This is a genomic window from Frankia sp. AvcI1 (assembly GCF_001420875.1).
GTDB classification, from domain to species: Bacteria; Actinomycetota; Actinomycetes; order Frankiales; family Frankiaceae; genus Frankia; species Frankia alni.
Genome location: NZ_LJFZ01000021.1, coordinates 20,657 through 134,509, shown reverse-complemented (window position 1 = coordinate 134,509; position 113,853 = coordinate 20,657). Strand labels below are relative to the sequence as shown.

58 protein-coding genes and 84 pseudogenes are annotated in these 113,853 nt (G+C 72.9%); 67 read left to right on the top strand and 75 right to left on the bottom strand.

Going from position 1 to position 113,853, the window contains the following annotated elements; translation table 11 throughout:
* Positions 1-258 precede the first annotated feature (258 nt).
* From UK94_RS76335 to UK94_RS20810, 10 genes and pseudogenes are all read left to right on the top strand, one after another.
* Positions 259-576 (top strand): annotated as a pseudogene (locus UK94_RS76335) (FAD-dependent monooxygenase); the annotation flags it as partial.
* 1 nt (position 577) lies between these two features.
* On the top strand, positions 578-2,295 hold a 1,718-nt coding region (locus UK94_RS20835), incomplete at its 5' end, for an FAD-dependent monooxygenase (protein ID WP_235488968.1).
* A gap of 570 nt (positions 2,296-2,865) precedes the next feature.
* Positions 2,866-3,084, top strand: a 219-nt coding sequence (locus UK94_RS60185; RefSeq protein ID WP_235488966.1) for a hypothetical protein, incomplete at its 5' end; no start/stop codon positions are given.
* A 389-nt stretch (positions 3,085-3,473) separates the two neighbouring features.
* Positions 3,474-3,975: pseudogene (locus UK94_RS60180) on the top strand (carotenoid oxygenase family protein); the annotation flags it as partial.
* A gap of 1 nt (position 3,976) precedes the next feature.
* A pseudogene (locus UK94_RS60175) lies at positions 3,977-4,266 on the top strand (lignostilbene alpha-beta-dioxygenase); the annotation flags it as partial.
* Positions 4,267-4,289: 23 nt separating this feature from the next.
* Positions 4,290-4,430: pseudogene (locus UK94_RS60170) on the top strand (hypothetical protein); the annotation flags it as partial.
* A 1-nt stretch (position 4,431) separates the two neighbouring features.
* A pseudogene (locus tag UK94_RS60165) lies at positions 4,432-4,677 on the top strand (lignostilbene alpha-beta-dioxygenase); the annotation flags it as partial.
* Between the two features lies 1 nt (position 4,678).
* Positions 4,679-5,132 (top strand): carotenoid oxygenase family protein (locus UK94_RS60160; RefSeq protein WP_235488964.1); only part of this gene is annotated, 454 nt, incomplete at its 5' end.
* Between the two features lie 81 nt (positions 5,133-5,213).
* Positions 5,214-6,464, top strand: coding sequence for an NAD(P)/FAD-dependent oxidoreductase (locus UK94_RS20815; protein WP_011604196.1), 1,251 nt, complete (start codon positions 5,214-5,216; stop codon positions 6,462-6,464).
* Positions 6,465-6,519: 55 nt separating this feature from the next.
* Complete coding sequence (locus UK94_RS20810; protein ID WP_011604195.1) at positions 6,520-6,981, top strand: SRPBCC family protein; 462 nt, start codon at positions 6,520-6,522, stop codon at positions 6,979-6,981.
* 141 nt (positions 6,982-7,122) lie between these two features.
* Here the strand turns inward: UK94_RS20810 and UK94_RS20805 are convergent, their stop codons facing one another.
* From UK94_RS20805 to UK94_RS20795, 3 genes are all read right to left on the bottom strand, one after another.
* Complete coding sequence (locus UK94_RS20805) at positions 7,123-7,380, bottom strand: hypothetical protein (RefSeq protein ID WP_011604194.1); 258 nt, start codon at positions 7,378-7,380, stop codon at positions 7,123-7,125.
* 199 nt (positions 7,381-7,579) lie between these two features.
* Positions 7,580-11,056 (bottom strand): AAA family ATPase, encoded by a 3,477-nt coding sequence (locus tag UK94_RS20800; RefSeq protein WP_011604193.1) that lies wholly within the window; start codon positions 11,054-11,056, stop codon positions 7,580-7,582.
* A gap of 24 nt (positions 11,057-11,080) precedes the next feature.
* On the bottom strand, positions 11,081-12,550 hold the full coding sequence (locus UK94_RS20795) for an FAD-binding protein (protein WP_011604192.1): 1,470 nt from the start codon (positions 12,548-12,550) through the stop codon (positions 11,081-11,083).
* A 164-nt stretch (positions 12,551-12,714) separates the two neighbouring features.
* On the opposite strand from UK94_RS20795, the pseudogene UK94_RS60155 reads away from it, so the two are divergent.
* From UK94_RS60155 to UK94_RS60145, 3 pseudogenes are all read left to right on the top strand, one after another.
* A pseudogene (locus tag UK94_RS60155) lies at positions 12,715-13,097 on the top strand (SDR family NAD(P)-dependent oxidoreductase); the annotation flags it as partial.
* A gap of 1 nt (position 13,098) precedes the next feature.
* Positions 13,099-13,230: pseudogene (locus UK94_RS60150) on the top strand (SDR family NAD(P)-dependent oxidoreductase); the annotation flags it as partial.
* 1 nt (position 13,231) lies between these two features.
* Positions 13,232-13,440, top strand: a pseudogene (locus UK94_RS60145) (SDR family NAD(P)-dependent oxidoreductase); the annotation flags it as partial.
* Between the two features lie 152 nt (positions 13,441-13,592).
* On the opposite strand, the gene UK94_RS20785 reads toward UK94_RS60145, so the two are convergent.
* From UK94_RS20785 to UK94_RS20755, 14 genes and pseudogenes are all read right to left on the bottom strand, one after another.
* On the bottom strand, positions 13,593-13,823 hold the full coding sequence (locus tag UK94_RS20785) for a lipoyl domain-containing protein (RefSeq protein ID WP_011604190.1): 231 nt from the start codon (positions 13,821-13,823) through the stop codon (positions 13,593-13,595).
* 59 nt (positions 13,824-13,882) lie between these two features.
* Positions 13,883-14,523: pseudogene (locus tag UK94_RS60140) on the bottom strand (transketolase C-terminal domain-containing protein); the annotation flags it as partial.
* Position 14,524: 1 nt separating this feature from the next.
* Positions 14,525-14,893 (bottom strand): annotated as a pseudogene (locus UK94_RS60135) (alpha-ketoacid dehydrogenase subunit beta); the annotation flags it as partial.
* Positions 14,890-15,358: pseudogene (locus UK94_RS60130) on the bottom strand (thiamine pyrophosphate-dependent enzyme); the annotation flags it as partial. The pseudogenes UK94_RS60135 and UK94_RS60130, both read right to left, overlap by 4 nt.
* Before the next feature lies 1 nt (position 15,359).
* Positions 15,360-15,768, bottom strand: a pseudogene (locus tag UK94_RS60125) (thiamine pyrophosphate-dependent enzyme); the annotation flags it as partial.
* Positions 15,769-15,775: 7 nt separating this feature from the next.
* The coding region (locus tag UK94_RS74545) for a hypothetical protein (protein ID WP_268761538.1) at positions 15,776-15,819 on the bottom strand (44 nt) is incomplete at its 3' end.
* A 179-nt stretch (positions 15,820-15,998) separates the two neighbouring features.
* Positions 15,999-16,407, bottom strand: a pseudogene (locus UK94_RS60120) (FAD-binding protein); the annotation flags it as partial.
* Between the two features lies 1 nt (position 16,408).
* Positions 16,409-17,644 (bottom strand): annotated as a pseudogene (locus UK94_RS20770) (FAD-binding protein); the annotation flags it as partial.
* Positions 17,645-17,784: 140 nt separating this feature from the next.
* Positions 17,785-18,049, bottom strand: a pseudogene (locus UK94_RS20765) (2Fe-2S iron-sulfur cluster-binding protein); the annotation flags it as partial.
* Position 18,050: 1 nt separating this feature from the next.
* A pseudogene (locus tag UK94_RS74540) lies at positions 18,051-18,144 on the bottom strand (ferredoxin); the annotation flags it as partial.
* Entirely contained in the window at positions 18,141-18,470 is a 330-nt protein-coding gene (locus UK94_RS60115) for an SRPBCC family protein (RefSeq protein ID WP_235488992.1), read from the bottom strand. The pseudogene UK94_RS74540 and the gene UK94_RS60115, both read right to left, overlap by 4 nt.
* 47 nt (positions 18,471-18,517) lie before the next feature.
* Positions 18,518-18,914: SRPBCC family protein (locus UK94_RS60110; RefSeq protein ID WP_313949560.1), on the bottom strand; the 397-nt coding region annotated here is incomplete at its 3' end.
* Between the two features lie 42 nt (positions 18,915-18,956).
* Positions 18,957-19,346: Rieske (2Fe-2S) protein (locus UK94_RS60105; RefSeq protein ID WP_268761537.1), on the bottom strand; the 390-nt coding region annotated here is incomplete at its 3' end.
* A gap of 393 nt (positions 19,347-19,739) precedes the next feature.
* The gene (locus UK94_RS20755; protein ID WP_268761536.1) at positions 19,740-20,333 is read right to left on the bottom strand and encodes a TetR/AcrR family transcriptional regulator; all 594 of its coding nucleotides are present in this window, start codon (positions 20,331-20,333) and stop codon (positions 19,740-19,742) included.
* A gap of 281 nt (positions 20,334-20,614) precedes the next feature.
* Here UK94_RS20755 and UK94_RS20750 point away from each other — a divergent pair, with 281 nt between their 5' ends.
* Positions 20,615-21,202 carry a DoxX family protein gene (locus tag UK94_RS20750; RefSeq protein WP_011604183.1) on the top strand — a complete coding sequence of 196 codons (588 nt, stop codon included), beginning with the start codon at positions 20,615-20,617 and terminating at the stop codon, positions 21,200-21,202.
* A gap of 890 nt (positions 21,203-22,092) precedes the next feature.
* Here the strand turns inward: UK94_RS20750 and UK94_RS60100 are convergent.
* From UK94_RS60100 to UK94_RS60090, 3 genes and pseudogenes are all read right to left on the bottom strand, one after another.
* Positions 22,093-22,918 (bottom strand): HNH endonuclease signature motif containing protein (locus UK94_RS60100; protein ID WP_235488962.1); only part of this gene is annotated, 826 nt, incomplete at its 5' end.
* Between the two features lie 10 nt (positions 22,919-22,928).
* A pseudogene (locus UK94_RS60095) lies at positions 22,929-23,381 on the bottom strand (DUF222 domain-containing protein); the annotation flags it as partial.
* Position 23,382: 1 nt separating this feature from the next.
* Positions 23,383-23,505 (bottom strand): hypothetical protein (locus tag UK94_RS60090; protein ID WP_313949562.1); only part of this gene is annotated, 123 nt, incomplete at its 3' end.
* Positions 23,506-24,469: 964 nt separating this feature from the next.
* Here UK94_RS60090 and UK94_RS20735 point away from each other — a divergent pair.
* Complete coding sequence (locus UK94_RS20735) at positions 24,470-24,910, top strand: metalloregulator ArsR/SmtB family transcription factor (protein WP_011604179.1); 441 nt, start codon at positions 24,470-24,472, stop codon at positions 24,908-24,910.
* 84 nt (positions 24,911-24,994) lie between these two features.
* A partial coding sequence (locus UK94_RS20730; protein WP_268761531.1) for an SRPBCC domain-containing protein occupies positions 24,995-25,404 on the top strand: 410 nt, incomplete at its 5' end.
* Between the two features lie 335 nt (positions 25,405-25,739).
* On the opposite strand, the pseudogene UK94_RS60080 reads toward UK94_RS20730, so the two are convergent.
* The 21 genes and pseudogenes from UK94_RS60080 to UK94_RS20650 all read right to left on the bottom strand — a co-directional run.
* Positions 25,740-26,080: pseudogene (locus UK94_RS60080) on the bottom strand (SRPBCC family protein); the annotation flags it as partial.
* Between the two features lies 1 nt (position 26,081).
* A pseudogene (locus UK94_RS76330) lies at positions 26,082-26,146 on the bottom strand (cyclase); the annotation flags it as partial.
* Positions 26,147-27,218: 1,072 nt separating this feature from the next.
* A complete protein-coding gene (locus tag UK94_RS20715) occupies positions 27,219-28,037 on the bottom strand; it encodes a GvpL/GvpF family gas vesicle protein (protein ID WP_041940497.1) in 819 nt (272 codons plus the stop codon).
* A gap of 5 nt (positions 28,038-28,042) precedes the next feature.
* The gene (locus UK94_RS20710; protein WP_011604174.1) at positions 28,043-28,474 is read right to left on the bottom strand and encodes a gas vesicle structural protein GvpA; all 432 of its coding nucleotides are present in this window, start codon (positions 28,472-28,474) and stop codon (positions 28,043-28,045) included.
* Positions 28,475-28,477: 3 nt separating this feature from the next.
* Positions 28,478-28,869: gas vesicle protein GvpK (gvpK, locus tag UK94_RS20705; RefSeq protein ID WP_157734376.1), on the bottom strand; the 392-nt coding region annotated here is incomplete at its 3' end.
* A complete protein-coding gene (locus UK94_RS20700; RefSeq protein ID WP_083866999.1) occupies positions 28,866-29,153 on the bottom strand; it encodes a gas vesicle protein in 288 nt (95 codons plus the stop codon). The genes UK94_RS20700 and gvpK, both read right to left, overlap by 4 nt.
* A gap of 187 nt (positions 29,154-29,340) precedes the next feature.
* Positions 29,341-29,961 (bottom strand): GvpL/GvpF family gas vesicle protein (locus UK94_RS60065; protein WP_268761530.1); only part of this gene is annotated, 621 nt, incomplete at its 3' end.
* 735 nt (positions 29,962-30,696) lie between these two features.
* Positions 30,697-30,895: gas vesicle protein GvpJ (gene gvpJ / locus UK94_RS60060; RefSeq protein WP_235488954.1), on the bottom strand; the 199-nt coding region annotated here is incomplete at its 3' end.
* Between the two features lie 27 nt (positions 30,896-30,922).
* A pseudogene (gene gvpO, locus UK94_RS60055) lies at positions 30,923-31,034 on the bottom strand (gas vesicle protein GvpO); the annotation flags it as partial.
* 1 nt (position 31,035) lies between these two features.
* Positions 31,036-31,080: pseudogene (locus tag UK94_RS60050) on the bottom strand (hypothetical protein); the annotation flags it as partial.
* A gap of 1 nt (position 31,081) precedes the next feature.
* Positions 31,082-31,165 (bottom strand): hypothetical protein (locus UK94_RS60045; RefSeq protein ID WP_268761535.1); only part of this gene is annotated, 84 nt, incomplete at its 3' end.
* A gap of 309 nt (positions 31,166-31,474) precedes the next feature.
* Positions 31,475-32,173: an aldo/keto reductase gene (locus tag UK94_RS20680; RefSeq protein WP_235488951.1), complete on the bottom strand. Its 699-nt coding sequence runs from the start codon at positions 32,171-32,173 to the stop codon at positions 31,475-31,477.
* 1 nt (position 32,174) lies between these two features.
* Positions 32,175-32,323: pseudogene (locus UK94_RS60040) on the bottom strand (aldo/keto reductase); the annotation flags it as partial.
* A 440-nt stretch (positions 32,324-32,763) separates the two neighbouring features.
* Positions 32,764-33,227: NAD(P)-binding domain-containing protein (locus UK94_RS60035; protein WP_268761529.1), on the bottom strand; the 464-nt coding region annotated here is incomplete at its 3' end.
* Positions 33,228-33,335: 108 nt separating this feature from the next.
* Positions 33,336-33,674 (bottom strand): annotated as a pseudogene (locus UK94_RS20670) (PPOX class F420-dependent oxidoreductase); the annotation flags it as partial.
* A 1-nt stretch (position 33,675) separates the two neighbouring features.
* Positions 33,676-33,740, bottom strand: a pseudogene (locus tag UK94_RS74535) (PPOX class F420-dependent oxidoreductase); the annotation flags it as partial.
* Positions 33,741-33,918: 178 nt separating this feature from the next.
* Positions 33,919-34,282, bottom strand: a pseudogene (locus UK94_RS60030) (gfo/Idh/MocA family oxidoreductase); the annotation flags it as partial.
* 1 nt (position 34,283) lies between these two features.
* Positions 34,284-35,028 (bottom strand): Gfo/Idh/MocA family oxidoreductase (locus tag UK94_RS20665; RefSeq protein ID WP_235488947.1); only part of this gene is annotated, 745 nt, incomplete at its 3' end.
* Positions 35,029-35,565: 537 nt separating this feature from the next.
* A pseudogene (locus UK94_RS60025) lies at positions 35,566-35,717 on the bottom strand (DUF4267 domain-containing protein); the annotation flags it as partial.
* A 1-nt stretch (position 35,718) separates the two neighbouring features.
* On the bottom strand, positions 35,719-35,937 hold a 219-nt coding region (locus tag UK94_RS60020; protein ID WP_235488944.1), incomplete at its 3' end, for a DUF4267 domain-containing protein.
* Positions 35,938-36,150: 213 nt separating this feature from the next.
* On the bottom strand, positions 36,151-36,690 hold a 540-nt coding region (locus UK94_RS20650; protein WP_235488940.1), incomplete at its 3' end, for a hemerythrin domain-containing protein.
* A 160-nt stretch (positions 36,691-36,850) separates the two neighbouring features.
* Between UK94_RS20650 and UK94_RS60015 the strand changes: the two are divergent.
* The 24 genes and pseudogenes from UK94_RS60015 to UK94_RS74520 form a co-directional block, all read left to right on the top strand.
* Positions 36,851-37,069 (top strand): annotated as a pseudogene (locus tag UK94_RS60015) (winged helix-turn-helix domain-containing protein); the annotation flags it as partial.
* 1 nt (position 37,070) lies between these two features.
* Positions 37,071-38,293: pseudogene (locus UK94_RS60010) on the top strand (BTAD domain-containing putative transcriptional regulator); the annotation flags it as partial.
* A 1-nt stretch (position 38,294) separates the two neighbouring features.
* Positions 38,295-38,811, top strand: a pseudogene (locus UK94_RS60005) (transcriptional regulator); the annotation flags it as partial.
* 1 nt (position 38,812) lies between these two features.
* A pseudogene (locus tag UK94_RS60000) lies at positions 38,813-40,477 on the top strand (transcriptional regulator); the annotation flags it as partial.
* Positions 40,474-40,844, top strand: a pseudogene (locus UK94_RS59995) (LysE family translocator); the annotation flags it as partial. The pseudogenes UK94_RS60000 and UK94_RS59995, both read left to right, overlap by 4 nt.
* 1 nt (position 40,845) lies before the next feature.
* Positions 40,846-41,109 (top strand): LysE family transporter (locus tag UK94_RS59990; RefSeq protein ID WP_235488937.1); only part of this gene is annotated, 264 nt, incomplete at its 5' end.
* 41 nt (positions 41,110-41,150) lie between these two features.
* Positions 41,151-41,392: pseudogene (locus UK94_RS74530) on the top strand (hypothetical protein); the annotation flags it as partial.
* 1 nt (position 41,393) lies between these two features.
* Positions 41,394-41,640: pseudogene (locus UK94_RS59985) on the top strand (YbaK/EbsC family protein); the annotation flags it as partial.
* 1 nt (position 41,641) lies between these two features.
* Positions 41,642-41,717 (top strand): annotated as a pseudogene (locus UK94_RS74525) (hypothetical protein); the annotation flags it as partial.
* 283 nt (positions 41,718-42,000) lie between these two features.
* A pseudogene (locus UK94_RS59980) lies at positions 42,001-42,680 on the top strand (extracellular solute-binding protein); the annotation flags it as partial.
* A 1-nt stretch (position 42,681) separates the two neighbouring features.
* Positions 42,682-42,856 (top strand): annotated as a pseudogene (locus UK94_RS59975) (ABC transporter substrate-binding protein); the annotation flags it as partial.
* Position 42,857: 1 nt separating this feature from the next.
* Positions 42,858-43,129 (top strand): annotated as a pseudogene (locus tag UK94_RS59970) (ABC transporter substrate-binding protein); the annotation flags it as partial.
* Between the two features lies 1 nt (position 43,130).
* Positions 43,131-43,203 (top strand): annotated as a pseudogene (locus tag UK94_RS59965) (hypothetical protein); the annotation flags it as partial.
* Between the two features lies 1 nt (position 43,204).
* Positions 43,205-43,494 (top strand): annotated as a pseudogene (locus UK94_RS59960) (ABC transporter substrate-binding protein); the annotation flags it as partial.
* Positions 43,491-44,263, top strand: a pseudogene (locus UK94_RS20625) (tyrosine-protein phosphatase); the annotation flags it as partial. The pseudogenes UK94_RS59960 and UK94_RS20625, both read left to right, overlap by 4 nt.
* Position 44,264: 1 nt before the next feature.
* A pseudogene (locus UK94_RS59955) lies at positions 44,265-44,507 on the top strand (protein-tyrosine-phosphatase); the annotation flags it as partial.
* 8 nt (positions 44,508-44,515) lie between these two features.
* Positions 44,516-45,218 (top strand): annotated as a pseudogene (locus tag UK94_RS20620) (metallophosphoesterase); the annotation flags it as partial.
* Between the two features lie 299 nt (positions 45,219-45,517).
* On the top strand, positions 45,518-45,892 hold the full coding sequence (locus UK94_RS20615) for a hypothetical protein (protein ID WP_055751152.1): 375 nt from the start codon (positions 45,518-45,520) through the stop codon (positions 45,890-45,892).
* Positions 45,823-46,327 (top strand): annotated as a pseudogene (locus UK94_RS59950) (radical SAM protein); the annotation flags it as partial. The gene UK94_RS20615 and the pseudogene UK94_RS59950, both read left to right, overlap by 70 nt.
* Before the next feature lies 1 nt (position 46,328).
* A pseudogene (locus tag UK94_RS59945) lies at positions 46,329-46,916 on the top strand (radical SAM protein); the annotation flags it as partial.
* A gap of 1 nt (position 46,917) precedes the next feature.
* Positions 46,918-47,193: pseudogene (locus UK94_RS59940) on the top strand (heme biosynthesis protein); the annotation flags it as partial.
* Between the two features lie 84 nt (positions 47,194-47,277).
* Positions 47,278-47,385: pseudogene (locus UK94_RS59935) on the top strand (SAM-dependent methyltransferase); the annotation flags it as partial.
* A 1-nt stretch (position 47,386) separates the two neighbouring features.
* Positions 47,387-48,086: pseudogene (locus UK94_RS20605) on the top strand (SAM-dependent methyltransferase); the annotation flags it as partial.
* Position 48,087: 1 nt separating this feature from the next.
* Positions 48,088-48,153 (top strand): hypothetical protein (locus UK94_RS74520; RefSeq protein ID WP_268761534.1); only part of this gene is annotated, 66 nt, incomplete at its 5' end.
* On the opposite strand, the pseudogene UK94_RS59930 reads toward UK94_RS74520, so the two are convergent.
* A pseudogene (locus UK94_RS59930) lies at positions 48,150-48,271 on the bottom strand (acyl-CoA thioesterase II); the annotation flags it as partial. The gene UK94_RS74520 and the pseudogene UK94_RS59930 overlap by 4 nt on opposite strands.
* A gap of 5 nt (positions 48,272-48,276) precedes the next feature.
* Positions 48,277-48,887: thioesterase family protein (locus UK94_RS20600; protein WP_268761533.1), on the bottom strand; the 611-nt coding region annotated here is incomplete at its 3' end.
* Between the two features lie 516 nt (positions 48,888-49,403).
* Here UK94_RS20600 and UK94_RS74515 point away from each other — a divergent pair.
* Together UK94_RS74515 and UK94_RS59920 are read left to right on the top strand one after the other, a co-directional pair.
* Positions 49,404-49,629 (top strand): annotated as a pseudogene (locus tag UK94_RS74515) (GNAT family N-acetyltransferase); the annotation flags it as partial.
* A 46-nt stretch (positions 49,630-49,675) separates the two neighbouring features.
* Positions 49,676-50,002: pseudogene (locus UK94_RS59920) on the top strand (pyridoxal-phosphate dependent enzyme); the annotation flags it as partial.
* Positions 50,003-50,127: 125 nt separating this feature from the next.
* Here UK94_RS59920 and UK94_RS59915 read toward each other — a convergent pair.
* Positions 50,128-50,298 carry a hypothetical protein gene (locus tag UK94_RS59915; RefSeq protein WP_162246915.1) on the bottom strand — a complete coding sequence of 57 codons (171 nt, stop codon included), beginning with the start codon at positions 50,296-50,298 and terminating at the stop codon, positions 50,128-50,130.
* A gap of 56 nt (positions 50,299-50,354) precedes the next feature.
* Between UK94_RS59915 and UK94_RS20595 the strand changes: the two genes are divergently transcribed.
* The 10 genes and pseudogenes from UK94_RS20595 (at position 50,355) to UK94_RS20575 (ending at position 55,804) form a co-directional block, all read left to right on the top strand.
* Positions 50,355-51,158 (top strand): NADPH-dependent oxidoreductase, encoded by an 804-nt coding sequence (locus UK94_RS20595; RefSeq protein WP_055751149.1) that lies wholly within the window; start codon positions 50,355-50,357, stop codon positions 51,156-51,158.
* Positions 51,159-51,356: 198 nt separating this feature from the next.
* Positions 51,357-51,795, top strand: a pseudogene (locus UK94_RS59910) (LysR family transcriptional regulator); the annotation flags it as partial.
* A gap of 50 nt (positions 51,796-51,845) precedes the next feature.
* The coding region (locus UK94_RS59895) for a substrate-binding domain-containing protein (protein WP_235488935.1) at positions 51,846-52,250 on the top strand (405 nt) is incomplete at its 5' end.
* 58 nt (positions 52,251-52,308) lie between these two features.
* Positions 52,309-53,005, top strand: a pseudogene (locus UK94_RS59890) (APC family permease); the annotation flags it as partial.
* Position 53,006: 1 nt separating this feature from the next.
* Positions 53,007-53,378, top strand: a pseudogene (locus tag UK94_RS59885) (APC family permease); the annotation flags it as partial.
* Position 53,379: 1 nt separating this feature from the next.
* A pseudogene (locus UK94_RS59880) lies at positions 53,380-53,480 on the top strand (hypothetical protein); the annotation flags it as partial.
* Position 53,481: 1 nt separating this feature from the next.
* Positions 53,482-54,033, top strand: a pseudogene (locus tag UK94_RS59875) (DUF4175 domain-containing protein); the annotation flags it as partial.
* 1,016 nt (positions 54,034-55,049) lie between these two features.
* Positions 55,050-55,322 (top strand): annotated as a pseudogene (locus tag UK94_RS59870) (cytochrome P450); the annotation flags it as partial.
* An 18-nt stretch (positions 55,323-55,340) separates the two neighbouring features.
* A pseudogene (locus UK94_RS59860) lies at positions 55,341-55,431 on the top strand (hypothetical protein); the annotation flags it as partial.
* 169 nt (positions 55,432-55,600) lie between these two features.
* Positions 55,601-55,804, top strand: a complete 204-nt coding sequence (locus tag UK94_RS20575) for a ferredoxin (RefSeq protein WP_041939263.1) — start codon at positions 55,601-55,603, stop codon at positions 55,802-55,804.
* Positions 55,805-55,815: 11 nt separating this feature from the next.
* On the opposite strand, the pseudogene UK94_RS59855 reads toward UK94_RS20575, so the two are convergent.
* The 4 pseudogenes from UK94_RS59855 to UK94_RS74510 all read right to left on the bottom strand — a co-directional run.
* Positions 55,816-56,023, bottom strand: a pseudogene (locus UK94_RS59855) (branched-chain amino acid ABC transporter substrate-binding protein); the annotation flags it as partial.
* Position 56,024: 1 nt separating this feature from the next.
* Positions 56,025-56,431: pseudogene (locus UK94_RS59850) on the bottom strand (ABC transporter substrate-binding protein); the annotation flags it as partial.
* 44 nt (positions 56,432-56,475) lie between these two features.
* Positions 56,476-56,807 (bottom strand): annotated as a pseudogene (locus tag UK94_RS59835) (ABC transporter substrate-binding protein); the annotation flags it as partial.
* Positions 56,808-56,816: 9 nt separating this feature from the next.
* Positions 56,817-56,988 (bottom strand): annotated as a pseudogene (locus tag UK94_RS74510) (branched-chain amino acid ABC transporter substrate-binding protein); the annotation flags it as partial.
* Between the two features lie 1,188 nt (positions 56,989-58,176).
* Here UK94_RS74510 and UK94_RS59825 point away from each other — a divergent pair.
* The 13 genes and pseudogenes from UK94_RS59825 to UK94_RS59775 all read left to right on the top strand — a co-directional run.
* Positions 58,177-58,459 (top strand): annotated as a pseudogene (locus UK94_RS59825) (hypothetical protein); the annotation flags it as partial.
* A gap of 1 nt (position 58,460) precedes the next feature.
* Positions 58,461-58,684: pseudogene (locus UK94_RS59820) on the top strand (histidine kinase); the annotation flags it as partial.
* Between the two features lies 1 nt (position 58,685).
* Positions 58,686-59,308: pseudogene (locus UK94_RS59815) on the top strand (PAS domain-containing protein); the annotation flags it as partial.
* Positions 59,309-59,313: 5 nt separating this feature from the next.
* The gene (locus UK94_RS59810) at positions 59,314-59,985 is read left to right on the top strand and encodes an ATP-binding protein (RefSeq protein WP_313949561.1); all 672 of its coding nucleotides are present in this window, start codon (positions 59,314-59,316) and stop codon (positions 59,983-59,985) included.
* Between the two features lie 4 nt (positions 59,986-59,989).
* Complete coding sequence (locus UK94_RS20560) at positions 59,990-60,688, top strand: response regulator (protein WP_011604137.1); 699 nt, start codon at positions 59,990-59,992, stop codon at positions 60,686-60,688.
* 168 nt (positions 60,689-60,856) lie between these two features.
* A pseudogene (locus UK94_RS20555) lies at positions 60,857-61,924 on the top strand (beta-ketoacyl synthase N-terminal-like domain-containing protein); the annotation flags it as partial.
* Between the two features lies 1 nt (position 61,925).
* Positions 61,926-62,143, top strand: a pseudogene (locus tag UK94_RS59805) (ketoacyl synthase); the annotation flags it as partial.
* A 61-nt stretch (positions 62,144-62,204) separates the two neighbouring features.
* Positions 62,205-63,021 (top strand): annotated as a pseudogene (locus tag UK94_RS59800) (polyketide synthase); the annotation flags it as partial.
* 1 nt (position 63,022) lies between these two features.
* A pseudogene (locus UK94_RS59795) lies at positions 63,023-63,869 on the top strand (polyketide synthase); the annotation flags it as partial.
* Between the two features lies 1 nt (position 63,870).
* Positions 63,871-65,320, top strand: a pseudogene (locus UK94_RS59790) (acyltransferase domain-containing protein); the annotation flags it as partial.
* A 1-nt stretch (position 65,321) separates the two neighbouring features.
* Positions 65,322-67,659, top strand: a pseudogene (locus UK94_RS59785) (polyketide synthase dehydratase domain-containing protein); the annotation flags it as partial.
* 1 nt (position 67,660) lies between these two features.
* A pseudogene (locus UK94_RS59780) lies at positions 67,661-68,349 on the top strand (SDR family NAD(P)-dependent oxidoreductase); the annotation flags it as partial.
* Between the two features lies 1 nt (position 68,350).
* On the top strand, positions 68,351-69,206 hold an 856-nt coding region (locus tag UK94_RS59775; RefSeq protein WP_235488931.1), incomplete at its 5' end, for a beta-ketoacyl reductase.
* Positions 69,207-69,627: 421 nt separating this feature from the next.
* Here UK94_RS59775 and UK94_RS20545 read toward each other — a convergent pair.
* Positions 69,628-70,422: hypothetical protein (locus tag UK94_RS20545; RefSeq protein ID WP_235488930.1), on the bottom strand; the 795-nt coding region annotated here is incomplete at its 3' end.
* Positions 70,423-72,437: 2,015 nt separating this feature from the next.
* Between UK94_RS20545 and UK94_RS20535 the strand changes: the two genes are divergently transcribed.
* Entirely contained in the window at positions 72,438-73,109 is a 672-nt protein-coding gene (locus UK94_RS20535; protein WP_055751142.1) for a response regulator transcription factor, read from the top strand.
* 432 nt (positions 73,110-73,541) lie between these two features.
* Here UK94_RS20535 and UK94_RS59770 read toward each other — a convergent pair.
* The 13 genes and pseudogenes from UK94_RS59770 to UK94_RS20500 form a co-directional block, all read right to left on the bottom strand.
* Positions 73,542-73,853, bottom strand: a pseudogene (locus tag UK94_RS59770) (hypothetical protein); the annotation flags it as partial.
* A 1,313-nt stretch (positions 73,854-75,166) separates the two neighbouring features.
* A pseudogene (locus UK94_RS59765) lies at positions 75,167-75,584 on the bottom strand (SAM-dependent methyltransferase); the annotation flags it as partial.
* 1 nt (position 75,585) lies between these two features.
* Positions 75,586-75,795: pseudogene (locus UK94_RS59760) on the bottom strand (SAM-dependent methyltransferase); the annotation flags it as partial.
* Position 75,796: 1 nt separating this feature from the next.
* A partial coding sequence (locus tag UK94_RS59755) for an SAM-dependent methyltransferase (RefSeq protein WP_235488927.1) occupies positions 75,797-76,045 on the bottom strand: 249 nt, incomplete at its 3' end.
* Between the two features lie 130 nt (positions 76,046-76,175).
* On the bottom strand, positions 76,176-76,874 hold the full coding sequence (locus tag UK94_RS20515) for a response regulator transcription factor (protein WP_011604128.1): 699 nt from the start codon (positions 76,872-76,874) through the stop codon (positions 76,176-76,178).
* Positions 76,871-77,523, bottom strand: a pseudogene (locus UK94_RS74505) (two-component sensor histidine kinase); the annotation flags it as partial. The gene UK94_RS20515 and the pseudogene UK94_RS74505, both read right to left, overlap by 4 nt.
* Position 77,524: 1 nt before the next feature.
* On the bottom strand, positions 77,525-78,406 hold an 882-nt coding region (locus UK94_RS59750; protein WP_235488925.1), incomplete at its 3' end, for a histidine kinase.
* Between the two features lie 4 nt (positions 78,407-78,410).
* A pseudogene (locus UK94_RS74500) lies at positions 78,411-78,486 on the bottom strand (hypothetical protein); the annotation flags it as partial.
* Between the two features lie 7 nt (positions 78,487-78,493).
* Positions 78,494-78,589, bottom strand: a pseudogene (locus tag UK94_RS59745) (ABC transporter permease); the annotation flags it as partial.
* A gap of 1 nt (position 78,590) precedes the next feature.
* Positions 78,591-78,871 (bottom strand): annotated as a pseudogene (locus UK94_RS59740) (ABC transporter permease); the annotation flags it as partial.
* Position 78,872: 1 nt separating this feature from the next.
* Positions 78,873-78,974: pseudogene (locus tag UK94_RS59735) on the bottom strand (ABC transporter permease); the annotation flags it as partial.
* 1 nt (position 78,975) lies between these two features.
* A pseudogene (locus UK94_RS59730) lies at positions 78,976-79,163 on the bottom strand (ABC transporter permease); the annotation flags it as partial.
* 80 nt (positions 79,164-79,243) lie between these two features.
* Positions 79,244-80,239, bottom strand: a complete 996-nt coding sequence (locus UK94_RS20500) for an ATP-binding cassette domain-containing protein (RefSeq protein ID WP_055751136.1) — start codon at positions 80,237-80,239, stop codon at positions 79,244-79,246.
* A 249-nt stretch (positions 80,240-80,488) separates the two neighbouring features.
* Between UK94_RS20500 and UK94_RS20495 the strand changes: the two genes are divergently transcribed.
* Positions 80,489-81,070, top strand: a complete 582-nt coding sequence (locus tag UK94_RS20495) for a sigma-70 family RNA polymerase sigma factor (protein WP_235488922.1) — start codon at positions 80,489-80,491, stop codon at positions 81,068-81,070.
* Positions 81,071-81,076: 6 nt separating this feature from the next.
* Here UK94_RS20495 and UK94_RS20490 read toward each other — a convergent pair whose 3' ends face one another.
* From UK94_RS20490 to UK94_RS59680, 13 genes and pseudogenes are all read right to left on the bottom strand, one after another.
* Positions 81,077-82,516 (bottom strand): right-handed parallel beta-helix repeat-containing protein, encoded by a 1,440-nt coding sequence (locus UK94_RS20490; RefSeq protein WP_011604123.1) that lies wholly within the window; start codon positions 82,514-82,516, stop codon positions 81,077-81,079.
* Positions 82,517-82,584: 68 nt separating this feature from the next.
* Positions 82,585-83,634 (bottom strand): hypothetical protein, encoded by a 1,050-nt coding sequence (locus UK94_RS59725; RefSeq protein WP_235488998.1) that lies wholly within the window; start codon positions 83,632-83,634, stop codon positions 82,585-82,587.
* Between the two features lie 1,513 nt (positions 83,635-85,147).
* Positions 85,148-86,263, bottom strand: a 1,116-nt coding sequence (locus tag UK94_RS20480) for a hypothetical protein (protein ID WP_235488920.1), incomplete at its 3' end; no start/stop codon positions are given.
* Positions 86,264-88,073: 1,810 nt separating this feature from the next.
* Positions 88,074-88,418 (bottom strand): hypothetical protein (locus UK94_RS20470; RefSeq protein ID WP_235488917.1); only part of this gene is annotated, 345 nt, incomplete at its 3' end.
* Between the two features lie 3,038 nt (positions 88,419-91,456).
* Positions 91,457-91,868, bottom strand: a pseudogene (locus tag UK94_RS59720) (sporulation protein); the annotation flags it as partial.
* Between the two features lies 1 nt (position 91,869).
* Positions 91,870-92,140: AAA family ATPase (locus UK94_RS59715; RefSeq protein ID WP_235488977.1), on the bottom strand; the 271-nt coding region annotated here is incomplete at its 3' end.
* Between the two features lie 171 nt (positions 92,141-92,311).
* Positions 92,312-92,474: pseudogene (locus tag UK94_RS59710) on the bottom strand (hypothetical protein); the annotation flags it as partial.
* A 1-nt stretch (position 92,475) separates the two neighbouring features.
* Positions 92,476-93,966: pseudogene (locus UK94_RS59705) on the bottom strand (AAA family ATPase); the annotation flags it as partial.
* 1 nt (position 93,967) lies between these two features.
* Positions 93,968-95,059 (bottom strand): right-handed parallel beta-helix repeat-containing protein (locus tag UK94_RS59700; protein WP_235488915.1); only part of this gene is annotated, 1,092 nt, incomplete at its 3' end.
* A 2,181-nt stretch (positions 95,060-97,240) separates the two neighbouring features.
* On the bottom strand, positions 97,241-97,897 hold a 657-nt coding region (locus UK94_RS59695; protein ID WP_235488913.1), incomplete at its 3' end, for a hypothetical protein.
* A gap of 4,998 nt (positions 97,898-102,895) precedes the next feature.
* On the bottom strand, positions 102,896-104,122 hold a 1,227-nt coding region (locus UK94_RS59690; protein WP_235488911.1), incomplete at its 3' end, for a hypothetical protein.
* Between the two features lie 3,720 nt (positions 104,123-107,842).
* Positions 107,843-108,562 (bottom strand): hypothetical protein (locus tag UK94_RS59685; protein ID WP_235488909.1); only part of this gene is annotated, 720 nt, incomplete at its 3' end.
* A gap of 2,412 nt (positions 108,563-110,974) precedes the next feature.
* Positions 110,975-112,582: pseudogene (locus UK94_RS59680) on the bottom strand (hypothetical protein); the annotation flags it as partial.
* Between the last annotated feature and the right edge of the window lie 1,271 nt (positions 112,583-113,853).

Sequence of the window (113,853 nt, the reverse complement as noted above, 5' to 3'; positions counted from 1 at the left end):
CCGCAGATGAACCCCAGCGATGTCGGACTCCGCATCCTGCCGGCAAACGCCCCCGGACGTCGACGTCGGCAGCCGGCGAGCGGGGGCGGGCGCCTACCGACCGCAGGGACCCCGACGGGGGATTTGCCACCGTCCGGCGTCCGGCCGCCGGCGAGAGTTCGCGGCGCGGCGGAGCCGGCCGTTGCGCTGTGCAGACGGGTCTTCTACGTTCCGTAACTGGACGGTTCGCGGAACGGCAACACGAAGGGAAACGAACCTGTGGACGACGATGTCCAGGTGCTGGCCCCAGGGCGTTCGCCTCTGTCGATCCCGGCACCGCGGGTGGCCGGATCGCAGGATGACCCGGACGTCCAGCCTGACTCGCGAGTCCGGGATGACCCGCACGTCCGGGATGACCCGCAGGTCGACGTGCTGATCGCGGGTTACGGCCCGGTCGGCGCCGTGCTGGCCGCCCTGCTCGGCGGACGCGGGCTGTCGGTGGCCGTCGTCGACCCGCAGCACGAGCCCGTGCCGCTGCCCCGCGCGGTGAGCCTCGACGAGGAGATCCTGCGCCTGCTGGTCCGGCTGCCGGGCCTCNGTGACCTGCTCGACCACGTCCACGCCTCGGAGCGCAGCACGATCCTCGGGCCCAGCCGGCGGGTCCTCATCGAGCTGGGCCTCGGCGAGAGCGAGCTCGGCATGCCCGCCGCGGCCTTCTTCCACCAGCCCACACTCGAACGTGACCTGCGTGCCGGCATCGCCACCCTGCCGACGGTCCGAACCCATCTCGGCCGCGCCGTCACCGCCCTGCACCAGCACCCCCGGACCGGCACCGGCACCGGCACCAGCAACACCGGCACCGGCACCGGCACCAGCACCAGCACCAGCACCAGCAACACCGGCACCACTGGCACCACTGGCACCAGCGGCACCATCCGCCACGACGACGGCGGCGTGACCGTCGAACTGGACGACGGCAGCCGGCTACGCGCCCGCTGGGTCGTCGGCTGCGACGGTGCCGCGAGCCCCGTGCGACGCATGCTCGGCATCGGCTACCAGGGCTCCACCTTCACGCAGCGCTGGCTGGTCGTCGACGTCACCGCCCCGGCGCCGCTGGCGCACCTGCCGTACTTCACCTACAGCTGCGATCCGCGACGCCCGTCGGTCAGCATGCCCATGCCCGGGGGTCACCGGTGGGAGTGGATGCTCCTGCCCGGCGAGGATCCGGAGCGGATGGCCGCGCCCGACGGCGTGCGCGCGCTGCTGCGCCCCTGGGTCGACCCGGACCAGGTCCAGGTCGCCCGCACGGCCGTCTACACCTTCCACGCCCGCACAGCCGACCGGTGGCGGCGGGGACGCGTCCTGCTCGCCGGCGACGCGGCGCACAGCATGCCACCGTTCAGCGGGCAGGGCCTGGGCGCGGGCGTCCGCGACGCCGCCGCCCTCGCCTGGCGACTCGACGAGATCCTGCGCGGCCTCGCCGGCGACGACCTGCTGGACAGCTACGAACGAGAACGGCGCCGGCACGTCGAGACGGTGATCGCCGGAGCGCTGCGGATCGGCCGCATCCTGCAGACCACCGACCCGACCGTCTCCCGGCTCACCCGCGCCCTGCTGTTCACCCTCGACCGCACCCCGGGTCTGCGCCAGGCACTGCGTGGCGGTGCCATCCAACAGCGACCCCGCCTCCCCGGGCAGGTCGCCGGCCCCCTGCCGGGCGCCGGCCTCGTCCTGCCCAATCCCCGCCTGCGCACTCTCGACGGCCGCCGCTGCCACCTCGACGATCTTCTCACGGACGGGTGGACGCTGATCGGCCTCGGCGGTGACCCCGTCGCCGGCCTGGATCCGGCGGCGCGCGCCTGGGCGGACCGGCGCGGCGTCACCGCGTTCGCGGTCGTGGCACCCGGCGGCCTGCGCACCCTCGCCGGGGTGACCTGCCCGGCCGTCGAGGATCTGGACGGCACCCTGATCCGCCTGCTGACCGCCCCCCGCCTGGCCCGCGTCGCCCGCCTGGCCCACCCGACCCGCGTGGGCCGCGGGAGTTCGGCCACGGACGTGAGCCCGGCCCCACGGGCCGTTGCACCGAGGGCCGTCGCGTCGAGGGCCGTCGCGTCGAGGGCCGTCGCACCGAGGGTCGCCGTCGTCCGACCCGACCGTTTCCTGCTGGGCATTTTTTCGACCCCACCGCGCGGGACCGATCTCCCGGGATTCGTCGATCCGCCCGGCCGCAGCGACATGCTCCACGCGGAACTCGATCGGGTCGATCGCCCCGATTCCGTCGACCTCGTCGCCGCGGCCGTTACCCCGGCCCCGTAGCACCGGGAAGGGCTCGGCGTCCAACGGGTACAGTGCGATCAGATCACTGCACGGGCGGCGAAATTCGGCGCGGTCATGCTCGAGATGACCCGGATCCACGGCGGCCGTGCGTCATGGGTTGGGGGGCCTGTGAGTGCTTCGGGTGGTTCCGACGGTGGCCTGCTCGGCAACAGGGCCGTCNCCTTCTGGGCGGTGGTTACGGGCATTCTCGCAGTGGTGACCTTCAGCGTGGGCGTCGCGACCAGACTGACGGCCGGGCCCGACGGTCCCACCCCCACCCCGAGCATCTCCTCCCCCACCTCGCCCACGCCGTCGCCAACGCCGACGCGGTCGCCATCTCCCGCCCCGTCGCCGTCCGGGGACCCATCGGGTGGCGACTCGTCCCCCACCGTGCGGACGACGTCGCCGCGGCCGTTCGTCACCACCGACGGCCGGCTGGCCTCCCCGTCCCGACCGTCCGACGGGACGGCCCTCGACAATCCCCGGCCGCTGCAGTACACCTTCGCCGGGGCGAGTCAGTACCCGTGCTCGTCGGAGGGCCGGATCCGGTCACTGTTCCAGGCCCCGGCNCAACTCGTGGTGGACAACCGCAGCTCCCAGATCATCCAGCTCTACTATCTCGACGCGACGGGAAACCGGATCGCGCAGACCACCCTTGCCTCCGGCCGCAGCGTTTCCATCCGGAGCCACCTGGGCGACGCCTGGCTGCCCGCCACCGGCCAGGCGGACTGCATCGGCATCTTCGCGCTGCGCGGACCCGGCCGCATCCAGATTTTCGACGCCCGATAGCCGGCGAGGAGTAATCGACGACACCCATGCCTGGCGTAGGCCCTGGGGGCGAAGGCGCGGATGTGCACCGGATCTGATCCGGCCTGTCGCCACTGCGTTCCGACCGGTGCAGCCCGGAGCTGTCCTCGTCCGCGGTCTTCTTCCGGGTGGTCGGCCCGCTCGTGTGCCGGGGTGTCACCCTGCTGTCCGGACGCGAACACGATGGGATACGCGACCTACGCGTCCAATGACACGTTTGGAAACCTCGATCCTCCCGGGCCGGCCGCGGCGGGCAGAAGTACGGTCATGCCGCACCAGCCCAGCCGCACGTTCCGCGCACCGGCACAGCGCCCGGCGCGCTACGGGCGCAAGGGCGCACTGCCGCGCCNAACCCGGCGAGGGGACACACTATGGGCCACGCTCTTCACCATGCCCTCGAGGCGAGCCAGGAATACGACCTCGAACTCACCGTGACAGCGGGACGATGGCCCGACGCCCTCACCGGCGAGTTGTTTCTCATCGGCCCCGCCCAGCCGACCGACGTCCGTTTCATGTTTGCCGGCCCCGGCATTCTCACCCATGTCGACCTGGCCGCCCGGCGCTGGCGGACGACCCGGGTCCGCACCCCCGACCTGGCGTTGTACACGGCTCTGCGCCAGGCCCTGCCGGCCGAGGACTTCGCCGCGCTCGCCCTCGGGGCACGCCCGTCGCTGACGAACGTCGCGCCGCACTTCTACCGCGACCGGCTGGTGCTCACCGGCATCAGTCAACGTCCGGTCGAAGTCGATCCGATCACCGCGGACTTTCACAGTTTCCTCGGTGGCGTCGACGAGTATCCGGAGGTGGCGGCCCATCCGCTGTTCCCCGGGGTGCGGACGGCGGCGCATCCGGTCGAGGATCTCGACGAGGGCTNCATGTGGTGGTGCAACACCCGGCTGCACCCCCAGGGCACGTCGACGACGGACGTCGAGGGCACACTGTGGGTGGCGCGCTGGGACGGTGCCGGACCCGTGGACACCTGGTGCGTGCCCGGTGCGCACCTCGTGCAGGGCGTCCACGAGGTCACGGTGACACAGGACTACGTCATCGTCACCGAGATCGGTTTCCAGCAGGAGCCGGGCAGCGTCGCCGGCCGCAACCGCACGAAGCCGCACCTGCCGTTCACCGACATCTACCTCGTCGCCAAACGGGACCTGACCGCGGNCCGACGCGGCCGGACGGTCCCGGTGACCCACGCCCGCGTCCCGTACGAGTCGTTCCACCACTTCGCCGACTATCGTCAGGACGGCGACGACGTGACGTTGTACATCGCGCATTCCAACGGCTGGGACCTCAACTACAGCCTGGCCGCCTCCGACCGGGTCTGGNGAACGGGCACCGCCCTCGCCCCGGGACTGCACGGGTTCATCTCGGCGCCCGTCGACGCCTCGCCCGTCGGGCGGTACGTCATCGACGGTCGGACGGGCGAGGTCCGCGACAGCCGGCTGTTCCTGGCCCCGCACCAGCACTGGGCGACCCTGCTGTACGGCCGGGACATGCGCCGCGGCGCACTCGAACGAGGCCGGTACCTTTGGCAGGCGTACTGGGGATGCGACCCGGAGATGCTCGTCGCCCNCATCGTCGAGCTGTACGCCACGCACCCGTGGCGCGTCGTCCCCGTGGACCGCCTGCCGACCCGGGAGATCCCATCCTCCCTGGTCTGCCTCGACCTGGAGTCGATGACGGAGCAGTCGGCGTGGTCCTTTCCCGCCGGCACGGTGGGTGAGTCGCCGGTGTACGTCCCCGATCCCGCGGGCGGCGCGGGCTGGGCGGTCATCGTCGTGCACCACGCCGACCGCAGTGAGCTGCAGGTCTTCGACGCGCTGGCGCTGGGGGCCGGACCGGTGGCCGTCGCCGGCGCACCCGGGCTGAAGCTCTCCGTCCAGTTCCACTCCGCCTACAGCCCGACGCTGCGCACCCGCCCGCCCGACTACCGGCGTTCCTTCGCCGACGACCTCGACCCGAGCTGGAAGGACCTGCCCGTCCCCGCCCGCACCGTGATCGCCCGGGTGCTCGAGCAGTACGGCTGACGGCACGACGAGTAGCCGGGAAAACAGGGAAGCGGGAGAGCAGGGAAGCACGCAAGCAGGCGCGCGAGGAAGCGAGGAACGATGTACGACGTGATCGTCGTCGGGGCGCGGTGCGCGGGCTCGCCGCTGGCCATGCTGCTGGCCCGCCACGGCCACCGGGTGCTGGCCGTGGACCGGGCGACCTTTCCGAGCGACACCGTGTCGACGCACTTCATCCACCAGGCGGGCCTCGCCCGGCTGCGGGACTGGGGGCTGCTCGACCGCCTGCGGGCGACGGGGGTGCCGCCGGTGCAGCACATGACCTTCTCGTACGACGGCATCCACGCCGAGGGGTTCGCCGGGGCGATCGACGGCGTCGCCGAGGTCCTCTGCCCGCGCCGTACGGTGCTCGACGCGCTGCTCGTCGACGCGGCCCGCGCGGCCGGCGCCGAGGTGATCGAGGGCTTCACCGTCACCGGGACGATCGTCACCGACGGCCGGGTGGCGGGGATCCGGGGATACGACGCCGACGGCACCGAGACCGCCTTCGCCGGACGGTTCGTCGTCGGCGCGGACGGGGTCGAGTCGACGGTCGCCCGGTTGGTGGGCGCGGAGGTCTACCGCGACGTGCCCGCGAGCGGATTCGTCTACTACTCCTACTTCGACGGACTCGACTGGGGCTTCCACAACCGGACGGCGCACGGGCGGCAGTTCGCGAGCTGCCCCACCCACGACGGGCGCACCATGGTCGCGGTCATGCGCCGCCGGGACGCCTACGGCGCGTTCCGGGCCGACGTCGAGGAGAGCTTCCGGTCCGTGGTGGCAGGCGTCGTGCCCGAGTTCGGCGCGGACCTTCGGGCCGCCACGCGGGCCGAACGCTTCCGGGGGCTGCGCTACGCCGACAGCTACTACCGCCGGTCCCACGGACCGGGCTGGGCCCTGGTCGGAGACGCCGGCTATCACAAGGACCCGCTCACCGCCTGGGGCATCACCGACGCCTTCCGCCACGCCGAGCTGCTCGCCGAGGCCCTGCACCGGGGGCTGGCGGGCGAGTCCCCGATCGACGGCGCCGTCGCGGGCTACGCGGCGCGGCGCGACCGGGAGACCGCCGGCACCTTCGCGTTCACCGTCACGGTGGCGGCGCTCGCGCTGCCACCGTTCCTGCACGCGGTGCTGTCCGCGGCGACGCGCAGCCCGGCCTACCGCGCGAAGTTCTTCGCCATGGTCGGCGGAGGCTACCCCGGCGAGGAGTTCTTCGCCCCCGATCACCTCGCCGCCCTCTACGAGGAGGTCGGCACCCCGCCCGCCCTGCGCCTGCTACCCCCCGCGCCGGCGCCCGCCGCCCAGCCCTGACCCGCCGCCCAGCCCTGTTCCGCACCCCAGTCCTGACCAGCCACCGGGAGCTGACATGCCGCAGGTAAGCGACGATCTCGTCACCGACCGGCCGATCGAGGCCGTGTTCGACTTCGCCGCCACGGCCGGGCACTGGCCCCGGTGGCACCCGGCCGCGCGGCGCGTCGAGGGCGCGGTCGACCGTCCGGCCCGGCTCGGCGACCGAATCCTGGAGCAGGTGACGGTCGCCGGCGTCGACAACACCGTGACCTGGACGATCGTCGACTGCGAGCGTCCGCAGCGGCTGGCGTTCACCACCGACGTCGACGCCGGTCAGGTGCGGATCGGCTACGCCCTGGCCGCACTGGCCGACGGACGAACCCGGTTCCGGCGGACGGTGGACTTCCCCGACCTGGGCCCCGCGTTCGCCGACGCGATGCGCGCGCAGTCCGTCGAGGGGCTCGCCAACCTCGCCCGCCTGCTGGCCGAGGGCGGCGCCGACCCCGCTCCCGCCGCTGCCGCCGACCCCGTGGGGTGACCCGGCCCGTCCGGATCCATGCCGTCGCGATCCTGCCGAGGACGGCCCGACCGGCGGGGTCTTCGACGACGCGGGGTGGTGCCCTGGTGATGTACCCGGCCACCCGCGACCAGCCCCGCCCTGCGAGTTCCGGCTGACCCGTCAGCCGCCACGCCCGGTCCGGGCGAGCTCGGGGCGATGGCTGCTGACCCGCTGCCGGCGGCGGGCGAGCAGAACGTCGGCGAGGGCGTCCGCGCGCTCCATGTCGTCGAGGGTGGCCCGGGATCGGCCCTCCACCTCGAGGATGGCGGCGAGGAGCTCGGCGGACAGTCTCATCCGCGCCGCCACCCGGGCCACGCTCGGCGGGAGGCCGGAGGAGGCCCGGTCCGACAGCGGGCGGCCATCGCCGGAATCGACCATCTGCGGCGGAATCCGACCGTCCGGCGTGACGCGGCCCCTGGGCGCGGCGTGACCCCTGGGCGTCAGGTGGCTCCTGGACGCGGTGCGGCGCTCGGGGGCGAGGCGAGGGCGGGGCCGGACTCCGAAGAGATCGAACATACATTCGATCCTGGCGGAAGTGGATCGTCCTGTCAAGGTCGACCACCCCCGAGATCAGCGGTCAGCTCCGCGCGGCGAGCAGGGCGCGGGCGTCGCCGGCGACGCCGACCATCCCGCGCCGGGTGGCCCGCTCGGCGATGTCGCGCAGCTCGGCGGCGTCGGCCGGATCGGCGGCGTCCGCCGGATCGGCGGGATCGGCGAGCTGGGCGAGCTGGGCGGCGACCAGCCGGCACCGCAGCAACGCGCCGACGCCGTGGGAACGGGCGGCGAGCGCCGTCGCCGTCGCCAGGTGCACCCGGGCGCCCGCGACGTCGCCGGTCAGGGCGGCGAGGCGGGCGAGGGCCAGCGCGACCGGTCCGGCCATGCCGCAGTGGCCCACGTTGGCCACGCAGTGCGACACCGGTGCCAGCCGGGCGGCGAGCGTGGCGGCGTGCTCGCGCAGACCGCGGTCGGCGACGGCGTGGGCGAGGATCGTCAGCCGGCTGTGCGTCGTCCAGGACACCGGCTCGGACCGGGCGAGCTCCGCGGCGATCAGCTCGTCGGCGACCGGCTCGCCGCGGGCGACGGCGGTGAGCACCGCCGCCAACGGCGCGAACGGGCTGTCCGGCAGCGCCTGCGCGTCGTCCTCGTGCAGTCGGCCCTGCTCCCAGCGCAGGGTCAGCCGCGCCGCGTGGTCGGCGCCGCTCTGGTAGAGCTCGGTCTCCCGGTGCAGCTCGGCGGCGTGCCGGTAGATCCCCTCGGCGGTACTCAGCTCGTCGTCGCGCCACAGGGCGAGCGACCCCTGCGCCCAGCGGAACTGCACCCGGCTCGCCGGCAGCCGCAGCAGGTCGCTGCCGAGCGCGCCCAGGCGAGCGTGCTCGACCGCCGCCGGGTCGCCCAGCGCCGCCTTCGCGAGATAGAGCAGACCGTGGCCGATCACCTCGTCGACCGGGGCGCTGGCATGCGGCACGGTCGCGAGCCGGCCGATCAGCTCGACGGTCTCGGCGGCCCGCGTCGCGATCCCGGAGAAGGCCAGGGCCCGGCCGAGCAGCGCGTCGGCCAGCGCCTCGCCGTCGCCGATCCGCTCGGCCAGCTCGACCGCCCGGCGGCTGAGCAGGTCGGGCACCGAGCCGTCCGGGTCGTAGCAACTTCCGACGGCGAGCGCGGACAGCACCCGCACGTGCGCGACGGGATCGGCAGCGACGAGTGTCTCCAGCCCGGCGAGGCGGGCCAGCAGCGGGGCCGGGTCGTCGCCGAAGACCGCCCACGGCCAGGAACCGCTGGTACGCAGGAGCGCGGCGGCCAGCCGGCCGGCGGAGTCCAGCCGTCCGCGGCGCAGCGCGTCGAGCAGTCCCGCGTCGACGACGTCGAGCAGTGTCTGCCCCCGACCCGCCCGGGCCAGCGAGCCGACCCGGGCGACGACCAGCTCGTCCCGGTCGACCTCGGGGTCGAGGTCGACCGGGCCGCGGTCGAGGGTGTCCAACGCCTGCGCCCACCAGTAGGCGGCCAGGTCGGCGTGCCACCGGTTGTCGGCCTCGACCGCCGCCGCCCGGCAGGCGTCGAACACGTCGGCCGCGTCGGCGAGGGGGGCCGCGGCGACGAGGTGCGCGGCCCGCCGGGTCAGCGCCTCGCCGCCCGGTGCCGACCCGATCGCCTCGGCGATCCGCAGGTGCAGCCGCTGGCGGCGCAGATGGGAGATCCCGGCGACGACCTCCTCACGCAGCAGGGCGTGCGCGAACACGTACCGTCCGGTGCCGGCGGCCTGGACGATCACGTGCTCGTCCGCGGCCTCGTCGAGCAGGTCGGCGAGCTCGTCGCGGTCAAGCCTGGTGACGCGGGCGAGCAGCTCGATGTCCAGGGCGTCGCCGATGACCGCGGCGGCCCGCAGCACCTGCAGCACCGCCGGGTCGAGACCGGCGAGACGCTGGCCGAGCACCGAGCGCACCGCCACCGGGACCTGCCCCCCGGCGCGCTCGTCCGCGGGCAGCCGGGCGTACTCGCAGACGAAGAACGGATTGCCGCTGGTCCGCTCGGCGAGCTGCGCGGCCTCGGCGGCGTCGATCGCCTGCCCGCTGATCCGGCTGACCAGCTCGGACACCTCGGCCTCGGTCAGCGGCGGCACGGCCAGGTGCCGGGAGCCGTGCCGGCGGGCCGCCGTGGCGAGCAGCCGGTCCAGTTCCGGCCGCCCGGCGACGTCACGCGCGGTCGCGATCACCGCGAGGCCGGGCACGGTGCCCGCGCCCGCCAGGTGGGTGAGCAGCCGCAACGACGCGGGGTCCGCCCAGTGCACGTCCTCGGCGACCAGCAGCAGGGGTCGGACCCGCACCGCCTCGGCCAGCGCGCCGAGCACCCGGTCGTAGACGGCGAAGCGGGCCGCGTCCGCGTCGACGCCGCTCGGTGGGGTGAGCGCGTCCTCGGGGTCGGCGCCGAGGTCGCGCAGGAGCTGGCGCACCGGCCACCACGGCGGAACCGCGTCGTCGTCCGGGCAGCCGGTGCGCGACACGGCCCCGCCGGCCCGTTGCCAGCGGGCCGCGGCCTCCTCGGCCAGACGGCTCTTGCCGATGCCCGCCGGCCCGGTGAGCACCACCCAGCGCCCGGCTCCCGTGCGCGCCTGCGACAGCACCGACTCCAACGCGGCGAGCTCCCGCACCCGTCCCACCAGATCGCCCGGCTCCGACGCCGCCTGCGCCCCCCGACCGGCGACACCGTCGGCGGTCGGGGCGCCGCTGCCGCCGGCGGACCCGGCCCGGTCGAGGGGGCCGGTCGCCGCCTGGTGGCGGGGCACCGGCCACGACTCCAGGCCGGGATCCTGGCGCAGGATCGCGCCGTGGAGGTCCCGCAGCGCCGGGCCCACCTCCAGCCCGAGCTCGACGTCCATGCGGCGGGCCTGCGCGCGCAGCACCTCCAGCGCCTCGGCGGCGCGTCCCGCCCGGTACAGCGCGATCACGTGCAGCCAGCAGGCCCGCTGCGCCAGCGGCGCATCGGCGAGCAGCCGACGCGAGCGCAGTACCGCGGCGGTGATCCGCCCCGCGCCGAGCAGGCCGACGACCGCGCTCTGCTCGCCCTGCACCCACCGCTCGTCCAGCGCTCCCGCCGCGGCCAGCACCCACGGCTCGTCGGCGAACTCGGCGAGCAACGGCCCCCGGCGCAGCGCCGCCGCCCGGTCCGCCGCCTCGACCGCCCTCGGCCAGTCCTCGCCGTCCGCGGCCGCCTGGGCCCGGTCGCACTCGGCCTCGAACAGTCGCACGTCGATGTCGCCGGCGGGCAGATCCGCGACGTAGCCGGGGGTGCGGCGCAGGATCGGCGAGGTCGCCCGCTCGTCGTCGCGCAGCAGCCGACGCAGGTTGGAGATGTGCGCGTGCAGGCTCGACAGCTTGCTCGGCGGATGCTGCGCCCCCCAGACGGCGTCGGCGATCCGGTCGACGGAGACCACCCGGCCGGCGTCGAGCAGCAGCGTGGCGAGCACGGCCCGCTGCTTGGGGCCACCGAGCAGGATCGGCCGCCCGTCCCGGACGACCTCGATCGGCCCGAACAGCCGGTAGAACGACACGTTCCCCATGATGGCCGTTCCCGCCTCGCCCGCTCAGGAGTGCAGCAGGCCGGCCGCGGCACGCACCGGGTGGGACGCCGCGATGCGGGCGTTCGGGTCGTAGCCGGCGGTGAGGGTGGCGAGCCGGGTCAGCACGGCGGGATCGTACTTGCCGGCGACGACCGCCGGGTCCGCGCTCGCCTCGAAGTTCGGCGCCGAGCGCCCGTCCGTCCAGGGTCGCATCGCCGCCATCAGGCCGGCGGCGTGCCCGACGGTGGCCTCGACGATCGGCGGCGCGGCGACGCCGATGGTCAGCAGCGAATACGCCGCGTCCCGGTGGCAGACGGCGCTGGGCTCGCGGGGCTCGCGCCCCAGCGCCCCGCCGAGCAGCCGCAGCTCGACGATGACCTGCGGGCACGCCGAGTCGGGCCCGGTCAGCCGCAGCAGGGTCTGCACCGCCGTGTCCGGCAGGTCGCGCAGCAGCGCCGCGCGTTCGTGGACCGGCATCGGGTCGACCGGGTCGGCGTGGATCATGCCAAGCGCGTGGAAGGGCAGGACCCCGAGGCCGCCGAGGATGACCGGTGCCAGCCCGCGGATCGGGTCGACGATCCGCTCGCCGTCCGCGGAGTCGCCGACCCAGGCGAAGCGGACCGCGACCGTGCACCGGCCCGCCAGCGGCGGCGGCACCGCGGGCGACGGCGGCAGCCGCAGCACCGCCAGCGACGTGGTCGCCTGCTCCGGCAGGCCCGCCGACCAGGTCTTCCACGCCGACACGACCCGGTCCGCGTGAGTACCGTCGAAGTACAGGCAGCCGCCAAAGAGCTCCGCGACGTCCAGCAGCGCGAACTCCACCGCGGTGACCACGCCGAGCGCGCCCTTGCCGCCGCGCAGCGCCCAGAACAGCGCCGGGTTCTGCGTGGCGGTGACCCGGCGCGGCTCGCCGTCGCCGGTGACGACGTCGAACGCGGTCACCAGGTCGCTGCCGTAGCCGAAGGTCCGGGCCACCGGGGACAGCCCGCCCCCGGTGAGGTAGCCGACGACGCCGACGTGCGGCGCGGAGCCGGCCAGCGCGCCGAGACCGTGCTGCGCGGCGGCGTCGAGCACCCGCTGCCAGCGCACCCCGGCGCCGACGCGGGCCGTGCGGCGCACCGGGTCGATGGTCACCTCGTCGAGCCGCCCGGTGTGCACGAGCAGGCTCGGCCGGCTGTACGCCACCGCGCCGTGCCCCGTCGCCTGGACGACGACGTCGAGGTCGTGGACGTCGGCGAAGCGGATCGCGGCCGCCACGTCGGCGGCGTCCGCGACGGCGACGACGGCCACCGGCGCCGAGGCGGCGGTGACGTTCCACGGCGTGGCGGTGGCGGCGTAGGCGTCGCTGCCGGGCAGCAGGATCTCACCACCGATACGCCCGGCGAGGTCGGCCAGCCCGCGATCGAGGGCGGTGGCGAGGGCAGTGCGATCGGGGACGGTGCGATCAAGGGCGGTGCGCTCGGGGGCGGCGGGGTCGGGCGCGAGCGTGGACATGGGCGGCTCCCCAGGTGAGGCACGAATCTGTGGACGTGCTCCACCGTGCCGACGCCCACTTGGCCGCCGCTTGGCCTGCGCGGCGGTCCGCTTGCGGCGGGCTTGCAACAGACCTGGCTCCCCGCCACAGGTGACGGCGATCACTACAAGACGATAGGTTGTTGATGATCCAATCCGGCTCTGGAGGTTTGATGCCCACAGCATTCGTCACCGGCGCGAGCCGCGGCATCGGCAAGGCGATCGCCCTGTCCCTGGCCGAGGCCGGCTACGACCTGGCGGTCTCGGCCCGCACGGTGCGGCCGGGCGAGATCCGCGACAACGCGTTGACGGTGCACCACTCCGACGAGCGCCCCTTACCCGGCAGCCTGGCCGAGACCGCCGCCGAGATCGAGGCCCGCGGGCGCGAGGCCCTGGTCGTACCGTGCGACCTGACCGACCGGGAATCGGTCGAGGCGGCCGCGCGCCGCATCCTCGACACCTGGGGCGGCGTGGACGTCATCGTCCACAACGGGCGCTACATCGGCCCCGGAATCATGGACGTCTTCCTNGACACCCCGCTCGACGCCTACGAGAAGATGTTCGAGGCGCACTGCATCGCCCCGATCATCCTCACCCGCGCGCTGCTGCCGGCGATGCTCGCCCGCGGCGGCGGGGCCGTCGTCACCATCACCTCCGGCGCCNCGTGGCTCGTCCCGCCCGCCCCGGCCGGGCAGGGCGGCTGGGGGCTGGCCTACGCCGTCGGCAAGGCGTCGGGAAACCCGCTGGTCGGAATCCTGCACACCGAATACGCCGGGCGCGGGCTGCGCGTGTTCAACGTCGAGCCCGGCTTCGTCGCCACCGAGCGCAACGAGATCTCGGTGCGCGACTACGGTCGCGAGCTCGTCGGGGCCNCTCCCCCCTCGGCGATCGGCGCGACCGTGCGCTGGCTGCTGGACAGCCCCGACGCCGACTCCCTGCTCGGCACGACGATCGAGGCCCAGGACCTCTGCCGGGCCCGCGAGCTGCACCCCGCCTGGTAGGACCGCGGCGGGGTGCCTCGCGGTCACTCGATCCGGCCGACCAGGGTGCCCACCGGGTAGGTCTCCTCCGGCACGCCGAGGATCACCAGCGTGCCCGCGGCGGGCGCCTCGATCTCGGTCTCGGTCTTGTCGGTCGCCAGGACGTAGAGCGGCTGGCCCGCCTCGACGGCGGCTCCGTCATCGGCGAGCCACTCGCCGATGACGCCCTCGGTCATCGTCACTCCGAGCTGGGGAATGCGCAGTTCCTCCGCCACCGGGCGTGTCTCCTCTGACTGTTCGGCTGATCGGTTCGGTGCCTGGATCGCCGGCCAGGTCAGAGCGTGGAGCGGATGGCCGCCGCGATCCGTGCCTGGCTCGGGATGTAGGCCTCCTCCAGGGAGCGCGCGTAGGGCACCGGCGTGTCGGGCGCGGTGACCCGGGCGACGGGGGCCGCGAGCTGGCCGAACAGCTCGGCGTGGATCGTCGCGGAGAGCTCGGCGCCGAAGCCGTTGCGGCGCACCGCCTCGTGGACGACCACGGCCCGGCGGGTCCGGGCGACGGAGGTGAGCAGGGTCGTGGTGTCGAGTGGCTGCAGGGTGCGCAGGTCGATCACCTCGACGCCCACCCCCTCGCCCGCGAGCTGCTCGGCGACCGCCAGGCAGTCGGCCACCTGGCGCCCGTAGGTGATCACCGTGATGTCATCACCCGCCCGGGCGATGTGCGCCTGGCCCAGCGGAATCCGGTAGTCCCCCTCGGGCACCGGGCCGCGGGCGGCGAAGTACAGCCCGGTCACCTCGACGAACACGCACGGGTCGTCGTCGAAGATGCAGGACAGCAGCAGCCCCTTGGCGTCCGCCGGGTTGCTCGGCACCACCACCTTGAGCCCGGCCGCGTGCACGAGCTGGGCCTCGAGCATGTCCGAGTGCTGTGCGCCGAAGCCGCCGCCCGCACCGGTGGCGGTCCGCACGGTCAGCGNCACCGGCGTCCGCCCGCCGGACATGTAACGCAGCTTCGCGGCGTGGTTGACGAGCTGGTCCATGCAGACGTGCACGAAGTTCATCAGCATGATCTCGGCGACCGGCCGCAGGCCCGAGATGGCCGCCCCGATCGCCGCGCCCAGGATGGCCTGCTCGGAGATGGGGGTCATCCGCACCCGGTGCGCGCCGTGCTTCACACCCAGGCCCTTGTGGACGCCGAACCCGCCGCCGCCGGGCTCCTGGATGTCCTCGCCGAGGGCGAAGACCGCCGGGTCGGCGCCCAGCGCGACGTCGAGGGCCTCGTTGACGGCCTGCACCATGCCGAGCGTGCGGGCCTTCTGCTGCGTCGCCGTCCCGGCGCCTGTCATCTGGTCGCTCCGTCCTGCGTGGTGTCCGCGTACACGTCGGTGGTCAGTGCGCTCGCCGCGGGCAGCTCGGCGGTTCGCGCGAACTCCCAGGCGTCGGCCACCTCGTCCGCGGCGGCGCGCTCGACCGCGGCGAGCTCGTCCTCGCCGACATCGGCGGCGAGCTGCGCCCGGAAGCGCACCAGCGGGTCGGCGGCGATGGCGGCCCGCAGTTCCTCCGGGGGCATGTAGACCTGCTGGTCGCCCATGATGTGGCCGCAGAACCGGAAGGTCATCGCCTCCAGCAGCGTCGGGCCGCCGCCGGTCCTGGCCCGCTCGATCGCGGCGCCGGCGGCGTTGTACAGCTCGATCGGATCGTTGCCGTCCACGGTGACGCCGGGAAGGGAGTACGCGGCGGCCCGCTGCGCGATCCGGTCGACCGACGTGCCCTCACGCAGCGGCGTGTACTCGGCGTAGCGGTTGTTCTGGNAGACGAAGATGACGGGCAGGCGCCAGATCGACGCCAGGTTCAGCGACTCGTGAAACGCGCCGATGTTGGACGCGCCGTCGCCGAAGTTGACCACGGTGACCTGGTCGGTGCCGCGGAGCTGGGCCGACAGGGCCAGCCCGTTGGCGATCGGCAGGCCCGATCCGACGACGCCCGTGGTCACCATGAGCCCGTACTCGGGCGCGGTGACGTGCATCGGGCCGCCCTTGCCCCCGCAGGTGCCGGCCGCCTTGCCGAGGTACTCGGCCCACAGCTCGCGCAGCGGCACGCCCTTGGCGATCTGGTCGTGCAGTCCGCGGTAGGTGGTGACGACGTAGTCGTCGCGGCGCAGGTGGGCGGCGACGGACGCGGCGGCGAACTCCTGCCCGCGCGGCGAGTAGTACATGCCCCCNATCGCNCCGCTGGTCATCAGGGAGCGGTACTTCTCGTCGAAGCGCGCGATCCGGGTGGCGGTGCGGAACAGACCGAGCTGGACGTCGAGGTCCGNAGGCGCGGAGAAATCCACCGCGGCGGCCGAGTCCGGGGGTGCCGAGATGCTCACGAGAGCTCCCCTTGCCTTGAGTGGGCGGTCTTGCTGGAGTGGGCGGTCTTACTGGGATGGGCGGCCTGACCGGAGTGGGNGGTCTGACCGGAGTGGGCGGCCTGACCGGGGGCGACGGCCTGCGTGGAGCGGCCGGCTCGGCCCGCCGCATGCGCACCGGCGCGCCGGCCCGAGAAGACGGCGTCGGCGAGCGAGAGCCCGGAGACGTAGCTGTTGCTGCACAGGCCGACCGCCGCCCGCCCCCCGGCGTACAGGCCGGGCACGCGCGAGGCGTCGCGGCGCAGGACCTCGCCGCTGTCCTCGTCGACCACCAGCCCCCCGAGGGTGATGAACGGGAACGGGTAGAGCGACGAGGTGCGGGCCGAGACGTCCACCGCGTAGTAGGGGCCGGCGCCGATCGCGCGGTGGAACTCGCCGGTCTTGCCGAACCGGTCCGGCAGGCCGGCCGCGGCCGTGTCGTTGTACTCCCGGACCGTCCTGTCCAGGCCGNCCGGGTCGATGCCCACCCGGCGGGCCAGCTCGCCGAGGGTGGCGGCGCGCCGGTGGCCGGCGGGGCCGAACAGGTAGGCCAGCTGGGGAAGGTGGAAGAACGCCGACTGCGTGCGGATCTGGCCCCGGGCCCGGCGCCACGTCTCGGCGTCGACGACGAGGTAGCCGCGGGCGTGCTGCTCCTCGACGAGGGGCGCGGAGAAGGTCGCGCCGTAGAGTTGCTCGTTGGCGAAGCGTGCGCCCTGGTCGTTCACGACGATTCCGCGCATGAAGTCCGAGGGCGGAGAGAGGAACCGCCAGCCGGACATCTTCTCCAGGTGCGAGGTGGCGGCGTCCACCGCGGCGGCGAGGCCGAGGGCGGCGCCGGTGTCGCCCGCCGTGCCGAGCGCCGCGAGCCCCGCCCAGTCGGGGGCGTGGCGCGCGACGAGTTCCCGGTTGAAGCCGTACCCACCGGTGGTCAGCACCACCCCGCCGATCGCCCGGACCCGCCGCGGTGTCGACCGCCGACGGGCGGCGGCGACCGCGAGCGCGCTGAGCCGGGCGCCGAGCGCCGGATTCCACACGTGGGCCTTCGCCGCGAGCTCCGTGTACGTCCGGTGCCATCCGCCCGGTTCACGTCCCGGCGGTGGCCCGTCGTAGTCGACGCCGACCACGCGGCCGTTCTCCACGACGAGGCCGCGGGCCTCGGCGAGCGGGCGGAAGGTGACCCCCAGGCGCAGCGCAGAGTCCCGCAACCGGCCGTAGAAGGTCGCCCCCGAGAAGTTCCTCGCGTGGGTGCGGTGCCCCCGCGGTGCCGGGCGCGCGACGTCGGCGTAGCCGGTGGCCAGCTCGTTGCCCGAGTAGTAGAGGTAGTGCCGGTTCGTCGGATAGGACGTCTTGTACGGGCACAGGCTGCCCTCGAACTCGACCCCCTGCCGGCCGAGCCATGCGAGCATCTCCCGGCTGCCCTCGACGAACCGGCGCAGCGTGCCGGCGCTGACGGCGTCGCCGACCTCCAGGCGGAGATACTCGTACATGCCCTCGACGGTGTCGGTGACCCCGGCCTGGGTCTGCTGGGCGGTGCCACCGCCGGCGTAGACGACACCGCCCGAGTGCGTCGTCGAACCGCCGCCGTAGAAGCGGTCCAGGACGACGACGGAGGCGCCGCGCTCGGCGGCCGCGATCGCCGCGCACGCCCCCGCCCCGCCGAATCCGACCACGACCACGTCGAACGATTCGGTGACGGTGTCGGCGGTGGNCGCGGATAAGTGTGTTGGTTCAGCTGAATCCATGGGTGCTCGCTCCTCGGTTCCGAAGCACTCCCCCGGTGGGCTCCGGCACAGATGTCAGAGAGTCGGTTCTGGGCTTCGCGGCAGGNGGCGCCGATCCGCGCCGGTGCTACCGCGCCGGGTCGGCGTCCGCGGCGTTCCGGGAATTCGGTCGGACGCCCCGTTTCTCGACCGTCACGTCACCGGTGACGGTGAGCCGGCAGGCCAGCCTGGTGTCACGACTGGATCGCCGGCCGCGCCGGCTGGCGAGCTGGCGCAGGACGCCCTGCTCGACGGAGTCCGGCGGGCCGAGGTGCTGGTGGCCGTCGACCACCCGAAGGGCGCACGCGGTGCACCGAGCCTGTCCGTAACAGATCGTCGGCCAGGTCAGATCCNTACGCAGCGCGGCGGCGAAGACGGTCTCGCCCACGCCGACCTGGAGGTCGATCCCGGCGGGCTCGACCCGCACCCGCGCCGGGCGCGGCGTCATCGGGACAGGTATTCGTCGATCACCCGATGACTGTTCACGATCATCGACTCGTAGCGGCCGGAGAGGACCAGGTCCCGCATGCCCTGGGTGTGCACGCCCTTCTGCTGCGCGGCGATGTTACGGAAGTCCTCCTTGAAGATCTGCGGCCAGTCCTCGATCTCGATCGGGCCCTCCAGGACCGGGGGGTCGGGCTCGTCGTCGCCGTCGGCGGGGATCTGGACCGCCCACACCTCGAACAGGCACGACTCGGGGTCGTTCCCGTTCGGCCGCACCCGGTAGATGATGGAGTTCCCGTACGCGGGGAGCACCGTCATGTTCGGGAAGATGTGCGCATAGCCGGTGGTGTCGGTGGCCGGCGGCGGAAGCGGGATGNCGGCGCCCGCTGCGTACTCGTAGAGCGCCCCGAAGAAGGCCATGGGGTACTCGTCCGGGTCGATGTCGCGGGTCGCCAGGCTCTGCTGGAGAAACATCTCCCGGTCGGTCGCGTACGCGTCCGTCCCGACGTAGAGCGCGTTGTTGAACTGGGTGAAGTAGTCCGCCATGGACATTCCGGGGACGGGCACCGAGCCGTCGCTGGGCCGCAGATGAGCATGCCCGCCGGCGAAGCACTCGAAGTTGCCGCCGAGCACGTCGATGTCGTAGTCGTCGTCCGCCGCGCCCATGCTCAGCGACGGATGCGCCTGCATGATGTGGTAGGCCTCCATGAAGGCCTCCTGCGCCATCTTCCAGTTCGCCGGCAGAATGAGGTGACGCCACCAGCGGACCCGCATCCNCTCGAACCCGATGGGCGCCAGGGTCGACGCGATTCCGGNCATCGCCGTGGCCAGCGGAGGGGCCGCGGGATCCATGTTGACGAAGACCAGCCCGAACATCGTCCCGACCTGGCACTCGCGCAGCCGCAGGGAGTCCGGATCGAGGCAGTCGGGCGCGAAACCGCGCCGTGCGTAGACGTAGGAGCTCGACCCGTCCAGGTTCCACCGCCAGCCGTGGTAGGGGCAGACGATCTGACCGCCGTGGAACGTGCCGGTGCCGTTTCCCAGCGCGGTCGCCCGGTGCCGGCAGGCGTTGAAGTACGCCTTCACGGTGTCGGCGGTCTCCCGCACGATGAGGATGGACTGGTCGTTGATGCGGTATTCGGTGAAGTCGCCGGGCCGTAATATCTCGTCCAGCCGGCAGGCGAACTGCCAGGCGTGCGGCCACAGCTTCTCGTTCTCCCGCCGGGCGAACNCCCGGTCGANGTACCGTCCGACCGGTACCCGCGAGGGATCGGTGATCGCGTGGGGGAAGGCCGGCGAGGCCGCCCGCCTGGGAGCCTCCGGTTCGGCGTGGATGGTCAACGCATCTCCTCCTTCGCGGGTGCGCCCGCACCGGTGCGCGTCGGGTCCCCCGGCGCGCCGCATCCGGCGGTCGCCTGCACGGCAGTGACGTAGAAGTAAATAAACAGTCACTTACTTTAAGATGTGACGTAGCTCATGTCAATGCTCGAACGGCGATGGATCGGCAGGAATCGGCCAGGTCGCCACACCGCCGCCCGCCACGCCGACCCGCCCGACACCCACGGCGCCTGCAGGGCGGGTGGGGCGGGCCGCTCCCGCTCAGGAGCCGGTCGGGAATCCCTGGGCGAGCAACGACTCGGTCAGTCGGATGGCCGCCCGGTGTCGATCGGCCGTGGCCGTCACCGACAGGTGGGTCAGCCCCCAGCTCACCGAGGTGAGCAGATCGACCATGGCCTCGACGGAGGTGCCGACGGGCAGCTCACCGGTGTCGACCGCCTCGACGACCAGCCGACGGTAGAGCGTCTCCTCGGTGTGGCGGCGGTACCCCACCGCGGCCGCGAACTCCGGCGAGTGCGTCGACTCGAACAGCAGGCTCGCCTCGAAGCGGGTCATCGACGGGTGATCCGCCATGCACGCGAGGGCCTCCTCCAGCAGGGCGACCAGACGGGCCCGCAGCCCCTCGACGGAGAAGGCCGCCGCCTCCAGCCGCCCCACCACGTCGGCGAAGACGTCGTCGAGCGCCTGGAGGACCAGGTCCGCCTTGGACGGGAAGTACCGGTAGATCGCCGCGCTCGTCAGGTCCGCCTGCTCGGCGATGGACTTCATCGTCGCCCTCGAGTACCCCACCTCGGCCACATGCGTCATCGCCGCCAGCAGGATCCGGCGCCGGGTGCGCTCGGCGTCGGCGTTCACCGGGCGGNCGAGGCGAGCCGACGACTTCATCCGACGCTCCTCCAGGTCGGCCCGCCGGGCCTAGGTCGCCATCGCCCGGGGTGACGCGGGCCAACCCCGAGTATCCCCGGTGTGCGCCGGCTCGCGTTCGCCCCTCGGGACGTGGGCCGTCGCCGACCGAACAGACCGTCCGCGACTTCTACCAGGACATCGACGCATTCAGNCGGATGTGACACCCCCGGGGGGTCGATCGCGACCGGGGTCGCGGACGCGAAAAGTGATCGTCTGTATACGATGCGTCAATGACATTGGATGCTCAGCAAGCAGCCCCTGGCCGGACGGGAGACGGAGCGATCATCGGAGCAGGCGATGCACGCGCAGAGAAGGCACGTCGGCGCCCGGCGCCGACGGGGCGCGATCTCGGACTGCTCCTGCTGCGTCTGACCGTCGGCGTCACCATGGCCGGCCACGGCACCCAGAAGCTGTTCGGCTGGTTCGGCGGCGGCGGCCTCGACAGCACCGGGGCGTTCTTCACCAGCGCCGGCTATCCGTCGGGCCGGGCCTTCGCCGTCGTCGCCGGGCTCACCGAGACCCTCGGTGGAATCGGCCTGGCAGTCGGCCTGCTCACGCCGCTCGCCGCCGCCGCGATCCTCGGCACGCTGATCAATGCCATGGCGATCCGCTGGGGCGGCGGGTTCTTCGCCCCGGACGGCATCGAGTACGAGATCCTGATCGCCATGGCGGCCCTGTCTCTCGCCCTGACCGGCCCCGGTCGCCTCTCGGTCGACGCCCGGTTGCCCGTCCTGCGCGACAACCGCCTCGACGTCGGCGCCGCCGCCGTCGCCCTCGGCGGGGTGACCGCGGCCGTCGTACTGCTCATCCGCGGCTGAGCGGGTCGGCGACCGTCGGGGTTTCGCCCGCGACTGACCGGGGATCGCGCCTGTGACGTCCCGGCGGTGGCACCGTGCGGACAACCGCCGGACGAGGGTCGGGAACCGGGCATCCGCGACGGCCACGGGCTGGGCGTGGGTCGTGGCGGCCGGCCGGGCAAGGCGATGCGGACCGCAGACCGGCCGGCCGTCCCCGCGGCCGACCGTCCTCCTGCGAAGCCGTCTGACGTCCCCCGGAGTCGCCTACCCTTCTTCCGGAACCGGCGTCCTTTCTCGGAACCGCCCGTCGCCGGTATCCGCGGCCGGCGATGGTGTCGCGGTGCCGTGGGGGGCCGCTGCCGGCGCCGGTCATGCGGCGCTGACGTGGGCCGCGAGCAACCGCCAGCCGTGCTCGCCGCGATGCCAGGTGCGGGTGTAGCGGACGCGGGCGCTGAACGGTTCGCCGCGCAGCCGGCCCTCGACCGTGCCGAGAAAGAGGGTCACGCCGGTCCGCCCAGCGACGATGACGGTGAGGTCCTCCTCGACGACCTTGTTCATCACCTGGTCGCCGGACCGGTGGATGTGCAGGTCATCCGCCTTGGTGTGGAGTGCGCCGTCGGGCCCCGTGAACACGAGTCGCTCATCGATNGGCTCGTCGAGCACCTCGACGTCGGAGGCCAACTGCGCCGCCTGCAGCCGACGTTCACTGGCTCGGAGCCCCTCGGCGGGGTCGGCGCCATGCCAGCAGTCCCCTTCCGCCGGATGAGTGGCCATCATGTCGCTGTCGTCATCCATCAACTGCTCGCCTCCAGTGTTCGGGGCCGCCCAGAGCCGGGGCCGCCACCGAGGGGTTAGTCCTCGCCCAATTGCGAGCGAGAGCAGGCGGAATATGGTCACGGCTGCGGTCGGGTTCATCCGGCGGCGACGTCGTAGAGTAGGGAGTGGGGGTGGCGGGTGTAGGGATTCCGGCGGGGGGTACGGTCGGGGTCGATCCAGGCCGGAGGCAGGAATTCGGGTCGCCGGTCAGGGCCTAGTTGAACGGTCCAACCCTGATGGTGGACAGTCCGGTGGTGATAACCGCAGAGAAGGACGCTGTTGTCCAGCGAAGTATGACCGCCGTCAATCCAATGGCGGATATGATGCGCTTCGCACCATCCTACCGGACGATCGCAGCCGGGAAACGCGCAGCCGTTGTCCCGGGCGATCAGTGCCTGGCGGATGTCGGCGGTGACAGTGCGGTGCGCACGGCCGACGTCGAGGGGGACGCCGGCGGGGTCGAGAATGATGCGACGGACCGACGCGTCACAGGCGATGCGACGAAGGACCTCCCGGGAAAGGGGCTGTCCCCAACTGGTGGTCGCGGGCAGGCCAGAGCCGCCGAGCAGCGCCGCCCAGGGGACGGTCACGGCCAGGTGCGGGCGGATCCCGCCGGTGACGGGCAGTGCGGCAGTGTCGAGGGGGCGGCCGAGCAGGTCGACGAGGGCGTCGGCGCGCCGCCGGGCGGGGTTACGCGGGTCGAGAGTGCCGTCGAAGGCGGGGCGGGGTGCGGACAGCGAGTCCAGCGCGGTGCGCAGCAGAGCGGCGGCTTCCGCCTCGAGCTCGCCGCTGATCCGGGTCATCCCGTCCGGCAACTCCGACAACCACAGCCCCCGCCGCCCCGCCGGATCCTCTCCACCCCCACCAGCCAGACCGCCGGGATCGGCGCCGGGACCCCCGGGATCGGCAGGGCCGGCGGGGNCAGCGGGGNTGTGGGGCTGGCCGTTGTTCGCGCCGCTACCGCCTGACTCTCCGTCACCGGACTGCCCGCTGGCATCCGGCGCATCGCCCTGGCTGGCAGACCCGCCGCCGGGAGTCGACTCGGGCGGATCGCCGCCGGGGCTGGGATCTACCCAGGTCAAGGTCTCGCGTAGGTGACGGGCCAGCCGGGCCAGCGCGGTCGGATCGAACTCATCGGCCTGCCGCAGCAGGAACGCCTCCGCCCGCCGGCGCACGTCTGCGGTCGCCTCGGCGGGCAGCGACCGCATCCCCGCAGCGATCACCAATGCCTGCTCCACACGGATCTCCCCCGCGGCCAGCCGCTGCCCGGTGGCCGCCAGCGGGCCGTCCACGGCCACGGCCAGATCAACCAGACGGCCGGCGTCCGCCGCCCGCAGCCGCAGCCGTTCCCGCAGCAACGCCGCTGTGCTGCTTGCACCGACCCNCCGCGCCAGACCCCGGCCGTGCACCTCAGCGACCACCTGAAGCCGAAACGCCGCTAGCCGTGTCATTACCGCCGTGCAGTCAATCAGACAGGCATCCAGCTCGGCATCCGACAGCGCCCACACTCGGCCGTCGTTCAGCTCGTCCACCCCGGAGGACACTGCCGCGACCCCTTCGAGCAGCGCANACGACCCACCGGCACCGGCAGAATTCCAGACCATGAGGAAAGCCTAAGTAAATCCCTTTCAAAAGTCGAACGTATGTTCGTATCCGTAACCAGGGCGGCTTTCTGTTCGCCACGCGGACGGAAGGCACGACCACAGCACCAAGGCTGTCCCCCTGCGGCGNCAGCAGAACCATCTCCGTGCCGATCCGCCAACAATGAGTCGTAGTCGTACTCTTACGGAGTGGCCGCTCCCAGCGTGTGTCCGGTCTTGGTGCGCCGGGCGCCCGATGACAGTGGAGGGGGCAACTTCCGGGTTCCGGTGGGGCATCTCAGGAACCGGTGACACCGGCAGCGAGCTCGAACCGCACCGGTAGGCCGCGCCGAGACTCGCGCCCCCGACAACCCTGGGGGACAGGCCTGCGGAGCAGACAGCGCCGCAGCCAGCTCCGAGCGTTAGCGCCTGGGCGGGTAGCGCATGAGGGCATGAGCGGACACAGGGCCGAGAGCAGTCCGCACGCGCCCGAACCCGCAGCGCGGGTCCAAGACCGAGAGCGATCGACGCGAGTGTGCAGACGAGAGCGACCGACGCGAGCCTGCAGGCGGCACGGACGGACAGGCGGCACGGACGGACAGGCGGCACGGACGGAACGGGCGGCACGGGCGGCACGGGCGGAACGGGCGGCACGGGCGGAACGGGCGGCACGGGCGGAACGGGCGGCACGGGCGGAACGGGCGGAACGGGCGGAACGGGCGGAACGGGCGACGCGAGCCTGCGGGCGGCACAGGCGACGCGAGCTTGCGGACGCGGGCGGCCGGGAGCGGGCAGCCAGAGCGGGAAGGTCGTCGGCCGCCGCCGCACGGACCGGCGGTTGCGGTGACGCCGACCTTGCCTCGTTCACCGGCGTCCGCTAACGTACAACCTGATGGTTGTAGATCAGAGCTCCACCGAGCAGGCCGATCGCCTCTTCCATGCCCTGGCCGACGCGACGAGGCGCGAGATCGTGGCACTCACCCTGACCGGTGAGCACTCGGTCTCCGACCTGGCCCGGCGGTTCCCGATGAGCTTCGCGGCCGTGCAGAAGCACGTGGCGGTGCTGGAGGGCGCCGGGCTGGTCACGAAGCGGCGGCAGGGTCGGGAGCAGCGCGTGCGGGGCAACGCGGACGCGCTGCGCGAGGTGCGTCGGTTGCTGGACGAGCTTGCGGACCTGTGGCGGGGACGCATCGATCGGATGGCCGCGATCCTCGCCGAGCCGGACCCACCCGAGAGCGACACCGCAGACAGCGACACCGCAATCAGCGACACCGCAGACAGGCACCGACCAGATCCGACGAACGATACAGACGGCAGGGAGCAACGCGCATGACCGTGATCGACGTGAAGACCGATCCTGAGGCCCTCAGCCTCGCCATCAGCTCCAGGTTCGAGGCACCGCCGCAGCGGGTGTGGNGGATCTGGGCCGACCCGCGCCAGCTCGAGCGGTGGTGGGGCCCGCCGACCTACCCGGCGACGGTCGTCGAGCACGACCTGGCTCCCGGCGGCTCGGTCACCTACTTCATGACCGGGCCGGAGGGAGACAGGCACTACGGATGGTGGCGCGTCCGGGCGGTCGACGTCCCGCACCGGCTGGAGTTCGAGGACGGCTTCGCCGACGACGAGGGCCGCCCCAACCTCGACATGCCCACCACGATCGTCCGCGTCCGGCTCACCGCGGAGGACGAGTCGGCGACCGTGATGACGATCGAGAGCACCTTCCCCTCCTCCGAGGCGATGGAGCAGATGGTGTCCATGGGCATGGTCGAGGGCATGTCCGAGGCCCTGGGCCAGATCGACGCCCTGCTGGCCGGGGCCCCGGCCTGACCGCGTGCCCTGCGCGCGGCCGTAGCCTCGTCGGCGACGACGAGGCCCCCGGTCGTCGGGCCCGGCCCGCCTGCCGAGATCACCCTCCGGCACGTCCCGCCGGCATGGACGATCAGCCGCCGACCGACGCCTTGGGCCTGGCTTCAGCGTCGGAGGTCTGTTCGGACTCGTCGCCGGTGTCCTCGCCCGAGGGCCCGGGTGTCGCGCCCGCGGGCCGCCCGGCGTCGCCGCGGCCCGAGTTGGCCGCGTCGTCGGCGTCCCGCGTGCCCTCGGACTCCTCCGCGCCCTGTTCTCCTTCGTCGGGCCGTTGGACGACCTCGCCGTCGCGGATCACNCCCCGCCACGAACCGCTCGCCTCACCCTGCATCGTGATGTAGCGGCGGAAATGCTTGAGATCGAGCCGGGCCCGTCGACCACCGGCCCGCCAGATATTACCGATCTTCTCCATGAGTCCGGACGGGTAGTATTCCATGGCCAGCAGCACCCGGGTCAGGTCGTCGGCGAGCGGGTGGAACGTGACGGCTCCCTTGGTGGAGCCCTTCGGGCCCTCCGAGGTCCACACGATCCGCCGGTCCGGTATCTGCTCCTGGACCTTGGCCGCCCAGCTACGCCGGGATTTGAAGACCTTGACCCGCCAGTTCTGCTCGGTCTCGCTCTTCGCGTCCACCGCCTCGACNCCCTTCATGAAGCGAGAGAACTGCGGGTACTGCGTCCACTGGTCATAGGCCACGGAGACCGGCACCCCGACATCGATCGTCTCCTCGATGTTCGTGGCCTTCGGCGGCCCGCCCTTTCCGCCGGCCCCCTTGCCACCGAGATGCAGCACCGACTTGACCTTGTCCTTCGCCGCCGTGGCCGCCGTCGCGAACGCGGCCCGCAGNGGCGACTTCCCGCTGGCCAGCTGCTGGGAGCCCGCCTTGAGCGCGGAGGCCGNACCGCCCGTGTCGGNGAGCACGTTCAGCTTGTCCGTACCCGAGGTGAGCCGCTCCGTCGTCTTCCCGACCAGCTGGGCACCCCGCGCCTTCGCCAGGTTCTTCGCCTGGTCGACCAGGTTCTTCGTCGCCGGGTTCTCGCGCAGGGCNCCGACTATGCCCGTCTGCTTTGCCGTCGTCTGCGTCATGTCCCCTCCTCATCGATCTGTCGTCACTCGGCTTCCGCCATGAGAGGGCGAGGACGAGCGCCGCGCGCGGGTGCAGGGGCANGGCCGGCGGGACGGCGTTCCCCATCACTGTCGTCGGACCCCTTCTCCTCGGTCTCCGCCTCCTCCCGCTCCGCTCCCGTCGACCCCTGGTCGGATTCCTCGGCCTGATCACCAGCAGCGCCGTCGCGCTGGTCGCCGGTGCTGCCCTCGGCCTGCTCGCCAGGACTGCCCTCGGCCTGCCCCTCGGGGGTGCCGTCCGCCTCCTCCCCCGCGGGCGCCTGCTCGTCCTTCTTTCCCCCGGCGCCGGGCACCGTCTTCAGGACGTCGGTCACGGCTCCGGCCGCCGCCTTCGCGGTGGTGCCGCCCTTCTCGGTGAGGGTCTCCGCGAGCTGCTGGGTCCGTTGCTGCAGGTTCTCGGTGAGACGCTCGACCTGGGACTCGTACACCGACAGGGCGGCACGCCGGCCGGCCTCCACGACCGGCCCGCGCACCTGGGCGAGCAGCTCCTCGCCCTGGGGGGACTTCAGCAGCTTCACGGCCTGATCCCGCAGGACATCCTTGGGGTCGTGATGGCGTCCGGTGAGCCAGAGCGCCACGCCGATGGCCGTCTTCGCCTTTTTGGTCCGGCCGAGGACGTAGCCGCCGACGAGCGCCGCGGCGATCTTCGCACTACTCACGGTTGATCATCTCCCTTGCGGTCGTCCCCCTCCGGTCCCCAGCCCCAGCGGCCGGTGCCCGCAAACGAGTCGGCGGGTCCCGCCGCTGAAGCCCGGGTGACGGTGGGGATTTCGATGAAGTCGATGGCGGGCAACGGACCGACGTACTCGATCGAGAGCTCCGGGCGGGCCCGACGCAGCCTCGCGACCGCGGCGTCGAAGGTCTCGACGTCGTCGGCGGCCAGCAGGAAGGCCCAACTGAGCACGGGATCCTCTGCCCCGCCGTGTCGCCGTCGCGGCCGATCGGAGCGGGCCAGCGGCTGCAGCTCGCTGAGGATCTCGTCGGCCTGCCGCTGCCGCCGCTGCACGACCAGCTCGGCGATCTCCTGCCCGAACCTGATCCGCTCGTCCAGATCGTCCGGTGGCGGGTAAGCGGCCGCCGGCGACCCGGGGAGCACCGCCTGCAACGCGGAGTGCTCCTCCTCGTCCACGTCGAGACGCAGCTCCACGAGACCATCGACGGCGTCGAGCCGCTCCGGCATCACGTCGACCAGCGGCGCGAGGACCTCCGCGCGCACGGCGTCCTCGTCGGGGGCGACCGTGCCGAACCGCAGGGGCAGCACGGGGCCTCGTGCCAGCAGCCGCTGCAGGATGTCCAGATGGTGCACCGCCTCCTGGTCGCCGAGGACCCCGACGTCGGCGGTGCAGCTCACCGCGGCCGACAACGGCCCGAAGCGCACCAGATGCACCGGTTCCGGGGGGTGGCCAAGGCCGGGCGGGGCGGGTTCGGGAGCCGGGTGCCCCGCTCGCGTGACGCCATACACGATGACGGGCACGGCGCTCACCCCTTCTTGCCGCCGCGGCGCTCTGCCGGGGCCTCGCGACCTACCGGCAGGTCCCGCCCGCGACGTTCCTCGACGGGCGCACCACGCAGCGCGCCGACCACCTCCTCGGCGGTGTCCTTGAGTCCGCCGAGTGCTCCGCTCGTCTTGTGCCGAGCGGTGCCCTCGGTGACCTCGTGCATGAGCCCGGGAAGGCCCGCGACCTGCTCCCTGGGCTGCAGATCGAGCCGGTTCACCGCTTCCGCGAACCGCAGGTAGGTGTCGACGCTGGCAATGACGATCCGCGCGTCGATCGTGAGGATCTCGATTCCCACCAGCGCGACGCGAACGTAGGCGTCGATGACGATCCCCTTGTCGAGAACCACGTCTAGGACGTCGGCGAGACTGCTCGGTTGGGGAGCTCGATTGATCGGACGACTGGCAACGGTCATGGNGCTGACCTCGCCTTCTGACAGGATTGCTGGTCGGCGCAGGATCGGGCGGAGCGCCGCGCGGGTGCCATCGGCCCGCGGTCCGGGACCGCCCCGGCGCCGGCCTCGACGAGGCGGCGCGCCCGGGCGACGGCGTCGTCGGCCTCCCGCTGGGTGACACCGAGCGACGTGCGGACCCGCTCGAGGCTGTGCCGGATCTCGATCAGTGCCTGGCCCAGGTCGTCGAGCTGCTGCGCCGTCAGCTCGCCGCCGTCCATCCGGCGGATCGCCTGGCGTTCCAGGACCTCGCGCAGCAGTTCGAGGACGACCACGACGAGCTGTCCCAGACCTCGACCGACCTGGTCCGGGTCGGCGTCGAGGCGCAACGGGCGACCGGCACCGCCGGAACCACTCATTCCGCCACCTCCCCAGCACCCTCCACGGCCGTCTGGATGCCGACGAGGAGCAGCCGCAGATCGAGCCGGATCAGGTCGACCCCGGCGAGGGCGATCACGACGTCTCCGCTGATCACGACACCGCGATCCACGAGCCGGTCCAACAGGTCGGCGAGCGGCTGGGCCGCAGAGCAGGGCGTGCCCGTGGTGGCCGGGGTGCGGGGTCGGACCAGACCGGCGACACCGGCCCGGCCCCGGGGAACGGGCCCGCCGCCCGGCTCGCACCTCCGACCCGACTCAGCCATCCGCACCACCGCCATCCGCACCACCGCCGTCCCCACCACCGCCGAGGGTGACGTGCACGAAGGAATACGGCGGCCAGGGCCCCGTGATCTCGGCGTCGAGACCGGCCTGCGTCAGTCGCCGCACCAGCGTCCGCGCCGCCGCGAGGAACTCCTCGTCGGCCAAGCGCGGCACGAGGTACGCGCAGTNGAACATCCGCCCGGCCCGGCCGCCCCGGCGTCGCGCGGTGTCCCGGGCGAAGGCGGTCAGTTCCTCGTCCGCCTGTTCGATCAGCGTGCCGAGTTCTTCCCGGCGTGCCTCCTGCGCCCGGATCTCCCGGCGCCGGGCCGTAAGATAGGCCGTCCCCGATCCCGGCGCGAGTCCCGCCACCTCCACCGGAGGATCGATGGGCTGGTCGAGAGGCGCCGCATCGGCCACCGGCTGAGGCGCGTCGACCCGCAGGCCCCATTCCCTCGTGTCCTGAACCTGGGCCAGCGTGCGGGAAAGCGTCTGCTCCGGATCATCGAGCACCGCGTACGCCTGCTCCGCGTCTGGCAGGACCGTGCCGAAACGCAGCGGGAGCACCCCACCGCGTTCCGCCAACGCCCGCAGCACCTGATCGTGCCGGCGGGCAAGGTCCGCAAGCCGCCCCGTCTCCGAGACGTCCTGTTCAAGGTCACGCAGCAGCGCGAGCTCGATGTCGGAGACCACCAGGGCCACCGGCGGGCGGACCACGGCGCGCACCCCGGTCCCGGCCACCAGACCTTCGAGATCGGACACGTGACGGCTCTGCTCCGGTACGATCCCGTAGGCGTACAGGCCGTGGTCCACGTCGACGCCGCAACCGCGCCCGCGAGACCCGCCCGTGGATGCGGCCGCAGTCCCCTCACCGCCCGGGACCGCGAGGTCTCCTGACACGCGGTCGTCTGACACGCGGTCGTCGGTGGGGACCTCGGCCTCCCGCACTAGCCCGCGCTCACCCNGCAGCCCCTCGTCGGGCCCCGGCGGCGCCTCGCCCGGCAGCCCTTCGCCCCACAGCCCTTCCGCGAGGCCCGTCCACCCTTGCGCGAGTCCCGGCACCCCCGCGTCGAACACGACCCGCGTGATCTCCTGCGCCAGGCGCTGCGCGAGCTGGCGCCGGGCCACACTGCGCGCCTCGGAGACGGCTTCCTCGAGCACGCCGGGTGCGAGCTGTCGGGCAAGGGCGGCGAGGCTGTCAGCGTCGCTCGCCGCGGGCATGGCGGCTCTCCCCCCTCGTCGCGTCCGGCGCTCCTGCGCTCACCGCTCCTCCGCTTGCCACGGAATCGGCCCAGGGCAGGTACGGCCGTCGAGTGGCGGCGGCGACCGGGGCGGAGGCCGCCCATCGCCGCTCGTCGACCATCCTCGCCGGCGCCTCGACCGCGGCCCGGTCCGGCAGACCCCGCCCGACCTCGGTCGCAGGCGTACGGCCGGCGGCCTCCAGGGCCGCCAGCCGGCCGCGCAGCTCCTCGTTCTCCTCTCGCAACGAGCGTGCCTTGGAGTTGAAGAAGGGATCGGCCGTCCACCAGTCCAGACCCATCTCGCGGNCCGTGTCCGCCGAGGCGATGAACAGACGCAGCTTCAGGGTGAGCAGCTCGACGTCCAGCACACTGACGACCACGTCACCGACGATCACGATGCCCTTGTCGAGCACCCGTTCCAGCACATCCGCGAGGGAGTCGGAACGTGGCCCACTCCACGCCCGTGCCCGAGACGGCCCGGTGGCGAGGCTTCGATCGACGGTCATCAGCGGTCCTGGCAAGGTCAGGGGAACTTAGTCGGTAGCACCCCGAACGAATCGTCGTAGGCGCTCATAACCCACGAGCGCGCCGCGCGCATCCACATCGAGCCGGTACGTAGCCAGCACGCTCGTCGTGGACGGTATGNGATCCAGTTCCACGACATCCGCCAGGATCGACCAACCGTCGTCCGNCCTCCGCACCCCCGAAATTCGCTCTGGAGTATGACCGAGAATGGACTCGAACTCGGCGAGCGCGTCGGGCAGCACAGTCGCCAACTCGCCACGTATCGCGTGATCNGGACTTCGGCGCCGTGGTGGGTCGTCGTCCGGGTGCATGGCGCGAAGAACCCCCCGTCGAAGGCCCGTCTCCGGGCCAGGGGATCGGAATCACACCGAGAAAACATCGACAACGCGCATCTGCCCAGGAACGCTCGGTTCAAACACGGCTCCCCGGGCGGAAGAACCGGCGGAGACATTTCGTGGCAGGGCAGGAGAAGTGCCGCTATAACGGAGAAGTTGATCACCGCCGCCGGCCTTGGGGAACCGACCCGCGGCGGGGCCGGCCGGCCTGCGGGCCGACCGGGCTCAGTGCATCTCCAGCGGCACCGGCTCGGGCGGCGGCGGGAACGCACGGTCGAGGTCGGCGAGCTCGTCGGGGGCCAGCCGCAGGTCGAGAGCCTCCCGGTCCTCGCGGACGTGGCGGGGGTCGTGGGAACGCGGGATCGCGACCACGCCTTCCTGCGCCAGCACCCAGGCGAGCGCGGCCTGGGCCGGTGTCGCGCCATGGCTGGTCGCGATCCCGGTGAGCGCCGGCTCGTGGGCCAGACGGCCGAGCTCGAGCGGGGAATACGCCATGATCGGGATTCCCCGTTCGCGGCACCACGGAAGCAGGTCGAGCTCCGTGCCCCGGCGGTTCAGGTTGTACAGCACCTGGTCGGTCTGCACGGCCTCGCCGCCCGGCAGCTCCACGAGCTCCGCCATGTCCTCCACGTCGAGGTTGCTGACCCCCCAGTGCCGGATCCTGCCGGCCTCCACCAGCTCGACGAACGCCTCCAGCGTCTCGGCCAGCGGGACCGGCCCCCGCCAGTGCAGGAGATAGAGGTCGACAACATCGGTGCGCAGCCGGGCGAGGCTGGCCTCGCAGGCGGCGATCGTCCCACGCGCCGTGGCGTGCTGCGGGAGCACCTTGCTGACAAGGAACACGCCTTCGCGGCGGCCGTCGATCGCCTCGCCGACAAGCTCCTCCGCCGCCCCGTCGGCGTACATCTCCGCGGTGTCGATCAGNGACATCCCGAGATCCAACCCGGTCCTGATCGCCTCGATCTCCTGATCGCGCAGGCGGGGATCCTCGGCGAAATGCCAGGTTCCCAGGCCCAGAGCGGAAATCGGTTCGCCGGATGGAAGCTTGACGGTGCGCAGGGCTGCGGTCGGCATGCAGACCTCCCGGGCCGGGTGCGCTCCGACGGTCCCCGCCTGCCGGAGACCGTCCGGTCGCGGACCCTCCCGTACCTCTCACGGTAGGGCCATCCGGCCAGTGCGCCACCGGCGCCACCAGCGTCGGCGGCGTCGGGACCGTCGGCGGCGCGGGACGGTCGGCGGGCGCGGGACCGTCGGCTGACGCGGTCGAGTCCGCAGGCGGCTGCCGTCAGGCGCGGAAGTCCGCCGGGCGGTCCTGGGAGGCGGCGGCCAAGGCCTTGACGGTGCCGGCGGCGTCGAGGTCCGCGCCGTAGACGGGGGTGCCGGGCTGCTGACGCCACGAGTCCGCCAGCGTGCCGCCGTCGACCGGGTCGAAGCCCAGCTCGTCGACCAGCGCNAACACCAGCTCCTTGGCGGGGCCGTCCGCGCCTGCGATCGGCAGCGCGATGCGGNCCTCNGCGCCCTTCGGCCGGCCGCGCTCCAACAGGTGCTTCCAGAAGATCCCGTTGAACACCTTGACCACCGGCGCACCGATCTGCTCGGCGACCCAGATGCTCTCCGGGGTGCCGGCCTCGATCGCGTCGATGCGCCCGTCGCGCTGCTGGGGGTAGTAGTTGTTCGTCTCGATCACCGGCGCCCCCGGCTTCGCCCCCTTGAGGATGCCCGCCGGCAGGCTCGGAACGTTCTTCTGCGGGATGCTGATGATGACCACGTCGGCGTCCTCGGCGGCGTCGGCCGCCCAGACGGCCGTGGCCCCGCTCTGCGCCGCGAGTTCCGCCAGGGTCTGCGGGTCGCGCGAGTTGGCCACCCGCACCTGGTGGCCGAGCTCGCTCAGTCGCCGCGTCAGCGTCCCGCCGATCTGTCCCGCCCCGATGATCCCGATTTTCATGGTCCGCGCTCCTCGACGACCGGGGCGAGGCACCGGCGCCCGCCACGCGCAGTCTCCAACCCTGTCGACCGGGAAACTGTTCCGACCCGACCCGACCCGAGCCGAGCCGAGCCGAGCCGACCGACCCGCCGCGGCCCGGTCTCAGCCGCGGACGACGACGCGGCGTGGATGCAGCACGGCCGTGGTCCGTTCGGGGTCGAGAGCGCTGAGCCGGGCGAAGTCGGCGCCGTACCGGTCCGTCATCCGGGCGAGGACGGACTTGTCCGGGTCGGGCACGAGCTCGACGTCGGCGCGGATCTCCAGGGTGCGTCCCGGGTTGGCGGGATCGAACACGAACAGGGTGGCCACCGGGACACGCCGCAGGTTCGCCAGCTTCTGCCGCGTACTGATCATCGACACCTTGACCGTCGGCCCGTCAGGGAGGAACCAGACAGCGGTCGACTGGGGCCGACCGCCCGTGCCGATCGTGGTCAGGACACCNGTCAGCGGGTTGTCGATCAGGTCGCGGTGGGAGGCCGGGAACTCGGCCGGCTCGGGTGTGCTCACCCCTGTATGCCTACCTCCTCTGCCCGCCCCGCGCACCGGCGGGGCCGGACGCCGCCCCGTGCGCGCCCGGCCCGTCCCGCGTGGCGGCTCGCCACGGTTTCGCCGCGACGCCCCGCCCGGACGCCCTGAGCCCTCAGCCCGCAGCCCTCAGCCCTCAGCCCTCAGCCGGGAGGTGACGTCACTTCTCGGGCACCTCGACGCGACGGCCGGTGGCCGCGGAGCGGGCGACGGCGTCGAGCAGTTCGTGGCGGCGCAGCGCGTGGGTGAAGTCGGGCGCCACCGTCGTTCCCTCGGCCAGATCGCGGCCGATCTGTGCGTAGGCATGGGCGACGGCGGCGGCCGGCTGTCCGGCCAGGGCGGGGAAGGCGTCGTACGACGCCGGCGTGGTCAGCTCGGCGAGCGGCTCGCCGCCCTGGGAGCCGAGGATGGTGATCTGACCGTAGTTGAGGCTGCCCGTGGACGAGGTGACCTGCAGGTCGCCGTCGGTACCGTTGATCTCCCACAGGAAGCCGGTGCCGCGGGGCGTCCCGCCGCGCAGGTGGNTGCTCGCGACGGCCCCGCCGACGAGGGTCCCGGAGACGGCGATCTGGTCCTCGGCCGTCATCGGGACGGCCGCGCCGGTCTCGGCGTTGCGGACCTGGGGCCGCCGCGTCGCGGTGGTGGCGACGACGTCGGCGAACTCCCCCAGCACGCTGGTGACGGCGTCGGCGGTGTGGCCGAACGGGATCGTCAGCATGGTCGCACCCAGGTCGCGGTCGAGCAGGTACTCACCGCCGGGGTGGATCACCGGCCCCCACACCCCGCCGTTGCCCACCAGCGTCGTCGACAGCACCTCGCCCACGTACCCGTCGGCCACCAGGTCGCGCAGGTAGCGCACCGCGGGAGCGAACCGCCCCTGCACCCCGACGAACGACCGCACGCCCGTGGCGGCTCCGACCAGCTCCCGGACCTCGTCCAGGCCGGCTGCCAGCGGCCACTCGCACAGCACCGCCTTGCCCGCCGCCAGCGCGGGCAGGACCAGCTCGCGGTGACGCGGCACCTTCACCGAGACGACGACCAGGTCGACGTCGTCGCGCCCGGCCAGCTCCTCGACGCTGTCGCTGGCCGCGGGCACGCCGTGGGCCTGCGCGGCGGCACGCGCCGACTGCGGGCTGCTGGCCGCGACCGCCCGCACCGCGAAGCCGTCGACGGCGGCCAGCGCGGGCAGGTGCGCCCCGGCCGCCCAGCCGCCGTTCGCGCTCAGGCCGACGATGCCGACACCCACCGTGCGCTCGGGATCCGAAGCCATCTGCACGTCCTCTTCTCGGTCGGGCGCCACTCGCGTCGAGTGTCGCCGCTCGGCAGTGCCCGGCGAACCGGACCCGGGTGAGCGCCGGTCGGCTCTCCCCCTTACGGCAACGCACCGACACCGGTCTACATCCACACCCGGTCTACATCCACACCCGGTCCGCATGCGCGCCAGGTCCGCATGCGCGCCCGGTCCGCATCGACGCCCGGTCCCGGCTCCCTGGCCTCGATCTCGGCGGCTCCCCTCAGGACGCGTCGGTTGCGTGATCCCTGCGCGTGGTCGCCTCCTTCAGCAGGGTGACGAGGATGGGGAACTCGTTGACGCCGTTGAGCTGGGCCGTGATGGTGGCGCGCTTCCGATCGACCTCCCAGAGCCGGAACCTGCCTTCGTGCACCGAGAAGCCCGCGATGNGCTCCCAGGCCACCGTCCTGCGTTTCCGGTGGACGCCGCGGGAGTCGACGGCCACTGACCGGAAGTCGACGCCGCCGCCACTCGGTCTCGGCGGTGGTGTCGGCTGTCCNACAGGGGACACGGCCGTCAGCCGAGCAGCAGGCCCGCGGTGACGAGCAGCAGCACCGCGGTGAGCCCGTGCACGGCGTACGCGGTGAGCCTGGGCCCCTGATGGCGCAGCACGATGAGGGCGTCGCCGACCGGGACGACCGCGATCATGATCATGAACCAGCCGAGTGNGTGTGCGGTCGAGGCGAGGATCAGGGCTATCGGGACGAGCCCCGAGGCGATGTCCCGAATCCCCTTGACCGCGAAGTAGGCGTCGGCCCGGCCGATGTCCGCCGGCACGGCGACGCCGAAGGCGGCCGCGGCGGCCCGGGGCACGAGCAGAAACCGCATTCCGATGAAGATGATGGCGACACTGACGATCCACGAGAACACATAGCCGACGGTCGTCATGGTCTACCGCGCCGATCCGGTCGCGGGAGCCGCCCCGTGGACGGTGCTCGCCTGGTCGGCGGCGTCGGCGACGGGTCGGTGGCCGCCGCGGATCCGCCGCACGTGGGCCGCGTAGACGATCCGGCCGACCGAGTACCAGAGGACGCGGGCCGGCAGCGGAAGGTCGGCGAGGAACGCCGTGCGCTCGTCGGGTCGCGCGTCCTCCAACACGGNACCCAGCAGGGTCAGCAACGCGTTCTTCGGGGTGTTGGCGAGAAAGTGCTCGCCCTGGGCCTGCCATTCCCGCACGCTGAGATGCTCGGCGGCGAGTGGCAACAGGTGCGCCTCCTCGTCGTCGAGGTGTTCGACCAGTGCCGCCCGATGCTCGACGAGAGCCTCGACGAGGGCGTCCCGAGCCGCCGGGTCCGCGCCGGACTCCCAGGCGGCCAGGGCGGCCTGCGCGCGGGCGAGGCTCGCGGCGACCCCCTCGTGCTGGGCCTCCATCCGCAGCACGACATCGGCGTCGAGGTCCAGACGGGCCAGCAGCAGCGGCCAGACCAGCTCGTCCTCCCCGTGGTGGTGGATGGACAGGCCTCGCTGGTACCACCGGAAGTGGCCGGCGAGGACCGCCGCCCGGGCGGTGTCCCCCGCGGAAACCCGGGCGGTCAGCTCGGCCAGCAGCCGCGACTCGCGGCGGAAGGCCCGATGAACGATCACCATTTCCCGCGTGTTCGGGCGTTCCACCTCGGTGTCGGGAGCTGCGGAAGGATTCATTGCCCTGCCCTTTCTTCGGACTGTTGTGTGGTGCTGGAGCCAGCATCGGAATCGGCACTTGGAGTGCTCGTGGAGCTGAGTTGGAGCCGTCTCGCCCCTTCGCCGGTCCGCCGGTTCACCGGAGGAACCGGACCGGCCGGATGGCTAGGATCGGTGGGCGATGGTCCGGATCCGAGTGCTCGGCCCGCTGGCGGTCGAGGTGGGCGGGCGCGCCGTCACCCTGGGCGGACCACGCCAGCGGGCGGTCCTCGCCCGGCTCGTCGTCGCCCGCGGCGAGCTCGTCTCGGTGGACAGGCTGATCGAGGATCTGTGGCGCGGCGAACCACCGGCCAAGGCCGTGACCTCGCTGCAGTCCTACGTCTCCAATCTGCGCAGGGTGNTGGAGCCGCAACGGCCCCCGCGGACACCTGCGACGGTCCTGCTCAGCGCGAGCCCCGGCTACGCCCTCGCGCTCGGCCCGGAGGCGGTGGACGCCTGGCGGTTCGAGTCGCTCCTGCGCGAGGCCCGCCGGCACTCCGCCGCCGGCACCGCCCGGGCGCTGATCTCCGAGGGCCTGTCACTGTGGCGCGGCGAGGCCTTCGGCGAGGTCGCCGACGAGTCGTGGGCGACCGCCGACATCGCCCGGTTGGCGGAGCTACGCGCCGAGGCACGGCAGATGCTCGCCGCCGCCGAGCTGCGCGCGGGCAACCTGGCCGCCGCCGTGCGGCTCGCGGACGCGCTCACCCGGCGCGAGCCCCTGCGGGAGGAGGGCTGGCGCCTGCTGGCCCTGTCCCTCTGGGGCGGCAACCGGCAGGCCGACGCCCTCGACGCGCTGCGCCGGGCCCGTCGACAGCTCACCGAGGAGCTCGGCCTGGACCCGGGACCCGAACTCGCCCGGCTGGAGGAGGCGATCCTCCGGCAGAACCGCGAGCTCCTCGACGCGGCGATGCCCCCCTCGGCGCCGACCTCTGCGCCCCCCTCGGCGCCGACCTCTGCGCCCCCCTCTGCGCCCCCCTCCGAGCCACCCGGATCCTCGCAACCGGACGGCTCGTCTCCACCCCTTCCAGCCGCCGCTTCGGCCGCCGAGCTGTTCGCCGGTCGCGAGCAGGAGCTCGCCGCGCTGGCGGACGTCGCCGCCGAGGTCACAGCCGCCGAGGTCAGAGCCGCCGGCGTCGGCGCAGGCCGGGCGAGGATCGCCCTGATCAGCGGCGAGCCGGGAGCCGGGAAATCGGCGCTGTTGCGGCAGGTGCGCCACCGGCTGGCCACGACCGGATGGCTGGTCGTCACCGGGCAGTGTCCCGAGGCCGAGGGTGCTCCGCCGGCCTGGGCGTGGTTGCAGGCCCTGCGGGTGCTGGCCGACGCCGCTCCCCCGCCGGCGCGGCTGGCCGAGCTCCTTGCACCCCTCCTGTCGGACCAGCGGCCCGACCATCCACCCGACCATCCACCCGGCCCCACGCCCGGCCACGATCTCGGCAGCGATCTCGGCCGCGCAGTCGGCCATCGGCCCGGCCAGAAGTCCACGGACACGGACCGCCTGGACCGCGTCGACGCCTCCGCCGGCCGGTTCCGACTCCACCAGGCCGTCATCGCCTGGCTGCGCACCGTCGCCGATCGGACGCCGGCGNAACCGCTGGCGATCATCCTGGACGATCTGCACTGGGCCGACGCGGAGACCCTGGCGCTGCTCGGCGCGGTGGCCGCGCAGGTGACCGACGCGCCGATCCTGCTGCTGGTGGCCTACCGCGACGGGGAGGTCGGCCCGGCCCTGACCGAGGCACTCGCCGGGCTGGCCGCCCGGTCACCACGGCGCCTGGCGTTGGGTGGGCTGTCGCGGGCGGCGATCGCCGACGTCGTCGGCGCGGTCTGCCGGCGGCCCGTCGACGCCGACACCGTGCTCGCCCTCGCCGAACGCACCGGGGGAAACCCGTTCCACGTGCGGGAGAGCGCACGCCTGCTCGCCAGCGAAGGGGCGCTCGTCGCGCTGTCCGAGGTGCCGGACGGCGTGCGTGACGTGCTGCGCCGGCGGCTCGCGCGCCTGCCCGCGGCGTCGGTGGCGGTGCTGCGCCTGGCCGCCGTCGCCGGCCGGGAGGCCGACGTCGAGGTGCTCATCGACGCGGCCAACACCGACGAGGACGGCGTACTNGACGCCCTGGACGCCGGGCTCATCGCCGGCCTGCTCACCGAGCCCGCGCCGGGTCGGGTCCGGTTCACCCACGCCCTCGTCCGGGACACCCTGAGCACCGACCTCAGCCTGCTGCGCCGCACGCGCATGCACGCCAGGCTCGGTGCCGCCCTCGAACGGCTGCAGCCCGACAACACCCCCGCGCTGGCCCACCACTACCTGCGGGCCGCCTCGGCGGCGACGGCACGCCGCGCCGTCGACTACGCGGTCCGAGCCGCACAGGCCGCCGAGCGCCGCTACGCCCACGACACGGCGGCCGACCTGCTCGCGGGCGCGGTCGACGGCTTCGATCGCCTTCCCGTCGGCGACCACGCCTGCGGCGAGACCGATCGCGACGCCGAACGGGTGCTGCTGCTCGGCCGGCTGCTGCGGGCGCAGGTGCGCGCCGGCGCGGTGGCGGCCGCACGCGCCTGCCGGCAACGGGCCGTCGATCACGCCGAGGCGGCCGGTCGCGAGGACCTGCTGATCGCCGCCTTCACCGCCTGGACGGACCCCACTCCCTGGCAGAGCCGGCCGTACGGGACCGTGGACGCGCCCGTCGTCGCGGTGCTCACCCGCCTGCTCGAGCGGCCCGGTCTCGACGCCACCGTGCGCTGCCGGCTGTTGGACGCCCTGACCACCGAGCTCGCCGGGGAGGACGACGCCCGGCCCCGCCGGGCCGCCGAGGAGGCGGTGGCGCTGTCCGCGACCCAGGACGATCCCGCCCTGCGCGCGCTCGCCCTCACCGCGCTGGCCCGGGTGCGCAACCACGAGCCCGACTGGCCGGAGCGGGACCGGGTCGGCCAGGAGCTGATCGAGATCGGTGTCGCGCACGACCTGCCCGCCTACCGCTCCTTCGGCAACTTCGCCCGGGCCATCGCGGCGGTCGCCGACTCCGACGTCACCGGCGTCCGCCGCTTCGTCGCCGACGGGATGCACCTCGCCCGCCTGTACCGGATGCCGGAGGCCGAGGGCGTCGGGGCCTACGGGCAGGCGATGCTCGCGCACATCGCCGGCGACCTCGACGACGCCGAGCGTCGCTACACCGAGACGAGCGCCCGGATGCTGCGCCACGGGTCGATCCACGCCGCCGGCTTCCAGCTGCTGGCCGTCGCGACGCTGCGCCTGACGCAGGGCCGGATGGCCGAGTTCGCCGCGCACGCCGACGATCTGCTGGCCGCGCACGGACCGGTCATGATCGACCTGCTCACGCTCGCGCTGGCCCGCGACGGACGGCTGGCCGAGGCCACTCGCCTGCACGCCGCGGCCCCGCCCCTGCGGCCCGACTTTCTCTTCTCCACCCTCGCCGTCCTGCGTGCCGAGGCGGCCATCGCCGTCGCGGACCGCCCGCTCGCCCGCGCGATGTACGGCGCGCTGCTGCCGCTGCGCGGGCAGGTGCCCGGCGCCCTGAGCCTGTCGCTGGCGCTGCGGCCGGTCGCCCACACCCTCGGCGCCCTCGCCGCCTTCCTCGGCCGGTACCCCGACGCCGCCGACCACTTCCGGCAGGCGCGCACGGTCGCCGAACGCTGGGGTGCCACCCACTGGGCCGACGAGGCCCGCCGCGCCCTCGCCGCGATCACCACCACCGCGATGACCACCACCGCGGGGACCGCCACCGGGGGGACCGAGACCGAGGAGTTCCCGTGATCGACACCCAGCGGTTCGCGTCCTTCCTGCTGGTCGTGGCCACGCTGATCGTGCTGCCCGGGCCGAGCGTGCTCTTCGTCGTCAGCCGGGGTGTCTCGCTGGGACGGCGGGCGGCGGTGTTCACCGCGTTCGGCAACGAGTCGGCGATGCTGGTCCAGGTCATGGCGGTGGCGTGCGGCCTGGGATTCGTCGTCGAACGCTCGGTGGTGGTGTTCTCCGTGCTCAAGTTCGCCGGCGCCGGCTATCTCGTATGTCTGGGCTGGCAGGCCTGGCGGCATCGCGCCGAGCTCACCGTCGCGATCGCGGGGCCGACGTCCTCGTACACGTCCCGCCGCATCCTGCGCGACGGCTTCGTCGTGGGAATCGGNAATCCCAAGGGAGTGCTCATCTTCACCGCGGTGCTGCCGCAGTTCGTCGACCGCTCGGCGGGTGATGCGCCCGTCCAGTTGCTGTTCCTCGGCCTGATCTGCGTGGCGATCGCCCTGGTTTCGGATGTGTCGTGGGGACTGCTCGCCGGAACCGCCCGCACCTGGCTGGCGCGGTCACCGCGCCGGCTGTCGGCCATCGGCGGGGCCTCGGGCGCTGTCATGATGGGACTGGGTGTGAAGCTGGCCGTCAGCCGCCGACCCTGACCGCACACCCGGTAGCCGGCGGCCGGCGGCCGACGGCCGGAATGAAGGAGCGTCGGAATACGGTGGTCCGGCCGGCGTATCCGGACGGCAGGTTCCGCGTTCCGTCGAAGAAAGGCCCGTTCATGTCCGAGCTGGGGTGCCGACCGGACGGAATTTCGTCCCCGGAACAAGTGCTCCTGGCCGCCGGAGTGCCCTTCACGGCAGTGGATCACGAGCCGATCGTCGGGCCGGCGGACGCGGAGCTGCTGGGCTTTCCGACCGAGCGGCTCCTGAAGACGATGGTNTTCAGGAATGCGGACCGCGGTTTCGTCCTCGCCGCGCTCCCCGTCACCGGTCGGGTCAACTACGGCAGGCTGGCCCGGGCGGCGGGAACCTCCCGCGCGAAACTCAGCCAGGCGGCTGCGGAGGATCTGCGGGACCTCGGCATGGAGCCCGGCGGGGCGAGCCCGGTGTGCGCGGTCCCGGGAGTGGTCGTGGTGTTCGACGCCGCCGTCCGGCGGATGGGCGTCGTCTGCTGCGGCAGCGGGCGGGNCGATCGCACCATCCAGGTCGACGTCGACCATCTCATCGAGCTGGTCAAGCCGATCTTCGACGACCTGTCCAGGTGAGGGCAACGCCCTCCCGGCCCTGACGCCGACCAACACCCGCCTCCGGCCCGTCACCATCGGTACACCGACCGAGGATCCGACCGGGGCCCCGACCAGGGAAGATCCCGCCAGACGGAGACAGGCCCGGCGAATTCGTTGCGGTAAGTGACGGCCATCCGTTTCCCGACCGTCGTAGGCCGTTCACCTGCGCATCGGACGCTACCGACGTAACGACGAACCGGGAGTACGCAATCTCCCGGAACGACCGTACCTGGCGCGCGGCGCCCACCCTCTCCCAAGGAGCATGCCCGTGGCTCGACCACGCCTGGCTCGTGAACGCCGGGCTCCTGAGCATCCGGCTGGTGAACACCGACCCCGGCTTCGTCTGCCCCAGCCGCGTCTGTCCCAGCCGCGACTGCCCCGTCCGCACCTGCTGCGCGCCGCCGCCGCCGTGACGCTGGTGGCGGCGCTGGCCGCCGCCTGCGCGACGGACTCGTCCACGTCCGAGTCCGCTCAGGCCCCGGCCGGCGCGACCGGCACGATCCCGCAGCTCGCCGCCGACCAGAAGGTCTCGATCGTCTTCGAGAGCTACAACCTGCTGAGCACCGGCACCTGGAAGCCCGTGGTCGAGGGCCTCATCGCCCAGTTCGAGAAGGAACACCCGAACATCACCGTCAAGGGCCAGCCCCCGCAGGGCGTGACCAGCGGCAACGAGTACACCACCAGCATCAAGAACCAGGTGCTGGCCGGAAACCCGCCGGACGTCGGCCAGATCACCTTCAACGCGCTGCGGTTCGCGGCCACCAGCCTGGGCGCGGCGCCCATCGACACCCTCGTCGGCAAGGGCGCCCTCGCCGCGAACTACGCCGGCGCGCACCCGTACGCCCCGTCCGTGCCGAAGCTCGGCGAGGTCGACGGCCGCACCTACGCCGTCCCGTACGTCTTCTCGACGCCGGTGATGTGGATCAACAAGACGCTGTTCGCNCAGGCCGGTCTCGACCCGGCGAACCCGCCGAAGACCTGGGCGGACGTCAGGGCCGCGGCGCTGGCCATCAAGGCGAGGACCGGCAAGGAAGGCGTCGAGGTCAACTGCCTGACCAAGCAGACGGTGGACTGGTGCTGGCAGTCGATGGTGCTCTCCAACGGCGGCCGGGTGATGGNGCCGGACGCGAGCAGGCTGACCTTCGCCGACGCGCCCGCCGTGGAGACCGTCGCGATGTCGCAGGACCTCGTCCGCAGCGGGGCGATGCCCAACCTCGACCAGCAGCAGGCGCTCAAGGCGTTCAGCAGCGGCCAGCTCGGCATGATGGTCGAGAGCAGCGCCGTGCAGGCCGCCCTGATGGCGGGCGCCAAGGCGAACAACTGGGAACTCGGCGCCACGGGTGAACCGGGCTTCGGCTCGAAGCCCGTCGTCCCCACCAACTCGGGCTCGGNCCTGGCCATCTTCAGCAAGGACCCGGCCAAGCAGCGCGCCGCCTGGGAACTGATCAAGTTCCTCACCAGCGACNACGCCTACACCCAGATCTCCTCGAAGATCGGCTACCTGCCGCTGCGCACCGGGCTCATCGACGACCCGAACGGCCTGCAGGCGTGGGCGAAGGCGAACCCCCTCATCCGGCCCAACCTCGACCAGCTCACCCGACTGCAGCCGTGGGCGGCCTTCCCCGGCGACAACTACCTGCAGATCCAGGACACGATGATGACAGCGGTCGAGGGCGCCGTGTTCAGCGGCAAGGACCCCGCCGCCACCCTGGCCAGCGCCCAGAAGCAGGCCTCCGACCTCATGCCGGCCCGGTGAACCCGGTGACCACCCAGGCACCATCCACCCCCGCCGCCCCCGACGCCCCCGCCTCCCCCGACGCGGAGGTGATCGCGGAGGTGATCGCGGCGCCGCCGGCTCGACGGAGCCTGCCGCTGCCCGGCACGATCAACCTGCGTGACGTCGGTGGTTACCCGACGGCCGACGGCCGGACGGTGCGGTGGCGCACGCTGCTGCGCTCCGGCGCCCTGCGTGGCCTCGACGGGCGCGGCCGGGCGGTGCTCGCCCAGATCGGCCTGCGTACCGTCGTCGACCTGCGCGAGGACGCCGAGGTCGAGCACGACCCGGACGCCCTCGGCCGGCTGCCCGCCACCCACCGCCGGGTACCGATCTTCACCCTGCCCGCCGCGGCGCAGGCCGCCGTGGGCCAGGCGGCCGACCGTAACGGTGCCGGTGCCGGTGCCGGCGGCGGCGACGGCAACGGCGGCGGCGGCACCGGAGGCGGCGCGGGCGAGTCGGTGGCCGTCGGCGCCGCCGCCGGCATGGCGGCCGTTCGGGCCGCGGGGGCCGACGGCGATCTGGCCGGCGTGTTCGACTTCGCCGTCGACCAGCGCGGCAGCCGCCTCACCGCCGCGGTCATCGCCCTCGCCGCGCCGGGCGCACTGCCGGCGATCGTGCACTGCAGCGCCGGCAAGGACCGCACGGGCCTGGTCATCGCCCTGGTCCTCGACCTCGCCGGGGTGCCCGTCGAGGTCATCGCCGAGGACTTCGCCCTGACGTCCCACTTCCTACGCGACGAGGCCGCCGCNGCCGTCCTGCGGATGTCGGCCCGGACCTCGGCGGACGGCGCCGCGGTCGCACCGGCCATGCTGGCCAGCCCGCCGGAGCTCATCCTGCGCGCGCTGGACCGCATCCGCGCCGGCTTCGGGGACACCCGCTCGTACCTGCTCGCGCACGGCGCGACCGCGCACGCGCTGGACCGCCTGGTCGACGCGCTCCTGGCTCCCCCGCACCCGACAGCCGTCGTCACCTCCGACCATCACGATCTTTAGGGGCTCCCATGTCCAGCTCTCTCGACCCGAACGACTTCACCCCCAGCCACATCCTCATCCAGCTCAGCGACACCCACATCGTCCGCGAGGGCGAACTGCTCCACGGCAGGGTCGACTCCCACGCCGGGCTGCGCACCGCCCTCGAGCAGATCGAGGCGTCCACCCTGAAGGTCGGCGCGCTGCTGCTGACCGGCGACCTCGCCGACAGCGGGGACCTCGTCGCCTACCAGCGCCTGCGTGACCTGGTCGAACCGGTCGCCGAGCGGCTGGGCGCGCCGGTCCTCTACGCCGTCGGTAACCACGACGCGCGGGGCCCGTTCCGGGCGGGACTGCTCGGCGCGGAGCCGACGGAGGAGGCCTACGACTACGTCCACTGGGTCGACGACCTGCGGATCATCGTCCTGGACACCACCGAACCGGGCGAGCACGGCGGCTTCCTCGGCACCGCTCAGCTGCGCTGGCTCGCCGACGAGCTGGCCACCCCCGCACCCGGCGGAACGGTCCTCGCCCTGCACCACCCGCCCGTGCCGTCGCCGATCGCCATGGTGAACAAGTACCTGCTGGCGGAGCCCGCGAACCTGGCCGACGTGCTGGCCGGCACCGACGTCCGGATCGTCCTGACCGGCCACGCCCACCACTCCTCCGCCGGGGTGATCGGCGGGGTACCCGTCTGGGTGGCGGGCGCGACCGCCTACAGCGCCCGCACCCTCGNCCCGGCCGACCGGCTGACCGGCATGGTCGGCGGGGAGTACACCCGCGTCGACGTCTACCCCGACAGCGCGGTGGCCACCGCGATCCCGCTGACCCCCACCGAGGTCATCTATGACGTCACCCTCGACGAGATCGCGCAGCTCAGCGCCGCCCACTGAGCCCCGCGTGGTCCACGGGGTCCGGACGGCATCGCCCGTGCGGGCCCCACCCCCGCGCTGTCGAAGGTTCGCGGGGATGTCCACCCGTCCGTAGGCGCCGAACGCCCCATCGACGATGATGGACCGGAACGGGGGTGGGGGATGACGAGGGGCGAATCACCGGAGCAACGGCCGGATCCCCGGCTGCCGCGCGGTCCCGACTGGGACGCGCAGGTCGGCCCGCGGCGCGCCGACGACATCGCCGCCCGGCTCGCTGCCGAGGAGGCCGGAGAGGAGGCCGGAGAGGAGGCCGGAGAGGAGACCGGCGACGAGACGCTCATCGCGCCCGCCGGCTGGCTGCCCACCGGCCCACCGCCACCGCCCGCCGGGCCCTCCTCCGTGCCGCCCTGGCAGCAGGGCCCGCCGCCGGCGCCGACGCCGGTCTATGGCGGTCCACCGCTGCCGGCGTGGGACGACGGAGGTCGGCCCCCCGCTCGGCGTGGGCGGGGCTGGCTGCGCCGGCTGTTCCGGCGGTGAGCCCGTTCGGGGCCGCCGCGGGTCGGGCCGCCGCAGCCCCGGCCGCCCGGTCACCGTCCGGGAGCCACCCGGACGCGGTGCGGGGACGGCGGCGGACCTACGCCGTGTGGGAGCTGACCCTGGCGTGCAACCTGGCGTGCGGGCACTGCGGCTCGCGCGCCGGTGCCCGGCGCCCGGCGGAGCTGTCCACCGGGCAGGCCCTCGACGTGGTGGCCCAGCTCGACGCGGTCGGAGTGGACGAGGTCACGCTCATCGGCGGGGAGGCGTTCCTGCGCCGGGACTGGCTGACGATCGCCGCCGAGATCACCCGCCGGGGGATGGGCTGCACGGTCACGACCGGCGGCTACCGGTTGAGCGCGGCGATGGCGCGCGGTCTGCGGGCCGCGGGCGTCACCCAGTGCTCGGTGTCCGTGGACGGCATGACCGCAACCCATGNTCGACTCCGCGGACGGGCGGGTTCGTGGCAGTCGTGCTTCCTGACGATGGAGCGCCTGCGGTCGGCCGGGGTCGAGGCGACCTGCAACACGCAGCTCAACCGCCTGACCACGCCGGAGCTCCCGGAGCTGTACCGGCGGTTACGCTCCGCGGGTGCCGTCGCCTGGCAGTGGCAGCTCACCGTCCCGATGGGCAATGCGGCCGACCACGCCGACCTGCTGCTCCAGCCCGTCGAGCTGCTCGAGGTGTTCCCGGTGCTCGCCCGGATCGCCCGGCGTGCCCGCCAGGACGGTGTCCGGATCCACGCCGGGAACAACGTCGGCTACTACGGCCCCTACGAACGGCTGCTGCGCTCCCCCGAGGGCGCGGCCTTCTGGACCGGCTGCCAGGCCGGGCTGTCCACCCTCGGCATCGAGTCGGACGGCACGATCAAGGGCTGCCCGTCGCTGCCCACGCGGGACTACGCCGGGGGGAACATCCGCGACCGCAGCCTCACCGACCTGCTCCGCGACGCCCCCGAGCTCGGCATCAACCTGACGGCGGGCACACCGGCCGCGACCGGGAAGCTGTGGGGCTTCTGCCGCGGCTGNGCCTTCGCGGAGGTCTGCCGCGGCGGCTGCACCTGGACCGCCCACACCGTCTTCGGTCGCCCCGGCAACAACCCCTACTGTCACCACCGCGCGCTGACCCACCAGCGCGCCGGACGGCGAGAACGGCTGGTCCAGACCGCTGTGCCGCCCGGCGAACCGTTCGACCACGGGCTGTTCGCCCTCGTCGAGGAGGACCTGGACGCTCCCTGGCCCGCGACCGAACGGCCCCGCCTCACCGCGGCGGACATCCGCTGGCCCGCCGACTGGGTCGACTGACGCCCGGCCCAGCGATCCCGCCATAACGGTCCGTACTAGGGTGATGGCCGTGGATCGCCTGGTACGTAAGGGAGATGGTCGCGCGTGACCAGCGGAGAGCCGCTCGAGTCCGGGGTCGAGGGCTCGGGAGACGCGACATGGTGGACGACCCTGGCAGGCGAGCGCCGCCCGGTCGACCTGAAGATCGACCAGNCACACTCGGCGCGGATGTACGACTACTACCTCGGCGGCAAGGACAACTTCCCCGCCGACCGGGCGGCCGCCGAACAGGCCCTCGCCGCCTTCCCGAACGCCCGCGTCGCATCCCACGCCAACCGGGCCTTCATGGTCCGCACGACCCGGCACCTGGCCGGCGAGGCGGGGGTCCGCCAGTTCCTCGACATCGGCACCGGCATTCCCACCAGCCCGAACCTGCACGAGGTCGCGCAGGCCGTCGCGCCCGACGCCCGGGTCGTCTACGCCGACAACGATCCGATCGTGCTCACCCACGCCCGCGCGCTGCTCACCAGCACCCCGCAGGGCACGACCGCCTACCTCGACGTGGACCTGCGCGACCCCGCGAGCATCCTCGCCGCCCCGGAACTGCGGGCGGCCCTCGATCTCACCCGGCCGGTCGCGCTCTCCCTGATCGCGATCATGCACTTCATCCCGGACGCCGACGATCCGCGCGGCCTGCTGGGTCGGCTGCTGCGGGAACTGCCGTCCGGCAGCTACCTGACCCTCACCCACGCCACCGCCGACCACGACGAAGGGATGGAACGGCTCGCCGCCGCCTACCGGGCCGGTGGCATCCCCGCGCAGGCGCGGACCCGGGCCGAGGTCGCCCGCTTCTTCGACGGCCTCGAGCTGCTCGATCCCGGCCTGCAGATCGTGCACCGCTGGCGCCCGGACGGNGCGGCCCCGACCGATCTCACCGACGCCCAGGTCAGCTTCTACGGCGCCGTCGCCCGCAAGCCCTAGGCCGCCGCGTCGGGGGTCGGCCGGCGGGAGCGGATGAGCTGTTCCTGGGCGATCGCGAGGACCAGGTTCCCCGCGGCGTCCCGGACCGAGCCCGAGTACAGCCCGAGCCCGCTGGCGGNGCTNCTGGGCCACATCTCCAGGGTCATCCCGTCGTCGGCCCGCGCCGGGGCGTGGAACCAGATCGAGTGGCTGACGCTGGATTCCGTGCTGGCGATGCCGGGATCGGCGAGCTGGCCGAAGCCGGTGCCGATGTCGGACATGTAGGCGATGGCGCAGGTGTGGGTCAGCCAGTCGTCCGACAGCGGGCCGACGGGGAGGATCTCGGCGTGGTCCGGGAAGAAGAACCGGTCACCCTGCTGGCGGCGGGGGGTGAACTCGCACAGGTCGAGCAGGAGCATCCGGTGCTTGTCCGGCGGCTCGGTGTAGGTGCGGCCCAGCCGCGGCGCCGCGTCGAGGACGAAGTCACCCGTGCCCCGGGTGAACGACGTGACCATCGAGAAGATCACCTTGTCGTCCTGGAGGGCGACGACCCGGCGCGCCGAGAAGGAGCGGCCGTCGCGATCGCGGTCGACGTGCAGGGTCACCGGGGCGTCGAGCCGCCCGGCCCGCAGGAAGTAACCGTGCAGCGAGTGCGGCCGGCGGTCGGGTTCGATCGTCATCGCCGCCGCACGCAGGGCCAGGGCGAGGATCTGGCCGCCGTAGAGCGGGTAGCCGCCCGTGTCGACCAGGCTCACCGACTGGAAGTCATCCTCGCCGACCTGAACGATCTGCAGCGCCTGCTCGAGGGTCTGGGCGACGGAATGCTCGCTCACCTGCTCATCACTCGCACGGGACCGACGTTCCCACAGCCGCTGGCGAGACAGCAACAGTTGCCGAAGCCATAGGACGAAGCCGACACGGGAGCGACGCCGACACGGGAGCGACGCCGNGCCGACACGGGAGCGACGCCGACACGGGAGCGACGCCGGCACCGCCGCCGCGGGCCGGTGACCGCCCTGGGTGCCGCGGGCCGGTGACCGCCCTGGTCACGGTCGCCACCATTCCCCCTCTACCGACCGGGAAAGTGGAGAATACTGGACACACCGATCCCCCTCGCGCGGCCGGTGTGCGGCCCCTCGTCGATCTGGAGCAGGCGTGGCACCCGAATCGATGATCCATATTGAGAGCGTCGACTGGGACGACCCGGNGGCGATGATACTGCGCAACGCGATGGTCGCGGAGATGCGGGTGCGCTACGCCGACCGGCTGGNCACCCGGCCGCCGGCGTCCGGCCAGCCCGTCGGGGCGGAGACGGTCGCCTACACCGGTGTCGCCTACACCGTCGACCGGCTCCCGGTCGGGCATGCCGCGCTGCGCTGGCTGGGTGCCGACCTGGAACTCAAGCGCCTGTACGTCCAGCCCGCCCACCGCGGCCGGGGGGTGTCGGCCGCGGTGCTGACGGCGGTGGAACAGGCGGCGCGGCGCCTGGGCGCGAGGCGGATCGCTTCCGGAAGATCCTCGTCGGTGCGGACGCGCGCGTGTCATGACAGTCCACGAGTCGGTCCTCGACGCGATCGGCGAGACTCCGCTGTTCCGGCTCACGCGGCTCGGCCGCGGCATCGCGACCCCCCTCTACGCGAAGGCGGAGTTCCTCAACATCGGGGGCAGCGTGAAGGACCGGGCCGCGTTGTCGATGGTGCTCCAGGCCGAACGCGACGGGCTGCTCCGGCCGGGCGGGACGATCGTCGAGGCCACGTCCGGCAACATCGGGATCGGCCTCGCGATCATCGGCCGGCAGCGAGGTTACCGGGTGATCGTCGGGACGAGATTCCGGGCGCATGGCTGGCGAACCAGTACGACAACCCGGCGANCCCCGCGGCCCACCTGGCGCCGGCACGGACTGTCCGCCACCGAGATCCTGGGCCGGGTCGAACCCGCCGCGCTCGGGGCGGCGATCACCGCGGGCCGGATCCCTGCGGACAGCCCGGTGCTGGATCACCTCGTCGACCCGCTCCCGGCCGTCGGCGGCGGCCAGACGATCTCCGAGGCCGCTTCGCGCTCGGCCCGCGCCACCCCGCCGCCGTCGTCCTGCGGGACGGCCGCGCGATCTCCCTCGTCACCCGCGACGAGCTGGACGCGGCCCTCCGCCAGGGCAACCGCCACCACCCGGCCGGGTAGCCCTGGGTCGCCGGCCTTCCCCGGACCACCACGAGAGGACCCCCATGACGATCACCGCGCGGTACGCGGATCCGGCGGCGACGCTTCACGTCACCAGCGAGATCGTGACGCTGCAGCTCGCGCACCGGTCGGTGCGCAGGTTCACGCCCCGGCCGGTCACCGACGACGAGCTGGCAGCGCTGGTCGCGGCCGCCCAGTCCGCGTCGACGTCGTCGAACCTGCAGGCGTGGAGCGTGGTTGCCGTGCGGGATCCGCAGCGCAAGGCCCGGCTCGCGGCGCTGGCGGGCAACCAGCGGTTCATCGACCAGGCACCGCTGTTTCTGATCTGGGTCGCCGACCTGAGCCGGGTGCATCGGCTCGCCGACGCCGCGGGAACCGGCGGGGTGCCGGAGGGCACCGACTATCTGGAATCGACGATCCTCGGCTTCGTCGACGCCGCCCTCGCGGCCCAGAACGCCGTCGTCGCGGCCGAGTCGCTCGGCCTGGGCACGGTGTTCGTCGGGGCGGTCCGCAACCGTCCCGAGCAGATCGCGGCCGAGCTTGGCCTGCCACCGCACGCGGCGGCGGCGTTCGGGCTCGCGGTCGGCACCCCCGACCCGGCCGAGCACGCCGGCATCAAGCCGCGGCTGCCGCAGGGCGCCGTCCTGCACCACGAGCGGTATGACGCCGCCGCGGCCGACGCGCACATCCCGGCCTACGACGAGCGGCTGGGCGCGTACAACGCCCGGCACGGGCTACCCGGCACGTGGAGCGAGCGCGTGCTGGCCCGGCTGGCCGGCCCGCAGTCGCTGTCCGGCCGGCACCGGCTGCGGGAGGCGCTGGCGAACCTCGGCCTGCCGTCCCGCTGATCGTCCGCTCGACGACCCCAGCCCTACGCACATCGCAGCAGCCGGATCACGCGTGGCGCCCGGTAACTAGGCGGCCCGCTGCGGGTGTACGGCAGCCGCGACGAGCTGGAGGCGGCAGTCCGGTAGGAGACGCTCCGCGCGCCGCCATCGATGCAGAAGCTCCACAGATCGCTCTGGCAATGACTAGCATCGCCAGTTATGGAGTTGCGGCAGTTGGAGTACTTCGTCGCGGTCGCGGAGGAGGAGAACTTCACCCGGGCGGCCGAGCGGGTGCACATCAGCCAGTCCGGGGTCAGCGCCCAGATCCGCCAGCTGGAACGGGAGCTCGGCGCCGAGCTGTTCGACCGCTCGGCGCGCACCGTCACGCTCACCGTCGCGGGCAAGGCCGCGCTCGAACACGCCCGCGCCGCCCTCGCCGCCGCCGGGGCGGTGAGCCAGGCCGTCGGCGAGGTGACTGGTCTGATCCGCGGCCGGCTCGACCTCGGCATGATCATCGGCTGCACCATCACGCCACTGTTCGACGCCCTCGCCGCCTTCCACCGGGCGCATCCCGGGGTGACGGTCTCGCTGCTGGAGGACTCCTCCGACCGCCTCGCCGACCAGGTGCGCGCCGGCGCGCTCGACCTCGCCCTCATCGNCACCGCGGAGGCCACCGTCGAGGGACTGGAGTCNCTGACCATCGTCAGNGAGCGGATTGTCGCGGCCGTACCGCCCGACCATCCCCTGGCCCGGAGCCGCCGGGTCACGCTGCGCGACCTCGAGTCCTACCCGATCGTGTGCATGCCGCCGGGTACAGGCCTGCGTGCCGTGTTCGACGAGGCCTGCGCCGTGCAGCGCCGACGACCGCCGATCGCCCTGCAGGCCAGCGCCGCCGACGCCCTCGCCGACCTCGCCGCCCGCGGCCTCGGCGTCGCGATCCTCAGCGCCTCGATGGCCGCGGACTACGCCGACCGGCTCACCGCCCGCACCGTCGACGACGTCGAGGCGCCCGCCCGGCTCGCCCTGATCTGGCGCGGCGGGCACGGTCCGGCGGTCCGCGAGGCGCTCGCGCACCTGCGGCGCGCGTTCCGGGATCCGACGCCCGCCCTGTGATAGGTCTTGGCGCCGCCGGCGCAGTCGCCGCCGAGACCGGCCGGGACGGAGCCGCACGGTGCGCAGGCAGACGGTGCGCGGGCAGACGGTGCGCGGGCAGGCGGTGCGCGGGGAGACGGTACGCGGGCAGGCGGACGGCGGCGGCGCGGGGTTGCACCGCCAGCTCGGCCTGACCGGCCTGACCTTCATCTCGCTCGGTTCCGTCATCGGTTCCGGTTGGCTGCTCGGCGCGCTCACCGCCGCCGAGGCAGCCGGGCCCGCCTCGGTCGTCTCCTGGGCGATCGCCGGTGCGCTGGCCACCCTGCTCGCCCTCGTCTACGCCGAACTCGGCGCGGCCTACCCGGTCGCCGGCGGCACGGCCCGCTATCCCCGGCTGGTCCTCGGGCCGCTGGGTGGGTTCGTCGCCGGCTGGGTGGCCTGGATTCCCGCCGTCGCCCTGGCTCCGCTGGAGATCACCGCGGCGCTGTCGTACCTCGACCACGTGTCTGCGGGGCTGGTGGACGACGACGGCACCCTGACCCGCGCCGGTCTCGCCCTCGCCGCCGCCGCCCTGCTCGTGTTCACCGCCGTCAATCTGCTCGGCGTGCGCTGGCTGGCCCGGACCACCACCGTCACCGTCGGGTGGAAGGTGCTCGTTCCCGTCGTCACCGTCGTCGCGTTGACAGCCACCGCGTTCCATCCGGCGAATTTCCAGGCGGGGGGCGGATTCGCCCCGTTCGGCGCGAGGGGCGTCTTTGCCGCGCTGCCCGCGGGGGNGGTGTTCTCACTGCAGGGTTTCGAGCAGGCCGTGCAGATGGGCGCCGAGGCGAAACGGCCACACCGTGATCTTCCCCGGGCGATCATTGTGGCGACGCTGGCCGGCACGGCGCTGTATTTCCTGCTGCAGGTCGCCTTTCTCGGCACCGTCGATCCGGGCCGGCTCGCCGCGGGCTGGAGCCGGCCGCTGGGCGCGGGCGACTATGGTCCCTTCGCGACGCTTGCCACCAGTCTCGGCCTGGGCTGGCTGGCGATTCTGCTCTATATCGACGCGGTCGTCTCCCCCGGGGGAACCGCGCTGATCTATCTCGGTACCTCGGCGCGGCTGTCCTATTCCCTGGCCCGCACTCAGGGCCTGCCGGCGGCATTGGCNCGGCTCGACCGGCGCGGGGTGCCGATTGTGTCGGTACTGCTCGCCGCCGCGCTCGGCATGGTGGTGCTGCTGCCCTTTCCGAGCTGGCAGAAGCTGGTCCGNCTGATCAGCTCGGCGACGTTCGTCATGTACGGCTTCGCCCCCGTCTGCCTGGCCGTGCTGCGCCGCGCCGACCCCGAGCGGCCCCGCCCGTACCGCCTGCCCGCCGCGCGGATCCTCGCTCCCCTCGGCTTCGCCGCGGCCAACCTGGTCATCTACTGGGCCGGCTGGCGGACCAACCGGGCGCTGTTCGCCGCGATCGCCGTCGGGCTGGCGGTGTTCGGTGGTTACCGGGTGACCCGGCCCGCCGGGCGGCGGGCGGACCTGGAGTGGCGCGCCGCCTGGTGGATCGGCCCGTGGCTCGGTGGCCTGGCGGTTCTGTCCTGGCTGGGCCAGTTCTCCGGGCGCGGCGTCCTGCCGTTCTGGGTCGACCTCGCGCTGGTGGCGAGCTTCAGCCTCGCCGTCTTCGCGACGGCCGTGCGCGCCGCGGTGTCCACCGGGGTCGGGCGGCGGCAGGTCGAGATCGCGCGGATCCAGGCGCCGGACGCCGCCGGCGGCGCTACCGCGGGCGCCACCATCACGGCAGCCCTCGGAGACCGCCCGCCCGGCCGCTGAACGGCATCGCCGTGGGTACCACCGCCGCGAGTGCCACCGCCGTGGGTGCCACACCTGTGAGTGCCACCAGCGTAATTACCACCAAGGTGCCACCGGACGGGTTCACGGTTATCAGCCGCCCGCGCGGCGGTCATCGCAGTTCGGGGCCCCTTCTCGGCACCCGAAGCACCGGGGAAGATCGGTTTCTCCGACCCGCCCCGACGAAGTGATAGTGACCTTTCACTTCGGTGGTAACGTCGTCGGCGTCACGTTCAGCGCGATCGACGAAGGGCGGAGAGGTGATGACCGAAGTATCGGAAATACCACTGCACATGCGACGCGCGCAGTTCGATCCGATCTCCGAGCTCAGTACGGCCCGCGACACGGTGGGCGTCTGCCCGGTGGTGACGCCCTTCGGCGTGCCCGCGCATCTCGTGAGCCGTTACGACGACGTTTGGGAGGTCCTTTCCGATTCGGTGCGGTTCAGCACCGCGGATCGCCACGCACTCATGCCTCCCGATGCCGCCGGGCCGACCGAACAGGAGTACGCGCAGGCCCGGGTGGGAAATCTCCTCGCCTACGATCCGCCGGAGCACACCCGGCTGCGCCGGATGCTCACACCGGAATTCACCATGCGCCGGATGCGGGCACTCGAACCGCGCATCGTCGACATCGTCTCCGCGGCCCTCGACGACGTCGAACGGGCCGGGCNTCCGGCGGACCTGGTCTCGACGTTCGCCCTGCCGGTGCCGTCCCTGGTCATCTGCGAGNTGCTCGGCGTCCCGTACGCCGACCGGGCCGAGTTCCAGCGGCGCACCGTCGACCAGCTCGACGCCTCCCACCCGCCCGAGCACCGCCTCGCCCTGCAGCAGGCCAGCCGCGCGTACATGGCCACCCTCGTCGAGCGGGCGCGCCGCGATCCGGGCGAGGACATCCTCGGCATGCTCGTGCGCGAGCACGGTGACGACATCAGCGCCGAGGAGCTCGTCGGCATCGCCTCCCTGCTACTGCTCNCCGGCCACGAGACGACCGCGAACATGCTGGGGCTGGGCACCCTGGCGCTGCTGCGCCACCCCGACCAGCTCGCCCGGGTCCGCGACGACCCGGCCAGCGTAGAACCGGCCGTCGAGGAGCTGCTGCGCTGGCTGTCCATCGTCCACGCCGGCATTCCCCGCACGGCGACGACGGAGGTGACCATCGCCGGGAGCACCATCGCGGCCGGGGAGCACGTGGTGCTCGCGCTGCCCGGGGCGAACCGCGACCCGGCCCTCGTCGACGATCCGGACCGCCTCGACATCACCCGCGAGCCCNCCGGGCATGTGGCGTTNGGTCACGGTCTGCACCACTGCCTCGGCGCGCCGCTGGCCCGCCTGGAGCTGCGGATCGCCTATCCTGCCCTGCTGCGACGCTTTCCCGGCCNCGCGCTCGCCGTGCCGTACGAGCAGATCGCCTTCCGGCCCTACTCGGTGATCCACGGACTGCAGGCGCTGCCCGTCACGTGGTGACGGCCGTCGGCCGGAGCCGGCGCCGCAGCCGGCGCCGGCGCCGGCTTCGGGTGGATGAGGATCGTCGAGACAGGAGTGCAGCCGTGCGGATCGTGGCCGAGCGGGACCGGTGCATCGGCGCCGGCAACTGTGTGATGACGGCGCCGGAGGTCTTCGACCAGGGCGAGGACGGCCTCGTGACGCCGCTGGTCGACGAGGTCGACCCGCTCGATTCGGCCGGCGTCGCCGCCGCGCGCCGGGCGGTCGAGCGCTGCCCGGCGACGGCGCTGCACGCGGTGGAGGACTGAGCGCCGCCGCCCTACCCGTTGCCGCCGATGCGCTCCCCGCACAGCGGCAGCGGGTTGACAACCTCGAAGCGGTCGCCGGTCGGGGCGATGCGCACGAAGTCCGAGCAGCGGTCGAGCTGCCCGTGGTCGGCGGCCAAGTTGATCTTCTGCACCATCATGCCGTCGGCGTCGTAGTCGGCGATCGAGCGCATACCGGTCATGAACGACTCCCGGGTCGGGNAGCCATGCTGGGTCCGCAGGCCGCGCAGGAACAGGTCCGCGTTGATGTAGCCGGCGATGGCGCTCTGCTGGCCGGCGGGCTGGATCTCGGGCGAGTAGGCGGCCATCGCCTGCAGGAACCGGCGCTGCGCGGGCAGGTTCCGCTCCAGTGCGGCGAAGGTGAGCTGGGAGTAGCTGCCGGCGAGCTTCTTGCCGTAGGGCGCGAGCAGGCGCGGATCGTAGCTGACCGCCGAGACGGCGACCTTGATGGGATGCCCGGCGCTGATGGCCGCGTCGAGCACGCCGGTGTAGAGGTCCAGCGGCGAGGCGGCGATGACCGTGTCGGCGCCGGAATCGATGATCTTCCGGGCGACATCCGTGGCGTTGGTGGAGTCGATGTCGTCCTGGATCACCGGGATGCCCGCGTTCNCCAGGCTCTGCCGGACGCCCGCCGCNTACAGCTTGGACGCCTNGGTCAGGTAGGTGACGACCAGTGCCGCCTTGGTGCCGCCCTGCTGGCGCACGAAGTCGGCGAGCGTCGTCGTGCTCCGCCCGGAGTCGGTGACGAAGGTGTAGGTGAACATGTTGTCGTGGTCGCCCCACAGCGGCTGGTCGGCCACCCCGACGACGGGAACATGCTGGTCATCGAGGTACTGGGCCGAGCCGTGGGAGGCTGCGGTGTACTCCAGGACGGCGAATGCCCCCTCGCTCACCAGGGTCCGCGCGCCCTGCAGGTTGCCCCGGGGATCGGACTCGTCGTCCTCCCAGACGTAGTCGATCCTGCGGCCGTCGACGCCGCCGGCGGNGTTCTCCNCCGAGAGCCGGGCGTTCACGCCGGCCCGGTAGCCCGAGAACTGCGTTCCCATCACCCCGGTGTCGGGATAGAGCAGCCCCACCTTGATGGAGCTGTCAGTCACCCCCGGCGCACAGGTACCGCTCGCTTGCGAGGCATCCGAGGATCCGCCGGCGCCGCACGCCGCCAGCATCGTCGCCGCCGCGATCACGGCCACGGCCACCCTCGTCCGCAAGACCCGCATGAGCCACCTCTCGATTGTCGTTGAATACCGTCCGAGCCCCCGTGGCGACGACGTTCAGCTGCCCTGGAATCCAGAAACACGGCAGCACAGGGAAACGTCCGCCGCAAAGCCGACCGCACGCTACAGCGTCACGAGACCTGCGCGTCAACGGCGATTAGTAGCTGTCACTCTCACTCGAGAGTTTGCATACTGTCAATCTTCCGAAAAGATCTTTCGACTTCTTTCGACGGAAGCCTAGCAGAGAAGACACAGAGGCCAATCAGACCGGGGCGCACCCCGGATCCATCCGCGCTATCCCTATCAGGCCGAGNGCCGACTGAGCGACATCACCAACGTGTTGCCAGAGTCGGGGTCGCCGAGTGGACTCCACTCCCCACCCGGGTTGATGTGTAGTGCGGGAGGTGGGAAACCCGCCCCGGGTCACCCCGCCGGCGACCTGCCACACCGCCCCGCCCAGGCCGGGCGCAGGGCCGGGCGCGGGCCGGGCGCGGGGCCAAGCGATGACGCTCCGACACCAATCGGGTCGACAGGCGGCCCGACGCAGCAATCTGAGACCGATTTGGACCTGTATGTGGTGATGTGATCCGTGTCGCTCTGGCGTGATCGGGGAGCGGGCCCGGAACGCCGAGCGGGCCCGGAAGACGAGCGGACCCCGGAAGGCGAGCGGGCCCGGAAGACGAGCGGGCCCGGAAGACGAGGCGGCTGCTGACGGGCAGGCGACGGCAACCCGCGATCCCGGGTCACCACGCCGACGGCGCCCCCGGGCCGTCGCCCACACCCAGGGAGGCGCCGCTCGGCGGCGCGAGGGCGCACGCGGCCTGCCTCGACCTTTGACCTGCGCGGCCACCTCCGCGCCTTCACCCGAAGGTGACAGGGCCACCGGACGAGACTTGACGAAACCGTCAGCCGACACCAGCATCGCTTCTCGCCAGAAAGATCAGCCTAGCTAGGCACATGAATTGCCGAGAGTCTTGTGAGCAGCCATGAACGCAGTTCACAGAAAGATCTTCGCTCTTCTTCCGGCGCCGGGGGGGCGTCTTTCTCCCGCAGCCGGCAGACCGCGGCAGCGGTGTTCCGAGGGCAGGTTCGCGTGAGCGGAGCCGCTGGTCTGGGGGTGGCGGCCGAGGTTTGCGGCAGATGACGCACCCCGTGGAAAGCCCCCGCCCCGACGCCGTCCGGAGCCGCGACGGCTCACCGGCCAGAAATCCCCCGCCGACGAGCCGGTCCCTTTCGGCGGTGCTCGGACGGCGAAGCATCGCCGGACAGGTGTTGATCCTCCAGGTGGTCGTGGTGGTGGTCGTGGCGGCCGCGGCGGGCACGGCACTGGTCCTCATCGCCCGGCATGCGGCGAGCCGCAGCACGACCGACCGCGTCCTGGCCGTGGCCGAGACCTTCGCCGAGGCACCCGGGGTCGAGGCGGNACTGGCCGCACCCGATCCGAGCGCCGAGCTGCAACCGATCGCGGAGCGGGTCCGGCGGCGTAGCGGCGTCGACTTCCTGGTGGTCATGAATGTGCAGGGCCTGCGCTACACCCATCCCAATCCGGCACTCATCGGGAAGCACTTCATCGGCCACACCGAGCCGGCCCTGCGGGGGCACGCGTTGACCGAGACCTTCACCGGCACGCTCGGCCCCTCGGTGCGGGNCGTCGTACCGGTGCTCGGCGCGGACGGTTCCGTCCGCGGGCTGGTCGCCGCCGGGATCACCCTGCGGGCGATCGACGAGTCGGTGACCCGCCAGCTCGTCGTCGTCGGCAGCGCCAGCTTCGCCGTGGTCGTGCTGACCCTGAGTGGAGCGGTGCTGCTGAGCAGGCGGGTCCGTCGGCAGACCCACGGCCTCGGCTCGGCGGACCTCGCCCGCATGTACGAGCACCATGACACCGTGCTGCACGCGGTGCGGGAGGGCGTGCTCATCATCGACGGCTCCCGGCACCTGCTGCTGGCCAACGACGAGGCCCGGCGCCTGCTGGGACTGCCCGCCGGCGGCGAGGGGCGCTCGGTCGACGAGGTCGGCCTGGACCCGGCCGTCGCCGGGCTGTTCGGTTCCGGTCGCCTGGTCGACGACGCCGTGCTCCCCGTCGGCGACCGGCTGGTCGCCGTGAACCAGCGGCCGACCGAGCATCACGACCGAGCCACCGGCTGCGTCGTGACCTTGCGCGACACCACCGAGCTGCGGGCGCTGACCGGCGAACTCGATGCGGTCCGCGGGTTCGCCGCCGCCCTGCGCGCCCAGGCGCATGAGGCCGCGAACCGGATGCACACCGTCGTCANCCTCGTGCAGCTTCAGCGCTACGCCCAGGCCGTCAGCTTCGCCACCGACGGGCTCGCGGGCGCACAGCGACTCACCGACCAGCTCCTGTCCGCCGTCGACGAGCCGGTTCTCGCCGCGCTGCTGCTCGGCAAGGTGGCGCAGGCCCACGAGCGGGGCGTGGAGCTCGTCGTCACCGAGGACACCCGGTTCGAGTCCTTCGGTATCGACGCCGCCGACCTCGTCACCCTCGTCGGCAATCTGATCGACAACGCCGTGGACGCGGCGCTGGCCGCAGACCCCGCCGGGCAGGCCGCCCGGCGGCCACGGCGGGTCACCGTCGCCGTGCAGGCCGACCGGGAGGCGTGCGTGGTGCGGGTCGCCGACACCGGTCCGGGGCTGGCGCCCGACCGGATAGACGACGCGTTCCGGCTCGGCTGGACGACCAAGGCCGACCCGGCGGGACCGGTGCCGGGCCGCGGGATCGGGCTCGCACTCGTGCGACAGGTGGTCCGCCGCTACGCCGGCAGCGTGACCGTGAAGCGGGACCGCGAGACCGCGGAGCGCGATGGCAAGACCGTGGAGCACGACGGCGAGACCGTGGAGCGCGACGGCAGGACCGTGGAGCGCGACGGGGAGACAGTGTTCACCGTGCGCCTGCCGGCGCGACCCGCCACCCGCCCGGGGCGGGGAGCGTGACGGCGTGGTGGACGAGCCGATCCGCACCCTGATCGTCGAGGACGACCCGCTGCTGGCCGACGCCCACCGGCTCTACGTCGAGCGGGTGCCGGGGTTCACCGTGTGCGGCGTCGCCCGCAGCGGGACGGAGGCGTTGCGGGTGGCCCTCGCCGACCGGCCCGATCTGCTGCTCCTCGACTTCTACCTGCCCGGGATGAGCGGCCTGGAGGTCTGCCGTGCCCTGCGTGCGCACGGCGCCACCGCCGACATCATCGCCGTCACCTCGGCCCGGGACCTGGCGACGGTACGCGCGGCGGTGTCCTACGGGGTCGTGCAGTACCTGGTCAAGCCGTTCAGCTTCGCCGCCTTCCGGCAACGCCTGGAGCGGTACGCGGCGTTTCACCGGCAGACCACGGCCGACCCCGCCGGACCGGTCGGCCAGCACGAGGTGGACTCCGCCCTCGCCGTGCTGCGGCCCGACACCGCCCGGTCCGCCCACCAGCCCAAGGGCCTGTCCACCGCGACCCTCGACGCGGTCGTCGCCTGCCTGCGGGCCGCGCAGAACCCCGTCTCCGCGGACGACGTCGCCGAGGAACTCGGCATGGCCAGGGTGACCGCCCGCCGCTACCTGGAGCGCCTGACCGGACAGCGGCTGGCCACCAGGACGCAGCGCTACGGCCGGTCGGGACGCCCGGGACACCTGTACCGCTGGAGCGGAGCCTGAGCTGGGGGATAACCCGGAGTCCGAACCGGCCACCGAGGACCAATACGACCGAAATAACGACATGTCACCTTCAGCGGGCAATCGTGGCCAGGACGGTGTCGAGACCACGGATTGGTGACCATGATGATCNGATCAGCTGCGCACACCTCGGGACCTGACGCGCGGGACGTGCTGGTGACCGGAATGGGATTCTGCCTGCCCGGTGGCGACGACCCCGTTTTCACCGCAGAACAGGTATGGGACATCGCCGCACACGGACGGTCCTGTCTGGTCAGCGACGGCATTTACCACGGCCGGGTGAAGCTGACGGCGGACGCGTTCGAAACGCGACTGCCCGAGTTTCCCGCCCTGTACTCGCGCCAGTTCACCTCGTCCCACCGTTTCGGGCTGGTGTCGTTCGTCGAGGCCTGTGCGGACGGAAAGCTGGACTTCCGGGCGGGGGATCTCACCGACGCCGCGATCCTGACCGGACGCGGCGGCCTCGACGACAACGTCGACCCCTATCTAGCCCTGCGCGAGGCGAATCCGGAGGAGCTCCCCGCCGACGAGGCGACGGCGCTGTTCATCCGGGCGCAGCTCGGCATCACCTCCTACGACGTCGCGCTGCTGCAGGCGTCCCTCGCCCGGTCCACCGGACCGAGCTTCACCGTGTCGTGCGGCTGCTCGTCGTCGACCGTCCAGCTCGGCAACGCCCTGCGCATGATCGCCGCCGGTGAGGTGGAGGTCGCGATCGTCACCGGCGTCGACGCGTTCAACATGGACATCATGCGCAACGCGCAGCGGCTGCTGTTCGCCGCGCAGCGCGGCGCCGCGCCGGAGGCGACCACGATGCCGCAGACCCTGCCGTCGATGGACCGCCCGATGCGCCCGTACGACACCCGCGCGGACTGCGTGAACTTCGGCGAGGGCTCGGTGACGGTGGTGCTGGAGAGCCGCCGGCACGCCGAGGCCCGCGGTGCGCACATCTACGGGCAGATCCTGGCCCAGGCCACCACCCGCGACGGCCTGGCGAGCCCGCTGTCGCTGGACGACTCCGGCGCCGCCCTGGTCTCCGCGGTGCGACGCTGCCTGGGCGACCGGGTCGGCGTCGACCGGATCCCCTACATCAACGGGGGCAGCGACGGCGACCTGAACGTGACGACCACGGAGGCGAACGCGGTCCGTGAACTGTACGGGCCCGCCGTGCCGGCGGTACTGCTCAGCTCGCAGGAGGCCTGCTTCGGGCACAGCGGCGCCNAGTCCGGTGCCCTCGGCGCGGCCCTGACCCTGCTGATGATGGAGAAGGGCGCGGTGTGCCCCACCGCGAACTGCGAGCAGCCGGCCGACTTCCTCACCTTCGATCCCATCGTCGGGACGACTCCCCGCCCGCTCGACTTCGACCACGCGCTCAGCTTCACCTACCAGATCGGCGGGACGAAGAGCGTGCTCCTGCTCGCCGCGGCCGACGCCCACTGAGCGGACACCGCTGCGGCCTCCCGGCGGTCTCACTGCGGCATCACCGCGGCATGACCGCGGCATGACCGCGGCGTCCACCGCCTCAGGACGACCAGCCCAGACGAGCCCCAGCCCCTACGACGCCCTGCCCCGCCCCGCTGCGACGGGCTCGCGCAGGCACCCAGCGGAGGAACCGATGAGCGCACACGACCAGGCCGATCACGGCGGCAGAACCGTCGCCCCCGCCCGGGGCACCGGCGCGGCTCCCGGCGTGGATCCCGGCGTGGATCCCGACGCGGATCCCGACGCGGACCGGGAGGACATCGCCATCGTGGGCATGGGGTGCCGGCTGCCGGGTGGCGCGGACTCCCCCGCGGCCCTGTGGGACCTGTTGGCCGAGGGCCGCGACGCCGTCGCCGCACCGCCCGCCGGCCGGTGGGACGAGGGGGCGTGGCTCGACCCCGTCCTGGCGGCCGCGGGCAGGAGCGTGCCGAACTGGGGCGGCTACCTCGACGACGTGGCCGGCTTCGACGCGGACTTCTTCGGGGTGTCGTCCCGGGAGGCGGACGTGCTCGATCCCCAGCACCGCCTGCTGCTGGAGGTCGCCTGGGAGGCGTTGGACCACGCCGGGATGCCCCCGGAGCGGCTGGCCGACACGAGCACGGGCGTCTTCACCGGGCTGAGCTACACCGACTACATGGAGCGGCTCGCCGGACGCCCCGAGGAGCTGGAGGGCTCCGTGCTCACCAACGGGGTGTGCGTCGCCGGCGGGCGGATCTCCTACCTGCTGGGGCTGCACGGCCCCTGCCTCACGGTCGACACCGCCTGCTCGTCGTCCCTGGTCGCCGTGCACCTGGCCAGCCAGAGCCTGCGGGCGGGTGAGTGCAGCGTGGCGCTGGNCGGCGGCGTCACGCTGATGCTGTGGCCGCGGGTGACGAAGTCCTTCGTCCGCATGGGCATGCTCTCCCCCACCGGCCGCTGCCACGCGTTCGACGCGGCCGCCGACGGCTTCGTCCGCGGGGAGGGCGCCGGCGTCGTCGTGCTCAGGCGGCTCGCGGACGCCCGGCGCGACGGCGACCGGATCCTCGCGGTGATCCGCGGCTCGGCGGTCAACCAGGACGGCCGGACCGACGGGTTGACCGTGCCGTCGCAGATCGCCCAGCACGACGTCGCCCTCGCCGCCCTGCGCGGTGCCGGGGTCGACCCGGCGCAGGTCGGGCTGGTCGAGGCGCACGGCACCGGGACCCCGGTGGGGGATCCGATCGAGTTCGCCGCGCTCGACCGCGTGTACGGCTCCGGCGCGGACCCCTGCGCCCTGGGCTCGGTGAAGACGAACGTGGGCCACCTCGAACCGGCCGCCGGCGTGACCGGGCTGATGAAGGCGGTGCTGTGCCTGCAGCACGGTCAGATTCCGCCGAACCTGCACTTCCAGGAGTGGAATCCGGCGATCGCCGCGGCCGACTCGCGGTTCTTCGTGCCCACCGACCTCGTGCCCTGGCCCGGCCGGGCGGCCACCCGGCTCGCGGCCGTGTCGTCCTTCGGGTTCTCCGGCACCAACGCCCACGTCGTGCTCGCGCAGGCCCCCGACGATCCGGCGAGGACCGCTGTTCCGCGGGCAACCGATGATCCGGCGACGACCGATGTCCGGGCGACGACCGATGTTCGGGCGACGACCGGCGTGCCCGAGGACCGGGGACCCGACGTGGTCGTGGTCCCGGCCGGATCGGCCGCGGTGCTACCCGCCGCCNCCACCCGCCTCGCCGACTGGCTGGAGGGAGCCGGGCGCAACGCGGCCCTGCCCGACGTCGCCTACACCCTCGCCCGCCGCCGCACCGCCGGCCGCGGCCGCCTCGGCATCGTCACGGCCTCCCGCGACGCGCTGGTCCGCGACCTGCGCGCCGTCGCGGCCGGCCGTTTCACCCCGAACGCCGTCACCGGCACCACGCCGGCGGGGGTCCGCCGGGACACCGTCTGGGTGTTCTCCGGACAGGGCTCGCAGTGGGCCGGGATGGGCCGTGACCTGCTCGACACGGAGCCCGCGTTCGCCGCCGCGATCGCCGAGGTGGAGCCGTTGATCGCCGCCGAGGCCGGGTTCTCGGTCCTCGACGCGCTGCGCTCAGGCGAAGCGGTGACGGGCTGCGCCCGGGTGCAGCCGGCGCTGTTCGCGCTACAGCTCGGCCTGGCGGCGCTGTGGCGATCCCACGGCGTCACCCCGGCCGGCGTGATCGGCCACTCGATGGGCGAGGTCGCCGCCGCCGTCGTCGCGGGCGCTCTCACCCCCGCCGACGGCGCCCGGGTCATCTGCCGACGCTCCCGCCTGCTCACCCGCATCGCCGGTGCCGGCGCGATGGCCACCGTCGCCCTCGACCCCGACAAGGTCGACGCCGAACTGGCGGCGACGGGCGGCGGCGAGGTGTCGATCGCCGTGCTGGCCGCGCCGGGTTCCACCGTCGTCGCCGGGGCCGTCGAGCGGATCGACGAGCTCGTCGCCCGCTGGGCGGAACGCGGGATCCCCACCCATCGCATCGCCGTCGACGTGGCCTCCCACTGCCCGCAGGTCGACGCTCTGCTTCCCGACCTCACCCGCGAGCTCGCGCCGCTCGAACCGGTGTCGCCCCGGATCCGCTTCTACTCCACCGTCGCCGAGCAGCCCGGGGCCGTTCCCGCGTTCGACGCCGACTACTGGGCGGCGAACCTGCGCCGGCCCGTCCGGTTCGCCGCCGCGGTGCGGGCGGCCGCCGCCGACGGCCATCGGGTCTTCATCGAGGTCTCCCCGCAGCCGGTGGTGACGCGCTCGATCACCGACACGCTCGCCGACAGCCGCCGCGAACCCGTCGTCCTGCCCACCCTGCGCCGTGACGAGGACGGCCAGCAGGTTTTCCGCACGCAGCTCGCCGCCGCCCACTGCGTCGGCGTCCCGGTCGACTGGAGCGCCCTCTACCCGACGGGCGCCCTCGTCGACCTCCCCCCGCTCACCCTCGATCGCCGACGCCACTGGGTGGCCGAGTCCGCCGCGGACACCGCCACGGCCGACGCCACGGCCGACGGGCAGCCGCGGCCGGGGAGCCTGCCACTGCCGGGAACGCACACCGAGATTCCAGGCGGGCAGGTGCGCCACCTCTGGCACGCCGACGTCGGGACCTCGGCCGTCCCCTGGCTCGCCGACCACCGCGTCAACGGCCGGGCGGTCCTGCCAGGNGCCGCCTACAGCGCGCTGGCGCTCACCGCCGCCGGCCACACGTTCGCCGCCGGGCCGCAACACCTGCGCGTCACCGACATCGCCTTCGAGGATCTCCTCGTCCTCGACGCCCACACCGCTCTCACGGTCACCGTCACGCCGCAGGGCTCGGACCAGGCCCGCTGTGAGATCTTCAGCCGTGGTGACGGGACGAGCGGGCAGGACGACTGGGTCCGGCACAGCGTCGCGACCCTGCACCGGACCCCCGAGCCGGCCCGCGCGTCCGACGCCCCCGGCCGCGACGACACCACCACCGGCCCGCGGGCGCCTGCCACCGGCCCGTGGGCGCCTGCCGGCGGCTCCCTCGCCGCTCGCGCCGCGGCGCATTCCCGCCCGGTCGACGTCCGCCGGCTCCACGACGACCTGCTGGCTCGGGGGATCGACCACGGCCCGGCCTTCGCCGCCCTGACCGGTCTGCACCTGTCCGCCGACGGTCGCAGCGTCTGGTCGGCCCTGGCACTGCCCCCCGTCGCGACCGCCACCCCGCACGCCCTCTGCGTGCACCCCGTGCTCCTCGACGCCTGTGCGCAGGCGCTGCTGGCCTGCCTGCCCGCCGTCCTCGACGGCGGCGTCGAGGGCCTGATCCTGCCCGCCGGGATCGCCGAGATCCGCCTCCTGGGGGATCCGGCGACGGCACGCTACTGTCACGGGCGGCTGGAACGCGCCGATGTCGGCGTGTTGCAGGGCGAGGCGGATCTGCTGGCGTCCGACGGGACGCCGGTGGCGCGCATCGAGGGTCTGCGGTACCTGTACCGGGACGTCCGGCCCGGGGCCGCAACGCAGCCCGGCCCGGCCGGCCCGAACCGTGTCGCGGACGACTGGCTGTACCGGCTGGAATGGCAGCCCGCGCCGCGCCCGGTGCCGGCGGACGGCGAACGCGCCGCACCCGCCCGGTGGCTGGTCCTGGGCGACGCCGACGGCGCCCAGGCGTGGGCCGAAGCGCTGCGGGCCGCCGGGGCGCAGGCCCGGGCCGACCTCCTGCCCGGGCCGCAGGGCTCCGACGCAGCCTGGAGCAGGGCGTTCGCCGACGCGTGCGAGGGCGCCGACCGCCCCGACCGCATCCTCGTCGCCTTCGACGCCCCGCCCTTCAACGGCACGCCTGTCGACGGCCCGCCTGTCGACGGCACGCCTCTGGACGGCACGGCTCTGGACGGCACGGCTTCCGACGGCACGGCCGAACAGGCCGGGGCGGCCGCGCCCCCGATCGCCGCCCGCCGCCGGACCCGGCAGCTCCTGGGCGTGGTCCAGGCCCTGGCCGGGCTGTCCGGGCCGCCGCCGCGGCTGGTCACGCTCACCCGTGGGGCGCAGACGCTCGCCGCGGGCAGCGCACCCGGGCTGGCCGCCGGGGGCGTGCGTGGCCTGCTGCGGGTGCTGGCGCTGGAACATCCCGAGCTGCGGACCGTGCACATCGACGCCGACCCCGGGTCGACGGATGACGCGGGGTCGACGGATGACGCGGGGTCGATGGATGACGCGGCCGGGATCGTCGACGAGCTGCTGGCAGCCGGATCGGACGAGGAGGTCGCCCTGCGGGCCGGGGTGCGCTTCGTGGCCCGCATCGTGCCGGCGCCGCCGACTCCCGCCGAACGCCGAGCGGCGGGCCGCGTGGAGCTGGAGTTCGGCCGGGACGGACTCGCGCTGCTGGCGCCGAGCAGCGGCAGCCTCGACGAGCTGGAGCCGGTCGCCGCGCCGCGGCGGACTCCCGGGCCGGGGCAGGTCGAGGTGCAGGTGCGGGCCGCGGGCATGAACTTCCGGGATGTCCTGATCGCCCTGGGCGCGCTGCCGCATGGCCCGATCGGTTTCGAGTGCGCCGGCGTCGTCACCGCGGTCGGCCCGGGTGTGACGTCGCCGTCGCCCGGGCAGGAGGTGCTCGCCCTCGATCTCACCGGCGGCGGGGCGTTCGGCACGTTCCTGACGACGGGGGCCGAGTTCACCATGCCGGTTCCCGCCGGCGTCGACCCGGTGCGCGCGGCCGGGATGCCCATCGCCTTCCTCACCGCCTGGTACGCGCTGCACGACCTGGCGGGGCTGCGCGCCGGGGAACGGGTTCTGGTCCACGCCGGCACCGGCGGCACGGGTCTCGCCGCGATCGCCGTCGCCCGGATGCTCGGCGCCGAGGTGCTGGCCACGGCCGGCAGCCCGGAGAAGCGGGCCTACCTGCGCGGCATGGGCATCGACCACGTCATGGACTCCCGCGGCCTCGACTTCGCCGAGCAGACCCGGGCCGCCACCGGCGGGCGGGGCGTCGACGTGGTGCTCAACTCGCTGTCGGGCGAGGCCATCCGCGCCGGCCTGGACTNCCTGGCGCCCTTCGGCCGCTTCGTCGAGCTCGGGCTGCGCGACATCCTCGCCGACAACCCGCTGGGACTGCTGCCGTTCCGCAACAGCATCACCCTGGCCAGCGTCAACATCATCGATCTGTGCCGGAACCGGCCCGACCGCGTCGCCGAGATCCTGCGCGAGGTGTCGGCGGCCTTCGACGCCGGACGGCTCACCTCGCCGCCCGTGACGACGTACCCGCTGGCGCAGGCCGCCGAGGCGTTCCGGTTCATGGCCGGGGCGCGCCACATCGGCAAGGTCGTCCTCACCGTGCCCGCCGAGGGCCGGACGACCGCGGCACTGCCCGGCGGCGTCCGCCCGCCGGTGCGGGCGGACGGGTCCTACATCATCACCGGCGGCCTGCGCGGGGTCGGCCTGGAGACCGCGGCCTGGCTGGCCTCCCGCGGTGCCGGCCGGCTGGTGCTCAACGGCCGCTCGGCGCCCACCTCGCAGGTCGAGCAGCGCCTTGCCCGCCTCGCCGCTGCGGGCACCGATGTCCAGGTGGTGCTCGGCGACGCGGCCGAGACGCAGACCGCCGACCGCCTCGTGGCCGCCGCCGTCGCCGACGGCCTGGCGCTGCGCGGGGTCGTCCACTCCGCGATGGTCCTCGCCGACGCCGCGATCACCGGCATCACGGGTGAGCAGGTCGACCGGGTCTGGCGACCGAAGGNGGAGGCCGCCTGGCGGCTGCACGAGGCCACCGCCGACCGGCAGCTCGACTGGTTCGTGCTCTACTCGTCGATGTCCTCCCTGCTGGGCAACCCGGGTCAGGGTGCCTACGCCGCGGCGAACTCCTGGCTCGACTCCTTCGCCGACTGGCGGTCCGAACAGGGACTGGCGACGACGGCGATCAACTGGGGCCCGTGGGGCGAGGTGGGTGCCGCCACCGACTTCGCCGGCCGGGGCTACGACACGATCTCGACGGCGCAGGGCCTGCACGCGCTGGAGACGATCCTCCTGCACCGCCGCCGCCACGCGGCCGTCCTGCCCGGCGCGCCCGCCACCTGGATCCCCGCCGCCGCCCGGGACGGTTCGCTGTTCCAGGGGCTCGTCCGCGCCGAGGCCGACACCGACGCCCCGCAGTCCCACGGCCGGGAGGCCGACGCCCGGCAGGCGGACGGCGACGCCCGGCAGCCGGACGGTCAGGCACAGCACGGCGGACGTCCGGGCGGAAACGGCGACGCCCACGCGGACGACACCCCCGACGTCATCGCCGCGATCCGCGAGGCCGCGCCCGGGCTCGCCCGGCGGGAGACGTTCGAGTCCTATCTCGCCGACCATCTGCGGGCGGTCCTGCGCCTGGGTTCGAGTTCCATCGACCCGGACACGCCGCTGCGTTCCCTCGGGTTCGACTCGCTGCTCGCGCTCGAACTGCGCTCCCGCCTCGAACCCGCCCTCGGCATCACCCTGCCCGGCAACTTCGTCTGGAAGTACGCCACCCTCGCGGCGCTGGCCGACGGCCTGGCGCAACGCGCAGACCTGCCGCTCGACGCGACGGAGGGAGACCGCGTCCAGGTCGGTCGCTGAGAGCCTCGCCGTCCGGGATCCGACGGCGAACCCCGGGGCCGGCAAACCCCGGGGCCGGCAAACCCCGGGGCCGGCAAACCCCGGGGCCGGCGATGCCCGTCCCCGGTCCGACGACCCGTTCGTCGGACCGGGGACGGGCGATGGTGTGATCCGGCGGCCGGGCTGGGCCGCGGTCACGGGCTGGGCCGCGGTGAGTTGCCGGTCAGGACACCGGACGGACGGAGATCTGGTCCATCTGGATCCAGCCGTCCGTACCCAGTCCCCAGAATCCGCAGAACACCGTGACCGAGGTCCGGTCACCTGGATTGAACGGCCGCACGATCTCCTGGTACTGGCCGGCGGGACTCGGGCCGAACTGCTGCTCGACCGGCGGCCAGACACCCGACAGCCGCACCCCGAAGAATCCGGTGTTCACGTCGGNACCCGCGCCGTGGCCGGAGGTCCGGACCCAGCCCCGCAGCACGTAGTTCGTGTTCGGCCGGACCGGGATGTCCTGTGCGAGGGCGTTCCAGCTCCGGCTGGCGGTGCGGATGAACGCGTTGTTCGGCCCGGTGCGGGCCAGGCCGAGCCCCCGGTCGACGCCCTTGGTGTCGGGGCCCTCCGTCCGCCAGGGTGCGGACACGGCCCGGACGGGCTGCTCCTCGAAGCCGCCGTCGCCGACCGCGTCGATCCGGGCGTGGAACACCGCGGCGTCGTGGGTGAACCGGAACAGCGGGCTTCCCGCCCCGCCGTAAAGGTGCGAGATGGTGATCCGGTTGTCCAGGGCCACCTTCTGGTACGACACGTTGAAACTGTCAAGGTTCCAGTTGTCACCGCCGATGCCGCCGCCGAACGTGGTGCCGAGCGTCACCCCGGTGATCTCGGAAGGATCCAGCGAGACGCCGAAGAGCGCCCGCAGGTCGAGTCCGACCTGATGGAACGAGTTGTTGGACCAGCTCGCACCCTGGTTGACGGTCCGGAACGTCCGCGCTCCCCGGAACGTCGTCGACACGGTGACGTCGACGTTGTCGTTGCCGCCGCGCAGATCATCGCCCCCGGTGGTGAACCCGAGCACCAGGCAGGGCGCCGCGCCCGCGTTCGACGAGCACTGGTTGACATCCGCGCGCGCCGCCGGGGCGACCGCGACCACAGCCCCGAGCAGGGCGAGCAGCACCGCCAGGGCCAGGCCGAGCGACCGCCGGGCGCCGGCCCGCGCAACACCGTCAGTGATGGTCATGCATTCGCCTTCCTCTCGTGCCGACGCCCGTCGCCGGCACGGTCAGAATCAGCCGGGTAACGCTGCGAGACACGCCGGTGATCCCTCCCCTTGGGCAGGGAAAACCGGTAGCCGCTGGGAGGGGAATCCGGGGTGGCAGAGCCGGCGAGGGCTGACATGGTCGCGGTGGACGGCGCGCCAGCGCGGGGAGGAGACGCGGTGACGACAGCCGCCGCCGACGTGGTGCTGTCGGTGCTGTCGGTGCTGTTCCTGCCGATTGCCGGGGCGCTCACGTGGTCGCTGGGATCCGCCGGTCTGCCGAGCCGGGTCTGCGGCGTGTTCCTCGTGCTGGGCGGCCTGCTGGCCCGCAGGCGTCGACTCGACCCGCAGACAGGGCGGTTGATGATGCTGTCCGGCCTCGCGATGTACCTCGGCGATCTGCGCTTCAGCCCGCAGCCGGTGGTCTTCGCGGTCGGTTTCTGGCTCGCCTACCTGTACGCGGGTTTCCTCGGCCAGCTGGCCCTGTCCTTCCCCGCGGGGCGGGTCCGCGGACGGGTCGACCGCTGCCTGGTCGTCTGCTGCTACGCGGTGTCCGTCGGCAGCCAGATCGCCTACTACGCCGTGGACGGGGCCCGCTACCCCTGGATGGATCGCGGGCACCCGAACACGCCGGTGGCCCGGGCCGCAAGCCTGTCGTTCTGCCTGCTGGCCGCCGTCGTGCTCGTCCGCCTGGGCCAGCGGTGGGCGGCGGCGAGCCGGCCCGAACGGCGGATGACCGGTGCGATCTGGGGGCTGGCGCTGCTGGGCGGAGCCTTCGCGACGGGCAGCGCCGTCACGTCGGCGCTGAACGGCCCGAACCAGCTCCGGCTCGGGCTCATCGCGCTGTCCTCGCTGGCGGCGGCGATCATCCCCGTCGCGCTTGCCGTCGGACGAGTGCGGGTCCGTTTCGCGCGTGGNCGCGTCGCGCGGCTGGTCGTCGAGCTGGAGTCCGACCCGAACCCGCGTCACCTGCGGGATGCCATGGCCGGCGTGCTCGCGGACGACACCCTGGAGCTCGCCTACCGGCTGCCCGGGGACGCCGGCTGGGTGGACATCGCCGGGCGGCCGGTGACCATCGGATCGCCAACCGACGGGCGCCACCACACCCGGGTGCACCGGCGCGGACGGGAGCTGGCAATGGTCACCCACGACCCGGCGCTGTCCGGCCAGGGTCCGCTGATGGAGGCGGTCCTCGCCGCCGCCGGCCTGGCGCTGGACAACGCGCAGCTCCACGCCAGCCTGCAGGCCCAGCTCGAACAGGTCCGCGCGTCCCGGTTGCGGCTGGCGCAGGCCGCCTACGACGAGCGGCGCCGCATCCAACGCGACCTGCACGACGGCGCCCAGCAGCGGCTGCTCGCCATCCTCGTCCTGCTGGACGGCGCCCGGCACGCCATGTCGCACCACACCGCGGCCGACGCCGCAGGTCGCGCGTTCGGCCTGGTCGAACGGGCCCACCGCGAGCTGGGAGTCGCGATCGGCCAGCTGCGCGACCTCGCGCAGGGCATCTACCCCAGCATCCTCGTCGAGCAGGGGCTGGGACCGGCGGTGGAGACGCTCGTCGAACAGGCCCCGCTCCCCGTCGCCGCGACGATCCCCGCCGACCGCTGGGACCGGGAGATCGAGGTCGCCTGCTACTTCGTCCTCGCCGAGGCGCTGGCGAACGTGCAGCGCCACGCGGACGCGACCTACTGCGCGATCCGGGTCGAGCCCCACCCCGGCGAACTGCTGTTGCGGATCACCGACGACGGGTGCGGCGGTGCCCGCCCCGGGCGCGGACACGGCCTGCGCAACCTGCACGACCGGGTCGCCGCCCTCGACGGCACCGTCACCCTGCACAGCCCGGCCGGCGGCGGCACCCGGCTGCTCGTCCGCCTTCCCCTGCCGGGCCCGCAGGGGCGCAACCGCAGTGCCNGAACACCCGGTGCAGCGCCACTCGCCGCCGAACCCGTCAGCGGCCACCAGCGGACCATCGTGACCGACGAGCCCCAGGAGGATGCGTGCGTGTAGTCATCGGCGAGGACGAGGGGCTGCTTCGCGAGGCCCTGACGGGCGCCCTGGAGCAGTGGGACGTCGAGGTCGCCGCAAGCGCCGGCACCCCGACGGAGATCGTCCGGCTCGTCGACGAGGTTCGGCCCGACGTGGTGATCCTCGACATCCACATGCCGCCGGACTTCACCGACGAGGGCCTGCGAGCGGCCGAGCGCATCCGCGCCGCCCACCCCGACATCGGGCTGCTCCTGCTGTCGCACTACGCCGAGGTCGTCTACGCCGAGCGCCTGCTCAGCCTCCAGCCGGACACCCGGGCGGTCGGGTACCTCCTCAAGACACAGGTCGGCAGCCTCGCCAACCTCGTCGACGCGCTGCGGCGGGTGTCCGAGGGCGACATCGTCATCGACCCGGAGATCATCAACCGGCTGATGTCGCGGCGGCGCCGACGCAACCCGCTCGACCGCCTCACCCCGCAGGAACGCCGGGTGCTCGCCCTCGTCGTGGAGGGGCGGACGAACCGGGGCGTGGCCGAGGTGCTGTCCTGCAGCGTCGCCACCGTCGAGAAGCATCTGGGGACGATCAACGACAAACTCCAGCTACGCCAGGGCGCCGGCGGCACGGCGGTCAACCTCCGCGTCCTCGCCGTCCTCGCCTACCTGCGTCACAACGACGCCCCCTGACCGGGCGCCGCCCCCCAAACAGACGCCGCCGCAGCGGACGCCGCCACAGCAGAGATGCCGCCACAGCACCTACACGGGGCACATGGTCGTCGGGGCGTTGCGGTCCCGAGGTCCCGAGGCTTCCTCCGCGCGTAGGTGTGTGCCGAGTCGGTCGATCTCGTAGCCGTCGGGGTAGACGCTCGCGATCAGGTCGAGGACGACCTTCGGCGCCCGCTTGTCGGTGGCGTCCTGGGCCGCGTGCTCGCGGGTGGCGCGGTGAACCCGTTCCCGGTAGGCGGCGTCGGGATAGTCGTAGCCCAGGGCCGCGACGATGCGGGGATCGGTCAGGCTCATCAGGACCTTCTCCACCCGCGGGGCGATGTGCGCCGGCACGACGGTCGCCAGCAGCCGGAGCGCGGATTCGGCGAGCCGCCGGTTCGCCGGGGCGAAGCNCACCTGCCGGTCGAAGTAGTCGTCGCGGAAGGCGACCATCTCCGCGACGGTGGCGGGCACGTCCCGGATGTTCATGTGCAGGGCCTGCACGCGCTCGAATTCGACGACGCCGCGCACCTCGTGCTCGGTGAGCTCCCGCCAGCCGTACTCCCGGGCCGCCGTGAGCTGGCCGAGGGTGGTCTCGACCGACACGGCCGTGAAGTCCTCCGCGGTGATCGCGTACTTGCGGTGCATCTCGTTCATCCGCCGCAGCGCGTCGCGCCCCCGACCCGGCACGAATCCGTGGGTCAGCATCTCATGGTGGATGAGCATCTGGTCCACCAGCCGTTTGNGGTTCCGGAACTCCAGCTCACCGGTGCGAATCAGGATGCGGGTCATCCGGGGCGGCGAGATCGTCGCGAAGAAGCCGGTCGCGATCTGCGGCAGCAGGGCCCGCTGGAAGTCGCGGTGAAAAAGATGGGCGATCTCCCGGGCATTCTCGACGGGATCGAGCGCCAGAATCCTGTCCCGTAACGCGTAGGGGTCCCTGTCGTGACTGCTTGTGCTCATCGGTCGTCGCCTCCGCTCNCACGCCGGTCGAGCCTCGATCGGGCGCTCGCCGGCCCCACCGGCCTCCGGTGCCCCTCATTTAGTATGACGAAATCACGTGGATGTCCAGGGCTGCTCGGACGGTGGGTGACGCGATGGATGCCGGTCGGCGGTTGACGGTGGTCACCGGGCCTCTCCGGTGGTATCGGACCTGGTCGTTCGTTCCTCGCGGTGATGCTCTGCGGCGAGCGTGGTCCGAGGCGAGCACTCCCCGCGACGGGGATGTGCGATTCGTGCTGTGCTCCCTGGCGGATCGGCCCGCCGGTCCGGGTCCATGGTCGGAGTGGGAGGGCTGGCCGTCCCACGCCGACCGGGCGTACCAGGGCGAGGCGGCCGACCTGCTGTTGGTGACCGTCCGGGCCAGGGTCGCCCGGGACTTCCGCGGGGGTCTGTCCTTCGACGTCCACCGGCCGGGCGCCGATCCCCAGGACGCCTGGACCTCGGCGGGACCGTCCTCGCCGGGATCGACTTCGGCGGCAGCGTCCTCGGCGGGACCGACCTCGGCCGGAATGCTGATCGCCGAGGTCCCCGAACCCGACTGGCTGGTACACCGCCTGCTGACCCACCGGGGCCGGCTCCCGCGGGCGCCTGACCCGGCGGCCCGGCACGCGTGGGACGAGCGGGTCGAGTACGCCCTGGTCACGGGCGACGGTCGGGAGCTGTGGCTCTCAGGCAGCATGGGCAGCTCGGAGGTCGTGGCCGCGGTCGACTGCCAGGAGTCCGACGAGCGGGTGGCGGTCCGGGTGCGCATCGGGGTGGATCCGGCCCGCCCTCGTCCCCGGCCGCCGCGGNCCGGGAGCGAGGGCGGACTTCGCTACCAGGGCAGCACCGGAGCGGCCCGGCGCTGGACCACCAGCACCCGGCTGGCCCTGCCCCTCGGGGACCGAGCCGTCCACGACGTGGGGCGCCCCGACAACGCCGCCCGGAGCGCGGCCCGGGAGGCCTGGCGGCGGGGACGGTGACCGCGAGGGCGTCACCGTGGTCGCCGGCCGCTCCCCTGGGTACCGGCCCCGGCCCCTCCACGTGCCGTGACGCGACTACACCTTGCGGGCGACGCCGCCGTAGGCGCTGACCTGGGCGTCGGTCAGGTCGGCCGGGATGGCGCCGTCGGGACGCCAGCGGTGCACCAGCTGCACCCCGGGCTCGACCAGCTCCAGCCCGGCGAACAGGCTCTCGACCTCGGCCAGGCTGCGCAGCCGGGTGGGAATGCCGCGGCGCCGGTAGGCCTCGGCCGCGGCCGCCACCGCCGGATCGATGTCACCGGTGCCGTGACTCAGGACGAGGTAGCTGCCCGACGGCAGCGCCTCGAGCAGCTGGCGCAGCAGGCCGTGCGGGTCGTCGGAGTCGGGGATGAAGTGGAAGATCGACATTAGGGACAGGGCGACCGGCCGGCGCAGGTCGAGGGTGTCGCGCAGTTCGGGGGCGCCCAGGATGCGCTCGGGGTCGCGCAGGTCGNCGTCGAGGTAGGCGGTGGCGCCCTGCGGGCTGCTGGCCAGCAGGGCACGGGCGTGCGTGAGCACGATCGGATCGTTGTCGGCGTAGACGACCCGCGAGTCCGGGGCGATGCTCTGGACGGTCTCGTGCAGGTTCGGCGAGGTGGGGATGCCGGTGCCGATGTCGAGGAACTGGCGGATCCCGACCTCACCGGCGAGGAAGCGCACCACCCNAGTCATGAAAGCCCGGCTCGTCCGGGCGGCGGTGGCCACGTTCGGGGACGCGATCAGGGCCTGCTCGGCGGCTTCCCGATCGGCGGGAAAGTGGTCCTTTCCGCCGAGGTAGTAGTCGTACATCCGGGCTGAATGCGGCTGGTCCGTCCGGAGATCCACCGGGCTGCGCTCCTCGACGAGACTCTGCCACCACCGCCCGCCCGCCGGGTCCCGCTCGCCTGCTCCCGTCACCGCGGCCAGCCCCCTCACATCAGGACGAACACCTCTAATCACCCTAACCGCAGCGGGTTCTCGTCCGCAGCGGAGGTCGGCGCCGGCCTGCGCAGGGAGCCGCTGCCAGGGCAGGCAGGTCAGGCAGGTCAGGCAGGTCAGGCGCCGCTCAGGTCGTCCCCGGCTGGGTGGGTGGCCGGTCGGAGGGGCGCACGAGGCCCGTCTCGTAGGCGAAGACGACCGCCTGCACGCGGTCGCGCAGTTCCAGCTTCGCGAGGATCCGGCCGACATGGGTCTTCACGGTGGCCTCCGACAGCACGAGGTGCGCCGCGATCTCGGCGTTGGAGTGTCCGGCCGCGACCTCGCCCAGGACGACCAGCTCGCGGTCGGTGAGGCGGGCCAGGCGGGGATCGGCGGGAGCGCGCGGGCTGTCCGGGTCGGGCAGCCGATGGGCGAAGGTGTCGAGCAGCCGGCGGGTGATGCTCGGCGCGACCACCGCGTCGCCGACCGCCACCGCCCGGATCGCGGACAGCAGGTCCGCCGGACGCACGTCCTTGAGCAGGAAGCCGCTGGCACCCGAACGCAGGGCCGCGTAGGCGTACTGGTCGAGATCGAAGGTGGTCAGGATGAGGATCCGGGCCGTCCCGCCGGCGGCGATGATCTGACGGGTCGCCTCGATCCCGTCCATTCCGGGCATCCGGACATCCATGAGCACGACGTCGGGTGCGAGCTCGGCGGTCAGCCGGATCGCCTCCGCGCCGTCGCCCGCCTCCCCGGCGACGGTCAGATCGGGCTGCGAGGACAGCACCATCCGGAAGCCGAGGCGCAGCAGCGGTTGGTCGTCCACGAGCAGGACCGAGACGGTCACGAGGCCACCCGCTGCGCCGCGACCGGCCGCGGCACGGGGCCGCCCAGCATCGCGCCGCCCAGGGCGGGGCTGTGCTGGGCGGGGCCGTGCTGGGCAGGACCGTGCTGGGCAGGACCGTGCTGGGCGGGACCGTGCTGGGCAGGACCGTGCTGGGCGGGGTTGCCCGGCACGGCGCCGTCGGCGGACGCGACCGGCTCGGGATCGGCGGGCAGCCGCGCGTGGACGCGCCAGCCGCCCGTCGGCCGCGGCCCGGCGACCACGATGCCGCCGAAGGCCGCCACCCGTTCCCGCATCCCGACGAGCCCCTGCCCCCCGGAGCCGCCGGGCACGCCAGAACCGCCGGGCACGCCAGAACCGCCGGGGCCGTCGAGGATTTCGACCTCGAGTGCGCCGGCGCCGTACCGCAGCCGGACCTGTGCCGTCGCCGCGGGCCCGCCGTGCTTGAGGGTGTTGGTCAGGGCTTCCTGGACGAGCCGGTAGACGCTGAGCGCGGCGCCGCCGGACAGCACGAGCGGCTCGCCGCTGATCTCCATGGTGACGGGCAGGCCGGTCGCCCGGACCTGCTCGACCAGTCGGTCGAGGTCACCGAGACCGGGCTGGGGCGCGCGGGTGTCCTGCTGCGCGTCGTCGCGCAGGATGCCGAGCAGCCNGCGCATCTCCCCGAGCGCCTCCCGGCCGGTGTCGGACACGGCCTGGACCGCCCGGCCGGCCTCGGCGGGGTCGGTGTCGAGGGTGAACGCCACCCCGTCCGCGAGGGCGATCATCACGGAGAGATTGTGGGCGACGACGTCGTGCATCTCGCGGGCGATGCGGGCCCGTTCGGCCGCGGCACCCAGGCGGTTCTGCTGGTCGCGTTCGCGTTCGAGGCGGGCCGCGCGGTCCTCCAGGTAGGCCAGCCGCGCGCGGCGCCCACCGATGTTCACCCCGGTCGCGCAGGCCGCGATCATCATGCCGGTGAGGAACACGAAGGCGCTGAACATCTCCCGCACCGGCGGCCCGCCCCAGCGCACCGCCGCCAGCACCACCCCGAGCTCGGTGACGCCGGCCGCGAGCAACGTCCAGCGGCGGGGCCGGGCCGCGGCGACGGAGTAGAGGGCGATGAGCAGCGCCGCGTCGCCGGGCGAGGTCACGTCGAGCAGCCACTGGACGAAGGCGATCGCGGCGAGCAGGGCGAACACCGCCAGCGGCCGCGACCGCCGCCAGATCAGCGGAACCAGCAGCACGGCCGCGAACACCAGGCCCGGCGCCTGCCGCTCGGGATGCAGCACCGCGGCGATCAGCGCCAGCGCCGCGCACGGCAGCACGATCGCCGCGTCGACCCCGGTCGGATGCGCCGCGAGCAGCCGCAGCAGCCGACCGGGGCTGCGCGGGCCGGGCAGATCGTCGACAGCCACGTCGAGGGCCACGGGCTCCATTGTGCTCGCGGTGGCGCTCGCGACGACCCGCCCGAAGGCCCGACCGATGCCCTGCCCGAGGGCCCGGCCGATGCCCCGCCGGATGCCCCGACCGGTGCCCCGCGCCGAGGAGGCCACGAGGCTAGGCGTCCCGTCGCCGCAGGACCACCGCCGCGGCGGCCAGCAGCACCGCCGCGTACCCGCAGAACAGCCCGAAGNCGGTCNAGGGCCCGAGCGAGGAGGAGTCCCGCACGACGGTGAAGATGTCCTGGCCGGCGCTGCTGGGCAGGTACGGGTCGATGTTGTTCGACCAGCTCGACGNCAGGAAGTTGACGATCAGCGGCAGGATCAGCAGCACCCCGAACAGGGTGGCGATCCCGCCGGCGGTGCTGCGGACCAGCGCGCCGAGAGCGACCCCCAGCAGGGCCACGACCGTCAGATAGAGGCCGCCGCCGAACACGGCGGTGAGGACACCCGGATGACCGAGCGTGGTGTCGATGTGCTTCGACGACAGCATCGCCTGGCCGCCGACGAAGGCGACGAACGACGAGACCGTCATCAGCACGAGCGTGACGACCGCGAACACGATCGACTTCGCCCACANCACCGGCAGGCGGTGGGGCACCGCGGTGATCGTCGCGCGGATCATGCCCGTGCCGTACTCCCCGCTGAACATCAGCACGCCGAGCACGCCGATCGCGAGCTGNGCGAGGAACACGCCACTCAGACTCGTGTTCGTCGGATCAAAGGTGAGCCGGTCGATCGGCGACTCCTGATCCCAGTGGCTGGCCTGCGCCCACGAGATGAGGATGCCGAGGGCGACCACAAAGACGATCGCCGCGAGCAGGGAGAACAGGGTCGAGCGCAGGGACCGCAGCTTCGTCCACTCGGACAGCAGGACCCGGCGCTGGGTGACCCCGTAGCNGGCCTGCGCCGTCAGCTCGCCGCGCACCNGTCGCACGTCCGCCACCGTCGTCATGATCTCGCTCCCGCCCCGTGCGTCTCCAGGCGGGCGCCGCCCGCCGCCTGCGCCGGCCCGTCCCCCGGCTGGTGCGGCAGCGCCGCCGCCGAGCCGCCGTGGTACTCGACGGCGTCATGGGTCAGCGCCATGAACGCCTCCTCCAACGACGCCTGCCGCGGCGTCAGCTCGGACAGTGCGATGCCGGCGGCGGCCGCGACCTCGCCGATCCGATCGCTCGGCAGCCCCGACACCTCGAGCACGTCGGCGCCGTCCGCGCGGATCGTCACGTCCGCGGACAGCAGCAGATCCCGCAGCTCCGGCGCGCGCGGCGACCGGACGTGCACCACGTTCTCGGAGGCGCCGGCGACGAAGTCCGCGACGGACATGTCCGCGATCAGCCGGCCCTGCCCGATGACGACGAGATGCTCGGCGGTGAGCGCCATCTCGCTCATCAGGTGGGACGACACCAGCACCGTGCGCCCCTGCGCGGCCAGATCCTGCAGCAGGGTGCGGATCCAGCGGATGCCCTCCGGGTCGAGACCGTTGACCGGCTCGTCGAGGATCAGCGTCCCGGGATCCCCGAGCAGCGCCGCGGCGATGCCCAGCCGCTGCCCCATGCCCAGCGAGAAGCCCCCGGCCCGCTTGCGCGCCACGCCGCCCAGCCCGACGAGCTCGATGACGTCGGCGACCCGGCGGCGCGGGATGCCGTGGGTCTGGGCGAGAGCCAGCAGGTGGTTGTAGGCCGACCGACCGGTGTGCACCGACCGCGCCTCCAACAACGCACCGACCTCGCACAGCGGTGCCCGGAAATCCCGGTACCGCTGCCCGTTGATCAGGACGCTGCCCTCGCTCGGCTGGTCCAGACCCACGATCATCCGCATCGTCGTGGACTTTCCCGATCCGTTCGGACCGAGAAATCCGGTGACGATGCCCGGCCGGACCGTGAAACTCAGCTCCGACACGGCGACTTTTTCGCCGTAGCGCTTGGTGAGACCTTGCACCTCGATCATTGCTGATCGCCCATCTCTAGGGATCCAAGTCCAGCAGTGCCGAACCTAATCCGCTGGCAACGTCGCAACGACGGCCCACAGAGCGATCTTTGCGGCGCCGACGTCCTCCTTGCGGCGTACCCGCCTACGCCGCAGGAGGTATCCGGCCCCGCCGAGGTAGGGCTAGCCCTCCGGCCGGATCGGGTCCGCCCCCGCAGGCGTAGGGAGCGCCTGGTATCGGGCGCGGCGCCGAACGGCGACGGTCGTAGCATGACGCAATCGCCTGCGAACACGGTGGAACCGCCTGCGATGTCGGTGGAACGGCCTGCGGTGTCGGTGGAACCGCGGACGGCGGATGACCATTTCGACGAGCTCGTGCGCCTGCACCGGACGACCCTGCTCGCCTACGCGACCCGGCTGACCGGCGGCGACCGCGGGCGGGCGGAGGACGTCGTGCAGGAGACCTTTCTGCGCGCCTGGCACCACCTCGACCGGTTGACCCCCGAGCGCGGCTCGGTCAACGGCTGGCTGCGCCGGGTGGCGCACAACCTCGTCGTCGACGGCTACCGGGGACGTCGGGCCCGGCTGACCGAACTCGAGCTGGAGCCCGAGCACACCGAGGTCCAGGCCCAGCCGGACCACGCCGAATCGGTGCTGGTCGCCGCCACCGTGCAGGCGGCGCTGGGCCGGATCTGGCCCGAGCACCGGGCCGCCCTCGTCGAGGTCTACCTGCGCGACCGCACCTGCGCGCAGGCGGCGGCGGCCCTCGGCATCCCCGAGGGGACGGTGAAGAGCCGGGTGCACTACGCACTGCGGACCCTGCGCCGGCAGGCGGAGCTGACCGTCCTGTAGGGCGCGTCAGGGACGGGACGCGGTGCGGCCCGCCGGGATCGCCATCGGACCCGGACCCGGACCCGGACCTGCAATGGTGCCGGGAACGCCGTCCCGGCGGGTCGCGACGCCACGCATCCGCAACCGCGACGCCTGCGTCGCCAGCCGTACCGCCTCGCCGCCGGTGCCGCCGATCACGCCGCCGTCGATCGAGACCGCCCGGTCCGTCTCGACCAGAACCCCGGGCCCGCGGTCGCCCACCAGCTCCGTGTCCGTGACCGTGGCCCGGGTACCGGGTCCGAGCACCAGGGCGGCGCCCGCCGTGCCGCGTACCCGGCTGCGGGACAGCCGCGGATGCGCCGACTCCCGCACCTGGATGCCGACGTCGACGTCGCCGATGTCGAGCCCGACCAGCCGCGGCGCCGCGGCGTCCTCGACCGACACCCCGAGCGGGCTGCCGTGCACGCGGACGCCGTCCAAGCAGGCCGTCGAGGCGCCGAGCAGGAGGACCCCCACGTCACCGCAGCCGACGATCTCCCCGCCGAGGAGGGTCGGGCGGGCGTCACCGTCGACGACGACCCCCGCCGCAGCGCTGCCACGCACCGCACAGCGCTGGATCTCGGCCGCCGACCGACCCGAGACGTGCAGCCCGTGGCCGGCGGGGCTGTCGACCACGCACGCGACCAGGCTCGGCGCGGCCAGGTCCACGGTGACCACCGCCGGACCGGCGGTGTCGCGAAACCGGCAGTTCTCGACGGTCGGCCGGGCCCGGTCGGCGACATAGAGACCGACCTGACCGCCGTCCACCAGCGAGCCGACCATCCGCAGGCGGCAGTCCGCCCGGGCGAGGACCGCGGCGCTGGACAGCGAACTGATCCGACAGCGGTCCAGCAGCGCCGCTCCCGTCCCGGCCGCCAGCACACCCACGCCCTCGACGTCCGTGAACGCGCAGCCGCGCAGGATCGGCGTCGCCCCGCCCGACACGGTCAGACCGGCACCGCCGATGCCCGCCAGGGCGACGCCGACGAGTTCGGCGAGGCCGGCGGAGACCACCACCCCGGCGCCGGCGGGATTGCCGATCCGGCCCCCGACCACGCGGGTCCGCCCGCCGCGCAGGTGCAGCGCCACCGCCGCGGTCGCCCGCAGATCGCAGGTGTCCATCCGCAGCCGCCCACCCACAACACGGATCAGCGACGCTCGCTCGTCGCCGCCACGGATCTCCAGCCCCCGCAGCCTGATGTCCCCGTCGGCGACGAGCAGGGTCCCCCCGGGCGGTACCTCGATCACGACGCTGCCCGGGCCCTCGCGCGCGACCAGGGTCACGTCCCGGGTGAAGACGAGTGACTCCCGGTACAAGCCCGGGCGCAGCGCCACCGTGCCGCCCGGATCGGCGACGGCCAGCGCCCGGGCGATCTGCGCCGCACCCTCGGCCGGCGCGGCGAGGTCGGACCGAACGGCTGCGGTCATCGCGAGGCTCCCTGGGGCGGGGTGGCGGGGTGGCCGGGTGGCCGGGTGGCCGGGGCCGGGTGGCGGGGTCACGTCGTCGCGGCCGGTCCCAGGGCGTCGGCCAGGCGGGCGCCGTCGGGCGCGAAGGCGCGGCCGCCGGCGCCGACGCCGAGGGCGAACCGCAGTCGCTCGGGCAGCGCACCGTCCGGCCCGCCGGGCGCACCCGCCCCGCTCGCGGCGGGAGGCCGGTCGGCGAGCACGTCGCGCAGCCGCCCGAGCGCGCGCTGCGCCAGCGCGGCGTCGACCCGGCCACCGACCACCTCGCGCAGCAGCACCCGCGTGGGGGCCTCGCCGGCTCCGGCGCGGCCGTCCTCGTCCTCGGTCGCCCGGTCGACGGCGAGGACGACGAACCGGGTGCCGGCCACGAACAGGGCCTCGCACGACGAACCGCCCGGCGTCGCGTCCGCACCGAGCCACGTCGTCCGGCGGGCCGTCGAGGACCAGATCACGTACTCCACGGTGCGTCCCGGCAGCTCCCAGGGGGCCGTCGACACCTCGAGGAAGGCGGGTTCGACGAGCATGTCCCCCGGCCGGTGACGCGAGAGCACGTCCGGGCTCGCAGCCGCCGGGCGGAACACCGGGCCCACCACGGCCGGTAGCCGACCGAGGCCGGCCTGGACGCAGCGGGCCAGCAGGATCAGGCCGTCGTCGTCCGGCCGCCGCTCGGCGCTGCGCAGCGCCGCGTTCACCGACCGGCCGGCGGAGTCGAGCCGTCCCGCCGCCGAGAGATAGGCGCGGACCGCGACCAGCCCGGCCAGCAGGTCGTCCGCGCCGGCTCCCGCCCGCAGGCCCGGCTGCAGGGCAAGGGCGCCCATCACGGCGCGTGCGTGCGTCTCGTAACGCCACCCGAGCAGCGTCCGCAGCCGGTCCCGGTCCTCCACCGTCACCCGCGGCAGCACCGCGAGCCAGGGCAGGAGGTGCCCGGTGTCAGCCCGGTCCGCGCCGAAGCCGCCACCGGCGGCGTCCCAGCCGGAGCGGCCTCCCTCGAACCGGCCGCTCCCGAACCGGTCGCTCCCGAACCGGTCGCCCTTGGCGTGCGCCCCTTCGAAGCTGCCGTCGCCGGCGACCTGACGGGGCACGCGCGCCGCTTCGTGGGTCCCGTCCGCGGAGCTGTCGGTGGCCGTGGCCTCGGTCGGGTCGGGCAGAGGAGGCGCGTTACCGGGGACGTGGTGGGGGGCCGCCGCCAAGTCCCGGCCGTGGCCTGGAGCCTCCTCGACCGCGGATTCCACCGCGGAGCGGACCGGAGCCGCCGCGGGCCGGGTGCGAGTGTCAGCGGGCGGCGTCCGCCGATGCCGACGCGAGCCGGGCCGCGCCCCGCCGCCCACGTCGGCCCCCGGATCCGTGCCCTGCGAGGGTGCCTGCGCCGGCGACCGCTCGACCGGAGCGGAGGGCCCCTGGAGACCGGACCCGGGGGGCGGGGAAGCGGGGGGCGGGGAAGCGGGGGGCGGGGATGGGGATGCGGGAACCGGCGGTGACCAGGGCGTCGCCGTGGGAAGGGCGCGCCGGACGACAGGCGGAATCGGACCTGGAGCGGACGGTTGCCCTGCAGCCGGCGTGGCAAGCGCCGCAGGTAGCGGCACCGGCGCGATCGCCGGCACGGGGAGCGGCCTGGGTTCGGCCGGTTCGGCCGTGCGAACCGGTGCAGCGCGCTCGCCCGCGCGCGCCGTCGCGAGCCCCTCGTGCGGCAGCCACGGGCCGACGGCCGTCGACGCTTCCGCTTCGTTTCGCCCATCGGCCGGCACGGACCATCGGCGGAACGACGTTCCGGTGATGGCCCCGCCCGGCAGCAGCAGGACACCGGCGTCCGCGGTGTACACCGGAACTCCGACCCCGGTGAGCAGTGCACGGGCCAGGGCGGCCAGTCGGTTCGGCGCCGGCTGCGGATGCGCCAGGACCAGNAGCGGCCGGCCGCGCCACTCGGGACAGGCACGGATCAGCCGGGCCAGCAGTGCGGGCGGGACGGGGCGACCGTTGACCTGGAAGCCTGCCGGGCCGGTGCCCAGGTGAACGGTGAACATCCCGGGTGGGGCCACCGGCAGCCGCGTCGCAGCGGCCAGGTCCGGCTCGAAGAACCGACCGGCGGCGGTGGCGAGGGTGCCCTCGAGCAGCCGCGCCAGGATCGGTTCCGTCGGCTCCTGCGGGGGCGTTGCCCGTGCCCGTCCGGCGCGATCCCGCGGGGCCGGTGACGGCGAGGCCACCAGCCGCGGCACCGGCCGGCCCGCGGCGGTCCATCCGACGCTCGTCTCGGGGAACAGCCAGCCGGAAACCGCACCGAGGGGAACCGGATCCGGACCCGACCCCGCGCCGGGTCCCGGGTGATGGTCGACGGCCTCGGTCTCGTCGTACCGGTCAGCCCAGTCGGGCCAGGCATCGGCGACAGGCACGGGCACGGGCACGGTGGCGGTGGCGGTGGCGGGTTCGGCACCGACGAGATAGCCGGTGGCGAGGCTCATGGCGTAGCCGGCTTCATGTCGGGTCCTCACGAGGCCCGGACCCGCGCCGAGGTCCCCCACGGTCACGACGCGTCCGGGCGACGGACTCGCCCGACGGCGGGACGATCGACGCTCCCTCGTCCTGCGGCCGCCGACTCANCACGGCCGCCAGCACGCGGTGCAGGACGACCTCGTCGATCCGCTCGGCGGGTTCGCCGTGCTCCAGGTGCCACCGGAACCCCTGCTCCGGCGCGATGCCGTACTCGCGCAGGTAGTAGCCGACGGCGTCGGTCCACACCCACCTGCCGTCCGTGCGAAACGTGCCCGGCACGACGTCCCCTCGGGCCGGGTCGAGGAGGTCCGGCATCGGCGAGGAGCCGCCGAAGAGGGCGACGCCGTTGTCCAGGTAGCCGAGCAGGCGGGCCCGAACGGCCACGTTGGTGATCCGGGGCCGGTCCGGGGCGAAGTGCGGTCCGGTGACCGGGTCGGCCGCGTCGAACACCCGGGCGACCGACACGCCGAGCGCCGGTTCACGCGACCAGAGCAGGGCTCCGCACAGGCGGGCGAGGGTCTGGTAGGAGGGCGTTTCGGCACCCACGACGCTCACCTCGACCTGCGGGTCGGGCTCCCCGGCGGCGGCCAGCGCGGTCTGCAGCCGTGCGGTCACCTCGGCCGGGTGTCGCGTACCCGCCTCGATCGTGACGGCGAAGACCCGCTTCGGCGGCGCCCAGGGCTCGCCCGCGGCCGGAACCCGCCAGGTCCGCCACAGGCCGGCGGCGTCCGGCTCGGCCAGGACAGCCGCGAGAATCGCCTGTTCGGTGTCGGCCAGCTCGGACGGCCCCACGCCGGCGGTCAGATCGACGGGCAGGGATGTCGCCGTCCCGTCGGCGTAGGGATCACCGGAGCGGAACTCCCAGGCGGTCAGGGGACGCTCGGCGATGGGCAGGGTATCCAGCGCTCCCAGCCGCCCGTCCTGCTCCTGCCCGGCGGCCCTGAACTCCTCCCGGGCCAGCCCGATCTCGGCGCCGCCGACGTCGAGCCGGCCGGCGGCCACGGCAAGCGTGATCGCCTGGGCGAGGTCGAACCGCCGGCCCTGCGCCAGCCGGAAACGCGCCGCGCTGATCAGCTCGTCGGGCAGGAAGCCGGCGAGGCCGAGCAGCGCCCGATGCCAGGCGTCGGCCATCCGTTCGTCACGAGCGTCGGAAGCGACACCGTCGATGCCTCCCGCCGACACGACGCTGGGCGGGGCCTCGGTCACCAGTACCTCCAGGGTCACCAGTACCTCCAGACTTGCCGGAACAGCTTGCCGTCGGGTCCACCGGCGCGGGCCCGTTGGCCGCAGCACGGCCCTGTCNGGCCGCCTGGTTCACAGGTGGGCCGCACAGGGCACCCATGGAACGGACTCGCCGGGCTTCGGGGTGGGCAAACGCGCGGGCTCCGCACCCACCGCCACGCCCGTGGCGCCTACACCGGGCTGGTCGTCGTTCCCGCGGGCGTCGGCGTCCCCGACGCCTCGGTGTTCTGGCCCTGGCTGTCACCCGGCCCGGGCAGCGGCTGGCCCTGACTCACCTGGAGGGTCGCGTCCGGCCCACCGTTCACCATGCCCGACAGCGCCCCCACCGGCTCACGACCCCGTTGGGTCAACGGCTCGACCCCCCGCTCCACCTGCTCGGTCTGCTCCTGCGTCCGCGCGGCCGGCGGATCCGAAACGTCCGCCTCGCGACCCCGTGGGGTCAACGGCTCGACCTTCCGCTCCACCTGCTCGGTCTGCTCGGTCTGCTCCTGCGTCCTCGCGGCCAACGGATCCGACACGTCCGAACGCTCCCGCACCTCACCGGCTACGGGCGTCGTCGTTCCCGCGGGCGTCGGCGTTCCCGACGCCTCGGTGTTCTGGCCCTGACTGTCACCCGGCCCGGGCAGCGGCTGCCCCTGACTCACCTGGAGCGTCGCGTCCTGCCCGCGCCTCACCATGCCCGACAGCGCCCCCGCCGGCTCCCGACCCCGCTGGGTCAGCGGCTCCCCCGCCCGCCCGGGCACCACCTCGTTCGACGCCTCCACCGATCGACTGCGCAGGCCCGGCGTCAGCGGATTGACTCTGCCCTCGGTGGGCTCGCCGTCCTGGGGCTTCTCCGACCGGCGGAACTGTTTCCGGCCGCTCGTTCCCGCCACGCTGTTCAGCCTTTCCGTCGCGGTCTGATAGGCGTCCTGCAGCGTGGTCGAGAGTTCCCGGGCTCGCGCGTCGAGCGTGTCGAGTTCGCCGTCGATCCAGGTGGTCACGGCGGTGCTGGCGGCGCTCCACACCGGGGGCTGGGCCAGATCGCCGCCGAAGTCGGCCATCCCGCTCGGGAGTCCACCCACGGCGGACGAGGAGTAACCGGCGAGAACCTGCGCCACCGTCGCCGTCGTCACCGGTTGACCGAAAAGATAGTTCTGCATGTTGGCCGCGATAGNGTTGATCCCGTCGGCGGGCCCGTTGTGCAGCGCTGATTTCTGGTAGGCGTCAGCCATCCCCCGGCCGAACGTGGCCAGCGCCTCGCCCACGGTGTGCAGCGTGTCGGCGATCGTCGGTGGACCGGCCAGTAAGTCGTGATAGGCGGACACAGCCTCGGCCAAGGCGTTCACACTGGTGAAGATCTCCCCCGTCGCGGTCCCGGCGGCCGGTGCGTCGCCGCCACCGAACAACTGGGCGGCGTTTGTCAGGTCGCCGCCGGCCGCACCGAGATGGTCGGTGTGCAGCCGCACCGTCTGCTCGGCGTCCCACAGCCGCCGGACGTCCATGAGACCCAGTGTCCCGGCGGCCAGCTCGTCGACGATGCCGTCCAGGGTCGACACCGCGGAACCCCAGTCCGCCAACGCCTGGATGTTGAGGCCGACGGTGAACAGCGGGCTGCCGAAGGGGCCGTAGGTCCACCATCCGGGAGTGCCGAAGGTGATCCAGCCACCGACCGGAGACGCGGCACCCCNCAGATCCGCCTTGACACCCGTGACAGCCGCCAGCGCGGAGGCGAAGTCGGTCAGCGTCCCCGGCTCACTCACAACTGCTCGGTACCCTCGCGCCGGCTGCGCACGGTGCCCAGTGAGCGCANGGTGCCCAGTGGATGCCCCACCGCCTGGTCGAACTGCTCCGCGGTGACGGTGGCCAGGTCCTCCGTGTCGTTGAAGATCGATCGTCCCTGAGCCAGGGCCGCGCGCAGGTCGGTCACCCCGTTGACCAGGAAGTCGTTGGTCTCACTGATCATGCCGAACAGCGAGGTACCGGCGCCGACCAGGTCGACGGCCGGCGCCCAGGTCTGACCAGCCGGTTGAAGCTGCACGTCGGCCGTCAGCGGCAACGGACCGGCCGCGCCGTCCGTGAACTCCTGCAGGGTTCCACCCAGCTGGCCGATCAACTGATCGTACTTGGCCGAGTCGAACTCGATGGTGCCGCTCACCGCAGTCCTCTTCGCATGCTCACTGCACGGCGCGAGACCGGTCCCCGGTTCAGGCATGCCAGCAGACGATCATGGCGGCCCCACCTTGGTGGGAGTGTTTCCCCGCCGGGACCGGGATGCCACCCCCGCCTCCCCTTACCGAAAAAGGGCTCGGACGGAGAATGTCCGACAGATGAAATGTAGGAGAAGGCGTTGTCGGTTGCCGCCGAAGGACATCTGCTCCCGTCGAGCGGAACATCCCCGTGACCTGCCCGGTCCGCCCAGCTCAGAAGCCATTCCTCGACGCGACGAGACCAGTCGGGGGCCGATGTTCCGGGGACGTACTAGACCGTGGTCTATACCCCAGGTAGCTTGCTAGAGGTAGACATTTCGGGAGGAACCATGCGATCGATCGNCTCACCCCGGCGGAGTCCGATCCGGTGACGTACGGCCTCGGCATCGATCTCGGGACCACCTTCACCGCGGTGGCGATCGGCTGGCCCGACCGCAGGGAGATGGTCAGCCTCGGTAATCGCAGCATCGTCGCCCCCACGGTCGTCTACGCCGGCCGCGACGGGCACCTGCTGACCGGAGATGCGGCCGACCGCCGCGCCCTGAGGGAACCCGATCGGGCGGCACGGGAGTTCAAGCGCCGGCTGGGCGATCCGACCCCGGTACTCCTCGGCGACGCGCCGTACTCGCCGGCCGCGCTGCTGGCCGCAGTGCTGCGCGACGCGGTCGGCAGTGCGATCCGGCTGCAGGGTGGACCTCCGCAGCAGATCGTCCTGACCCGGCCGGCCGTGTGGGGGCCCTACCGCATGGAGCAGTTCGACGAGGTCCCGCGGCTGGCCGGGCTGGTCGACGTTACCCTCGTGACCGAGCCGGTGGCCGCGGCGACCTACTACGCCACCGGCCGGCGCTTGTCCGACGGCGACGTCATCGCCGTGTACGACCTCGGTGGTGGCACGTTCGACGCCGCGGTGCTGCGGATGGAGGCGGGCCAGGCGCGGATCCTCGGNAACCCGGAGGGCATCGAGTGGCTGGGCGGCGCGGACTTCGACGAGGCGATCCTCCATCACGTCGACCGGGAGCTCGACGGCGCCGTCACCGCGGCCGATCCCCGCGACCGCGACAGCGCCGTGGCGCTGTCGCGGCTGCGTCAGGAGTGTGTCCTGGCCAAGGAGGCCCTGTCCGCCGACGAGGACACGGTCATCCCGGTGCTGCTGCCGGGAATCCGTCAGGACGTCAAGCTCGGCCGGGCNCAGTTCGAGGAGATGATCCGACCTGCGATCGAGTCCACGGTCGAGGCGCTGCACCGTGCACTGAGCTCCGCCGAGGTCAGGCCCGACGACCTGTCGGCGGTGCTGCTGGCCGGCGGCTCCTCACGCATCCCGCTGGTGGCCCGGATGATCGAGGCGGCGACGGGGCGCCCCACCGTCGTCGACGCGCATCCCAAGCACGTCGTGGCACTCGGCGCGGCCGGGGTCGCCGCGCTGCTGGCTCCCGCCGCCCTCCCGCCACCGGCGCCCCCAGGGCCGACCACTCCCGTCCCCGCCGGGCAGGCCTCCCCCGCCGCGGCGGCTCTCCCCCTCGTCGCCGACTCCGGCAATCACGGGCAGGGCGCTGCCAGCCCGCCGGTCGGGGCGGTGAGTGCGGTCGACCAGGACGGAACTCCCCCAGCGGGCACCGCCCCCGGCACCGACACCGGTGAGCCCGCAGCCGGCGCGGACGACGGCACCGGACCGCCGGCCGGCCCCGGGGTTCAGGACGGCGAGAACCAGGACGGCCAGGGCCGCCTCCGGAGCCGGGGCCGGGGCCGAAACAAGGAACGCGAGGAACGCGGCAAGGACGGGGACAAGACGGCCGACCCGGNGAGGCGAGCACGCGCTCGGCGCCGACGGCAGATCCTCATCGGCTCCGTGGGCATCCTGGTGGCTCTCGCGGTGGGAGGCACCGCGGTGGCACTGGGCGTCGACAACTCGGACTCCCCCAGCCTGGCCTCCTCCGCCGCCGTCCCACTGACACCACAGCGCACCGCTGCGCCGACCGGACCGCCGACCGGGCCGGCGACGTCGGAGGCCATCGACCTGACCAGTGGCACGGCGGCCACCTCCGACCCGCCGACTCCGGCGGCCACCTCCGCTCCGGCAGGCGTCCCACCGGCCGCGGTCACTCCCGCGGGTCAGGCCAGCCGGCTCCCGGCCAACCCGGCCAGGCCAGCTCCGGCGCCTTCGGCAGCCGCTCCGAAAGTGGCCCCGGCCGCGGCGCCCGCGCCTGCCCCCGCCGCAGCCCCCGCCCCGGCCCCGGCCCCACGGGTCACCGCCGTCCCGGCGCCGGGGCCGCAGACCTCCTGGACGTTCGTCAACGTGTCGACCAGTCTGTGCCTGGACAGCGACGCCTCCGGAGCGGCCTACACGAAGGGCTGCAACGGCGGCGACTACCAGCGGTGGAAGCTGGTGCAGGCGAGTGGCGGATACCAGCTCAAGGACCTCGCGACGGGCCTGTGCGAAGGGGCCAGGTCGAACATCGGGTCGGACGGCACCAAGTACCAGGGCTCGGTGTACACCGCGGCCTGCGCCAGTCAGGCGAGCCTGACCTGGAGCTTCGCGACCAACTCGTTCGGTTACCAGTTCACCAACGTCGCCACCGGGGAGTGCCTCGACAGCAACGGGCAGGNACGTGCCTACACCCAGGACTGCAACGGGGGGAACTTTCAACACTGGTCCCGCAACTAGAGGCCGGTGACCTGATCCAGCCCTTCGACCCCCATGGTCTCGAGGCCGAACGCCCAGTCCCCGAGGGATCCACTGGCGAGCAGGGAGCGGTCGGCGGGCTGGATGACGGCATAGGTCTCGCCGACGGCAAGGAGGCGGGCCGTCGTCGGATCGGCCCCGTACCGCTCCACCAGGTCCAGGGGGGTCACGCCGAGGGTGACGGTGAGGCAGAACGGCCGGTAGCGGACGACGGCCTCCCACCCGTGTTCCAGGGGCGACTGGGTCATTNCACGCTCCGGATCTGACCGTGGCCGGTGAACATCCAGGCGACGTCCCCGGGACTCCTCAGCGGGCGAGAGCCGCCGTCACGTCGCCCGGGAGAAGGTTCTGCAGGTCGTCCACGGTCGGATCGGGCATCTTGCGCAACCGGCTCGCCTGCCGGGTGATGGCCTTGTCCAGAAGCTGGCGGGCGTAACGGCCGTTGCCGAACGTCTCATCCCGGCGCAGCGTGTCGAAATGCTTCCGGAGGACCTGCAGGGTGCCGCCGTGCGGCTCGTAGCCGCCGGCGCGGGCGAGATTCTCGAAGATCGCCACAAGCTCGTCCGCCGAGTAGGAGGCGAACCGGATCTGATGGCTGAACCGGGACGCCAGCCCCGCGTTGCTCGCCAGGAACTGCTTCATGTCGCCGGTGTAGCCGGCGGCGATGACGACGATCTCGTCGCGGTGATCCTCCATCAGCTTCACCAACGTGTCGATCNCCTCCCGGCCGAAGTCGTTGCCCTGGCCGCGCGAGGACGACAGGGCGTACGCCTCGTCGATGAACAGGACGCCGCCACGGGCCTTGTTGAAGACCTCCGTCGTCTTCACCGCGGTGTGGCCGACGTACTGCCCGACCAGGTCGGCGCGCGACACCTCCACCATCTGCCCGGTGCGCAGGACGCCCATCGCGGCGAGCAGCTCGCCGTAGAGCCGGGCCACCGTGGTCTTGCCGGTCCCGGGTGGCCCGGCGAAGACCAGGTGGCGGGACATCGACGGCGCCGGCAGCCCGGCCTCCGCGCGGGCCTTGGCCGAGGCGATGAGGTCGACCAGGTCGGCGACCTCGCGTTTGACCTCGTCCAGGCCGATCATCGCGTCGAGCCGCTGCATCAGGGCGTCGACCACCTGACGCTGGCCCGCCGCCGCGTCCCGGCCGCGAGCGGNGGTCTCGGCCAGGTCCTCCGGCAGCAGCCGGGCCAGCTCCAGCTCGGGGGCGTCCGGGGTGGTGGCCAGCCGGTACGCCTGGCGGCCCAGCATCTCCTCGAACACCTGGCGGGCGGCCCGGGCGTTGCCGAAGGTCTCCGTGCGCGGCAGGGTGTCGAAGTGCNGGCGCAGGGCCTCCTGCGTCTCGTACTCCAGGGCGTAGTGGTGCTTGCGGCACAGCCGCTCGACGATGGTGACCAGCTCGGTGCTGGAGTAGCTCTCGAACTCGATGGTCTTGGAGAACCGGGAGGCCAGGCCCGGGTTGGCAGCGAGGAAGGTGCGCATCTGCGGCGAGTACCCGGCGACCACCACGACGAGTTCGTCACGCCGGTCCTCCATCAGCTTCACCAGCGTGTCGATGGACTCCCGGCCGAAGTCGTGCCCGCCGCCGTCCGCCGGCGACAGGGTGTAGGCCTCGTCGATGAACAGCACGCCGCCGAGCGCCGCCTCGAACTTGGCGGTGGTCTTCACCGCCGTCCCGCCGACATGCTCCGCGACGAGGTCCGCGCGGGCGACCTCCACCATCTGCCCGCCGGGCAACACCCCGAGGGCGGCCAGGATCTTGCCGAACAGCCGGGCGATGGTCGTCTTGCCGGTTCCCGGCGGTCCGGCGAAGACGAGGTGCCGTGACATCGGCGGCGCGTGCAGCCGGGCCTCCTGGCGCCGCTTGGCCACCTGGTGCAGCCCGACGAGCGTGGCCACCTCCCGTTTGACCCCCTCCAGCCCGACCAGCGCGTCGAGCTCCGCCAGCAGCGCGGTCACCGGATTCGACCCGTCCGGCGGGTCGGCGGACGGTCCGCCGCCGACGGAACCCGGGTCGGGGCGGGAATGCTCCCGCTGGACGGCGATCGGATCGCCCGGATCCTTCTCCGGTGCGGCGGATGGCGGTGCGGCGGGAGGCGGTGAGCCCGCGGGGTTTCCCGTCCGGGACGGCGGGGAGGGGTCCGGCATCCGGGTCGGGTCACCCCCCGCGGGGGAATGCGGCCGGTCCGCCGGCTGCGGTGCCCAGCGCGAGGCGGCGTCGGCATCCCGATCGACGGCGCCGGGGTCCGCGGGCGACCAGTCGGCGGCGGCCCGATCCGAGGCGTCATGCGGCGACTGGGGCGCGGGGTCGGCCACGCGGGCCGGGGGCGGCGCGGGAAGCTCGATGTTGTTGTGGCCGGTCTCGACGCCGCTGATGCGCAGCTCGGTGGTCGGCGTCGCGGTCCGCACCGCTTCCCCGCCGTTGCCGCGCATCACGCCGCCCTGGATGACGACCGGCCGGTTGGTCTCCACCAGTACGCCGGGCCCGGCGTTGCCGACGAGTTCGGCGTCGGAGACCGTTGCCCGTGTGCCGGGTTCGAGCACGAGTCCCGGGCCGGCCGTGCCGTGCACGCGGATGCGGGACAGGTTCGGGTGGGCGGCGTCGCGGACCAGGATGCCGGCGTCGCGCGCGCCGTCGACCTCGACGCCGGCGATCGAGGGCCGCGCCGCCGCGGTGATCTCGATGCCGATCCGGCACTGCGTCAGCGTGGAGTTGTGCAGCTCGGTCGTGGCCGCCCCCGCCAACCGCACCCCGGCCCGGGTGGCGCCACGCACGCGGCCGTCCTCGAACCGGCCGGCACCACCGGCGGCGTNCAGCCCGTAGGCGACGTCGCCGAGGTCGAGCCCGCCGAGCAGCGGCGCGGCCGAGCCCTCGATCGACACCCCGATCGGGCTGCCGTGGATGCGGACGCCGCGCAGCCGGGCCGCCGACTCGCCGAGCAGCAGGACGCCCACGTCACCGCAGTCGGCGAGCTCCCCGCCGACGAGGACCGGCCGGGCCGTCTCGTCGGCGACCACCCCGGCCGCGCCGCTGGCCCGCACGACGCAGTGCCGCAGCTCGGCGGCCGACCGGCCGGTGGCGTGCAGCCCGTGGCCGGCCGAGTTCTCGATCAGGCACTCGACGAGGGACGGCGCGGCCTGCTCCACGGTGATCACGCCGTGTGCGGTCACCTTCCCCAGCCGGCACCGTTCCAGAACGGGCTGGGCCCGGCCGGAGACGTAGAGGCCGACCTGACTGCCGTCGATCTGGGTGTCGACCAGCCGTGCCCGGCTCTCCTGCTGCACGAGGACGGCGACACTGCTCGCCGAGCTGATCCGGGAGCCTTCGATCCGCGGTGCCCCGGTGCCGGTCGCCACGACCCCGAACCCGTCCAGGCCCGCGAAGGTGCAGTGCCGGAACGTCGGCGCCGCGCCGCCCGCCACCACGAGCGCGGGTCCGCCGGTCGCCTCCACGGCGACCTCGGTGAACTCGGCGACGCCGGCGTCGACCACCACCCCGGAACCGTGCGCGTTCTCGATCCGGCCGGCGCGCACCCCGACCCGTCCCCCGCGCACATGGAGGGCCGCGGACGCGGTGGCCTCGAGCTGGCAGTTGTCCAGCCCCAGCCGCCCGCCCGCCGCCTGCACCAGCGGCAGCTCCTCGTCGCCCCCGCGCACGGTCAGGTCCCGCAGCCGGATGTCGCCGCCCGCACACAGCAGGGCCGATCCGGTGGGCACCTCGATCACGACGCTGCCCGGCCCCTCCTCCGCGACCAGGACCACGTCGCGGGTGAAGACGAGCGACTCCCGGTACACCCCCGGCCGGACGGCCACGGTGTCCCCGGGACCGGCCGCGACGAGCGCGCGCCCGATCGCTGTCACACACTCGGCGTCCGTGGCGGAGACGGACAGGACGGCTGCGGTCATCGCGGGCTCCTTGGGCTCGGGCAGGTCACGACGCGTCGACGGCGGCGAGGGGCTCCTCGTCCAGCAGCGCCACCCCCATCTGCGGCACGACCCACACGGCGTCCTCCTCCTGCCGTGGGCTCAACAGGTGNGCGAGCACCCGGTGCAGAGCCACCTCGCCGACCTCCAGCGAACCGTCGAGCGGCAGCGACCCGTCGAGCGGCAGCGACTCGTCGAGCGGCAGCGACGGGTCAAGCGCCGGGCCTCGCGCCTCGGCCACGTGCCGCATCAGGTCCGGGTCCGGGGCGAGGCCGTGCTCGTCCAGGTAGTAGCTGGTCGCGTCGGTCCACACCCAGCGGCCGTCCGTGCGAAACGTCATGGGCACCACCTCGCCGCGGGCCGGGTCGACGACGTCGGACATCAACGAGGAGGTGTCGAGGATCGGCACGCCGNCATCCAGGTAGCCGAGCAGGGCATCACGAAGCCCCAGGTCGTCGATGCGCGGCCGGTCCGGGTCGAAGCTGGGGCCGTCAACCGGGTCGACCTCGTCGAACGTCCGGGCCACCGACACCTCGACGGCCGGTTCACGCGCCCACAGCAGGGCGCCCGACATCTGCGCGAGACGCTGGTAAGGGGGCGGTTCCTCGCCCGCCGTGCACACCTCCACCTGCGGTGCCGGTTCCCCGGCGGCCAGCAGCGCGGCCTGTAGCCGCGCCGCCATGGCGGCCGCCGGCTCCGACCGCGGCTCGGCCGTGACGACGAACACCCGCTTCGGCGGCGGCCACGACGACCCCGCGGCCGGAGTCCGCCAGGAACGCCACAGGCCGACGGCGCCCGGCTCCGCCCCGGCCGCCTCGACGACGGCCGCCTCGACGGCGTCCAGCACGACCGCCGCGTCCGGGGCGGTCAGGTCGAGCGGCAGCACCGCCGCCGGCCCCCGCTCGTCCGCGCCGACGGAGCGGAACTGCCAGGCGCTCGGCACCCGCTCGCCGAGCGGTAGCGCGTCGAGCACTCCCACCACGTCGCCGTCGCCGTCGCCCGCGCCGTTGCCCGCGCCGTCCTGTCCGGCGGCGGTCAGCTCCTCCCGGGCCAGCCGGATCTCCTCGCCCCCGAGGCTGAGCTGGCCGGCGGCCACCGCGAACGCGACCGCCCGCGCGAGGTCGAGCCGCCGGCCCGCGGCGAGCCAGGTGCGTGCCTCGGTGACCAGCTCGTCCGGCAGGTAGCCGGCGAGGCCGAGCAGCGCCCGGTGNCAGGCGTCGATCATGGNGGCGTCATCCCCGACACTGATCACGGTCGCCCCGAGCGTCACCGTCGCCTCACCGACCTCGGGGACGTCCTCGCTTCCCAGCTCGCCTCCGGCCAACGCCGCCGGCGCCGTCGCTGGTGGAGGAGGCGGGAGTNGGACTGNCGGGGTCTCGGTCATCTCCGCCTCCGTGAACCGTGCCCGCCGGGCCACCTCGCTCCCGTGACCGCGGTGGCGGCGGACCCTCTGCCGAGGACACGCCGTCAGGGGGCCGGACGGTTCACGGCGTCCTGCTGCTCGTCCGCGGTCCCGTTCGGCGAGTCGGGTGGATAGACCATTTCCAGGTCCTCTTCGAGGTCCTCGATGACGTCCCGGCGGTCCTCGGGGGAGGCCGCGCGCAGCAACCTCTCGAGCGAGGCGCGCAGATCGGCGGCCCGGAGACGAACGCCCCGACGGGGCCAGACGATCCGCCGACCGAAGGCGGCGGCCAGTCGGCCCGCGTCACGGACGAAAGCCTGGTACTGGTCGTCCTCCGTTGGCGGCCCCGTCCACAGGACCACCGTCTCGATCGGCGCGTGCTGGGCTGCGTGGGCCGCGGCGACAAGCGCGTTCACCCCGATCTCATCGACGGAGCGCTCTCGGCCGTCCCCCAACGCCACGCCGAGATGACCGTCCGACTGCAGGGGAAGGTCAAGCGCGAAGACGCCGGGCGGGTAGCCCTGCGTTTCGAACCCGTATCGGTCTCGGTTTCTTTTCGCCAGTTCGGCGGTGGGCGCTGCCAGCCCGTTGCCGGTCATCTGCAGCCAGGCAGGGGCGTCCGGCGCCCACAACCGTCGGGCCGGGTCGGTCACCAGCGGGACCGGCCGATCTGCGGGTGCGTGCAGGACCTCCCACTGCTCGTCGCCGCTCTCGAGGGCACGATGGTCACCGGCCCACTCGACGTCGACTCCACGGGGCGNCGCGAACACGAAGACGTCCGCCGCGGCGCCGACCCGCTGCCACATCTGCCGCTCCACATCGGCTTGCCGATCGTCGACGATTCCAGGAGGAATGATCACAAGAGGCTGGCCCGGCCGCCACCCGTGACCCTCCAGATAGGCGGGCAGTTGCTCCGGCGACAGGGCACGGAGCTTCGCGTCCAGTCTTCTGATCACGAACCAGGGCGCACCGGCCTGATCGAACTGGACCTCGATTCCCCGCAGCTCGTAGACGTCATCTCGAACCGCGAGTTCCCCGCTGTGGCTGACGGTGGACAGGTAGTTTCCGAAATTCGTCCCGGTCAGCCCCGTGCTCGTGCGGACCACCGCATCGTCAGGACGCAGCCGCACCCTGCCGTCGTGGGTGACCCACTTGCTCAGTCCCCGCTGCGCCAGCGGCCCCAGTGCCCGCCACTGCGTCGGCTGCCCCCGGTCGTTCACCACCAGCATCCGGCCGGCCGCTCGGTCGTACTGGGCACGACTACCCCGATTGACGACCAGCACCTCGACGCCCTCGGCGGCGGCGAACTGCTCCAGCGCCTGCTCCGACCGGCCCGGCCCGCCCCCTGTCCACACCCGCAGGTCCACGTAGTTCCGAAGATCCTTCGTCCAGCCCGCCGTCGTCAGATACTGCGCCAAAGTGGGGGTCGGGTACCAACGCCGCGCGTCGTCATCCCGGAACGGCATCCGCCGGCCGCCGGTCACGACTCCGAGGCCACCCTCATGAGCCGGTAGAACCAGCTCGAACGGCCCATCGTGGACCTGTGCCATCGCCTGCNGGGTAGGAAGGTCATGCAGATACTCCGCCAACGTCACCGAGGCCAACCCACTGCCCCACACCACCGNGCTCGACACCGCACCCAGCTCCAGGGAGCCGTCTGCCGCCGGAGACAGCCACAGAGGAGGCGTTATCACGCTGCGGCGTTTGGCTGTCTCCGGCTGCACTGGGTGCCAGCCGGTCCCCAGCGAGTACTGCACGCTCAGCCGGCCGTCTACCACCCGCTGCTCGACGCCCTCCTCCGGCAGCCAGAACTCCGTCCGCAGTTCCGAGGCCAGAAGCTGCGCGTGCTTCCGCAACGTCTCGGCCCGCGACTTCGCGTCCNCCAGGTCGGCCCACCATCTCGCCGACCCCCTCGGCGACTCCTCCGACGCCCACACCTGCACCGGTCCACCCCGCCAGCCGGCCGCCGTCAGCATTTCCCGCAGCACGTCCGGTGTCACCATCTTGGGTCGACCCTCCGCCCGCGGAAGAACTGTGAGCCAACCGAATTCGTCCCGCGGCAGGAAGATCGATGTCACGTGCGGCTGGCGCACCAACCCGGCCGCCAGCTCCTCCATTCCCTCCGCGACCACCACCCCACGTTCCGGATCAGCCCGAACAGCGAGACCCGCTATCGCCACCGCCGTTCCCGGACCCGACAGATCACCGCCCCGGGCCGCCTGCGTACCGGTCCCCACCGCCGGACCGTTCACCATGGCCTGATAGTGATCCACGCCGTTGTACTGCACGTACACGCTCGCCCGTGAGGCGTCGGCCGACTGATGTAGATGATCGGTTCGAGGCAGGTGGCCCGTCCTCGTCGTCAGGACCACCACGTCCAGGTCGGNCGCTCGAGCAACGATCTGCGGGACCAGGTCGAAGAACGGCGTATGCCACCAGGCGGGATCCCGAATCGCGCGGGCGACCAGATCACTCNCCCGCATCCCGACGAACNCCCCCGGGCGCCCCAGCCCCGCCAGCAACGGCGACATTCTCAGGAGCCGATTCCACTCGGCACCGGTCGGAGACTGGGTAACCGTCGCCACCAGTTCGTCGAGAAGATAGACCGGCTCACTCCTCCCTCGCTCCGGGGCCGCCCACCCCAGGACAGATCGCAGCCCGGTCAGCCCGAGACCCCGGGCCAGGTGCCGCGCCACCGACCCGGGCCCACCTCCCTGGTCCGGCTGGTCCAGACCGTTCCGCGTCCCCTCCCCGGCCGGCCCCGCGAGCCAGGCGAGTACGTGGTCTCTCAGCTCCGCCACATCCATAGCGCCAACCGGCGAATCAGGCGCCTGGTCCCGGGCACCCANAATCAGCGACGTGAAATAGCAGAGCCCGTTTCCGGGAACCTGAAGAACCTGGAAATCACGACCATCGCGCCGCACGTCAGCCACCACCGGACCAGCCACCACCGGACCAGCCACCGGCTCCGGCCAGCCGCCGGCACCCGAAACTCCCCCTGGAGGCGGCTGCGTCGGCTGAACCGACCGAGCCGGCTGAACCGGCTGAACCGGCTGAACCGACTGGACAGATTCGGAGAGCGGTACGGGACCGGTCGACTCCGCGGAAGGGGTGTAGGGCGGAGGAGCCGACAACCGGGTCAGGCGATCCCGCAGAATCTGCCGGGCCCGGTCCACCGAACGAAGAACATCCTCCTCCTTCGGTGCTCCCGGAGCCGGATATTGCACGGGCGCACCCGTCGACGTCTGTCCCAGGGGCTGCACCGCGTGGTAAAGGCTCAGCGGGGTGTCCAGGTCGGGATGCTGATACNCCCACNCCGTCCCCGCCGAGCCGTCTGCCGCTGTGNCGGCCCCGGAAACCCAGCCCACCCGGACGCCCAACATGGCTGCAAGCAGCTGCGGACCGAACATCGCGGCCAGCCCGCCGTCATAGCGTCGATCCCTCCGCACCACCATCGCCAACATCTCCGCCGCCGACGGCAGCCGGCCCAGCGACCGGGCCAGATTTCGCACTGCCGCCGTCGCCTGAACGCGACGCTGCTCCCGCGGCGATCCTTCTGCCAGCCCCTCCACCTGGTCCCACATCGGATCGTCCGGGGCGTTCGACAGGGTCTCTCTCACCACATCCCGCAACGGTCGCCCGTCCCGGTCCTGTCCGGCAACCAGTTGATCCACCTCGCCGTCACTGAGGAGATCGACCACCACATCGACGCCCGTCCGTCCATGCGGCCAGTCCGAATCGGCGACGAGCAGNCTTGAGGAGAAGGCGGCGAGTTCGGCGCGAATCGCACCGGCCACCGGCCCCGGCGCGGCCACCAACAGGCGATGCAACTCGGCCAGCTCGGACTGGGGATACTGTGCCGCCGCGCTCTGCAGAACCGCAGCGACCAGGCCCTCCTCATCATTCGGAATGCCCCACGGCACCGGCATCACCCGTCCGTGCCCGGCAGACCCCAGCCGTAGGATATTCCCCGGCCCCTGATACGGCGGAACCTCTACCGCGGACTGAACGGGCCGGTCGGCCGGCATGTCCAGCAGATGCTCGGTCACCTCGTCGATGAACCGCTTGACTCGCGCCTCGTAGGTGGCCGATCGGGATTCACCGGGCGCGACCGGAATGAAGGAGATGGGTGCATCGAGACCAACGCCGATCCGCTCCATCTCGGCCCGGAGCAGGCGGGCCAGGGGACGCGGGGCGACCGGTTCGAGGCCACGCGGACCGCGCAGCGCCAGCCGGCCGTCGGCCATGCTGGCGACAACGACCGGGAATGCGCCGTGAGCCCGCGCTTCGTCGACCTGCCGACGCAGCTCGCTGACCAGATCGGAGGTGGACGTGCCGAAGTCCGTCGACCAGAGGTTCATACCCTCCGCGCCGAAGCTTCCGATCAGCGGTGCCCAGATCAGCGGGGGAGCCTCATGCCAGTCTCCGTCGCCGTTGAGATCCGGCTCCCGCCGATGGGTGGAATACACCGGCATACCAAGCTCACCGCGCACCAGCGCGGAGAAACTGGTGCTGCGCGGTCGGGGCGACAGGGCACCCGGCGGCTCCTCCAGGCCCCCGACGCCCAGGTACACCGCACCGGTGAAGTCCCGCGGGGCGTGGGCCAGCACGATCGCGGCCAACTGCTCGGGCGGAATCCGTACCTTGCCCACTGTCGAATGCTGCCCTTGTACGATATCCAGCTGGCCCTCGGCCACTACCAGAAACCCGCCCGGACGCCGCGTCGGCCTGGTCGGCGCCGGAGCAGGTGGGGCGCCGAGCTCCTCGGGCAGGAGCCCGGGCGACGGTGCGTCGGACCATCGACCGGACAGATCGACCCCGAAGATCCCCTGCTCGTCGATCAACGGCGCCACCTGGAGATCGGCGATCGACGCCCCGGCCAGATACCACTCCGATGTATCGGACTCCGGCGGCTGAAAACTGCGCTGGAGGGGCACCAGACTCCCCGTCAGGCTGTCCTGGACGTGGCTCAACGGCGCCGTGTCCCGCTCCACGTCGGGCGCGGACCCGGCCGGCGCGATCACGGGAACCCACCTCGGCGCCTCGATATCCGACCGATCGCGCTTGTAGGAGGCATTGTGGCCGACATATACCGGCAGGCCCCCGATCAGGGCGGAGATTTCCGCGGCCAGCGCCTCAAGAGGACCCTCGTTCTGGTCCATCCGGGTAGAGACCAGCCGGATCGGAGAATCCGGCCGACGTGCCCGTCCAGACCTTCCGACCTCCCGCAGGAAGTCCCTGACCTCACGGGCCTCGACCGGCACCCGCCGGTCCGGCCGCCACGACACCTCGCCGCTCGCGGTCGTGTGGACGACCACGAGCGGCGGCCGGTCGGCGGAGAACGGCAGGGCCGCCAGCGCCTGCACCCATTCTGCTATCTCCGCCTGCGATTCCGGCTCATCGCTGTGCTGACCAAAGAGCAATGAGTCGCTCTCGAACGACCGGACGCCGCGATCCCCGCGGTCCTCGACGATCCGGGAGTCGCCGTTGATCGACAGGTAGTTCGGCAGCAGCGGTCGCGTGGAACCCTCGGCGTTCGCAAGCAGCTCGGACGGCGCGGAAATCCTCATTTCAAGCTGTCGAGGGCCTTGCGGGCGATGTACCGTCGGCCCTGACGGCGGCCGCACCGGAGGACCACCCGGCACGTCCCGATGCTGGTACGGGTCCATCCCGCGGATGATATGAGCGACCGGTCTGCCGAAGGCTGCGACGAGACGCTCGACGTCACCCACGAAGGCCCGGTAACCCGATTCGGTGGAGGGTGGAACTGTCCAGAGCGCGATGATCGCGATCGGCTCGCCTCGCCTCGCCCGCGCGGCGGCGAGGAGCTCATCGAGCAATATCCCGTCGAGCGGGGCCACCCCGCCGTCCCCGAATGTCACACCGAGATGGCCGTCCTGCAACGTGGGGAGATCAAGCACGAACACACCCGGCGGGTACCCCAGGGATCTGGTCGCATACTGCGCCGCGTTCCGTTGGACCATCTCAACGTTGGGGGCTGCCAGCCCAGGGGCGGCCAGCTGCCGCCACCCGGGAGCATCCGGCCGCCACAACCGCCCCAGCGGGTCGGTCACCAGAGGCGCAGCCTGATCGGCCGGTGTGTGCAGGGCCTCCCACACCCCGGCAGCCCGCCCCTGGCGCGTGACGACCGCGGCATGGCCACCGGCCTCGATCACAACCTCGCTGCCGGCCCCCGGCACGAAGACGAACGCACCGGCGGCCAGGCCCACGTACGTCCACGCCGCCCGACGCTGCAGCTCGACCGACTCCGCCCCGTTGGCTTCGCTCTCCTCATGATCCAGGCTCTCGGTGACTACCAGTGGCTGCCGATCCCGGCGCCAGCCGTGACGAACAAGATGGGCAGCCATCTGCACGGGCGACAGAAAATGGGACGTTCCGTCCAGGTGTCGGATCANAAACTCGGCATTGCCGCTGTCGTTACGCCGGACCTCGAAGCCCCGCACCTCAAAGACGTCGTCCCGGCCCGCGTTCCCATTGGCGCGGTTCACCGCGGACCAGTACTCCGCGCTGGACGTGTTGATCAGCCCGGTATTGGTCCGGACCACCGCGTCGGCCGGCCGCAACCGCGCCACACCATCGATCGACTCCCATCTACTCGACACCGTGTCCGCGAACGGCCCGAGCATTCGCCACTCGCTCGGCCGCCCGTTGCGGTCGACCGCCCGTAGCTCGCCGTCGCGGAACACGCCGTGGCTGTCCCCATCGAGCACCAACACCTCCGCGCGGGCGAGCTCGGAGAAGCGGTGCAGCGTCTCCGCCGACTCCCGCGGCCCACCTGCGGTCCACAGTCGAATATCGCCGCGATGTTCCCGCCAGCCCGCCTGCTGCAGGAAGTTCGTGAATGAGGGAACGTGCTGGGGTTCCTCATATTCATCGACATCCCTCCGGAAAAACTGTTCATCCAACTCCAACCCGAAACCCTCTTCAGGATAAACCAGCTCAAAAATCCCGGAATTTGCCTCTCCGAGGGCTCGGAGAAATGGCAGTTGTTGGAGATAGTCGGGCAACGTCAACGACGCGGCGCCGTGATGGAAAACCACCGTGCGTCGCCGCCTTCTGGGTATCAGGGAACCGTCCGACGCGACAGTCAGCCACACCGGTGGCGTGATCACTCCGCGTTCACCGCGTCGGCTCTCATCCGGTCCCACCAGATGCCAGGGGCTCCCCGGCCCATCACCCTGCGCGGTCAGCCGGCCGTCGACCACGTGCTGCGAGGCGCTCTCCTCGGGTACCCAGAACTCCGTCATCAGGTCCCTGGCAAACAACTCCAGCTGTAGCTGTAGCTGACGCCTTCCTGGCTCTGGGGCGTCGTCGGCGGAGGCATCCACGACGGAACCGTCCTCGGAACTGACCTCCGCGGCGCCGTCGGCGGAGCCGTCACCCTCAACAGCGGCCCGCCGCGCCGCCGGTGTACCTGGTGCCCACACCTGCACGGGCCCACCCCGCCAGCCCGCCGCGGTCAGCATCATCTGCAACAGGTCCGACGACAGCGGCTCCAGGTGACCGCCCTCCCGCCGCGCGACGCCCAGCGAACCGTCGTCCCTCCGAGGCAGGAAAACCGTTGTCACATCCGGCCTGCCCACCAGCCCTTCCGCAAGTACGTCCATTCCTCCCGCGACCACCAGCCCACGTCCCGCATCGAACTGGACGTCAAATTCCTCCGACCTCTCGATGGGTACAGCCCCGTCGGGATCACGAGTGCCTGCCTCAGAATCCTCATCGAGAAGGCTGGGCGAATCCGAACCAGGCCGAGCGGCATCGCCAAGTTCGGGTGCGGGTTCCGCTGNGCCGCCGGTACGGCGATCTTCAACGGAGTCCACCGCCGGCCGGAGCTGACCGTTCGGCGCCGGGGCCACCGCGACCGGATCGACACCCGGCGTCGATGGTGCAACTGCAGATCGGGGCGCCGTGTCCNATACCTCGGTCCTTTCGCCCTGGGAGTCGGCATTGGCATGAGACCGGTTCACCGTTTGCGGCTGTACCTGCGGCGGGCCCGAGGACGACACTGCCGGTCTCGCGACAGTGATCTCGTCGGCTGCCCCCGGTCGTGCCGGCTCCGGCGCCGGGAGGGTCGTCGGACGAATCGCCGGCGGGCGGACGGTCGGATCCTCGGCCAGCCAGATCGCCACCCGACGGCGCTCCCCGCGTTGGTCGTCCCCTCCAGGTCGGGCGTCGGGCTCGCCGGCACGCGCCGGCGCGGACGTGAGCCCCGCGCCCCGCGTATGCGTCGCGTAACCAACCGCCGCAGCCGGCAGGCCGACCGCGGCCAGCCGCTGCGCCAGCACCGGCGCCAGAACCTGCCAGGCGGACCGCGCACGATACTGCCCGGAACGCGCCGCGCGACCAAGGCCAACCGCCCGGCCGCTGCCCCCACCCTCCAGGTGCACCACCAGCGCCGGCGCCCCCGCTCGGGCCCGCCGCGCCGCCTCCCCCGCAATCTCGTCGGCGAGTTGACCAATGCGGTTGCGTTGGTCCGTCGTCAGATCCGCAGGCCCGAAAACCCGCACGCCCTCCGGGATATCCAGCTCCAGCTGGATGTCCCGCCACGGCTCCCCCTGCTCCCCCGGCCCCTCCGGCTCCTCCGCGGGATCGACTCGGTCAGCCCCACCGAGCACCCGCCCGATCGGCTCACCGCGCAGGACCGCGATCACCTGGTCGGCCAGCGTGCTCGTCGCCTGCCGCTCGTTCTGCAGCCGCGACCGCAACTCTCGATACACCGCCAGAATCTCGCCCTCGCCAGGCTCCCGACGCGCCGACCCGACCGGCCACCTCGCCCCCACCATCTCCAGGAGATCCCGTTCCTCAGCCACCGGACGAGACGGCGCAACCGACCTGGTCGACGGCGCGGCGAGTCCAGAACCCGGCTCCACAGCCGGCTCGGTCACCACAACCGGCGCAGCGACGGTGATCGCGTCTACATCCGCGGCCAGTCGGGGGCTGGACGAGGGCGGCTGGCGCGGCGGGGGATCCTGCGGCGGGAGGCCCTCCTGCGGCGCGAGGTCCTCCTCCGGGACCTCCAGGATCGAAGGGAGACCGACGGGCGGGGGAGGACTCAACGACGGGGTCCGCTGGGCAACGGCAGGCGCGACGGCCGGCGCAGAGCCCGACGACGAGGTCCGGCGGGCGACGTCGGGCACGGCGGCCTGCGGTCGCGACGACGAGGCCCGGAGGGGAACGACCGGCTGCTCGCCACGCGCGAAGGACCCCGGCCGACCCGGTGCCTGCGCACGGTCGCCGGCCGGCGTACCGGAGCCCGGCGTACCGGAGCCCGGCGTACCGGAGCCCGGCGTACCGGAGGCCGGCGGCGTCGGGGAGACGGATTCCGGCCCGCGCGGCAGCGGCGGCGGTGCGGGCGCGACGGCCGGCGGAGGTCGCAACGACGAGGTCCGGCGGGGAACGACCGGCTGCTCGCCACGCGCGAAGGACCCCGACCGGCCCGGCGCCTGCGCACGGTCGCCGGCCGGCTCTGGGAGCAGCGCCGCGGGCTGCGGCGCCGAGGTGGCCGGTGGGCGCAGGACCGGCGGGCGGACCGTCGGGTCCTCGGCCAGCCAGATCGACACCCGACGACGCTCCCGACGTTGCTCCCGCGTCTGCCGTGGAGCAGCCGCCCCGCCGGCCTGCGTCGACCCGCCGGCCTGCGTCGACCCGCCGGCCTGCGTCGACCCGGAGGTGGGACCGGCACCTCGCGTGTGCGTCTCGTGGCCGACCGCGTCGGCCGGCAGACCGACCGCTTCCAGCCGCCGCGCCAGCACCGGCGCCAGCACCTGCCAGGCGGACAGCGCACGATAACCCCCGGACCGCACCGCACGGCCAGCAACAACCGCTCGACCGCTGCCCCCACCCTCCAGGTGCACCACCACGGCCGGCTCCCCCGCCAGGGCCCGCCGCGCCGCCTCCGCCGCAATCTGCTCGGCGAGCTGATCAAGGCCGGCGCGCTGGTGCGTCCTCAGATCCGCGGCTCCAAAAACCCGCAGGCCCTCCGGGAGATCCAACTCCAGTCCGACGTCCCGCCACGAGTCCCCCGACTGCGCTGCGGGAGGCGCCGTCGTCNCCGGGACGCGGGGCTCCGGAAGGTCCATGTCCCGCGGCCCGTACCACTGGACGGAAGCGCCCTCGTCCCCNGGAAGGTCGAAGGTGGTGACCGTGCCCGGATCGAAGTCGATCGACAGTTCCTCGACCGGGAAGCCCAGCTCCACCGGCACGGCGCCGGTGACGACGCGGGTGGTGTTGCCATGGGTGAGGGNGATGGAGATTTCGACGAATCCCTCGTAGTTCGCCGTGGGGCTCAGGAACTTGCCGTTGCCCAGCACCCGCCCGGCCGAGCCGGCGACGTCGGTGTTCCTCGTCCGGTAGGTCGGACCCGCGATGAGATCGACGCTCACATCCGCCGCCGGAGCGCCGACCACGAAGCCGATCTGGGGTTGCAGGCCGCCGGCCGTCCAGTACTGCCCTCGCCGCGACACCGCGGTGGTGGTCTCGTTGACCGGATTGAGCTCGGCGGCCTCGTCGGTTCGCAGGTGACGTAGGTGCAGGATCCGGGCGGTGGCCGAGACGGAGGTCGATCGGGAGATCACGTTGTTCAGCAGCCGCGGAACGGTGATGGGCTCGCCGCGCGTCATCCCCGCCAGCGAGGCGGTCAGGTTCGGGTTGCTGAACGCCGTCCGGACGGCGGGACCGATCTTCTGCCACGTCCGCTTTCCGAACAGCTCCCGGCCCGCGAGGTCGAGGGCCTGATGCAGACCGGCGGTCTCGGGCAGGCTTCGCACGACGTCGGTGTCCCGCAGACCACGGTCGGCCTGGTCGCTCCAGATCCGCGCCGGTGGAACCGGAGTCGCGGCCGGTGGGATCGGGGCGGCTGGTGTGGCCGGTTGCGGACGGTCCTGGGCCGGCAGCGTCTCGGCCTCCGTCTGGTCCGTCAGGACACGCAGCCGCGCGGGGGCATCGGGAATCCTGATCCTGGGCTTGCCGTACCAGGGGTTGCGCTCCATGCGGAAGTGGAGCAGGAGCTGACCGTCGAAAACCGCGCCCGGCTTCTTCGTCTTCGTCGTCATCGCCGCGCGCGACATGATCGACTGGGTCATGATGTCGTCGTTGCCCCCCTGGGCGATCACGTTTCCGCCGAATCGGCCCTTGAACGGCACCACTCCGACGGGGTCCGTGGTGTAGAAGATCTGCGTCGTGGTGGTGATACTGCGGGAGATTCCGTAGGCGGTGACCCCGTCCGTCGTCGCGGTGGCACTGCTCTGTTCGGCGCCGGTGTTGAACTCGGTCTGGCCGGTGTTGCCCACGTGCGGCAGATCCTCGGCGGATTCCGGCAGGGACGCGGTGATCAGGACGCGGCNGCCGGGCACCGCGACCTCGATCGGATCGCCCGCGGTCATGGACCGCAGGTCGTACTGCAGACGGACCAGGGGCACCTCTTTCTCGATCCTTTTCTTCGCCGCGTTCCACCGGTGCCCGAACACCCGGCGGCCCTCCCCGTCGACGTGGCGCAGGATGTCGTCCATGCCCCGCAGGCGATCGCCGGGAAGGGCGGGCAGGCCGCGCAGGTCCTGCACGATGTCGGAGGATCCGAGGCGGCGCGTCTGCCGGATCCGCGACGGCGGGGCGAAGGCGGTGGCGGGGGTCCGGTCGACCGGCGGCTGGCCGGCCGCCCCGGTCCGGGTGTCACGCATCGGAAAGATGACCGAGGCGTCGGGAATGGTGACCGTCCGCGGCCCCCGGCGCAGCGGGAAGCCCAGGCGACGCAGGTCGTAACTCACGACGAAGCGGACAGGTCCCTTGAAATGCGCCCCTTCTTCCACCGTCTTGCCCTTGGCAACGGTACGTCCGCCGCCGAAACCGGCATGTGAGGTCGACTTGTCCCGGTTGTAGGCGGCGGTGGCGTTGATATTCAGATGGGGGCCGTCGAGTTTCACTTTCTCCGGGAACAGCACGACGTCCCGATTACGGGAGTCGATGTTGCCGCCGAGGGTATGCGACGTCTCGGTCCCGCTCTCCATCTCGATGCCGGGCACGGGCTCGTGATAGGCCAGGTTGCCGATTTCGGCCCGCACGGCCACCTTGCCCCAGACGAGAAAACCCCTGACNTTGGTCGTCACCTCCTCCCCACCGGAGAGTTCCGACAGCCTCGCCCGCAGCGGGTCGCCCTCGTAACGTCGGTTCAGCCGCCTCTCGTTTCGCCGCCAGCGGTAGCCGANCAGCGGCTGCAGGTCGCGGGTCACCTCCCGCATGACGACCCGGTCGTCGGCGCCCATGCTCAGCACGATGTCGCTCGGGCTGATCCGGCGCTCGTCCGTCACCCGGGCGGGTGCCTGGACACCCTCGCTCGACGTGGACGGCTGTCCGACGAGGTAGCCGCTGGGCTGCACCGGGGAGGGTTTCGGGTCGCCGTCGGTCCCCGTCGTCGACTTGGCGTCCAGCTCCGCCTGATGGGCGTTCAGCTCCGCCGGGTGGGTGTTCGCGGTGATCCTGGCCGCCGGGAGGGTGGAGTCCGGGAAGCGGAAGCCGTCCCCTTCGGGAATCGTGATCTCGGACTGCACCGTCGCCGGGGTCGACACGTTCTTCTTGGCGAGGGCGCCGAAGGTGAACTCGAACTCGACGTCGCTGTCGAAGATCCCGACCCGGGCGGGGAACTTCGCACCGGCGACGATCTTTCCGGAGCTGAGCAGGCGCCAGCCCGTCCGGCGCCGGAACTCCTTGCCGCCCAGACCCTGCAGTGCGACCTCTCCCCCCGCGAAGGCCGGGACACCGCCGAGCACCGCGGTCGTCTGCTGGCTCCACCAGTTCAGCCGCCGCCGGGAGAACTGCGCGCTCGTCTCGTCCTGCGGGGACAGCTCGGTCCTCGTTATCCGCCGGAAGGTGGTCGACGTGACCTTGGCCCGCGCCTGAATGAACGCCCTCGGCGNCACGTCCCGCTGGTTGAGCTCCGGGCNGTCGAGGACGGCACCCCGTGTCATCGAGGCCAGGTAGGCCGCGAGCCGATCCCGGTTGAACCAGGTCAGGACTTCCTGGCGGATCTCGNTCCAGGTTCGCTCGCCGAAGAACGCCCGACCCTGCTGATCGAGCGCCGCCCGGATCCGCTCCATGTGATAGAGGTCGCGGACGGTGTCCGTGTCCCGCAGCCCCGTTCCCGGACCATTGCTCCAGATCCGTGCCGGCGGCACCAGCACGTCGCGAGGCGCGGCCGGCGGGGGCGCGTCGGCGGCGGCCGACGTCGTCGAGCCCACCGGCCCCGGTGCTGTCGACGTCGGCACGGTCGAAGCCGTCGGCGCGGTCAGATCGGTCGGCGCGGTCAGATCGGTCGGCGCGGTCGGCGCGGTCGGATCCGTTGCGGCCCGTCTTGGCGGGGTCGGCGCGGTCGGCGGAGCCGGCACGGTCGAAGGGGTCGGCACGATCGGATCCGTTGCGGCCCGTCTCGGCAGGGTCGCGTGGGGAGCGGGCGTCGTCGGCTTGGCCACCCAGTGGGTCGGCTTGTCCACCCGCTGCGCCTCGTCCGTCTCGATCACCGTGGTGATGCCGAGTTCCGCCGTCGGTTGGGCCGTCCGCACCGAGCCGACGGCCGGCTTGTTGCGCAGGTGGAAGGTCAGTCTGGTGCGGCCGTCGAACTTCTGCCCGTCGGAGTTCTTGGTCTTGTTCGCCACGCCGGACTTCGTCAGCGAGTCCCTCAGCAGGATGGTGTCGCGGCCCGTCTGCCCGGTCCCGGTGCCGNTGATGTCGAAGGCGGTCTTCACCGTGCCGAGGAACTGGCCGCCCGCGGGGAGCTGCAGAGCGTCTGAGGTGATGCGCTGGTCGGAGGTGAAGCGGTAGGTCTCGGTGCCGGAGTTGAACTCCGTCTGGGCCGTCGCCCGCACATGGTCGAGCGCGACCAGTTCCGCGGAGATCTCGAGCGTCTCGTCGACCGACTCCAGCCTCACCGCCAGCGGATCACCGGACATCATTCCCTTCAGGTGCTGGTGGATGCGGTCCAGGTCGACCTCGGCGAGGATCTCCTGCTTCACCCNCTGCCACATCGAGNCGTAGACGAAGGTGCCCGACAGATCGAGGTCGTCGAGGACCCCCTCGATGCCGCGGGTGTCCCGCATGTACCGCAGGCCCTTCGGCATCAGCGGGTGCACGTCCAGCACGACGTCCGTGGACCCGAGGCGGTGATCCCGCTGCACCCGTTGCGGAGCCGTGTAGTGGGTCTCGGGCGGCCGAGGACTGCCGTCGGCGTCGGGGCTGTCGGCGCTCGGCGTCGCAATCCGCGTGCCGATCGCGAACACCTGGCGTTTCGGGGCGATATGTTTCCCGACCTTCACGCGACGGAGATCGATGGTGACGCCGAGATCGGTGGTGNCGTCGTACAGCGTGGCGGGCTCGACCACCTTGGATTTCGCGACCGTCCGCCCGCTGCTCGTCTCGTTGGTCCCGCGGCTGGAGTCCCAGTACCGGCCGAGGACGCCGGTCCATTGGAACTTCGGCGTCGTGGCCCNCACCGGGAGACTGACGTTGGTTCTCCACCGCGACTCGTGAAGATCACCTGCGGTGCCCTGGGACTCCGAACCGCCCTCGAATTCGAACTTCTCCACGTTACGGACGGGCGAGAAGTCCCGGACCAGGGCATCGAGGGTGATGGTGCCCGTCCACCCCCGCTGGTTGATCGTGAGCCGACGCCGATCACCGCGGGACATCCCGGCGATCCGCGCCTTGACCACCGAAGCCTGGACGAAGTTCCGCACATCCGGCTCGATCTCCGCCCAGGCCCCGCCCAGGGGCTCCTTCAGTTGCTGCTCGATCCACCGGTAGGCGTCGTTCTCCCCCGGATACAGCCCGATCACCGTGTCCGAGGCACCCAGCCGGCCATGCCGGGAGACCCTCGTGGGCGGCGGGAAGGTGGAACCGCCCGGCCGGCCGCTGGTCTTCTCCGGCCAGCGCTTCGGCTCGAACTTCGGCGGCGTCGACGTCGGCGGCGTCGGCGGCGGGCCGGAGTCCTTCCCTCCGGCGGCGTCCGACGCCGGCGTCGTCGAGATCGGGCTCGGGCTGTCCGGTCCGTTGCCCTCCCCGAGCCTGCCCGGCGTCGCAGGAGCCGTCGGCGTGCTCGCTGTCGAGGGAGTTGCCGGGCCGGTGACGGCCGGGCGCACAATCGGCTCCAGCCCGAGGTAGTGGTTACCGCTCCGGAGCAGGTGGACGGTGGGGCGGCCGACGGCCGCCTCGTTGAGCCCGAGCTCTTCCTGTCCCGCCTGCAACACGCGAACGTCCAGGTCGGCGACACGGGCGATCGCGCCCGGCACCTCCTCGCCGATCGGGGTGTTCCACAGGTCGCGGTCCTCGATGGCCGACGCCAGTAGGTCGGTGAACGTGGGCAGCCGGCGGTCTCGCAGAAGCGCCGCCCGGACATGGCGGACGACGGGCGCCATGGGCCGGGGTAGCCAGGGCTGAATCATCCGGAACCGAGTGGCAGGGCTTTCCCTCAACCAGTCTCCGAGGTCCGCGCGCAGGGCGCGGAGATGAGGGTCGGTCAGGGCGAACCCCGTGGGATCGGGCGAGGGCTGGCGGCCGACCTCCTGTTCGACGAACTCGATGGGAAGGTCGAGCACCTGGTCCCACGCCTGCGCCCGGTCTTCTCCGGCAGCGGCCCGCCGATCGGCCAGCAGATTCCTGGCCGCCCTGTGTTGCTCCTCCCGAGACCAGACATCGATCTGCCTCTGGGTCGGGACAATCCTCCTCCCGGCATCCTGCAGAATGGCGATGACGGCATCGTCCGTAAGATCGCCGAGCAGCAGCGGCACGATCTCCCGGACGGTGTCCGGATGGGTCTCACCACGGCGGGCGGCCTGGCGCACCTCCTCCCGGTACCGCCGGGCCAGCTCGGCGCGGAAATTCCTGATCGGAACGGAACTCGACAGGCCTGCGGGGGCTCGCGACGTCGACGTCGTGGCGCCAGGCTGAATCTGCTGCTGGGCACTCAGCCTGAGCGCCCAGGGGAAACAGTCCCCGACTTCCCCGGGGACGTTGCGTACCCGGAACGACCGGCCGTCGGGCAGCGTGACCACATCACCGGACCGGCGCACCGTGTTCGCGTTCGCGGACTGAGACGTCACCGGCGTCACCGGCGGCTGCGGNCTCGTCGACGGCGGGGGCAAGGAAGGCCGCGGGGTCAAGGAAGGCTGCGGGGTCGAGGAAGGCTGCCGGGTCGAGGAAAGCTGCGGGGTGGTCGTCCGGGGCTCGAAGGCGAAGTCTCTGACGACGACGCCGTCGGCGATCTCACCCGCACCACTGGCGTTACCAGCGACACCGGCATTACCAGCATTGTCCAGTGCGGCCATCGTCTGCTCGGCCCACCGGTCACCGTCCTGATCCAGCGCGGGAAGGTCCAGGATCAGCGGGCGGCCCGGCGCCGGCCGTGACGGCATCGGCGGAACCGGCAGAGTCGAACCCGACGGAGTCGAACCCGACGGAGTCGGATCATGCGGTTCGAGAGGAGTGCCGAGGCCCAGGTCCACAGCGTTACCCGGGGCGCCGCCGAACATCCGTCCGATCCCCTCGCCTCGCAGGATCGCGGCCACATCGTCGGCGAGTTCCTTCGTCACCCTCCGCTGGTTCGCGTTCTGGGACCGTAGATCACGGTAGACCTGCAGGATCTCGCCGTCGCCGATCTTCCGATCCGCCGGACGGGCCCGTAGGTTCAGACGCACCCAGGACAGCAGATTGTCCTCAGGGCTCAGCGGGTGGAGTGGCCCAGGCGCCGACGGAGTCGCATCGCCGTCCCTCGGCTGCTCGGAGATCGCCAACTGATCGTCCTGGGCGGCGCCAGACGAGGGCGGCTGCCGCGACTGGGGATCCTGCGGCGGAATGGCACCGAGTTGCGGCTGCGGATCAACCCGCACCGCGGAACCGGCCGGCGCCGCCTGGTCGACAAGCGGAGCTGGATCTCCGGACAACGCGGGGTCGACAGGCGGAGCGGGGGCGTAGGCCGGCGGCGGGACGGGGTCTGTCGGCACGGCTGCGGGGGGCAGAGCCGCGGGGGCCGGGTCGGCGTGCTTGAGAAGCTCGAACTCGACCGGGAAACCGAAATGCGCCGACATCAGATCGNCCACGTTCGACATCCACCGCGTCAGCTCATCCGTCGAAGGATTACCCCGAACCTTCTTACTCATATACCGGCCCGACTTGTCGTTGATAACCCAACGACCATCAGACCGCCGACTCAGCTCACCACTCACCCGGGCCGGCACCGTCACCGTCCGACCCGACACCGGATCAAAACCCACCACGATCGTCGGATGCCCGTGCATCATCAGATCATGTTCCAACTGATCCCGCGTCAACTCCGGACTATGCGGAGACATCCAGGCGAACAACTCATCCAGCT

What these genes read in the sequence shown, in the direction of transcription:
- UK94_RS20815 (WP_011604196.1), top strand. Translation starts at nt 5,214, where the DNA reads ATGTACGACGTGATCGTCGTCGGGGCGCGGTGCGCGGGCTCGCCGCTG.
- UK94_RS20810 (WP_011604195.1), top strand. Translation starts at nt 6,520, where the DNA reads ATGCCGCAGGTAAGCGACGATCTCGTCACCGACCGGCCGATCGAGGCC.
- UK94_RS20805 (WP_011604194.1), bottom strand. Translation starts at nt 7,380, where the DNA reads ATGGTCGATTCCGGCGATGGCCGCCCGCTGTCGGACCGGGCCTCCTCC.
- UK94_RS20800 (WP_011604193.1), bottom strand. Translation starts at nt 11,056, where the DNA reads ATGGGGAACGTGTCGTTCTACCGGCTGTTCGGGCCGATCGAGGTCGTC.
- UK94_RS20795 (WP_011604192.1), bottom strand. Translation starts at nt 12,550, where the DNA reads ATGTCCACGCTCGCGCCCGACCCCGCCGCCCCCGAGCGCACCGCCCTT.
- UK94_RS20750 (WP_011604183.1), top strand. Translation starts at nt 20,615, where the DNA reads ATGACATTGGATGCTCAGCAAGCAGCCCCTGGCCGGACGGGAGACGGA.
- UK94_RS20735 (WP_011604179.1), top strand. Translation starts at nt 24,470, where the DNA reads ATGGTTGTAGATCAGAGCTCCACCGAGCAGGCCGATCGCCTCTTCCAT.
- UK94_RS20710 (WP_011604174.1), bottom strand. Translation starts at nt 28,474, where the DNA reads ATGACCGTTGCCAGTCGTCCGATCAATCGAGCTCCCCAACCGAGCAGT.
- UK94_RS20700 (WP_083866999.1), bottom strand. Translation starts at nt 29,153, where the DNA reads ATGGCTGAGTCGGGTCGGAGGTGCGAGCCGGGCGGCGGGCCCGTTCCC.
- UK94_RS20615 (WP_055751152.1), top strand. Translation starts at nt 45,518, where the DNA reads ATGACGAGGGGCGAATCACCGGAGCAACGGCCGGATCCCCGGCTGCCG.
- UK94_RS20595 (WP_055751149.1), top strand. Translation starts at nt 50,355, where the DNA reads ATGACGATCACCGCGCGGTACGCGGATCCGGCGGCGACGCTTCACGTC.
- UK94_RS20500 (WP_055751136.1), bottom strand. Translation starts at nt 80,239, where the DNA reads ATGATCGAGGTGCAAGGTCTCACCAAGCGCTACGGCGAAAAAGTCGCC.
- UK94_RS20495 (WP_235488922.1), top strand. Translation starts at nt 80,489, where the DNA reads ATGACGCAATCGCCTGCGAACACGGTGGAACCGCCTGCGATGTCGGTG.
- UK94_RS20490 (WP_011604123.1), bottom strand. Translation starts at nt 82,516, where the DNA reads ATGACCGCAGCCGTTCGGTCCGACCTCGCCGCGCCGGCCGAGGGTGCG.